At 69.1% G+C, this 113707-nt stretch carries 98 protein-coding genes, 2 tRNA genes, 2 pseudogenes and 1 riboswitch; of the genes and pseudogenes, 38 read left to right on the top strand and 64 right to left on the bottom strand.

The window, feature by feature from the left end:
- Positions 1–63 precede the first annotated feature (63 nt).
- The 4 genes from NAM01S_RS37210 to NAM01S_RS08590 are packed head-to-tail and all read left to right on the top strand — an operon-like array spanning position 64 to position 5003.
- Positions 64–291 (top strand): potassium-transporting ATPase subunit F, encoded by a 228-nt coding sequence (locus tag NAM01S_RS37210; protein ID WP_084482669.1) that lies wholly within the window; start codon positions 64–66, stop codon positions 289–291.
- Positions 292–1962 (top strand): potassium-transporting ATPase subunit KdpA, encoded by a 1671-nt coding sequence (gene kdpA / locus NAM01S_RS08600; protein ID WP_067782074.1) that lies wholly within the window; start codon positions 292–294, stop codon positions 1960–1962. It begins immediately after the preceding gene.
- 1 nt (position 1963) lies between these two features.
- Positions 1964–4117, top strand: coding sequence for a potassium-transporting ATPase subunit KdpB (gene kdpB, locus NAM01S_RS08595; RefSeq protein ID WP_067782072.1), 2154 nt, complete (start codon positions 1964–1966; stop codon positions 4115–4117).
- Position 4118: 1 nt separating this feature from the next.
- On the top strand, positions 4119–5003 hold the full coding sequence (locus NAM01S_RS08590; protein ID WP_067782069.1) for a potassium-transporting ATPase subunit C: 885 nt from the start codon (positions 4119–4121) through the stop codon (positions 5001–5003).
- 97 nt (positions 5004–5100) lie between these two features.
- Here NAM01S_RS08590 and NAM01S_RS08585 read toward each other — a convergent pair whose 3' ends face one another.
- Complete coding sequence (locus NAM01S_RS08585; RefSeq protein WP_067782066.1) at positions 5101–5622, bottom strand: hypothetical protein; 522 nt, start codon at positions 5620–5622, stop codon at positions 5101–5103.
- Positions 5623–5814: 192 nt separating this feature from the next.
- Here NAM01S_RS08585 and NAM01S_RS08580 point away from each other — a divergent pair, with 192 nt between their 5' ends.
- The 5 genes from NAM01S_RS08580 (at position 5815) to NAM01S_RS08560 (ending at position 11271) form a co-directional block, all read left to right on the top strand.
- Positions 5815–6255: a carboxymuconolactone decarboxylase family protein gene (locus NAM01S_RS08580; RefSeq protein WP_067782061.1), complete on the top strand. Its 441-nt coding sequence runs from the start codon at positions 5815–5817 to the stop codon at positions 6253–6255.
- Positions 6256–6314: 59 nt separating this feature from the next.
- Positions 6315–7403, top strand: a complete 1089-nt coding sequence (locus NAM01S_RS08575; RefSeq protein ID WP_067782059.1) for a winged helix DNA-binding domain-containing protein — start codon at positions 6315–6317, stop codon at positions 7401–7403.
- A gap of 289 nt (positions 7404–7692) precedes the next feature.
- Positions 7693–8880 carry a glycosyltransferase family 4 protein gene (locus NAM01S_RS08570; RefSeq protein ID WP_067782056.1) on the top strand — a complete coding sequence of 396 codons (1188 nt, stop codon included), beginning with the start codon at positions 7693–7695 and terminating at the stop codon, positions 8878–8880.
- On the top strand, positions 8877–11012 hold the full coding sequence (locus NAM01S_RS08565; protein WP_067782053.1) for an amylo-alpha-1,6-glucosidase: 2136 nt from the start codon (positions 8877–8879) through the stop codon (positions 11010–11012). The genes NAM01S_RS08570 and NAM01S_RS08565 overlap by 4 nt, the downstream gene beginning before the upstream one ends.
- 73 nt (positions 11013–11085) lie before the next feature.
- A complete protein-coding gene (locus tag NAM01S_RS08560) occupies positions 11086–11271 on the top strand; it encodes a hypothetical protein (RefSeq protein WP_067782050.1) in 186 nt (61 codons plus the stop codon).
- Between the two features lie 30 nt (positions 11272–11301).
- Here NAM01S_RS08560 and NAM01S_RS08555 read toward each other — a convergent pair whose 3' ends face one another.
- The 8 genes from NAM01S_RS08555 to NAM01S_RS08520 all read right to left on the bottom strand — a co-directional run bounded on the left by NAM01S_RS08555 (position 11302) and on the right by NAM01S_RS08520 (position 18044).
- Positions 11302–12864 carry a substrate-binding domain-containing protein gene (locus tag NAM01S_RS08555; protein WP_253798525.1) on the bottom strand — a complete coding sequence of 521 codons (1563 nt, stop codon included), beginning with the start codon at positions 12862–12864 and terminating at the stop codon, positions 11302–11304.
- 100 nt (positions 12865–12964) lie between these two features.
- Positions 12965–14023 carry a PHP domain-containing protein gene (locus tag NAM01S_RS08550; RefSeq protein WP_253798528.1) on the bottom strand — a complete coding sequence of 353 codons (1059 nt, stop codon included), beginning with the start codon at positions 14021–14023 and terminating at the stop codon, positions 12965–12967.
- Positions 14024–14027: 4 nt separating this feature from the next.
- Positions 14028–14609: a dihydrofolate reductase family protein gene (locus NAM01S_RS08545; RefSeq protein ID WP_067782044.1), complete on the bottom strand. Its 582-nt coding sequence runs from the start codon at positions 14607–14609 to the stop codon at positions 14028–14030.
- A 66-nt stretch (positions 14610–14675) separates the two neighbouring features.
- Complete coding sequence (mutM, locus tag NAM01S_RS08540; RefSeq protein WP_067782041.1) at positions 14676–15536, bottom strand: bifunctional DNA-formamidopyrimidine glycosylase/DNA-(apurinic or apyrimidinic site) lyase; 861 nt, start codon at positions 15534–15536, stop codon at positions 14676–14678.
- 1 nt (position 15537) lies between these two features.
- On the bottom strand, positions 15538–16260 hold the full coding sequence (gene rnc / locus NAM01S_RS08535) for a ribonuclease III (protein WP_067782039.1): 723 nt from the start codon (positions 16258–16260) through the stop codon (positions 15538–15540).
- A gap of 22 nt (positions 16261–16282) precedes the next feature.
- Positions 16283–16465: a 50S ribosomal protein L32 gene (rpmF, locus tag NAM01S_RS08530; RefSeq protein ID WP_014987105.1), complete on the bottom strand. Its 183-nt coding sequence runs from the start codon at positions 16463–16465 to the stop codon at positions 16283–16285.
- Between the two features lie 54 nt (positions 16466–16519).
- Positions 16520–17146, bottom strand: coding sequence for a YceD family protein (locus tag NAM01S_RS08525; RefSeq protein ID WP_067782035.1), 627 nt, complete (start codon positions 17144–17146; stop codon positions 16520–16522).
- A 151-nt stretch (positions 17147–17297) separates the two neighbouring features.
- Positions 17298–18044, bottom strand: coding sequence for a DivIVA domain-containing protein (locus NAM01S_RS08520; RefSeq protein ID WP_067782028.1), 747 nt, complete (start codon positions 18042–18044; stop codon positions 17298–17300).
- A gap of 304 nt (positions 18045–18348) precedes the next feature.
- On the opposite strand from NAM01S_RS08520, the gene NAM01S_RS08515 reads away from it, so the two are divergent.
- Complete coding sequence (locus tag NAM01S_RS08515; protein WP_067782026.1) at positions 18349–18861, top strand: GtrA family protein; 513 nt, start codon at positions 18349–18351, stop codon at positions 18859–18861.
- A gap of 71 nt (positions 18862–18932) precedes the next feature.
- On the opposite strand, the gene coaD is transcribed toward NAM01S_RS08515, so the two are convergent.
- The 3 genes from coaD to NAM01S_RS08500 are packed head-to-tail and all read right to left on the bottom strand — an operon-like array spanning position 18933 to position 23397.
- Positions 18933–19418 (bottom strand): pantetheine-phosphate adenylyltransferase, encoded by a 486-nt coding sequence (gene coaD / locus NAM01S_RS08510; RefSeq protein WP_067782022.1) that lies wholly within the window; start codon positions 19416–19418, stop codon positions 18933–18935.
- Positions 19419–19438: 20 nt separating this feature from the next.
- The gene (gene rsmD / locus NAM01S_RS08505; protein WP_067782019.1) at positions 19439–19996 is read right to left on the bottom strand and encodes a 16S rRNA (guanine(966)-N(2))-methyltransferase RsmD; all 558 of its coding nucleotides are present in this window, start codon (positions 19994–19996) and stop codon (positions 19439–19441) included.
- The gene (locus NAM01S_RS08500) at positions 19993–23397 is read right to left on the bottom strand and encodes a pyruvate carboxylase (RefSeq protein ID WP_067782012.1); all 3405 of its coding nucleotides are present in this window, start codon (positions 23395–23397) and stop codon (positions 19993–19995) included. The genes rsmD and NAM01S_RS08500 overlap by 4 nt, the downstream gene beginning before the upstream one ends.
- 249 nt (positions 23398–23646) lie before the next feature.
- Positions 23647–23854: riboswitch (cobalamin riboswitch) on the top strand.
- Between the two features lie 149 nt (positions 23855–24003).
- Between NAM01S_RS08500 and metE the strand changes: the two genes are divergently transcribed.
- On the top strand, positions 24004–26271 hold the full coding sequence (gene metE, locus NAM01S_RS08495; protein ID WP_067782009.1) for a 5-methyltetrahydropteroyltriglutamate--homocysteine S-methyltransferase: 2268 nt from the start codon (positions 24004–24006) through the stop codon (positions 26269–26271).
- A 567-nt stretch (positions 26272–26838) separates the two neighbouring features.
- Here metE and NAM01S_RS08490 read toward each other — a convergent pair.
- The 4 genes from NAM01S_RS08490 to prpD all read right to left on the bottom strand — a co-directional run bounded on the left by NAM01S_RS08490 (position 26839) and on the right by prpD (position 31162).
- On the bottom strand, positions 26839–27216 hold the full coding sequence (locus NAM01S_RS08490) for a nuclear transport factor 2 family protein (RefSeq protein ID WP_067782007.1): 378 nt from the start codon (positions 27214–27216) through the stop codon (positions 26839–26841).
- A 359-nt stretch (positions 27217–27575) separates the two neighbouring features.
- Positions 27576–28712 (bottom strand): bifunctional 2-methylcitrate synthase/citrate synthase, encoded by a 1137-nt coding sequence (locus NAM01S_RS08485; RefSeq protein ID WP_067782005.1) that lies wholly within the window; start codon positions 28710–28712, stop codon positions 27576–27578.
- Between the two features lie 3 nt (positions 28713–28715).
- Positions 28716–29639 (bottom strand): methylisocitrate lyase, encoded by a 924-nt coding sequence (gene prpB, locus NAM01S_RS08480; protein ID WP_067782001.1) that lies wholly within the window; start codon positions 29637–29639, stop codon positions 28716–28718.
- A complete protein-coding gene (gene prpD, locus NAM01S_RS08475) occupies positions 29639–31162 on the bottom strand; it encodes a 2-methylcitrate dehydratase PrpD (protein WP_067781998.1) in 1524 nt (507 codons plus the stop codon). The genes prpB and prpD overlap by 1 nt, the downstream gene beginning before the upstream one ends.
- Positions 31163–31320: 158 nt before the next feature.
- Here prpD and NAM01S_RS08470 point away from each other — a divergent pair, with 158 nt between their 5' ends.
- Positions 31321–32742: a short-chain fatty acyl-CoA regulator family protein gene (locus tag NAM01S_RS08470; RefSeq protein ID WP_174554785.1), complete on the top strand. Its 1422-nt coding sequence runs from the start codon at positions 31321–31323 to the stop codon at positions 32740–32742.
- Between the two features lie 3 nt (positions 32743–32745).
- Here NAM01S_RS08470 and sigJ read toward each other — a convergent pair whose 3' ends face one another.
- Positions 32746–33660, bottom strand: coding sequence for an RNA polymerase sigma factor SigJ (gene sigJ, locus NAM01S_RS08465; protein ID WP_067781995.1), 915 nt, complete (start codon positions 33658–33660; stop codon positions 32746–32748).
- 184 nt (positions 33661–33844) lie between these two features.
- On the opposite strand from sigJ, the gene NAM01S_RS08460 reads away from it, so the two are divergent.
- Complete coding sequence (locus NAM01S_RS08460; RefSeq protein ID WP_067781992.1) at positions 33845–35314, top strand: MFS transporter; 1470 nt, start codon at positions 33845–33847, stop codon at positions 35312–35314.
- 46 nt (positions 35315–35360) lie between these two features.
- On the opposite strand, the gene recG is transcribed toward NAM01S_RS08460, so the two are convergent.
- Together recG and fakA are read right to left on the bottom strand one after the other, a co-directional pair.
- A complete protein-coding gene (gene recG / locus NAM01S_RS08455) occupies positions 35361–37637 on the bottom strand; it encodes an ATP-dependent DNA helicase RecG (RefSeq protein ID WP_067781989.1) in 2277 nt (758 codons plus the stop codon).
- Between the two features lie 10 nt (positions 37638–37647).
- Positions 37648–39495, bottom strand: a complete 1848-nt coding sequence (gene fakA / locus NAM01S_RS08450; protein ID WP_067781980.1) for a DAK2 domain-containing protein — start codon at positions 39493–39495, stop codon at positions 37648–37650.
- Between the two features lie 277 nt (positions 39496–39772).
- Here fakA and rpmB point away from each other — a divergent pair, with 277 nt between their 5' ends.
- From rpmB to NAM01S_RS08440, 3 genes and pseudogenes are all read left to right on the top strand, one after another.
- Entirely contained in the window at positions 39773–39964 is a 192-nt protein-coding gene (rpmB, locus tag NAM01S_RS08445; RefSeq protein ID WP_039799620.1) for a 50S ribosomal protein L28, read from the top strand.
- A gap of 109 nt (positions 39965–40073) precedes the next feature.
- A pseudogene (locus NAM01S_RS33825) lies at positions 40074–40526 on the top strand (GNAT family N-acetyltransferase); the annotation flags it as partial.
- A 111-nt stretch (positions 40527–40637) separates the two neighbouring features.
- Positions 40638–41426: an enoyl-CoA hydratase/isomerase family protein gene (locus tag NAM01S_RS08440; protein WP_067782662.1), complete on the top strand. Its 789-nt coding sequence runs from the start codon at positions 40638–40640 to the stop codon at positions 41424–41426.
- 1 nt (position 41427) lies between these two features.
- Here NAM01S_RS08440 and NAM01S_RS08435 read toward each other — a convergent pair whose 3' ends face one another.
- From NAM01S_RS08435 to NAM01S_RS08420, 4 genes are all read right to left on the bottom strand, one after another.
- Complete coding sequence (locus tag NAM01S_RS08435) at positions 41428–42309, bottom strand: alpha/beta fold hydrolase (protein ID WP_067781978.1); 882 nt, start codon at positions 42307–42309, stop codon at positions 41428–41430.
- Between the two features lie 58 nt (positions 42310–42367).
- Complete coding sequence (locus NAM01S_RS08430) at positions 42368–42622, bottom strand: hypothetical protein (protein ID WP_067781970.1); 255 nt, start codon at positions 42620–42622, stop codon at positions 42368–42370.
- A 76-nt stretch (positions 42623–42698) separates the two neighbouring features.
- Positions 42699–43382, bottom strand: coding sequence for a uracil-DNA glycosylase (locus NAM01S_RS08425; RefSeq protein WP_067781967.1), 684 nt, complete (start codon positions 43380–43382; stop codon positions 42699–42701).
- Positions 43383–43393: 11 nt separating this feature from the next.
- Positions 43394–44362 (bottom strand): thiamine-phosphate kinase, encoded by a 969-nt coding sequence (locus tag NAM01S_RS08420; protein ID WP_067781963.1) that lies wholly within the window; start codon positions 44360–44362, stop codon positions 43394–43396.
- Between the two features lie 630 nt (positions 44363–44992).
- Here NAM01S_RS08420 and NAM01S_RS37205 point away from each other — a divergent pair.
- Positions 44993–45553 (top strand): annotated as a pseudogene (locus NAM01S_RS37205) (DUF3515 domain-containing protein); the annotation flags it as partial.
- Positions 45554–45778: 225 nt separating this feature from the next.
- Here the strand turns inward: NAM01S_RS37205 and NAM01S_RS08410 are convergent.
- Both NAM01S_RS08410 and NAM01S_RS08405 read right to left on the bottom strand, forming a co-directional pair.
- On the bottom strand, positions 45779–46870 hold the full coding sequence (locus NAM01S_RS08410) for a D-alanine--D-alanine ligase family protein (RefSeq protein WP_067781962.1): 1092 nt from the start codon (positions 46868–46870) through the stop codon (positions 45779–45781).
- 87 nt (positions 46871–46957) lie between these two features.
- On the bottom strand, positions 46958–47968 hold the full coding sequence (locus tag NAM01S_RS08405; protein ID WP_067781961.1) for an NAD(P)H-dependent glycerol-3-phosphate dehydrogenase: 1011 nt from the start codon (positions 47966–47968) through the stop codon (positions 46958–46960).
- 31 nt (positions 47969–47999) lie between these two features.
- Between NAM01S_RS08405 and cofC the strand changes: the two genes are divergently transcribed.
- The 3 genes from cofC (at position 48000) to NAM01S_RS08390 (ending at position 51894) form a co-directional block, all read left to right on the top strand.
- Positions 48000–48683 carry a 2-phospho-L-lactate guanylyltransferase gene (gene cofC, locus NAM01S_RS08400; RefSeq protein WP_067781959.1) on the top strand — a complete coding sequence of 228 codons (684 nt, stop codon included), beginning with the start codon at positions 48000–48002 and terminating at the stop codon, positions 48681–48683.
- A 71-nt stretch (positions 48684–48754) separates the two neighbouring features.
- Positions 48755–50929, top strand: a complete 2175-nt coding sequence (locus tag NAM01S_RS08395; protein ID WP_067781956.1) for an RNA degradosome polyphosphate kinase — start codon at positions 48755–48757, stop codon at positions 50927–50929.
- A 20-nt stretch (positions 50930–50949) separates the two neighbouring features.
- On the top strand, positions 50950–51894 hold the full coding sequence (locus tag NAM01S_RS08390; protein ID WP_067781953.1) for an NUDIX hydrolase: 945 nt from the start codon (positions 50950–50952) through the stop codon (positions 51892–51894).
- Between the two features lie 120 nt (positions 51895–52014).
- On the opposite strand, the gene NAM01S_RS08385 is transcribed toward NAM01S_RS08390, so the two are convergent.
- The 3 genes from NAM01S_RS08385 to leuC all read right to left on the bottom strand — a co-directional run bounded on the left by NAM01S_RS08385 (position 52015) and on the right by leuC (position 54891).
- The gene (locus NAM01S_RS08385; RefSeq protein WP_067781950.1) at positions 52015–52662 is read right to left on the bottom strand and encodes an HU family DNA-binding protein; all 648 of its coding nucleotides are present in this window, start codon (positions 52660–52662) and stop codon (positions 52015–52017) included.
- 158 nt (positions 52663–52820) lie between these two features.
- Entirely contained in the window at positions 52821–53429 is a 609-nt protein-coding gene (leuD, locus tag NAM01S_RS08380; RefSeq protein WP_067781947.1) for a 3-isopropylmalate dehydratase small subunit, read from the bottom strand.
- 37 nt (positions 53430–53466) lie between these two features.
- Positions 53467–54891, bottom strand: coding sequence for a 3-isopropylmalate dehydratase large subunit (gene leuC / locus NAM01S_RS08375; protein WP_067781944.1), 1425 nt, complete (start codon positions 54889–54891; stop codon positions 53467–53469).
- A gap of 190 nt (positions 54892–55081) precedes the next feature.
- On the opposite strand from leuC, the gene NAM01S_RS08370 reads away from it, so the two are divergent.
- From NAM01S_RS08370 to NAM01S_RS08360, 3 genes are all read left to right on the top strand, one after another.
- A complete protein-coding gene (locus tag NAM01S_RS08370) occupies positions 55082–55783 on the top strand; it encodes an IclR family transcriptional regulator (RefSeq protein WP_067781941.1) in 702 nt (233 codons plus the stop codon).
- 33 nt (positions 55784–55816) lie between these two features.
- Positions 55817–56317 (top strand): pyridoxamine 5'-phosphate oxidase family protein, encoded by a 501-nt coding sequence (locus NAM01S_RS08365; protein ID WP_067781938.1) that lies wholly within the window; start codon positions 55817–55819, stop codon positions 56315–56317.
- 583 nt (positions 56318–56900) lie between these two features.
- Complete coding sequence (locus NAM01S_RS08360) at positions 56901–57083, top strand: DUF5302 domain-containing protein (RefSeq protein WP_067782659.1); 183 nt, start codon at positions 56901–56903, stop codon at positions 57081–57083.
- Positions 57084–57874: 791 nt separating this feature from the next.
- Here the strand turns inward: NAM01S_RS08360 and NAM01S_RS08355 are convergent.
- The 4 genes from NAM01S_RS08355 to NAM01S_RS08340 all read right to left on the bottom strand — a co-directional run bounded on the left by NAM01S_RS08355 (position 57875) and on the right by NAM01S_RS08340 (position 60681).
- Positions 57875–57947: transfer RNA gene (locus NAM01S_RS08355), tRNA-Glu, on the bottom strand.
- A 148-nt stretch (positions 57948–58095) separates the two neighbouring features.
- A tRNA-Gln gene (locus NAM01S_RS08350) sits at positions 58096–58167 on the bottom strand.
- Positions 58168–58418: 251 nt separating this feature from the next.
- A complete protein-coding gene (gene gltX, locus NAM01S_RS08345; RefSeq protein ID WP_067781936.1) occupies positions 58419–59894 on the bottom strand; it encodes a glutamate--tRNA ligase in 1476 nt (491 codons plus the stop codon).
- A gap of 13 nt (positions 59895–59907) precedes the next feature.
- Positions 59908–60681 carry a fumarylacetoacetate hydrolase family protein gene (locus NAM01S_RS08340; protein WP_067781933.1) on the bottom strand — a complete coding sequence of 258 codons (774 nt, stop codon included), beginning with the start codon at positions 60679–60681 and terminating at the stop codon, positions 59908–59910.
- 296 nt (positions 60682–60977) lie between these two features.
- Between NAM01S_RS08340 and NAM01S_RS08330 the strand changes: the two genes are divergently transcribed.
- Positions 60978–62159 (top strand): MFS transporter, encoded by a 1182-nt coding sequence (locus NAM01S_RS08330; RefSeq protein ID WP_067781927.1) that lies wholly within the window; start codon positions 60978–60980, stop codon positions 62157–62159.
- 368 nt (positions 62160–62527) lie between these two features.
- On the opposite strand, the gene NAM01S_RS08325 is transcribed toward NAM01S_RS08330, so the two are convergent.
- The 3 genes from NAM01S_RS08325 to serA all read right to left on the bottom strand — a co-directional run bounded on the left by NAM01S_RS08325 (position 62528) and on the right by serA (position 66030).
- Entirely contained in the window at positions 62528–63127 is a 600-nt protein-coding gene (locus NAM01S_RS08325) for a Uma2 family endonuclease (protein WP_067781923.1), read from the bottom strand.
- A 96-nt stretch (positions 63128–63223) separates the two neighbouring features.
- The gene (locus NAM01S_RS08320; RefSeq protein ID WP_067781920.1) at positions 63224–64231 is read right to left on the bottom strand and encodes a 3-isopropylmalate dehydrogenase; all 1008 of its coding nucleotides are present in this window, start codon (positions 64229–64231) and stop codon (positions 63224–63226) included.
- A 200-nt stretch (positions 64232–64431) separates the two neighbouring features.
- Entirely contained in the window at positions 64432–66030 is a 1599-nt protein-coding gene (gene serA, locus NAM01S_RS08315; protein ID WP_067781910.1) for a phosphoglycerate dehydrogenase, read from the bottom strand.
- A gap of 1448 nt (positions 66031–67478) precedes the next feature.
- Here serA and NAM01S_RS08310 point away from each other — a divergent pair.
- A complete protein-coding gene (locus NAM01S_RS08310; protein ID WP_067781907.1) occupies positions 67479–68288 on the top strand; it encodes a nucleotidyltransferase domain-containing protein in 810 nt (269 codons plus the stop codon).
- Positions 68289–68327: 39 nt separating this feature from the next.
- Here the strand turns inward: NAM01S_RS08310 and NAM01S_RS08305 are convergent, their stop codons facing one another.
- The 10 genes from NAM01S_RS08305 to NAM01S_RS08260 all read right to left on the bottom strand — a co-directional run bounded on the left by NAM01S_RS08305 (position 68328) and on the right by NAM01S_RS08260 (position 77451).
- Positions 68328–68534: a cold-shock protein gene (locus NAM01S_RS08305; RefSeq protein ID WP_067781904.1), complete on the bottom strand. Its 207-nt coding sequence runs from the start codon at positions 68532–68534 to the stop codon at positions 68328–68330.
- Between the two features lie 155 nt (positions 68535–68689).
- Positions 68690–68896 carry a cold-shock protein gene (locus NAM01S_RS08300; RefSeq protein WP_011210759.1) on the bottom strand — a complete coding sequence of 69 codons (207 nt, stop codon included), beginning with the start codon at positions 68894–68896 and terminating at the stop codon, positions 68690–68692.
- Positions 68897–69117: 221 nt separating this feature from the next.
- Entirely contained in the window at positions 69118–70962 is a 1845-nt protein-coding gene (gene iolD / locus NAM01S_RS08295; RefSeq protein ID WP_067781901.1) for a 3D-(3,5/4)-trihydroxycyclohexane-1,2-dione acylhydrolase (decyclizing), read from the bottom strand.
- Positions 70953–71846 carry a 5-deoxy-glucuronate isomerase gene (gene iolB, locus NAM01S_RS08290; protein ID WP_067781899.1) on the bottom strand — a complete coding sequence of 298 codons (894 nt, stop codon included), beginning with the start codon at positions 71844–71846 and terminating at the stop codon, positions 70953–70955. Before iolB ends, iolD begins: the two co-directional genes overlap by 10 nt.
- A complete protein-coding gene (locus tag NAM01S_RS08285) occupies positions 71843–72748 on the bottom strand; it encodes a Cgl0159 family (beta/alpha)8-fold protein (protein WP_067781897.1) in 906 nt (301 codons plus the stop codon). Before NAM01S_RS08285 ends, iolB begins: the two co-directional genes overlap by 4 nt.
- A complete protein-coding gene (gene iolC, locus NAM01S_RS08280; RefSeq protein WP_067781894.1) occupies positions 72745–73701 on the bottom strand; it encodes a 5-dehydro-2-deoxygluconokinase in 957 nt (318 codons plus the stop codon). Before iolC ends, NAM01S_RS08285 begins: the two co-directional genes overlap by 4 nt.
- The gene (locus NAM01S_RS08275; protein ID WP_067781891.1) at positions 73698–74483 is read right to left on the bottom strand and encodes an ATP-binding cassette domain-containing protein; all 786 of its coding nucleotides are present in this window, start codon (positions 74481–74483) and stop codon (positions 73698–73700) included. Before NAM01S_RS08275 ends, iolC begins: the two co-directional genes overlap by 4 nt.
- On the bottom strand, positions 74480–75532 hold the full coding sequence (locus tag NAM01S_RS08270) for an ABC transporter permease (protein ID WP_067782656.1): 1053 nt from the start codon (positions 75530–75532) through the stop codon (positions 74480–74482). Before NAM01S_RS08270 ends, NAM01S_RS08275 begins: the two co-directional genes overlap by 4 nt.
- Before the next feature lie 11 nt (positions 75533–75543).
- Positions 75544–76542 (bottom strand): sugar ABC transporter substrate-binding protein, encoded by a 999-nt coding sequence (locus tag NAM01S_RS08265; RefSeq protein ID WP_067781888.1) that lies wholly within the window; start codon positions 76540–76542, stop codon positions 75544–75546.
- Between the two features lie 12 nt (positions 76543–76554).
- Positions 76555–77451 (bottom strand): TIM barrel protein, encoded by an 897-nt coding sequence (locus NAM01S_RS08260; protein WP_067781885.1) that lies wholly within the window; start codon positions 77449–77451, stop codon positions 76555–76557.
- A gap of 277 nt (positions 77452–77728) precedes the next feature.
- Between NAM01S_RS08260 and NAM01S_RS08255 the strand changes: the two genes are divergently transcribed.
- The 3 genes from NAM01S_RS08255 (at position 77729) to NAM01S_RS08245 (ending at position 80221) form a co-directional block, all read left to right on the top strand.
- A complete protein-coding gene (locus NAM01S_RS08255; RefSeq protein WP_067782653.1) occupies positions 77729–78730 on the top strand; it encodes a LacI family DNA-binding transcriptional regulator in 1002 nt (333 codons plus the stop codon).
- Between the two features lie 42 nt (positions 78731–78772).
- Positions 78773–79786, top strand: a complete 1014-nt coding sequence (locus NAM01S_RS08250; RefSeq protein WP_067781882.1) for a Gfo/Idh/MocA family protein — start codon at positions 78773–78775, stop codon at positions 79784–79786.
- A 144-nt stretch (positions 79787–79930) separates the two neighbouring features.
- Positions 79931–80221 (top strand): hypothetical protein, encoded by a 291-nt coding sequence (locus NAM01S_RS08245; RefSeq protein ID WP_067781879.1) that lies wholly within the window; start codon positions 79931–79933, stop codon positions 80219–80221.
- A 22-nt stretch (positions 80222–80243) separates the two neighbouring features.
- On the opposite strand, the gene NAM01S_RS08240 is transcribed toward NAM01S_RS08245, so the two are convergent.
- The 3 genes from NAM01S_RS08240 to NAM01S_RS08230 form a co-directional block, all read right to left on the bottom strand.
- Positions 80244–80453 (bottom strand): hypothetical protein, encoded by a 210-nt coding sequence (locus NAM01S_RS08240; RefSeq protein ID WP_253798532.1) that lies wholly within the window; start codon positions 80451–80453, stop codon positions 80244–80246.
- A 228-nt stretch (positions 80454–80681) separates the two neighbouring features.
- Entirely contained in the window at positions 80682–81062 is a 381-nt protein-coding gene (locus NAM01S_RS08235) for a DUF397 domain-containing protein (protein WP_067781876.1), read from the bottom strand.
- Between the two features lie 9 nt (positions 81063–81071).
- On the bottom strand, positions 81072–81938 hold the full coding sequence (locus NAM01S_RS08230) for a helix-turn-helix domain-containing protein (protein WP_067781874.1): 867 nt from the start codon (positions 81936–81938) through the stop codon (positions 81072–81074).
- A gap of 183 nt (positions 81939–82121) precedes the next feature.
- Here NAM01S_RS08230 and NAM01S_RS36435 point away from each other — a divergent pair, with 183 nt between their 5' ends.
- Both NAM01S_RS36435 and NAM01S_RS08220 read left to right on the top strand, forming a co-directional pair.
- The gene (locus NAM01S_RS36435; protein ID WP_253798535.1) at positions 82122–82712 is read left to right on the top strand and encodes a hypothetical protein; all 591 of its coding nucleotides are present in this window, start codon (positions 82122–82124) and stop codon (positions 82710–82712) included.
- Positions 82713–82806: 94 nt separating this feature from the next.
- The gene (locus tag NAM01S_RS08220) at positions 82807–83694 is read left to right on the top strand and encodes an HNH endonuclease (protein WP_067781872.1); all 888 of its coding nucleotides are present in this window, start codon (positions 82807–82809) and stop codon (positions 83692–83694) included.
- 138 nt (positions 83695–83832) lie between these two features.
- On the opposite strand, the gene NAM01S_RS08215 is transcribed toward NAM01S_RS08220, so the two are convergent.
- From NAM01S_RS08215 to NAM01S_RS08205, 3 genes are all read right to left on the bottom strand, one after another.
- Positions 83833–85248: a vWA domain-containing protein gene (locus NAM01S_RS08215; protein WP_067781870.1), complete on the bottom strand. Its 1416-nt coding sequence runs from the start codon at positions 85246–85248 to the stop codon at positions 83833–83835.
- Complete coding sequence (locus NAM01S_RS08210; RefSeq protein WP_067781866.1) at positions 85245–86126, bottom strand: AAA family ATPase; 882 nt, start codon at positions 86124–86126, stop codon at positions 85245–85247. The genes NAM01S_RS08215 and NAM01S_RS08210 overlap by 4 nt, the downstream gene beginning before the upstream one ends.
- Positions 86127–86216: 90 nt before the next feature.
- Positions 86217–87581: a DUF2252 domain-containing protein gene (locus NAM01S_RS08205; protein WP_067781862.1), complete on the bottom strand. Its 1365-nt coding sequence runs from the start codon at positions 87579–87581 to the stop codon at positions 86217–86219.
- 545 nt (positions 87582–88126) lie between these two features.
- On the opposite strand from NAM01S_RS08205, the gene NAM01S_RS08200 reads away from it, so the two are divergent.
- Positions 88127–88426 carry a hypothetical protein gene (locus NAM01S_RS08200; RefSeq protein WP_157107644.1) on the top strand — a complete coding sequence of 100 codons (300 nt, stop codon included), beginning with the start codon at positions 88127–88129 and terminating at the stop codon, positions 88424–88426.
- A 60-nt stretch (positions 88427–88486) separates the two neighbouring features.
- Here NAM01S_RS08200 and ilvC read toward each other — a convergent pair whose 3' ends face one another.
- The 3 genes from ilvC to NAM01S_RS08185 all read right to left on the bottom strand — a co-directional run bounded on the left by ilvC (position 88487) and on the right by NAM01S_RS08185 (position 92111).
- The gene (ilvC, locus tag NAM01S_RS08195; RefSeq protein ID WP_067782647.1) at positions 88487–89500 is read right to left on the bottom strand and encodes a ketol-acid reductoisomerase; all 1014 of its coding nucleotides are present in this window, start codon (positions 89498–89500) and stop codon (positions 88487–88489) included.
- A 176-nt stretch (positions 89501–89676) separates the two neighbouring features.
- On the bottom strand, positions 89677–90180 hold the full coding sequence (ilvN, locus tag NAM01S_RS08190; RefSeq protein ID WP_067781857.1) for an acetolactate synthase small subunit: 504 nt from the start codon (positions 90178–90180) through the stop codon (positions 89677–89679).
- Positions 90177–92111, bottom strand: coding sequence for an acetolactate synthase large subunit (locus tag NAM01S_RS08185; RefSeq protein ID WP_067781855.1), 1935 nt, complete (start codon positions 92109–92111; stop codon positions 90177–90179). The genes ilvN and NAM01S_RS08185 overlap by 4 nt, the downstream gene beginning before the upstream one ends.
- A 348-nt stretch (positions 92112–92459) precedes the next feature.
- On the opposite strand from NAM01S_RS08185, the gene NAM01S_RS08180 reads away from it, so the two are divergent.
- The 3 genes from NAM01S_RS08180 to NAM01S_RS34830 all read left to right on the top strand — a co-directional run bounded on the left by NAM01S_RS08180 (position 92460) and on the right by NAM01S_RS34830 (position 95679).
- Complete coding sequence (locus NAM01S_RS08180; RefSeq protein ID WP_067781853.1) at positions 92460–92999, top strand: PH domain-containing protein; 540 nt, start codon at positions 92460–92462, stop codon at positions 92997–92999.
- Positions 93000–93523: 524 nt separating this feature from the next.
- Positions 93524–95365: a dihydroxy-acid dehydratase gene (gene ilvD, locus NAM01S_RS08175; protein ID WP_067781851.1), complete on the top strand. Its 1842-nt coding sequence runs from the start codon at positions 93524–93526 to the stop codon at positions 95363–95365.
- An 83-nt stretch (positions 95366–95448) separates the two neighbouring features.
- Complete coding sequence (locus NAM01S_RS34830; protein WP_067781844.1) at positions 95449–95679, top strand: hypothetical protein; 231 nt, start codon at positions 95449–95451, stop codon at positions 95677–95679.
- A gap of 170 nt (positions 95680–95849) precedes the next feature.
- Here the strand turns inward: NAM01S_RS34830 and NAM01S_RS08165 are convergent, their stop codons facing one another.
- Positions 95850–96692 carry a DoxX family protein gene (locus NAM01S_RS08165; protein WP_067781842.1) on the bottom strand — a complete coding sequence of 281 codons (843 nt, stop codon included), beginning with the start codon at positions 96690–96692 and terminating at the stop codon, positions 95850–95852.
- A gap of 223 nt (positions 96693–96915) precedes the next feature.
- Between NAM01S_RS08165 and NAM01S_RS08160 the strand changes: the two genes are divergently transcribed.
- Positions 96916–98019 carry a PQQ-dependent sugar dehydrogenase gene (locus tag NAM01S_RS08160; RefSeq protein ID WP_067781839.1) on the top strand — a complete coding sequence of 368 codons (1104 nt, stop codon included), beginning with the start codon at positions 96916–96918 and terminating at the stop codon, positions 98017–98019.
- Positions 98020–98301: 282 nt separating this feature from the next.
- On the opposite strand, the gene gatB is transcribed toward NAM01S_RS08160, so the two are convergent.
- From gatB to NAM01S_RS08120, 8 genes are all read right to left on the bottom strand, one after another.
- Positions 98302–99807 (bottom strand): Asp-tRNA(Asn)/Glu-tRNA(Gln) amidotransferase subunit GatB, encoded by a 1506-nt coding sequence (gene gatB, locus NAM01S_RS08155; protein ID WP_067782644.1) that lies wholly within the window; start codon positions 99805–99807, stop codon positions 98302–98304.
- Positions 99808–99872: 65 nt separating this feature from the next.
- A complete protein-coding gene (locus tag NAM01S_RS08150) occupies positions 99873–101252 on the bottom strand; it encodes an alpha/beta hydrolase family protein (RefSeq protein WP_067781836.1) in 1380 nt (459 codons plus the stop codon).
- Between the two features lie 103 nt (positions 101253–101355).
- Positions 101356–101784 carry a hypothetical protein gene (locus NAM01S_RS08145; protein ID WP_067781834.1) on the bottom strand — a complete coding sequence of 143 codons (429 nt, stop codon included), beginning with the start codon at positions 101782–101784 and terminating at the stop codon, positions 101356–101358.
- A gap of 32 nt (positions 101785–101816) precedes the next feature.
- The gene (locus NAM01S_RS08140; protein ID WP_067781831.1) at positions 101817–102851 is read right to left on the bottom strand and encodes an ATP-dependent 6-phosphofructokinase; all 1035 of its coding nucleotides are present in this window, start codon (positions 102849–102851) and stop codon (positions 101817–101819) included.
- A gap of 93 nt (positions 102852–102944) precedes the next feature.
- On the bottom strand, positions 102945–103772 hold the full coding sequence (locus NAM01S_RS08135; RefSeq protein ID WP_253798538.1) for a serine hydrolase: 828 nt from the start codon (positions 103770–103772) through the stop codon (positions 102945–102947).
- A 49-nt stretch (positions 103773–103821) separates the two neighbouring features.
- On the bottom strand, positions 103822–105846 hold the full coding sequence (locus NAM01S_RS08130; RefSeq protein WP_253798540.1) for a serine/threonine-protein kinase: 2025 nt from the start codon (positions 105844–105846) through the stop codon (positions 103822–103824).
- Positions 105847–105897: 51 nt separating this feature from the next.
- Positions 105898–106611, bottom strand: coding sequence for a response regulator (locus NAM01S_RS08125; RefSeq protein WP_067781822.1), 714 nt, complete (start codon positions 106609–106611; stop codon positions 105898–105900).
- Complete coding sequence (locus tag NAM01S_RS08120) at positions 106584–107990, bottom strand: sensor histidine kinase (RefSeq protein ID WP_067781819.1); 1407 nt, start codon at positions 107988–107990, stop codon at positions 106584–106586. The genes NAM01S_RS08125 and NAM01S_RS08120 overlap by 28 nt, the downstream gene beginning before the upstream one ends.
- Before the next feature lie 191 nt (positions 107991–108181).
- Between NAM01S_RS08120 and NAM01S_RS08115 the strand changes: the two genes are divergently transcribed.
- From NAM01S_RS08115 to NAM01S_RS08105, 3 genes are read left to right on the top strand one after another with little or no spacing between them, the layout of a single operon-like run.
- Positions 108182–108502: a hypothetical protein gene (locus tag NAM01S_RS08115; protein ID WP_067781816.1), complete on the top strand. Its 321-nt coding sequence runs from the start codon at positions 108182–108184 to the stop codon at positions 108500–108502.
- Between the two features lie 34 nt (positions 108503–108536).
- The gene (locus NAM01S_RS08110; protein WP_067781813.1) at positions 108537–109286 is read left to right on the top strand and encodes an ABC transporter ATP-binding protein; all 750 of its coding nucleotides are present in this window, start codon (positions 108537–108539) and stop codon (positions 109284–109286) included.
- Positions 109283–111775 carry an ABC transporter permease gene (locus NAM01S_RS08105; protein WP_067781810.1) on the top strand — a complete coding sequence of 831 codons (2493 nt, stop codon included), beginning with the start codon at positions 109283–109285 and terminating at the stop codon, positions 111773–111775. Before NAM01S_RS08110 ends, NAM01S_RS08105 begins: the two co-directional genes overlap by 4 nt.
- Before the next feature lie 89 nt (positions 111776–111864).
- On the opposite strand, the gene NAM01S_RS08100 is transcribed toward NAM01S_RS08105, so the two are convergent.
- Positions 111865–112641 carry a hypothetical protein gene (locus tag NAM01S_RS08100; protein WP_067781807.1) on the bottom strand — a complete coding sequence of 259 codons (777 nt, stop codon included), beginning with the start codon at positions 112639–112641 and terminating at the stop codon, positions 111865–111867.
- Positions 112642–113707 lie beyond the last annotated feature (1066 nt).

Below are 113707 nucleotides of genomic sequence, written 5' to 3'. Positions count from 1 at the left end.
ACGAACCGTCAATGCCGCGGCGCCGAGCGCTAAGAACTCGTCAGGGAACCGGCGTCGGCCCGGATGGGGCGCTTGACTCGCTGTGCGCTCCACATCCGGGAGCCGCAAGGAGGTTCGGAAAGTCATGTCTGTCGTGGTGTTCACCGCGCTCACCATCGCGGTGTTCGCACTGCTGGGTCTGATTCAACGAGGGGTGGAGAAGCTGTGACCGCGAACCTGATCGGTCTCGCGCTCGCCGTCCTGGTCGCCGTCTACATGGTCGCGGCCCTGCTTTTCCCCGAGAGGTTCTAGGTGAACACGACAACCGCGGGGATCGTCTTCGTGGCGTCCCTGGTCCTCGCGCTGGCCTTGGTGCACCTCCCGCTCGGCGACTACATGTACCGGGTCTACAGCAGCGCGAAGCACACCCGCGCGGAGCGGCTGATCTACCGCGCGATCGGCGCGAAGCCGGAGGTCGAGCAGACCTGGGGCGTCTACGCCCGCAGCGTGCTCGCGTTCTCGGCGGTCGGCATCCTGTTCCTGTTCTTCTTCCAGTTGATCCAGGACAAGCTGCCGCTGCACCTGAACGATCCGGCGACCGAGATGACCCCGGCGCTGGCCTGGAACACCGCGGTCAGCTTCGTGACGAACACCAACTGGCAGAACTACTCCGGCGAGTCCACCCAGGGACACCTGGTGCAGATGGCCGGGCTCGCGGTGCAGAACTTCGTCTCGGCCGCGGTGGGCATTGCCGTCGCGATCGCGCTGGTGCGCGGCTTCGCCCGCAGGCACACAGGCGATCTCGGCAACTTCTGGGTCGACCTGGTGCGCGGAACGCTGCGCATCCTGCTGCCGATCGCGTTCGTGTTCGCGATCGTGCTGGTGGCGGGCGGTGTCATCCAGAACTTCCAGCTGCACGACCAGGTCGCGCAGACCATCGCGGGCGCGCAGCAGACGATCACCGGCGGGCCGGTCGCGAGCCAAGAGGTCATCAAGGAACTCGGCACCAACGGCGGCGGCTTCTACAACGCCAACTCGTCGCATCCCTTCGAGAACCCGACGACCTGGACGAACTGGATCGAGATCTTCCTGATCCTGGTCATCGCCTGCTCGCTGCCGCGCACCTTCGGTCGCATGGTCGGCAGCGCCAAGCAGGGCTACGCGATCGTGGCGGTGATGGGCACGATCGCGCTGACCAGCATCGCGCTGACCAATCTGTTCCAGCTCCAGCACCACGGGACCGCGCCGACGGCCATCGGCGCCGCCACCGAGGGCGTGGAAACCCGCTTCGGCGTATCGAATTCGGCCACCTTCGCGGCCTCGACCACGCTCACCTCGACCGGTGCCGTGGACTCGTTCCACGATTCCTACACCAGCCTCGGCGGCCTGATGACGATGTTCAACATGCAGCTCGGCGAGGTCGCGCCCGGCGGCGTCGGCTCCGGCCTGTACGGCATGCTGATCCTCGCGGTGATCACCGTCTTCGTCGCGGGCCTCATGGTCGGACGCACCCCGGAGTATCTCGGCAAGAAGATCACTCCGCGCGAAATCAAGCTGGCGGCTTCGTATTTCCTCATCAGCCCGCTGCTGGTGCTGACGTTCACCGCGGTCGCCATAGCGCTGCCCGGCCAGCGCGCGAGCATGCTCAACGGCGGGCCGCACGGTCTGTCGGAGGTGCTGTACGCCTTCACCTCCGCCGCCAACAACAACGGCTCCGCCTTCGCGGGCCTGTCCGGCAACACCGAGTGGTTCAACACCGCGCTCGGCCTTGCCATGGTGCTCGGCCGGTTCCTGCCGATCGTCTTCGTGCTCGCGCTCGCCGGATCACTTGCCAAGCAGGGCACAACGCCCGCGTCGATCGGCACGCTGCCGACCCATCGCCCGCAGTTCGTCGGGCTGGTGGTCGGCGTGACGGTGATCCTGGTCGCGCTCACCTTCCTGCCCGCGCTCGCGCTCGGGCCGCTCGCCGAGGGAATCCACTGACATGATCGGTACCGCAACAGAACCGGCCGTCCGGCCCGAGACCACGCCGGAACGCGGCGAGCACAAGGTGGCGCGCGGGGTGCTCGATCCCGCCTTGCTGCTGACCTCGCTGCCCGATGCCGTACGCAAGCTGGATCCGCGCACGCTGTGGCGGAATCCGGTGATGCTGATCGTGGAGATCGGCGCACTGTGGTCGACCGTGCTCGCGATCGCCGATCCGAGCGTGTTCGCCTGGGCCATCGTGGCGTGGCTGTGGCTCACCGTGCTGTTCGCCAACCTGGCCGAGGCTGTCGCCGAGGGACGCGGCAAGGCGCAGGCCGATACGCTCCGCAAGGCCAAGACCGACACCATCGCACGCCGCCTCGTCGAATGGTCGCCCGGCGCGCGAGTGGTCGAAGAGCGGGTCGCCGCACCCGAATTGCGCCGCGGCGACCACGTGGTGGTCGAGGCGGGTCAAGTGATCCCCGGCGACGGTGACGTGGTGGAAGGCATTGCCTCCGTGGACGAATCGGCCATCACCGGCGAATCCGCCCCGGTCATCCGGGAATCCGGCGGCGACCGTTCCGCCGTCACCGGCGGCACCACCGTGCTCTCGGACCGGATCGTCGTCCGGATCACCCAGGAGCCGGGACAGAGCTTCATCGACAAGATGATCGCCCTGGTCGAAGGTGCGAGCAGGCAGAAGACGCCGAACGAGATCGCGCTGAACATCCTGCTCGCCGCGCTGACGATCATCTTCGTGTTCGCCGTCGTCACCTTGCAGCCGCTGGCCATCTTCTCGAAGGCGAACAACCCCGGCGTGCCGGACACGGCGGCGCTGAACGCCGACGGCATCACCGGGATCGTCATGGTCGCGCTGCTTGTCTGCCTGATCCCGACCACCATCGGCGCGCTGCTGTCGGCGATCGGCATCGCGGGCATGGACCGCCTCGTGCAGCGCAACGTGCTCGCCATGTCCGGCCGCGCGGTCGAGGCCGCGGGCGATGTGAACACGCTGCTGCTCGACAAGACGGGAACGATCACGCTCGGCAACCGGCAAGCGTCGGAATTCGTTCCGATGCCAGGCATTCCGGACGACGAGCTGGCCGACGCCGCGCAGCTGTCCAGCCTGGCGGACGAAACGCCGGAAGGCCGTTCGATCGTGGTGTACGCCAAGCAGGCCTACAACAAGCGCGAGCGCACGCCCGGCGAGCTGACCGGCGCGACGTGGGTGGAATTCACCGCGCAGACCCGCATGTCGGGCGTCGACCTCGCCGGAGGTCATCGGCTGCGCAAGGGCGCCGCGAGCGCGGTGACCGAATGGGTGCGCGCCAACGGCGGTTCAGTGCCCGACGAGATCGGCGTCATCGTGGACGGCATCTCCGCCTCCGGCGGCACTCCCCTCGTCGTCGGCGAGATCGACGGCGGCGTCGCCCGGTTGCTCGGCGTGATCCACTTGAAAGACGTGGTGAAGCAAGGCATGCGGGAGCGCTTCGACGAGATGCGCAGGATGGGCATCCGCACCGTCATGATCACCGGCGACAATCCGTTGACCGCCAAGGCGATCGCGGACGAGGCGGGCGTCGACGACTTCCTCGCCGAGGCCACCCCCGAGGACAAGCTCGCCCTGATCAAGAAGGAACAGGACGGCGGACGGCTGGTCGCCATGACCGGCGACGGGACCAACGACGCCCCGGCACTGGCCCAGGCCGACGTCGGCGTCGCGATGAACACCGGCACCTCGGCGGCCAAAGAAGCGGGCAACATGGTCGATCTCGACTCCGACCCGACCAAGCTCATCGAGATCGTGGAGATCGGCAAGCAGCTGCTCATCACGCGGGGCGCGCTGACCACGTTCTCCATCGCCAACGACATCGCGAAGTACTTCGCCATCATCCCGGCGTTGTTCGTCGGGCTGTTCCCCGGCCTGGACCTGCTGAACATCATGCGTCTGTCCAGTCCGCAGTCGGCGATCCTTTCCGCGGTGATCTTCAACGCGATCGTCATCGTGGCGCTGATCCCGCTGGCGTTGCGCGGCGTGCGCTACCGCCCGTCGCACGCGTCGAAGCTGTTGAGCCGCAACCTGACCGTGTACGGCCTCGGCGGCATCGTCGCGCCGTTCCTCGGCATCAAGCTCATCGATCTCGTCGTCCACCTCCTCCCCGGGATGTCCTGAAATGCGTATGTCCACTTGGATCCGGCAACACCTCGCCGCGCTGCGCGCCCTGCTGGCGCTGACCGCGATCACCGGAATCGTCTATCCGCTGGCGGTTTTCGCCGTCGGCCAGCTGCCGGGGCTGAACGACAAGGCCGACGGCTCACTGCTCACGTCGGAGGGAAACGTGGTGGGCAGCAGCATGATCGGCCAGTCGTTCACCGACGCCGACGGCAACGCGCTCGCCCAGTACTTCCAGAGCCGCCCGTCCGCGGCCGGTGACGGCTACGACCCGCTGTCCACGGGGGCGAGCAATCTGGGACCCGAGGACATCGTGGACCAGAACGTCTTCGATGCCGAGGGCCGGGCGAGCCTGTTGAGCACCGTGTGCGCGCGCAGCAAGGAGATCGGCGACCGTGAGGGGGTCGACGGTTCCCGGCCGTTCTGCACGAACGACGGTGTCGGCGCGGTGCTTTCGGTGATCGGTCCGCGCGACGCGGACGGCGAGATCTCGCACCCGGTCCAGGTGATCAGCGTGAACCAGGCGTGCCCCGCCGTGCCGTTCGTCGACGCCTACCGCGGCGTTCGGGTCGAGTGCGCCGAGCCGGGAGTCGACTGGTCCGTCGGCCGTCTCGTGCCGATCCGCGGCGACGCGCCCGCCGACCCGGTGGTGCCCGCCGACGCGGTCACCGCGAGCGGCAGCGGCCTCGATCCGCACATCTCCCCCGCCTACGCGGAGCTCCAGGTGCCGCGGATCGCCAAGGAGCGCAACGTGTCCGAGGCGGATGTGCGCGGGCTGGTCGCGGCGCACACCGAGGGAAGGACCCTCGGGTTCCTCGGTGAGCCGCGGGTCAACGTGGTCGAGTTGAATCTCGACCTGGACCGCACCCACCCGTTCCGAGGCTGAGCCTCGGGCGCACCGAAACGAAGGCAGCCCCGCGCCGAGTGCCGGGGCTGCCTTCGTGCGGTGGGACCATCCACCGCCCAGTACGAAATATGCTCGGTTACACCGCGGTTCGGGCGGTCAGGTCGTCCAGCAGGATCATGACCTCCCCTTCCCGCTTGACGACGTCGGTGAGCCGGATCTTCAGCGCAAGCAGGTCGGCGTCGGCGATCGCGTCGGCGGGCTCGTGACCGAGGTGCTGCCAGTCCGGGCCCGCGGTGATGTCGCCGAGCACCAACTCTCGCTCACCCTGTTCGCCGCCGAGGCGCGCGGACACCCGGATCGACGCGTGCGGCGAGCGCACCCACAGGTTCACCACCGCCAGCCGGCCGGCGATCGAGAACGACTGTCCGGGCTTGGCGACGAGCTCGACCTCGAGGTCGTTCTCCGCCGACTTGACCAGCAGCACGAGCGCCCGGTGATCCTCGCCCGCGACACCGTCGGCGTAGACGCCGGGCGTCTTGCTCGGCGCGCCCTCGGCGAACGTGGTGAGGTGCGTGCGGCCCGCCCCGTCCCCCGCGAGCTCCCACTTGTCCTTGTTCTCGAAGTCATCGAGCAGCACCTCGACCGATGCGTTCGACATCCCCGCCGTCCCTTCCCTGCGTCGCATCCCACCGGACACCCTCCGGCTCGCCATGAACCCTACAAGTCGGCGAGTCCGCCCGCCGCGCGAGGACACGCACCGGCCGGGTCCGAAGCCCGTGCGATGTCACGTTTCTCGGCGCCGTTCCGTCTTTGTTGGTGTAAGGCGAATTCTCGACGAAAGGACGAGCGCATGTCACGGATGAAGCTGCCGCAGTTCGCGCCCGAGATCTACCAGGCATGGATCGCCGCCGAGGGCGCGATCCAACGCGGCCCGCTGGACCCGGTGGTGCGGGAACTGGTGAAGATCCGAGCCTCCCAGATGAACGGGTGCCTGTTCTGCATCGACATGCACACCACCGACGCACGGCTGGCGGGCGAGACCGAGAAGCGCATCTACCAGCTCGACGCCTGGCGCGAGTCGGAGCTCTACACCGACGCCGAGCGGGCCGCGCTGGCCTACGCCGAAGCCGTGACCCGCCTGGACGTGCACGGCGTGAGCGACGAGATCTGGGCCGAGGTGGAGAAACACTTCGAGGAGGGCGCGCGGGCGGGCCTGGTCGCCCTCACCGCGATGATCAACATGTGGAACCGGATCGGCGTGCCGCTGCGCATGCGGCCCGAGCCGGTCTGACGGGGCGACGAGCGGGACGGACCGGTCGGATTGTCGGTGCCCTCGGCCAGGATGGGGTCATGACGGAACTATCGCTACGCGAGCTGAACCGGACCCTGCTGCTGCGCCAGAAGCTGGTCGAGCGGGTGGATCTGACGCCGTTCGAGCTCGTCAGGCACCTCGTAGCGGTGCAGGGCCAGGAACCCAACTGGCCCTACATCGGCCTGTGGACGCGCTTGGCCGAGTTCCGGCACGACGATCTCGCCGCGCTGCTGCGTGATCGAGAGCTGGTGCGCTCCACCATGATTCGCCGCACCGTGCACCTGGCCGACAGCGCCGACTTCCGCTGGCTGCGCCCCACCGTGCAGCCGGTGGTCGACGCGGCGCTCAAAGCCGCGTACTACCGCGAGGAGATCGACGGCATCGATCTGGCCGCGCTCGCCGCGGCGGGCCGCGAGCTGCTTGCCGGAAAGCAGTTGAGCCGCAGCGACTTCGGCAAGCTGCTCGCCGATCGGTTCCCGGACCGGCACGTCCGCAGGCTCGCCGAGACCGTCGAACTGCTGGTCCCGCTGGCGCACGGCCCGGAAACGGGGACGTGGGGCCGGTGGCGCAACCGCTACGTCACCGTGGGTCTGGCCGAGGAGTGGATCGGCGCGCCGATGGCCGAGCCCGACCCGGCCACGCTCATCCGGCGCTATCTCGCCGCCTTCGGTCCGGCGACCGTCGCGGACATGCAGGCATGGGCGGGCATCACCCGCCTCGCCGAGGTGGTCGACGAGATGCGCTCGGAGCTGGTGGTCTACACCGACGACCGGCACCGCGTGCTGTTCGATCTGCCGGACGCGCCACTTGCCGATCCGGATCTCGACGTCCCCGTGCGCTTCCTGCCCGCCTTCGACAACGCGCTGCTCGGCCACAAGGACCGCCGCAGGATGATCAGCGAGGAGGACCGCCAGCGCACCGCGAAGGAAGCCTCGGCGGGCGTGCCCGTGTACCTCGTCGACGGATTCGTGCACGGCCGCTGGGCGCTGGAGGACGACACCGTGCGCATCACGCCGTGGCATCCACTCTCGGCCGCGGACGAGGCCGCCCTCCGAGCGGAAGCTGTAAGTTTGCTGGAGTTCGCTACGCCCGACGGGCATGGAAAGATTTTTGTGGAGAGCGCCTAAAGATCCGAAAAAACCGCTGCCGATAAGCACAAATTCGAGACGGAACTATCGGTACGATAACGGATCGAAGAAGATTTCCAGCAACAGCTTGGTTTGAGCCTCGCCAAACGAGGTACAACCCCTTCGGCCTCCCCTGACACGTTCCACTGTGACAGGCCAACCAAGCCCCATGGACGGCGGTGAAGTTCTCGCTCCACCTCCGCCGGCGGCGGCCACCACGTTAGGCACCCGGCGCATCGGTGTGCTGGGTGGATGCGAGTGCAATGGTTGTGTCCCTGGAAGGAGGGTCATGAGCGCAGTGTTCTCGGCGCCGGTTTCGGCGCAGCGTGTGGCTTCGGATCTTCTCTCGATCGATCACCCTGGTACCCGATTCCGCATTGCCATGGTTGTTCCGCCCTATTTCGACGTGCCGCCGAAGGCTTACGGCGGCGTCGAGGCGGTAGTCGCCGATCTGGTCGATTCGTTGGTAGCGCGTGGCCATGATGTGACGCTGTTCGGTGCGGGCGAGCCGGGTACCAAGGCTCGCTTCGTTCCCCTCTGGGATCGGGCACTGCCCGAACGCCTCGGCGATCCGTTCCCCGAGGTGGTGCACGCGCTGAAGGCGCGAAGGGCGATCGAACGCCTGCACGCGACACACGGCGTCGATCTCGTGCACGACCACACCTTCGCCGGTCCGCTCAACGCACCGGCGTACTACGGCCTCGGACTGCCCACCGTGGTGACCGTGCACGGACCAGTGCAGGACGACTGCTACCGGTACTACCAGGCGCTCGGCGACGAGGTGTCGCTCGTCGCGATCAGCGACCGCCAGCGCGCGCTCGCCCCCGACCTGCACTGGGCCGGGCGGGTGCACAACGCGCTGCAGGTGGCGGACTGGCCGTTCCAGACCGAGAAAGAGGACTACGCGCTGTTCCTCGGCCGGTTCAACGAGTGCAAGGCGCCGCACCTGGCGCTGGAGGCCGCGCACGCCGCCGGAATTCCACTCATCCTGGCTGGCAAGTGCAGCGAACCACCTGAGCTGGCGTACTTCGAAGAGAAGGTGCGCCCGCTGCTCACCGACCGCGATCACGTCTTCGGGATGGCCGACGCCAAGGCCAAGCGCAAGCTGCTCGCCGGTGCGCGCTGCCTGCTGTTCCCGATCCGCTGGGAGGAACCCTTCGGCATGGTGATGATCGAATCGATGGTGTGCGGCACACCGGTGGTCGCGCTGCGCGGCGGCGCGGTCGAAGAGGTGGTCGTCGACGGCGTCACCGGACGCATCTGCGACGATCCCGCCGAATTGACCGCGGCGATCGCCGAGGTGCAGACGATGGATCCGGCGGCGTGCCGGGCCCACGTCGAGGCGAACTTCGGCGCCGACGGCGCGGGCCGCGGCTACGAGCAGGTCTACCGCAAGCTGCTGCGGCCGAAGAACCGGGTCGCCACCCGTGTCGCCGAGCCCACCGTGCCCGTCGCGGTCGCGGGCAGGCTCGCGTGACGGGAGCCTCCGCCGCGAGCGGCCCCGCGCCGCTCAACTCGGGTGAACCCGCGGGCTTCGGCGGAGCCGGGTCGGTGACCTTGGTGGAAGGTGGCACCTTCTGCCTGTCCAACCGGCTCGGCGACGTCGAGCCCGGCCGCCCGCACGGGCTGTTCTTCCGGGACGCGCGCGTCCTCTCGCGGTGGGAACTGCTCGTCGACGGCAGACCGGCGGAGCCGCTGTCGGTCCTCAGCCCGGAGGCGTTCATCGCGCGATTCGTCATGCGCAGGCCGCCGCATGCCGGGCTGGCCGACAGCACCCTGCTCGTCGTGCGCGAGCGCATCGTCGCCGACGGCATGCACGAGCTGCTCACCTTGGAGAACATGGGCCGCGAACCCACCGCGGTCACCTTGGAGCTGCACGTCGACGCGGATTTCGTCGACCTGTTCGCGGTCAAGGAGGGACGCGCGGGACATCTGCGCGCCGATGTGACCGTCGCCGAGAGCGAACTGCTGCTGCACGATCGCTCCGACCGGATGCGGGGTATCACTATCTCGGCCACCGTGGAACCCTCGGTGCTGCCCGGCACACTGGTGTGGCGGGTCGTCGTTCCGGTCGGCGGCAAGTGGCAGACCGAGGTCATCGCGCAGCCGACGTTGGGCAACCAGCAGGTGCAGATGCCGCTCACGCCCGGCGAGCACATGGGTTTCAGCGCACCGTGCCGCAAGATCGCGGCGTGGCGCGACACCGCCACCGACATCTCCTCGGCGGACCCGGTGCTCACCCAGGTGCTGCGCCGTACCGAGAGCGATCTGGGCGCGCTGCAGATCCACGACGACACCGGTGAGAGCAGACCGTTCGTCGCGGCGGGCGCGCCGTGGTTCATGACGCTGTTCGGGCGCGACAGCCTGCTCACGGCGTGGATGGCGTTGCCGCTCGCCGTCGACCTGGCTCTCGGCACGCTGCAACAGCTGGCGGAACTGCAAGGGCAGGAACTGAATCCGCTCAACGAAGAAGAGCCGGGCCGGATCATGCACGAGATGCGGCGCGGCCCATCGGGCGGGCAGGTGCTCGGCGGCAACATCTACTACGGAACCGCCGACGCCACACCGCTGTTCGTGATGCTGCTCGCCGAATGCCATCGGTGGGGCGCGGATCCGGCGGCGATCGAGGACTTGCTGCCCGCCGCCGACGCGGCACTGGAATGGATCACCGAGTACGGCGACCGCGACGGCGACGGTTTCGTCGAGTACCGTCGCGCCACCGATCGCGGTCTGATCAACCAGGGCTGGAAGGACAGCTACGACGGAATCAACGACGCGGGAGGACATCTCGCCGAGGCTCCGATCGCGCTGTGCGAGGTGCAGGGCTATGTGCACGCCGCCCTGCTCGCCAGGGCCGAACTGGCCGAAGCCTTCGACGAGATGCGCCTGGCCGGGCGCCTGCGCGAGCGGGCGGCCGAACTGCGCGGCAAGTTCACCGAACAGTTCTGGATGCCGGATCGCGGCTGGTACGCGGTCGCGCTGGACGGCACCAAACGCCACGTCGACGCGCTGACCAGCAATGCGGCGCACTGTCTCTGGGCGGGTATCGCCAGCGACGAGCACGCCGAGGAACTGGTGCGTCAACTGGCCAAGGAGGAGATGGACACCGGATTCGGGCTGCGCACCCTTGCCTCCAACATGGGCGCCTACAACCCGATGAGTTACCACTGCGGCTCGGTCTGGCCGCACGACACCGCGATCGCCGTCGCCGGTCTGCTTCGCTACGAGCACGTGCCAGGCGCGACGAAGCTGGCCACCAGGCTGGCCACCGGATTGCTGGACGCCGCGAAGGCTTTCGACGGGCGCCTGCCCGAGTTGTTCTGCGGATTCCCGCGCTCCCGGTTCGCGGTACCGGTGCCCTACCCCACGTCCTGCTCGCCGCAGGCGTGGGCGAGCGCCGCGCCGCTGCTGTTGGTGCGTGCCTTCCTCGGCCTGAATCCCGATGTGCCGCATCGCACGCTGACGGTGCGGCCGCGACTGCCCCAGTCCTGGGGCCGGGTGACTCTCACCGCGCTGCGCCTCGGCGACGTCAGCGTCGATCTGGAAGCGGAGGGTCATCAGATTCACGCGGCACGACTGCCGGACGATTGGCAACTGATCACGCTGTGAAACGCTCATGACAACGGCCCGCGCACGGGAATCGGGCATCCCGCAACGCAGTGTCGCGGGCTGGAGGTGCACGATGCAGACATCCCAGGACAAGCGGGATCTGTGGAGCACTCAGCACAGAGACTGCGGAATCGAACCGACCGACCTGGACATGGAACTCGCGCAGTTCCTACGCAGCGTCCACGCGGGGCACGGGCCGGACTGTCGCCAATACCTCGCGGCTGCCGCCTACTGTTTCAGCAACACCGAAACACCCTGAGCGGCAACCCCGCACCGTGTCGCGACCGGCTCATCGGGCCGGAGTGCAGCGACCTGGTTCGAGCAGATCGCTGGCACACGGCTCGTTGCCGTGCGCGCGAAGCACTTCCGCGCCCACGTCCGCGGTCAGGTAATGGAGGAAGCTCGCCGCGAGCGAATCACCGGGCAGATCGCCGTTGCTGTACGCGTATTCGACGCCCCAGAACGGATAAGACCGATCGATCGCGCCCTGCCGTCCCGGCGCGACGCCACCGAGCGTGAGCACCCGCATGTCGGCCCTGCGCGCCTCGGACAGCTCCGAATAGCCGATCGCGCCGGGAATCTCCCCGACCGCCTTGTGCATGTCCTTGGTGACCGGCACATCGCAGTAGGTGCCCGCGGTGTCCTTGATGGCGGTGCAGCTGCGGTGCGGGCGGGCCGGTTGCGCGCCGCCGAGCAGCGCCTCCTCGAAGATCACCCGGGTGCCCGATCCCGGTGCCCGATCGATCAGCACGACGGGCACGTCAGGACCGCCCACCTCCCGCCAGTTGGTGATTCGACCCTGATAGAGATCCCTGACCTGGGCGACGGTGAGGTCGGTGATGCCGAGGTCGCGGTGCACGACGACGGCGAACAGCGAGAGAGCGAGCGGACGAGCTTGCAGCGCGGTGTAACCCGGACCTTTCGCGCCGTCGCTGATCGTGAGGAGCCCGGAATCCCGTCCTGCTTCGGCCACCCGGTCGAGACCTCGTTCGGTGCCTTCGAAGTCGAAGGCGAATTCCGCTCCCGTGCAGCGCTTCTCGTATTGCGCCGCCGCGTCGCGGATCACCGGGTCGAACGCCGAGGAGCCGACGAGCGTGAGTTTCCCCGCGGCACAGTCGAGCGGCGGCGGCGGTGGCTGGAGCGCGTCGACGACGAACTGCCCGATGATCACCAACACCAGGAACACGGTCAGCAGCAGCATCACCCGGGAAATGCCGGTGCGGCTGCGCGTCTCGACGACGCTGCCGCCGCGAATGTCGCCGCGCAGCACGGGATCCGGAGCCTGATCGTTGCCGTTGCCGTCCCGGTCGCCGTTACCCTCGCCGCGCTGCAGGATGGCCAGGATCTTGTAGTGCGCGTTCCTGGTCAGCGGCACCTTCGGCAGATCGATGACGCCCGTGCGCCCGTCGGGCTCCACATTGATGGCGATGCCCGACGCGGGACCGAGTCTCGGGGCCAGGTCGCGATCGCTCAACTCGGTCACGGCCATGCCGATCACCCGGCGCTGCGGGAAGCGCAGATGCAGGCCGACCTGCTGGGAGGGCGACAGATAGTCCGACTCGGAGATCGCGGTGTTGCCGCTGTTCTCGATGCGGACCAGCACCACCGAAAGCTCGCGAAGCTGTTCGCGCCGTTCGGCTTCGGTACCGGCGGGGTCGGGATGCAGCCGCTCCAGCACACCGGGGTACACCGACCCGATCTCGCCGGTGACAGGCGTGTCCATCTGCACGCGGTAGCCGAGGCGCCTGCGGCCGACGAAGACGAACTCCCACAGGAATGCCGCGAGCGGCACCACGATACCGATGAACGCGAGGATGGTATCGAGCGGAAAACCGTCCAACGCTTGCCCCACCCCCGAGAGTCCTTTCGCCGCTCATTGTGCGGTGCCGCACCGCGATTCGCCCGCGTCGCCGCCGAGTGTTCGCCGAGCGTTCATCGACCGACCATCCGGCTCAGGCCGACGCCGTCCACGCGAGCAGTTGTTCCACCGGCCAGGTGTTGATCACCCGGTCCGGATCGACGCCGTTGGCGACGGCGCGCTCACAACCATAACCCTGCCAGTCCAATTGGCCCGGCGCGTGCGCGTCGGTGTCGACGGCGAAGTGGCAGCCGATCTCGACAGCCAGCCGCAGCAGGCGCGACGGCGGGTCCAAACGCTCTGGGCGGCAGTTGATCTCGACGGCGGTGCCGTACTGCTTGCACGCCTCGAAGACGAGTTCGGCGTCGAAGGTGGATTCCGGGCGGGTGCCGCGGCCACCGGTGACGAGCCTGCCGGTGCAGTGGCCGAGCACGTCCACGTTCGGGTTCGCGACCGCGTACACCATGCGCTTGGTCATCGTCTCGCTGTCGGCACGCAGGTGCGAATGCACGCTGGCCACCACGATGTCCAGCTCGGCGAGCAGGTCGGCCTCCTGATCGAGGGCGCCGTCGTCGAGGATGTCGACCTCGATGCCGGTCAGGATGCGGAACGGCGCGAAGCGCTCGTTCAGCTCGGCCACCAGGTCCAGCTGGCGGCGCAGCCGTTCGGCGGACAGGCCGTTGGCGACCGTCAGGCGCGGCGAATGATCGGTGAGCGCGCAGTATTCGTGCCCGAGCGCCGCGGCGACGCTCATCATCTCCTCGATCGGGCTGCCGCCGTCGGACCAGTCGGAGTGGGTGTGCAGGTCGCCGCGCAGCCGGGTGCGCAGCGGCTTGCCAGGCACGCCGATGGGCTGGGCGGCGCGGCGCAGATCGGCCAGGTAGTCGGGCACCTGACCCGCGCAGGCCTGCGCGATGACGGCGGCGGTCTTCGGTCCGATGCCCGGCAGATCCTGCCAGATCCCCGCCGCCTGGTACATGGCGAGCTCATCGGCCGACAGTCCCGCCACCACATCGGCGGCGCCGCGGTAGGCCTTGACCCGGTAGCTCTTGGCGCGTTCCCGTTCGAGCCAGAAGCCGATCTCGCGCAGCGCTTCCACCGGACCGGGCGCGTCGGCCCCGTCCGGTTCGGCGATGTGATCGGCGTCTGTCACGCGGCTAGCGAATCCGGCTGTACTTCACGAATGCCACCCCGTCCTCGAAGACACGGCTGGTGATCACCCGGAACCGGGCCGCATCCGGCAGCCGCGGCCCGGAGCCGAACAGGGAGCGGCCGCGGCCGAGCACGATCGGATACAGCTTCAAAAAGATCTGATCGATCTCCGGAAGCAGTACCTGGGCCAGCTCGCCGCCACCGCAAAGCCAAATGCCAAGTCCCTTGTCGCGCTTGAGTTCTCGGACCCGCCCCAGCGGATCGTCCGAGATCAGCTCGACGGCAGGGTCCGGGCTCTCCGGCAGCGTCGTGGAGACGACGAACTGCCGCAGGTGCGCGTACGGGCTCGAGGTGCCGGTGCGCACGCCGAAGTCGTGCGTCTTGCGGCCCATCAGCACCGTGTCGAAGTTGGCATTGCGCTTGTCGATGCCGCGAGACTCGCGCACCTTGGTCGGCAGCGTCTCGGGATACTGCGCGGTGATCGCCGGGCCGTGGTCGCCGCCGACCGGGAAGAAGTCGACCGACCCATCCTCGGTGGCGATGAACCCGTCGATCGTCGACGCGACATAGTAGGTGAGCTTGCGCATATGTCCTTCCTCCAGGCGACCGGGCGGGGGTCCCGGACCGCATGAGGAAACGGTAGCTCGCTCGGCTCAGCGACGGCGCGGCTTCGGCTGGCAGCGCGGACAGTAATAGGAAGAACGGTTCATGAAACGCTCGCGGACGATGGGCGCGCCGCAGCGCAGGCACGGCTCGTCCGCCCTGCCGTAGACGGTGAGCGCGCGTTCGAAGTAGCCGGACTCTCCGTTGACGTTCACGTAGAGCGCGTCGAACGAGGTGCCGCCCGCGACGAGCGCCTCGCCCATCACGGCGACGGTCGCGTCGAGCAGCGCGCGGACCGCGGGCCGGGTCAGGCCGGAGGCCAGGCGATTGCCGTTGATGCGGGCGCGCCAGAGGGATTCGTCGGCGTAGATGTTGCCGATGCCGGAGATCACCGACTGGTCGAGCAGCACCCGCTTGATCTCGGACTGTTTGGCGCGAATGGCCGCCACCGCCGCCTCGCGATCGAAGCGCGGGTCGAGCGGGTCGCGGGCGATGTGCGCGACCGGTTCGGGGACCGACGTCCCGTCCACCTCGACGAGCGGCGCGAGCGCCCAGCCGCCGAAGGTGCGCTGGTCGACGAAACGCAGCTGGGTGCCGTTGTCCAAGGTCGCCTGGATGTGCGCGTGCTTCTCCAGCGGCGCGTCGGCCGGCTGCACCAGCATCTGACCGCTCATGCCGAGATGCACGACCAGCGCGTCGTCGCCGTCGTCGAAGGTGAGCCAGAGGTACTTGCCGCGCCGTTCGGCCGAGGCCACCCGCTGCCCGGCCATGCGGGCCGCGAGATCGGCCGCGCCCTCGAGGTGACGGCGCACCGATCTCGGGTGCGTGACGGTCACCGATTCGATGGTGCGGCCGACGACGAATTCGGCGAGTCCGATGCGGACGGTCTCGACCTCGGGGAGTTCGGGCACGTCAGGCTTCGGCGGTCAGCGCCTGGTAGGCGGCGCCCGCGGCCTTCTGCTCCGCTTCCTTCTTGGACCGGCCGATGCCCTGCCCGTAGGCACGGCCGCCGATCACCGTGGTCGCGGTGAACTCCTTGTCGTGATCGGGCCCCGTCGAGGTGATCTCGTAGCTTGGCACGCCGAGACCGCGTTCCGCCGTGAGTTCCTGCAGGCTGGTCTTCCAGTCGAGGCCTGCGCCCATCCGGGGTCCGCGCTCGAGCAGTTCGGCGAACAGCCGCAGCACCACGCCGCGGGCCACGTCGATGCCGTGCTGCAGGTGCACCGCGCCGAGCAGCGACTCCATGCCGTCGGCGAGGATGCTCGGCTTGTCCCGGCCGCCGGTGAGCTCTTCGCCCTTGCCGAGCAGCAGGTGCACGCCGAGCCCGCCTTCGCCGAGCCCGCGCGCCACCTCGGCGAGCGCGTGCATGTTCACCACGCTCGCCCGCAGCTTGGCCAGTTCGCCCTCGGACTTGTCCGGGTGCTCGTGGTAGAGCCGCTCGGTGATGCTGAGGCCGAGGACGGAGTCGCCCAGGAATTCCAGGCGCTCGTTGGTCGGCAGTCCGCCGTTCTCGTAGGCGTACGACCGGTGCGTCAGCGCGAGGCGTAGCAGATCCGGTCGTACGTCGACGCCGAGGGCTTCGAGCAAACTGGCGTGTTCACCGGACGAGCCGGCTTCGTCCTTGCTGACGGTCACGTCGATACGACAGGTCGAACTGTCAGACGGCGGCGGTGACCTGGCGGCCCTTGTAAGTGCCGCAGGACGGGCACGCGATGTGCGGCAGGGTCTTCTCGCCGCAGGCGCGGTTCGGGCAGGTGATCAGGGTCGGCGCGGTGGCCTTCCACTGGCTGCGCCGCGACCTGGTGTTGGAACGGGACATCCGGCGCTTGGGAACGGCCACGACTAACTCTCCTCTGTCCTAATTGCTCTGCCGGTTCGGCTGACGGTCTTGCGTTTATCGGTCTGGGTCGGCGTCCGCGTCGGGACTGCCGTTGCCGGGCGATTCGGTGGCGAACTTCGCCAGCCCGGCCCAGCGAGGGTCAAGTATCTCATGCCCATGATCGGAACCCGCAATCGCCATCCGCACGCCGCATTCCGGGCACAGCCCGGCGCAGTCCGGCGTGCACAGCGGCTGCAGCGGCAGCTCGAGGCCGATGGCGTCGACGATCACCGGTTCCAGGTCGATGAAGTCGTCGTCCATCCGGTAGACCTCGTCGTCCTCGGTGGTCTGCTCGGTGGTGCTGTCGGGATAGGCGAACAGCTCCGTGAGATGCAGCCGGACCTCGTCGGTGAACGGTTCGAGGCAGCGCGAGCACTCCCCCGCCGTCGGCGCGGTGACCGTCCCGGTGACCAGCACACCCTCGGACACCGCCTGCAGTTGCAGGTCGAGCTCGACCTCCGCCCCTTCCGGGATGTGGATCAGGTCCAACCCGATTCGCGCGGCGGTGGTGACCGTGCGCTGCTGCTCCCGCATGGTGCCGGGGCGGCGGCCCAGGCTGCGGGTGTCCAGCACGAAACCCGCGTCCGCCTTGCGGTGCGAGGCCGCACGGTGACGCGATGCGGAACCGGAACGGGCGGGCATCACGAACTCACTCACGATCGAAGGGAAATGGGCAACCACTCAACAATACGCGAGGTGTCGGTCGAACCTCAAAACGCCGACGGCGCTGGGCAGTCGGTTCGGCGCGGGTCCTCCGCGGCGGCTTCGGCGCGGCAACGGGCCGCGGCCGGGGTCAGCGGCGGAATTCCGCCGCGTAATCGGGCGCGCCCGCGCCGCTACGCAGCTGGTGGCGTCCGCGGCCGACGACGCGCAAGGTGCTGTTGAGGGTTTCCTCGAACTGCGCGAGCGTCGAGTCCACGTAGTGGTCGCACTCGTCGCGCATCCGGTCGACCTCCTCGTGCGCGCCATCGATGAGTCGCGCGGATTCGGCGTGCGCGGCCCGCACCACCTCGGTCTGGGTCACCAGGCGCTCCTGCTCGGCGAGGCCCTCGGCCACCGAGCGCTCGTAGGACGCCTTGCCCGCCTCGATCATGCGCTCCGATTCGACGCGCGCCCGGCCGGTCACCGCCTCGTACTCGGCGTTGCCGTCGGCCACGATGCGATCCGCCTCTGCCTGCGCGGTGGTGACCAGGTGATCGGCGTGCGCGCTGGCCTCGGCGACCATGCGGTCGGCGTGCGCCTTGGCGTCGGCGAGGATGCGATCGGCCTCCTCGCGGGCCGAACCGATGGTCTGCTCGGCCTGTTCGTTGGCGGTGGTCACGGTGAACTCGGCGGCCGAGCGGGCGTCCGAGACGATCTTGTCGCGGTGGTCGAGCACGTCCTGGGCGTCGTCGAGTTCGCCGGGCAGCGCGTCGCGCACGTCGTCGAGCAGTTCGAGCACGTCGCCGCGCGGCACGATGCAGCTGCGAGTCGGCGGGATGCCGCGCGCCTCTTCGACGATGGCGACCAGCTCGTCGAGTGCCTCGAATACGCGATACATGCTCACTACCCCGCTCTCCTGCTGACTCAGGCGAAACTCTCCGCCGACGCCCAGTGTGCCCCTCATCACGGCGGATGCCGAGTCCTCTTCCGGTGTGTCGTGACAGTGTCTCGCACACCACAAAATCAAGTGGAGGCAGACCCTCCACTTCGTGCTACATTTTTTCAGGAGAGGGTCCCGACAAGATCTTCTTAAGCGGACCGCAGGCCCGAACCCGGACTGTGGGAGCACAGGAGGCCAACGGAAGGAAGCGGCGCCCGCCGCGGTTGTTCCTACCGAAGGCTCAGGTTGGATCGGAAGAACAATGACGGTTCTGGAAGTACCGCGCTCGGCAGGAGTGCCGATCGGCATCTACTCGCCGTGGGCCTTCCCGTACCCCACGGTGCGCACGGTGTCGGTCGCCCGGTTCGGGCAGCTGCTGCAGTACCTGCGCGGTGATCGCGCCTTCGCCCAGCTCGTGCGTTTCGCACTGGTCGGCGGTTCCAGCAATGTCGCCTACGTCCTGCTCTTCTTCGCCATGCACGGCATCGGTCCGATCGTGGCGAATATCGCCGGATCGGTCGTGAGCACGATCATCGCCAACGAGCTGCACCGCCAGCTCACCTTCCACGCCGCGGGCCGGGTCGGCTGGTTCACCGCGCAGTGGGAGGGCGGCGGACTCGCGCTGGTCGGCCTCGGTATTACCACCGCGGCGCTGGCCGGGTTGGAGATCTGGGCGCCCGGTCTGGGCGACACCGCCCAGGCGGCGGCCGTCCTCGCCATCACCGCCGCGGTCGGCGGCATGCGCTTCCTGGCCCTGCGCGGTCTGGTGTTCTGAGCGAGACTTTCCACAGACGAAACCGCCCCGGTTCCTGATTCGGAACCGGGGCGGTTTTCTTGTCGGGAGGCTCAGCCGCGCTGTTCGGCGAGGCGGTCGAGCAGCCGCTTGTGCACCGACGGCGGGAGCATGTCGCTGACGTCGCCGCCGTAGGTCGCCACCTCCTTGACCAGCGAGCTGGACAGGAAGCTGAAGGTCGGGTTGGTGGCGATGAAGAACGTGTCGACGCCGGAGAGCTTCTTGTTCATCTGGGCCATTTGCAGTTCGTAGCCGAAGTCGGTGGCGTCGCGCAGACCCTTGACGATGGCGGTGATGCCCTGCTCCTTGGCGAAATCGACCAGCAGGCCCTGCCAGGAGGTGACCCGCAGGTTCGGCAGGTGCGCCGTCGCCTCGCGCAGCATCTCCATCCGCTCCTCCACGGTGAACATGCCCTGCTTCTTCGGGTTCACCATGACGGTGACCACGACCTCGTCGAATTGCGCCGCCGCGCGGGCGAATACGTCGAGATGCCCGTTGGTGACCGGATCGAACGAACCGGGACACAGTGCTCCAGCCATGAGCCGACGCTACCACCCGGTCACGGCCGGTAGTCGGCCAGTTCCAGGCGGGTTTCGCCGTAGCGGCGCGGCTTGGCGGGGACGAAGGCTGCGGGCCAAGCGATTTCGGGGGAACGGCTGGACCGTTCGACGACGATCAGTGCGTCGGGGTGCAGCCAGCCGTTGTCGGCCAGCGCGGTCAGATCGGCGGTCACCGCCGCCGTGTCCACGTCGTAGGGCGGGTCGGAGAGCACGAGATCGAACTGTCCAGCACCGCCATGGGCGAGCACCGCGGCGACCGGCCCGACGCGCAGTTCCGCGCCGGGCAGGCCGAGGTCGGCGATGTTGCCGCGCACGACGGCTGCCGCCTTGCGATCCGACTCCACCAGCAGCGCGTAGGACGCGCCGCGGGACAGCGCCTCCAGCCCGAGCGCGCCGGAGCCCGCGTACAGGTCGAGCACCCGGACGCCGTCCAGATCCATCCTGGCGTCGAGCGCGCTGAACAACGCCTCGCGCACCCGGTCGGAGGTCGGCCTGGTGCCCGCGGGCGGCACCCTGAGGCGCCGCCCGCCTGCCGCACCGGCGACGATCCGGGTCATTCCGCGGTGGACTCGCGCACGGCGAGTTCGACCAGCAGGTCACCGCCCTCGACCTGCTGCACCTTGCCGATCGCGACGCGGGCGACGGTGCCCGCGCGCGGCGCGGTGATGGCGGCCTCCATCTTCATGGCCTCGATGGTGCCGATGGTGTCGCCGGTCTCGACGGTGTCGCCCTCGGCGACGACCAGGGTGACGACACCGGCGAACGGCGCGGCGAGATGACCGGGGTTGGTCTTGTCCGCCTTCTCCGCCACCGGGATCTCGCTGGCGACGGACCGGTCGCGCACCGACACCGGCCGCAGCTGGCCGTTGATGATGCACATCACCGTGCGCATGCCGCGCTCGTCGGGCTCGGAGATGGCCTCCAGGCCGATCAGCAGGGTGACGCCCTTCTCCAGCTGCACGCGGTGTTCCTCGCCGCGGCGCAGTCCGTAGAAGAACTGGTTGGCGCTCAGACCCGAAGTGTCGCCGTACTTTTCGCGGTGGGCGAGGAATTCCGCCGTCGGGCCGGGGAACAGCAACCGGTTCAGCGTCGCGCGCCGCTCCAGCGAATCCCCTTCCAGCCCGGCCTGATCCGCGGCCGAAAGCGGGGTCTCCGGCTTGGCCGCGCCGCGTCCGGCGAGCGCCTTGCTGCGGAACGGCTCGGGCCAGCCGCCCGCCGGGGTGCCGAGTTCGCCACGCAGGAAGCCGATCACCGAGTCGGGGATGTCGTAGCGGCCGGGATCCGCGGCGAAGTCCTCGATGTCGACGCCGGTGCCGACCAGCGCGAGCGCGAGATCGCCGACGACCTTCGACGACGGCGTCACCTTCACCAGGCGGCCGAGCAGCCGGTCGGCGGCCGCGTACTTGGCCTCGACCTCCTCGAACCGATCGCCGAGGCCGAGCGCGATGGCCTGCTGGCGCAGGTTCGACAGCTGACCGCCGGGGATCTCGTGGGTGTAGACGCGTCCGGTCGGCGCGGGCAGCCCGGATTCGAAGGGCGCGTAGACCTTTCGCAGCGCCTCCCAGTACGGCTCCAGGTCGCACACGCTCTGCAGATCCAGCCCGGTGTCGTGCTCGCTGTTGGCCGCGGCCGCGACGATCGCCGAGAGCGCGGGCTGGCTGGTGGTGCCCGCCATCGCGGCGCTCGCGCCGTCCACCGCGTCGGCGCCCGCCTGCCAGGCCGCCAGGTAGGTGGCCAGCTGACCGCCCGGTGTGTCGTGGGTGTGCACGTGCACCGGCAGGTCGAAGTTGCTGCGCAGCGCGGTGACCAGGGTCGCGGCCGCCGGAGCGCGTAGCAGGCCCGCCATGTCCTTGATGGCGAGCACGTGCGCGCCCGCGTCCACGATCTGCTCGGCCAGCTTGAGGTAGTAGTCGAGGGTGTAGAGGTTCTCGTTCGGGTTCGACAGATCGCCGGTGTAGCTCATCGCGACTTCGGCGATGGCCGTACCGGTTTCGCGCACCGCGTCGATGGCCGGGCGCATCTGGTCGACGTTGTTGAGCGCGTCGAAGATGCGGAAGATGTCGATGCCGGTGGCCGTCGCCTCGGAGACGAAGGACCTGGTCACCTGCTCCGGGTACGGGGTGTAGCCGACGGTGTTGCGTCCGCGCAGCAGCATCTGCAGGCAGATGTTGGGGATCGCCTCGCGCAGCGCGGCGAGCCGCTCCCACGGGTCCTCGTAGAGGAAGCGCAGCGCCACGTCGTAGGTCGCGCCGCCCCAGCATTCGACCGAGAGCAGCTCGGGGGTCATCCGCGCGACGTGCCCGGCGACCTGCAACAGGCCGTTGGACCGCACGCGGGTCGCGAGCAGCGACTGGTGTGCGTCACGGAAGGTGGTGTCGGTGACGCCGACCGCCTTCTGCTCGCGCAGCGCCTGCGCGAAACCCTCCGGGCCCAGGCGAAGCAGCCGCTGACGCGAGCCGTCCGGCGGCGGCACGCTCAGGTCGATGGCGGGCAGCTTGTCGTGCGGGTACACCGTGGTCGGGCGCTCGCCGTGCGGCTTGTTGACGGTGACGTCGGCCAGGTACTCGAGGATCTTGGTGCCGCGGTCGGCGGACTGGCGCAGCGTCAGCAACTGCGGGCGCTCGTCGATGAACGAGGTGGTGACCCGGCCCGCCTTGAAGTCGGGGTCGTCGAGCACCGCCTGCAGGAACGGGATGTTGGTGGTGACGCCGCGGATGCGGAATTCGGCGAGCGCGCGCCGGGCACGGGCCGCCGCCGCGGGCAGGTCGCGGCCGCGGCAGGTCAGCTTCACCAGCATGGAGTCGAAGTAGGCGCCGATCTCCGCGCCGAGGTTGGCGCCGCCGTCCAGGCGGATGCCCGCGCCGCCGGGGGTGCGGTAGGCGGTGATGCGGCCGGTGTCGGGACGGAATCCGTTGGCCGGGTCCTCGGTGGTGATGCGGCACTGCAGCGCCGCGCCGCGAATGGCGACGGAGTCCTGGCTCAGGCCGAGGTCGGCGAGGGTCTCGCCCGCCGCGATGCGCAGCTGCGACTGCACGAGGTCGACATCGGTGATCTCCTCGGTCACCGTGTGCTCGACCTGGATGCGCGGGTTCATCTCGATGAAGACGTGGTTGCCGCGCTCGTCGAGCAGGAACTCCACGGTGCCCGCGCAGCTGTAGCCGATCTGGCGGGCGAAGGCCACCGCGTCGGCGCAGATGCGTTCGCGCAGCGCCGGATCCAGGTTCGGCGCGGGCGCCAGCTCGATCACCTTCTGGTGGCGACGCTGCACCGAGCAGTCGCGCTCGAACAGGTGCATGACGTTGCCGTGCTGGTCGGCCAGGATCTGTACCTCGATGTGGCGCGGGTTCACCACCGCCTGTTCGAGGAACACGGTCGGGTCGCCGAACGCGGATTCGGCCTCGCGCGAGGCGGCCTCGATCGATTCGCGCAGCTGCTCGGGCGCGGCGACCCGGCGCATGCCGCGACCGCCACCGCCCGCCACCGCCTTGACGAAGATCGGATATTCGAGTTCGTTTGCGGCGGCGAGCAATTCGTCCACGTCCGCCGACGGCGCGCTGGACTTCAGCACCGGAAGTCCTGCCGCCCTTGCGGCCTCGATGGCGCGCGCCTTGTTGCCCGCCAGCTCGAGCACTTCGGCCGAGGGGCCGATGAAGGTGATGCCCTCGCGCGCGCAGGCCGCCGCCAGGTCCGGATTCTCGGAGAGGAATCCGTAGCCCGGGTAGATCGCGTCGGCGCCCGCGGACTTGGCCGCGTCGATGATCGCCTCGATGGAGAGGTAGGCGCGGACCGGGTGGCCCTTCTCCCCGATCTGATAGGACTCCGCCGCCTTCAAACGGTGGACCGAGTTGCGGTCCTCGTATGGGAAGACGGCGACGGTCCCGATGCCGAGTTCGTAGGCGGCGCGGAACGCGCGGATGGCGATCTCGCCACGATTGGCAACCAAGACTTTCGAGAACATTGAACCAAGGTACCTGGCCCCGAATACAGCGACGACATGGAAGTCCCCTTCGCAGCAATCTTCACAACGAGACCTAGCAGGCTTGCGAAGTTGCGTTCATCCCTGCGTCACATCTCACCATCCGCCCCGCCGGTCTGTGCGGGGCAGGCCGAGGGGTGCGCACGGAATATTCCGCCGTCCGTTTATGCTGGACAACGCAGCTGGTTCTCCAGTGCGCCCGACGAGATGGAGCCCCGACGTCGAGCGCCGGAGTCGAAGTCCGCTCCCGGTTTGCCGGCGGCGGGCGAGAGGGAACCCGGTGGGAATCCGGGACTGTCCCGCAGCGGTGAGCAGGAACGAACACCGTCATCACGCACTGGGCGAAGGCCTGGGAAGCGGCGGTCAGTAGGTCGGCGAGGGGAAATCTCCCCAGCCGGTGCCCGCGAGTCCGAAGACCTGCCAGTTGTGCCGGATACGCCGTATCCGGCGGCCACCGCCTCGTGGATTGGGCGCGCGGACCACCAGTGCTTCCCGGGCTCCGTCTGTCTTCGGTTGCCCGCGACGTTCGCTGGTCGCCGCGCGCTCGCATGGCGATGGTTCACGACCTGAAAAGCACTGGAGCACACCGTGACTGTTTCCGAACACGCACCATTCACCGCGACGGTTCTCGGGCTACCGCGCGTGGGGCCGCGGCGCGAGCTGAAGCGCGCCACCGAGTCGTACTGGGCCGGGCGCATCGACGCCGAGCAGCTGCACACTGTCGCCCGCGACCTGCGGCGAACCCAGCTGACCGCGCTGCTGGCTGCCGGGCTGGACTCGATCCCCGTCGGCACCTTCTCCTACTACGACCAGGTGCTCGACACCGCCGTCCTGCTCGGCGCGCTGCCCGAGCGGGTAGCCGGGATCGCCGATCCGCTCGACCGCTACTTCGCCGCCGCGCGCGGCACCGACACCGTCGAACCGCTGGAGATGACCAAGTGGTTCGACACCAACTACCACTACCTCGTCCCCGAGATCGGCCCGGAGACGACGTTCGCGCTGCACCCGGAGAAGCTGCTCGCCGAATTGAGCGAGGCGATCGAGCTCGGTGTGCCCGCGCGTCCGGTGGTGGTCGGGCCGGTCACCTTCCTGAAGCTGGCCAAGGCCACCGGCGGCGCGGCGCTGGATCGACTCGGCGAGCTGGTCCCGCTCTACCGCGACCTGCTGCGTCAGCTCGCCGCCGCGGGTGCGGCGTGGGTGCAGATCGATGAGCCGGTGCTGGTCACCGATCTCACAGCGGACGAGATCGAGCTGGTCCGGCGCACCTACGCCGAGCTCACCGAGGCGAGCGAGCGGCCCGCGATCCTGGTCGCCACCTACTTCGGCACACCGGGCGACGCTCTTCCCGCGCTCGCGAGCACCGCCGTCGAGGGCATCGCGCTCGACTTCACCGCGCCGCTGGACCTGTCCGCGGTGGCCTCGCTGCCCTCGCTGGCGGACAAGCTGCTGGTGGCGGGCGTGGTCGACGGACGCAATGTGTGGCGCACCGACCTCGACCGCGCGCTGTCCACCCTCGGGACGCTGCTCGGCAGCGCGTCGTCGGTGGCGGTGTCGAGCTCCTGCTCGCTGCTGCACGTGCCGTACTCGCTGGAACCCGAGACCGGGCTGGACGAGAAGCTGCGCTCCTGGCTGGCCTTCGGCGCCGAGAAGGTGACCGAAGTGCGGCTGCTGGCAACGGCTTTGGCGCAGGGCACCGAGGCCATCGCGGACGATCTCGGGGCCGCGCGTGCGGCAGCGGAGTCCCGCACCGCCGACCCGCGACTCTCCGACGCGCAGGTTCGGGCGCGGCTCGACTCGCTCGGCCCGGACGCCACCCGGCGCGCGCCCGCCGACGAGCGCCGCGCGCTCCAAGCCCAGCGGCTCGATCTGCCCGCGCTGCCGACCACCACGATCGGCTCCTACCCGCAGACCTCGGCGATCCGGCTGGCAAGGGCGGCGCTGCGCAAGGGCGAGATCGACCAGGCCGAGTACGTGCGCCGGATGCGCGCCGAGATCGCCGACGTCGTCGCGTTGCAGGAGAAGCTCGACCTGGACGTGCTCGTGCACGGCGAGCCGGAGCGCAACGACATGGTGCAGTACTTCGCCGAGCAGCTCGACGGTTTCGCGGCCACCGAGAACGGCTGGGTGCAGTCCTACGGCACCCGCTGCGTGCGGCCGCCGATCCTGTTCGGCGACGTCACCCGGCGCACGCCGATGACCGTCGACTGGATCACCTACGCCCAGTCGCTGACCGACAAGCCGGTCAAGGGCATGCTGACCGGCCCGGTCACCATCCTCGCCTGGTCGTTCGTGCGCGACGACCAGCCGCTGGCCGACTCGGCGCGCCAGGTGGCGCTGGCGATCCGGGACGAGACCGTGGATCTGCAGTCCGCGGGCATCCGCATCATCCAGGTCGACGAACCCGCGCTGCGCGAACTGCTCCCGCTGCGCGCCGCCGACCAGCCCGCCTACCTGGACTGGTCGGTGGGCGCGTTCCGCCTGGCGACCTCCGGCGTCTCCGACGCCACCCAGATCCACACCCACCTGTGCTACTCGGAGTTCGGTGAGGTCATCGACGCGATCGCAGGCCTGGACGCCGACGTGACCTCCATCGAGGCGGCCCGCTCCCGCATGGAGGTGCTCGACGACCTCAACGCCGCGGGCTTCGACCTCGGCGTCGGCCCGGGTGTCTACGACATCCACTCCCCGCGCGTCCCCAGCGTCGAGGAGATCACCACCTCACTCCGCGCCGCCCTGAAAGCCGTTCCCGCCGAACGGCTCTGGGTCAACCCGGACTGCGGCCTGAAGACCCGCGGCCCGGTCGAGGTGGAAGCCTCGCTGCGCAACATGGTCGCGGCGGCCAAGGCCGTGCGCTAGAACTCCGGCCGGGCCGCGCTTTCCCGCGCGGCCCGGCCGCTGCGCATCGATCACCCCTCGACCGGACGCGATCCCACCGCCCTACGCCGGACGCCGCTTCGGCCGACGCGATCTCAGTTGCCCTCCCTCGAACACCGATCCCAACTCCCCGCCGCACGCGAAGTGGAATCCCACTCCGCCAGAAGCGATCTCAGTCGTTCTCCGGCGGACGCCTCTGTTGCTGCCGCTTCCTCGGCGTATAACTCTCGCAAGCCTCCCCCTCCTGCCGCACCCGACGCTCACGCGCCTTGGGACTCACCCCCTGCCGCCACGACGGCACACACCTCGACCGCTCCATGCGCCACCCCTCCTCACACGTCGATCAACAGTTCTCCCCTGCTGTCTTTGTTCGACGCGCGCGGTGACCATTCGGTTCCCTCTCGGCAAACTTCGATTTCGACCGGATAGGCCGAGGGCACAGCCGATGGCCGACCCGGGTCGCTCACAACGCCACCGAGTCCGCTCAGCCTGGATCGAGTCGAGGCCGGAGATGGCGCGGCTCCCGGCGGTGTGAGGTGGCGGCTCCGCTCAGTTGGGCAGGCCGAAGGCGCGGTTGATGGCGGCCATGTCGAAGTAGTCGCGCCAGGCGGTGATGGCGCCGTTGTCGACCTCGAAGACGCCCATGACGGGGAGTGGGGTGTCGCGGCCGTTGCCGCGCAAGGTGTCGGTGCGTTCGTTCATGACGACGTTGCCCGAGGTCACCTGATGGTGGATGTCGAAATCGATGGCGTCGAAGGTGGCGAGGAAGCCTGCGATGAAATCGCGAATGGCGGCACGGCCGACGATCGGCTCCATCGGAATGTTGTGGTACACCGCGTCTTCGGCGAAATACGAAGCGATCCGATCGGGGTCGGGATCCGACCAGCTCTGACACATCGCGCGGACGAGTTCGTCGGGACCGGTCATAGCAACGCTCGCTTCCTTGGCACCGGGGTCATCGGCTCGATCAACCGATTCAACCAAACAACTGCTTGGTTGAACAGCGGGTACGTCCGCCAAACCCGCCCGGCCATGCCGCACCCGGCGCACCACCGCTCTGTCCACCCGGAAGACCGTCGGTGACCCCCTGTGCCCTCGGACCGCACCGAGGCGATCCCACACACGTTCTGCACGCGCCACATAGCCGGTGCCTATGTGGCGCGTACGAAACCTTTGTGGCAGGTGCCTCCCGCCTCGGCCCGGCCCCGGGCGGTGGGCGAAGTCCGCCCGGGGGCGGCGGACATGGCGCACCACCGCCGCAGCCAGCCGCGGCCATGCGCCTCGGCCTAGCGGCGCGCTGACCCCGCGGCGAGCAGCTCGCGTTGGGGCACCCCGGTGTACTCCGACAGCGGTCGGATGAGCGCGTTGGCCGCCGACTGTTCGGCGATGTGGGCGGTCCAGCCGGTGATGCGGCTGAGCACGAAGATGGGGGTGAACATTTCGATGTCGAAACCCATCAGGTAGTACGCGGGTCCGGCCGGGAAGTCGAGGTTCGGGCGAATGCCGGTGGCTTCGACCATGGTTCGTTCCAGCTCGTCGTACATTCGCAGCCAGCGCGCGCCGCCCGTCACCGCGGCCACCTCGTCCAGCGCCGCCTTCATGGTGGGGACGCGGGAGTCGCCGTTCTTGTAGACGCGGTGGCCGAAGCCCATCACCTTGTGTTTGGCGGCAAGCTTAGCGCGCAACCAGTCCGCCGCGCGCTCCGGCTCGCCGATCTCCAGCATCATGTGCATCACGGCTTCGTTGGCTCCGCCGTGCAACGGCCCCTTGAGTGCGCCGATGGCGGCGGTGACCGCGCTGTAGAGGTCGGAGCGGGTGGAGGTGACGACGCGGGCGGCGAAGGTGGAGGCGTTGAAGCTGTGCTCGGCGTAGAGGATCAGCGACGCCTCGAAGGCGCGGACGATCCGCTGGTCCGGCACCTCGCCGAAGCACATGTTCAGGAAGTTCTCCGCGAAACCCAGGTGCGAGTGCGGCGCGATGGGATCGAGGCCGCGGCGGCGGCGCATGTCGGCGGCGACCACCGTCGGCAGCACGGCTGTCAACCGTAATGCCCTGGCCAGCAAGTCTTTTGGTGCAGCGACGCCGTCCGGGTCTATGCCCGCGTCCTCCGCGCCGAGGTAGCTCACCACCGTGCGGACGACGTCCATCGGGTGGCAGCTGTCGGGCATCTTCTCGATCAGCGACAGGATCGACCGGTCGATCCGCCGCTGCGCGCGCTCCCGCTGGCACAGCAGTTCGAGCTGGGCGACGTCGGGAAGCTCGCCGTACCACAGCAGGTAGGCGACCTCCTCGAAACTACAGTGCGCGGCCAGATCCTGGACCGCGTAACCGCGGTAGGTCAGCGAATTGGTCTCGGGCACGACCTTGGAGATGGCGGTGGTATCGACCACCACTCCGGCCAGGCCCTTTCTGATCTCGGTCATGGTTCACTCGCTCAGCGTGAAGGTGAATATTCCGGAGTCGAAGTCGTTGTAGCGCTGGTATTCCAGCAACTCGTAGAGCCGGGCGCGGTGCTGCATGCGGTCGAGCAGCCCGGATTGCGTTCCGGTCGAGGCGATCTCGGTCAATCCCTGCTCCACCGCGTGCATCGCCAGCCGCAATGCGGTCACCGGGTAGATCACCGCGTTGAAGCCGAGATCCTCCAGCGTCCCCGCCGAGAGCAGTTCGGACTTGCCGAACTCGGTCATGTTGGCCAGCAGCGGAACATCAACGGCGGCACGGAACTTCGCGAACTCGGCCGCGTCGGCGAGCGCTTCGGTGAAGATCAGGTCCGCCCCCGCGTCGGCATAGGCCTTGGCGCGATCGATGGCCGCGTCCAAACCCTCGGTGCCGCGCGCGTCGGTCCGTGCGCAGATCACGAAGCCGGGATCGCGCCGCGCCGAGACGGCGGCGCGCAGCCTGCGCACCATATCGTTTACCGGCACAACGGCTTTGCCGTCGAGGTGACCGCAGCGCTTGGGATTCACCTGGTCCTCGATGTGGCAGCCCGCGAGGCCCGCGTCCTCGAGCATGGTCACCGTGCGCGCGGCGTTCATCGGCTCGCCGAAACCGGTGTCGGCGTCGATGAGCACGGGCAGGTCGGTCATTCTGGCGATCTGGCGACCGCGCTCGACGACCTCGGTCAGCGTGGTCAAACCGATGTCGGGCAGCGCCAATTCGGCCGACACCACCGCACCGGAGACGTACACGCCCTCGAAGCCCAGTTGCTGGATCAGCGTGGCCACCAGCGGATTGAACGCCCCGGGCAAGCGCTGGATGCGACCGGAGTTCAGTCCGGCACGAAAGGCCGCCCGCTTGTCGGCGGCGGTGGTGGCGGCGGCCATCAGGCCGGAACGGAGTTGGTCGGGCATCAGAAGATCCCCTCACGAACCTCCGGTGCCCGGCCGAGGACCTCGGGCGCCACGGTGAACGTCAGCTGATCGAGTTCGCTCGCACCGAGTTTCGCGGTGCGCTGCGCCGCGTCGAGGAAACGGTCCTGCTCCGCAGGATCTACTACCCCGTCGGCCAGCGTCCGAAACTTCTCGATGTACTGGGCGCGGGCGAACGGACGCGCGCCGAGCGGGTGCGCGTCGGCCACGGCCAGTTCGTCGACGATGGTCTCGCCGCTCTTCAACGTCACCACCGCACGCGCGCCGAACGCCTTCTCGTTCGGGTCGGTCGAGTGGTAGCGGCGGGTCCACTCGGGGTCCTCGACCGTGGAGATCTTGTGCCACAGCTCGACGGTGTCCGGCCGCTGCGCGCGCTCGGGCGTGTAGGAGCGCTCGTGGTGCCAGCCGCCATCCTGCAGCGCCACCGCGAAGATATAGGGAACGGAGTGGTCCAGGGTCTCCCGGCTCGCGTGCGGGTCGAACTTCTGCGGATCGCCGGAGCCGGTGCCGATCACCACGTGGGTGTGGTGGCTGGTGTGCAGCACGATGGACGCGATCTGGTCGAGATCGCCGATGCGCGAGCGCATCCGGCGGGCCAGGTCGATCGGGGCCTGGCTCTGGTACTCGGCCGAGTGCTCCTTGGTGTAGCTGTCCAGAATGGCTCGCTTCGCCTCGCCGGGCGCGGGCAGCGACACCTGGTATTCGACGTCCGTTCCGCCGAGCAGCCACGCGATGACGCCGTCGGCGCCCTCCCAGATCGGCGCGGGCGCGCCTTCGCCGCGCATCGCCCTGTCCACCGCCTCGACCGCCATCTTGCCCGCGAACGCCGGCGCGTAGGCCTTCCAGCTGGAGATCTCGCCCTTGCGCGACTGCCTGGTCGCGGTGGTGGTGTGCAGCGCCTGGCCGATGGCCTGGTAGATGGTCTCGGTGTCCAAGCCGAGCAGCGTGCCGATGCCCGCGGCGGCCGAAGGGCCGAGATGGGCGACGTGGTCGATCTTGTGCTCGTGCAGGCAGATTCCGCGCACCAGGTCGATCTGGATCTCGTAACCGGTGGCCAGGCCGCGGATCAGCTCTGCGCCGGTGCGGCCGGTGTGCTGGGCGACGGCGAGGATCGGCGGGATGTTGTCGCCGGGGTGCGAGTACTCCGCGGCGAGGAACGTGTCGTGGAAGTCCAGCTCGCGCACCGCGACCCCGTTGGCCCACGCGGCCCACTCCGGCGAGACCCTGGTCTGCGTCGACAGGCCGAACACCGTGCCGCCCGACCGCCCCTCACGCGGCCGGTACGGCTGGGCCGTCGCCTGGATACGAGCGCTGGTCACCGGACGGCGCAGCACCGACGCCGCGGCGACGGCCGCGTTGTCGATGATCCGGTTCACGATCATCTCGGCGACCTCGTCGGTCACCTCGACCGGATCGGCGGCGACCTCCGCGATTTTCGCGGCGAGATGTTCGCCGCGCGGAAACGCCTCGTCGGCGGCGCGAGCGCGTACTATATGGGTCTTCATGCATCCTCCGGGTTCTGGACGGCTACCGGCCCAAGGGCCTCTCTTCGCACGCTACGCAGCGAATGCCGAAGCAAGAACCCCTTGCATATGCCGATTTTTGTGGGCGAGAACTACCGATTCTGCGATGTTTGCGAAGGCGAAGCCGCTAGGATTCGCCCGTGCGCAAGATGTATGCGGGCGCCCGGCTGCGGCGATTGCGCGAGGAACGGCGGATGACGCAGGCGGCACTGGCGAAATCCCTCGATCTCTCGCCCAGTTATCTCAACCAGCTGGAACGCGACCAGCGACCGCTCACCATTCCGGTGCTGTTGAAGCTCAACTCCACCTTCGACCTGGACGTGCAGTTCTTCGCCGCCGACTCCGACGCGCGTCTGGTCTCCGACCTACACGAGGTGCTCGTCGACGCCGCGGGCGGCGACAGCGCCCCGCTGACGGAAGTCGAGGAGCTGGCCACCCGCCAGCCGGAGGTGGCTCGGATCCTGGTCGCGATGCACCGGCGGTTGCGCGCCGCCACCGACCAACTCGATCTCCTGTCCTCCCGGGTGGCCGCGCCCACCGGCGGACCCGGCGTCCCGATGCCCTACGAGGACGTCCGCGACTTCTTCTACGACCACCACAACCACATCCCGCACCTGGACCACCTCGCCGAACAGCTCTTCGAGGAGTGCGGCCTGACGATCGGTTCGCTGGACCGCCAGCTCGCCAGGATCGCCGAGGAGCGGGCGGGCGTGACCGTTCTGGTGCGCGGCGACGGCGCCGACCCCTCGATCCCGAAGCGCCACTACGACCCCGAGAGCCGAACCCTGACCCTGGCCCGCAGACTGCGCCCCGGCCAGCGGGCCTTCCAGATCGCGACGACCCTCGGCTTCCTGCTCTTCGGCGCCGAGCTCGACGCGGTGCTCAGCGAAACCCCCTCGCTGACCGGTGAATCCCGCGCGCTGGCCCGAATAGGTCTGGCCAACTACTTCGCGGGCGCGCTGATCCTGCCCTACGGGCGGTTCCTGCGCTCGGCCGAGGAACTGCGCTACGACATCGACCTGCTGAGCCTGCGTTTCGAGGTCGGCTTCGAGACCATCTGCCACCGCCTGAGCACGCTGCAACGGCAGGGTCAGCGCGGGGTTCCGTTCTTCCTCGTCCGCACCGACCGCGCGGGCAACATCTCGAAACGCCAGTCCGCCACGGCTTTTCACTTCTCCCGTGTCGGCGGCAGCTGCCCGCTGTGGGTGGTGCACGAGGCGTTCGCCCATCCGGGCCGCATCCTCACCCAGATCTCGTCCATGCCCGACGGCAGGCGCTACCTGTGGATCGCCCGGACGGCCTTCATCGCGCCGCACGGATTCGGCACGGCGACAAAGAATTTCGCCATCGGCCTCGGCTGCGACATCGAATACGCCGACCGCCTGGTGTATTCGACCGGCTTGCACCTGGACGATCCCGGCGCCGCGGTGCCGATCGGCGCGGGATGCAAGGTGTGCGAGCGGCCCGCCTGCCCGCAGCGGGCGTTCCCGCAGATCGGCAGTCCGCTGGCGGTGTCGGAGAACACCAGCACCGACCTGCCGTATCCGCGGATGCTGCGCTGAGCATCACCCGCGCAGGTGGGTCAGCTTCTCCGGATTGCGAATCGCGTAGACCGTTCGCACCTTTCCGGTGTCCGGGTCGACGTCCAGCAGCAGGACGGCGGCCAACGCACCGCCGGAATAGACGACCGCGGACGGCTCGCCGTTGGTCCACCCGTACCGAATCGTCATGTCGGGGACGGAGGTCAACACCATACGGCTGGTGAGCAGGCGCGCGACCTTGTCCGGTCCGTGCACCGGCCGCCGCGCCGCCCGAAGCAGGCCGCCGCCGTCGGACAGGAACGTGACGTCCGGGGAGAGCAGTTCGAGCAGACCCGTTACGTCACCGCTGAGCTGAGCAGCGAGGAAGCGCTCGGTCACCGCCCGCTGGGTCCGCGCGTCGGCCTGGTAGCGCGGGCGCCTGGCCTGCACGTGATTCCTTGCCCGGTGCGCCAGCTGGCGGATCGCCGGGGTCTCCTTGCCGAGCAGCGCGCCGATCTCGGCGTGCGGATAGCCGAACACCTCGTGCAGCACGAACACCGCCCGCTCCAGCGGAGTGAGGGTCTCCAGGACGACGAGCATCGCCAGCGACACCGACTCGCCGCGCAACGCGATCTCGGCGGCGTCCGCGCTGTCTCCGACCTCCGGGGTGTCGGCCACCAGCGGCTCGGGCAACCACGGCCCGACGTAGGTCTCGCGCCGACGGGCCAGCGTCTCCCGGCGCGAGAGCGCGTTGTTCACCGCGATCCGCACCAGGTACGCGCGCGGGCTGGTGATCTCACCGAGGTCGGAACGGTGGCGCGACACCCAGGCCAGCCAGGTGTCCTGCAGGACGTCCTCGGTGTCGGTGACGGTACCGAGCATGTTGTACACGATCGAGAAGAGCAGTTCGCGATGCTCGGCGAAGACTTCCGTCGCCTGTTCGTCCATGGTCTCGATCATCGTTCCTCCTGTGCCGGAAAGCTCGCGCGGCTGTCGTATCCCGAGAGTGTTTCGAGGCGCGGAACGTGACATCGGGGCCGTGGAGTGTGATCTGACTCTCGCGGAGTCACCTCCCCTCGGCGCCTTCGCTCTTGGTTGGCGACAGGACGAAAACCGTCCGGACTCGCAGAGAAGGACCCGACACGTGCGATCACCGACCGAAACACCCTCGTATCTGGCGACCCGCCGCGGCAAACTCACGCTGGCGCTGCTGTGCACGGTCGCGTTCCTCGACTTCGTCGACGGCTCGATCGTCAATGTCGCGCTGCCGACCATTCAGCGCGAGCTCGGCATGGACGTGGCGACGCTGCAATGGGTCACCAGCGGCTACCTGCTGACCTACGGCGGCTTGATGCTGCTCGGCGGCCGCCTCGCCGACCTGCTCGGCCGTCGCCGCGTGCTCGTGGCGGGCACGCTGCTCATCGCCGTCGCCTCGGCGGTCGGCGGACTCGCCGACGACAGCGGGCTGCTGATCGGCGCGCGGCTGGCCCAGGGCGTCGGCGCGGCGCTGATGCTGCCCGCCGCGCTGTCCATCCTCACCACGACCTTCCGCGAGGGCTCCGACCGCACCACGGCGCTGAGCGTGTGGGGCGGGGCGGCGGGTCTGGCGTCGGCGGCGGGCGTCTTCCTCGGCGGCGTGCTGGCCGAGGGACCTGGCTGGCGCTGGGTGTTCTACGTCAACACCCCGGTCTGCCTGCTGGTGCTCGCGGCCATCCCGGCCCTCGTCCCCAACGATCGGCGCAACGAGATCCGCGGCGGCTTCGACCTTTTCGGCACCGCGCTGGGCACCGGCGGCCTGATGCTGCTGGTGTACGGCCTGGTGAAGGCGCCGGAGCACGGCTGGGGCGACGCGACGACGCTGGCACTGCTCGGCGGCGCGGCCGCGCTGCTCATCGCCTTCGTGGTCAACGAGCATCGCTCTGCCGATCCGCTGGTGCCGCTGTCGATCTTCCGCATCCGCGGTCTGGCCGCGGCGAATCTCACCCACCTGATCGTCGCGGCGGGCATGCTGGCGATGTTCTTCTTCGTGACGCTGTACATGCAGTCGGTGCTCGGCTACGGCGAATTCACGGCGGGCGTGGCGTATCTGCCGGTGAGCCTGACCATCGGTGTGGCGGCGGGACTTTCGGCGAAGCTGTTCGCCAGGGTGGGCACCAGGCCGGTCATCGTGGGCGGCGCGGCGATCACCGGGCTCGGCATCGTGTGGCTGTCGTTCATCCCGACCGACGGGTCCTACCTGGCGCACCTGCTGCCCGGCATGCTGGTCATGTCGATCGGTGCGGGCGCGGTGTTCGTCGCGAACACCACCGCCGCCAACGCCGGCGTGCCCGCCGAACAGGCCGGACTTGCCGCGGCCCTGCTCAACACCGCCCAGCAGATCGGCGGCGCGCTCGGCATCGCCGTGCTGACCGCGATCGCCACCTCCCGCACCACCGCGCAACTGGCGGCGGGCGAACCGCACCTGGACGCGATGACCGACGGCTTCCAGCGCGCGCTGCTGGTCGGCGGCCTGATCGCGATCGCCGGGGCGATCATCGGGCTGTGGACCGCGGACTCGCGCGGCGAGAACGACGCCGACGCGGCCGATGACCAGCCGAAAGTCTTCGCGGCATAACACCATCCGAGCGAGGGACGGACAAACGGTCCGTCCCTCGTTCGCGTCATGACTTGGCCAGGTACTCCAGCCGTTCGCCGTCGACGGCGGCGTGCATCATGCCCGCCAAACCGGGGTGCTCGCGCAGCCCGGGGTCGGCCTCGACCAGTTGCCTGGCCAAATCCTGTGCCGCGGTGATGACTTCGAGGTCGTCGAGCAGGGAGAGCAGCTTGAGCGAACTGGCCGTGCCGGACTGGGCCGCGCCGAGCACGTCGCCCTCGCGGCGCTGGCGCAGATCGAGCACGGCGAGCTCGAAACCGTCGGTCGTGGCGGCCACCGCCTCCAGCCGGGTCATCGCCGAACCGCCGGGCGCGGCGTCGGTGATCAGCAGGCACAGGCCGGGGTGCTTGCCACGACCGATCCGCCCGCGCAGCTGGTGCAGTTGGCTGACGCCGAACCGGTCGGCGTCCACGATCACCATCACCGTCGCGTTCGGCACGTCGACGCCGACCTCGACGACCGTGGTGCAGACGAGCACATCGATCTCCGCGTCGTTGAAGGCACGCATGACCTGGTCCTTCTCGTCCGACGGCAGCCTGCCGTGCAGCAGGCCGACCCGGACGCCCGCCATCGGTCCGGCGCGCAGCATCTCGAAGACGTCGACGACGGCCTGGGTGGTCGGCGCTTCCTTCTCCTCGGCCACCTTCCCGCGACCTCGTCCCTTACCTGAGCCGCCGTTCTCCTCGTCGTCGCCGATGCGCGAGCACACCACGTACGCTTGGCGGCCCTCTTTCACCTCTTCGAGAATGCGTTCCCAAGCACGGTCGACCCAGTTCGGATGCAGTTTGCGCGGAACGACTTTCGAGGTGATGGGCGAGCGGCCGCGGGGCAGCTCGGTGAGGGTGGAGGTCTCCAGATCGCCGAGGGTGGTCATCGCGATGGTGCGCGGAATCGGGGTCGCGGTCATCACGAGCAGGTGCGGGCTCGAGCCCGCTTTCGCCTTGGCGCGCAACGCGTCACGCTGTTCGACGCCGAAGCGGTGCTGTTCGTCGACCACCACCATGCCGAGGTCGAAGAACTCGACGTTGTCCTGGATCAGCGCGTGCGTGCCGATGACGATGCCCGCCTCGCCGGTGACGGCCTCGAGCAGCGCGGCCTTCTTCGCCGCGGCCGACATGGAGCCGGTCACCAGCACCACCCGGGTGGACTGCTCCGCCGCCCCGAGCTCGCCCGCCGTGCCCAGTTCGCCGAGCATCGCGCGCAGCGACCGATAATGCTGGGCGGCAAGCACTTCCGTGGGCGCGAGCAGCGCGCACTGCTGACCGGCGTCGACCACCTGGAGCATGGCGTGCAGCGCGACGATCGTCTTGCCGGAGCCGACCTCGCCCTGCAGCAGCCGGTGCATCGGCTGGGTACGGCCGAGATCGGCGGAGATCTCCGAGATCACCTGCCGCTGACCGGCGGTGAGCTCGAAGGGCAGCTGCCGGTCGAAGGCCGCGGCGATGCCGTCGGTGCGCGGCGGGCACGGGCGCGCGACCCGGCCCGCGACCTCGTGGCGCCGCTCGGCGAGCACCAGTTGCAGCGCCAGCGCCTCGTCGAAGCGCAGCCGGTCCTTGGCGCGGTCGATATCGGATTTGCGCTCCGGCAGATGGATCAGCCGCAGCGCGTCGGAGACCGGCATGAGGGCGCGGTCCTCGCGAATGTCCTCCGGCAGCGGATCATCGATCGGGTCGAGCTGTTCGAGCACCTGGCGCACGCAGGCGAGCAGGTCCCAGCTCTGCACCTTCGCGGTGGCCGGGTACACCGGGATGAACTCGCGCTCCATGAACGAGACATCCACTCCCCCTGCGCCTTTCGCGCTCTCCGCCAGACCGCGCAGGTCGCCGCCACCGCGCACCTTGGTGAAGGTGCCCACCGAATCGTCCTCGGTCTCGGGCAGGATCAGGTAGCCGGGATGGCTGAGGTTCCAGCTGCCGGGACGCCAGTAGCTCACCGTGCCCGACATCATCGCCCGAAGTCCTTCTTTGACAACGTATTTCACCTTGTCGCCATTGAAGAACGTGACGTCGACCGGGCGACCGGACCCGGTGTCGAGCAAGACCTTGAGCAGCGATCCGCGCCGGTTGCGCATCGGCTTGAGCTCGGTCTTGGTGATCCGGCCGATGACGGTGATGTGCGAACCGTCCTCGGGCGCTTCCTCGGTGAGCGGCTGACCCTGGGTCGCGTAGCGCAACGGGTAGTGCCGCAACAGGTCCTCGACGGTGTGCATGTCGAAGGCGTCGGACAGCGAATCCGCGGCCTTCGCACCCAGGATGTGGTCCAGCCGATCGCTCAGTGTCGCCATGTCTCCACCCTCATTCCACCCCGATCTGCGCCAGATCCCCTTGCTGGCCACCGGAATACACCGTGACCTCGACGCCGGGAAAGCCTTGTGTGATGTGCGCGCTCAACTCCTCGGCCAGCCCGGCGGGTGCGTCCGCGCCCATCAGCAGGGTGACCAATTCGCCGCCGAGGCCGAGCATCCGGTCCAGCAGCGTCAGCGCCGCGCCGCGCACATCGCGGTCGATCACCACCACGTCGTGGCCGACCAACCCGAGTCCGTCGCCCGGTTCGCAGGTGCCGACCATGGTCAGCGCCCGCTCGGTTGCCGCGCGCAGCGAACCCCACCGCGTGGCCGCGGCCGCCTCCGACATCGCGAACGCGTCGTCGACGGCGATCCGGCCGCGATCGTGCACGGCCAGCGCCGCCAGGCCTTGGACCATAGAACCGCTCGGCAACAGCAGCACGTCGCGGTGCACGTCGCGCGCGGCGACACCGACGGCCACCAGTTCGTGCGCGGGCAGCGCGCCGTTCGGAAGCACTAGTACCTCGCGGTGCGGCATCCTGCGAATCGCGGTGAGCAGCGCGTCCGAGGTCACGGGGTGCGCATCGAGCACCTGCGCGCCGGCCGCCTCGAACAGCGCCGCGGCGCACGACCCTGCCGCGACGGCGAGCACACCGCGATCGGCGGGGCCACGGTCGGCATGGCTCTCGCCGCTCCGGGACCGATCAGCGCCTGTCCGATCGAAATGACTCTCACCGGTCCAGGCCCGGTCGGCACGCGTCCGATCGGCGTGGTTCTCATCGGACCGGGACCGATCGGCGCAGGCTCGATCGGCGTCGTTCTCGTGGGACCTATCGGCGTGACCTCGATCGGCGTGATTCCCATCGGAGCGCGGCGGTTCGAGATGATCGCGGCCGATCGGTGCCGTGATGGCGAAGCTCTCGATGCGAATGTCGCGCACGACGCCCGCCGCGAGCCCCGCCTCCACCGCCGCGCCCGCGTCGGCGCAGTGCACGTGGGCGGACCAATTTCCGCTGCCGTCGCCCACCACCACGACGGAATCGCCGAGTTCGGCAAGGCGCTCGCGCAGCCGGGTGACACGCGGCAGATCGGTATCGGCGAGTAGGTACATGACCTCGAAGTGCGCGCCGTCGAACTCCACGACGTCGTCGGAAGCGTCTGCCACCGCGGCGAATTCACCCGGCAGGTAGTCGGGTCTGGTCGGAGTCTCGCCGAGGGTGACGGCCACCAGCGCGTCGAGCAACACAACCAACCCGCGCGCGCCCGCGTCCACCACACCGGCCGCCCGCAGCACACCGAGCTGGGACGGGGTGTCGCCGAGCGCCTTGGCCGCACCGTCGGCGGCCGCGACGGCCACCTCGGCGAGCGTGTCCTCGGGGCAGTTCGCCGCGCACTCGGCAGCGCACTCCAGCACGGTGAGCAGGGTGCCTTCCACCGGATCGCTCAGCGATTCGCGGACCAGCTCGGCGGCGCGGCGCAGGGCGGAACGCAAGGTCTCGGCGGTGAGCGGCCCGTCCGTCGTCGCTTCGGCGATGCCGCGCAGCACCTGCGAGAGGAGAATGCCGCTGTTCCCGCGCGCGCCCGCGGTGGCGCCGCGTGCCAGGGCGGCGGCGACCCGATTCGCGCTCGTGTCGTCCGGCGCGGCGTCGGCCGCTCGGACCGCCGCGCGCATGGTGGCCAGCAAGTTGGTGCCGGTGTCGGCGTCGGCGATCGGGAAGACATTGAGCGCGTTGATCTCCGCGCGCCGCTCTTCGAGACCGTCCAGACAGAGGCGGCTCCAGTCCCGCAGCGCCGCGCCGTCGATCTCCTCCCGCTGCCCCGGCACCGTCACCTCGCTCCCTTCGCACCGCCCGCACATCACCGCCGTCCGCCAGGTTAGCTGGCGATACCGACAGCGGCCGCGTGACACCGAATCGGTATGCTGTGGGGGTGTTCGACGGTCGGGACGGCCCGTCCGACCGGGTCCCGGTTTGGCGGATCGGCACGGCATTGGCTACCCTTGCTGGGTTGCTCGTGCGGCCTGAAGCTGGCCTGCGCTGGTCGACGTCAGTCGACAGGGCACATCACGACATTGTTTCCGGACATGCCGCATCATTGTGCGGCGGTCCCCACATGACATGAAGGAGTTCGCGACTATGGCTGCCGTCTGCGACGTCTGCGCCAAGGGCCCCGGCTTCGGGAAGTCGGTCTCGCACTCGCACCGGCGCACCAACCGTCGCTGGAACCCGAACATCCAGACCGTGCGCGCGCAGGTTGCCCCGGGCAACACCCGCCGCATGAACGTGTGCACCTCCTGCCTGAAGGCGGGCAAGGTGGCTCGCGGCTGATTCGGCCGCCGGTCGATCAGCACCAAGACAAACGCCCCGGCGCCCGACAAGGGTGTTCCGGGGCGTCGTCGTCGGTAGGTGTTCCACTCCAGCGATCCGGAGGCCGCGCATGGCCGAGGTGAACAGCCGAGCGTGGCGGATCACGCCGCTCGCCGCCGAACACGTCCGCGGCCTGGCCGAATGCCATATCGCCTGCTGGCGTGAGGCCTACCGCGGTCTGGTCCCGGATCACGTCCTCGACGCCTTCGACGTGGACCGACGGGCCGAGGCCTTCGAGCGCGTCCGCATCGCGCATCCCGACCGCACGCACGTGGCCGTCGTCGAGAGCCTCGTCGTCGGTTTCGCCCATGCGGGCCCGCCCCGCGACCGGGCGCTCGTCGCGCCGCTCGAACTGGACGCCCTGTACGTGCGCGCCGACTGGTACGGGACCGGGCTGGCGAGCGAGTTGCTCGACACCGCCGTCGCCCCTGGTCTGCCGTGCTCGCTGTGGGTGTTCGAGGAGAACCCGCGCGCGCAGGCCTTCTACCGCAAGCACGGTTTCGTGCTGGAAGGGGCGCGCAAGGTCGAGGACTTCACCATCGCCATGCAGGTGCGGATGGTGCGCGCCGCCGAACCAGCGGGTAGCGGAAACGAGAATTCAAGCCGGGCCCGAGCGAACGATAGGGTTCCCCTCATGACCTCCACCGCGCAGACCGAGTACGTCACGACCACCGACGGCGTCCTCCAGATCACGATCGCCACCGCCGCCAACGGCACCTCGATGGATTTCGCCGGGATCAACGCGGGCACCGCGGCGCTGACCGACCTCGCCCCGGAGATCGGCGCGGTCGTCCTCACCGGATCGGGCGCGAACTTCTGCGCTGGCGGCAACGTGCGCGGCTTCGCCGCCGCCGAGGACCGCGGCGCCCACATCCACGGCCTCGCGACGGATCTGCACGCGTTCGTGCGCGCGCTGGACGAGACCCGCGTTCCGGTGCTCGCCGCCGTGCACGGCTGGGCGGCAGGCGCGGGCATGAGCCTGGTCTGCGCCGCCGACATCGCGCTCGGCGGCCCGTCCACCAAGCTGCGTCCCGCCTATCCCGGCATCGGCCTGAGCCCCGACGGCGGCATGTCCTGGACGCTGCCGCGCATCGTCGGCGCGGGGCGCGCCGCCGAGATCCTGCTCACCGACGCCGTCCTGGACGCCGACGAGGCCGTGCGGCTCGGCATCCTCAGCCGCCTGGTGGCCGACGACGACGTGCGCGCCGAGACGCTCGCGCTCGCACAGGAACTGGCGCGCGGGCCGCGCTCCACCTATGCCGCCATCAAATCGCTTATGGCACAGTCGGATTCGACGTCGCTGAGCGAACAGCTGGATCTGGAGCGCGATTTCATCGCCGCGGCGGCGAACAGCCGCACGGGACGCGAAGGCGTCGACGCGTTCGTCGCCAAGCGCAAGCCCGACTACCGCGACCAGGCCTGACCTACTTCAGGTTCTCCACCACGAACTTCGCGACCGCGTCGGTGAACGAGTCGTTGTCGTCACCGGCCGCGGTGTGCGCGGCACCGCCGATCTCGACGATCTCGGCGTGCGGCACCAGCGCCTGGAACGCCGCGGCACCCTCGGCGCTCACCACGTCGGACTGCATGCCGCGCACCAGCAGCACCGGAATCCGCAGGGCCCTGGCCGCCGCCTCCATCGGCTCGATCATCGCGCTCGGATCCTCGACGCGGTCGCGCAGCATGTCCGGATCCCAGTGCCAATACCAGCGGCCGTCACGCTGGCGCAGATTGCGCCGCAGACCATCGGTGTTCTCCGGCCGCGGCCGGTGCGGCAGGTACTCGGCGACCGCGTCGGCCACCTGATCGAGGGTGTCGAAGCCGTCGCGGTGCTTGCTGAGGAAGTCGATGACCCTGGCGACGCCCTCGGGCTCTGGCCGGGTCACGATGTCGACGAGCACCAAGGCACGGATCGATGCGCCGCCCGGCGACGCCGTGGTCAGCAGGCCGGTGATGCCGCCCATGCTGGCGCCGACCACGACCGCACCCCCGCCAGGTGCGCTCGCGGCGTCCAGCTGTTCCAGTACGAGGGTCAGGTCCGCGACCATCGTCTCGCGTGTGTAGTCGCGGTCCGGCGACCACTGGCTGTCGCCGTGGCCGCGCGCGTCCAGGGTGATCACTCGCATCCCGGCCGCGGCCAGCTTGGCGCCGGTCTGCTTCCACGAGTGCCTGGTCTGTCCGCCGCCGTGCAGAAAGACGACGAGCGGGCCGTCGACCGGGCCGAATTGGTCGGCAGCCAGCTCGAGCCCACCCGAACCGCGCAACCGCAGCCGAGTGGGCTCGAGGAGATTGTTCGCATTACTCACGATCTGAGCATCGCACAGGGCGGGTACGCCTCGTCGTGAGCCTCTGGTAACGCGGGGCTCAGCAGTCCAGGCGCATGGCGCTGAAGGTGCGCTGGAACAGGCACGCGACCTTCGCGTTCACCGAGGCGGAGATGGTGGAGGAGCCGGTCGAGGTGAACTCCTCGGCCACCGGTGCGGTCTCGCTGGTCGCCGTGGCGGGCTCCAGCGGAAGCGGCGCGGCGGTCGCCGCCGACGTCGCGCCCGCGATGGCGGCGGCCATGGCCAGCGTGGCGGTGGTGCCGCGCAAGGCGCCGCGAACGGTGTTGTGCTGCATTGCAGTGCTCCTCATCTGGTGTTTGTGCGGTGGTGCTGGTGGTGCGGGTTCCCGGCGGGCCGGGCGGAGAAGGGGATCAGGGCAGGCGCCAGTCGACGGGTTCGGCGCCCAGTTCGTCGAGCAGCTCGTTGACCCGCGAGAACGGACGCGAGCCGAAGAAGCCGCGGGACGCGGACAGCGGGGAGGGGTGCGCGGACTCGATGTAGGGCACCTCGGCCTCGCCCAGCAGCGGCTTCAGCGTCGAGGCGTCGCGGCCCCAGAGGATAGCCACCAGCGGCTCGTCCCGCGCGACGAGCGCGCGAATGGCCTGCTCGGTGACCGCCTCCCAGCCCTTGCCGCGGTGCGAGGCCGGCTTGCCCGGCGAGACGGTGAGCACGCGGTTGAGCAGCAGCACGCCCTGGTCCGACCACGGGCTCAGATCGCCGCAGGAGGGCGTCGGGTGGCCGAGGTCCTTGTGCAGTTCGGCGAAGATGTTGGCGAGGCTGCGCGGAACCGGCGAAACGTCCGGCGCCACAGAGAAACTCAGGCCCATGGGATGACCGGGCGTCGGGTACGGATCCTGACCGACGATCAGTACGCGGACCTTGTCGAACGGTCGCTGGAAGGCGCGTAGCACGTTCTCACCCGCGGGGAGGTAGCCGCGGCCCTCGGCGTTCTCGACCCGGAGGAACTCGCCCATCTCCCTGATCCGGTCCGCGACCGGTTCCAAGGCCTGTGCCCAGCCCGGATCCATGATTTCCGACAATGGTTTCGCGCCCATGACCGCACAACCTATCGTGGGTCGGGGCCGGACGCAGAGTCCGCCCCACGGAACGATTCCCAACCGTTGCCGCCCTCGTGCCGCGCGCCGTCCACGGTGACCCCCGACCCGGCCGTCACCCGGCCGATCACGCGCCAGCCTTCCGGCAGCTCAGCGCCACTCGGCCAGGTTCCTGCGAAGGCGTGATCCTCGCCCCCGGCCAGAATCCATTGCGCCGCATCGGCATCCAGTCGGCGGGCCAGCGCGTCGAGGGCGGGGTCGCGCAGCGCGGCCGCGTCGAGATCGATCCCGACGCCGGAGGTTTCGGCGATGTGGCCGAGATCGGCGAGCAGTCCGTCGGAGACGTCGGTGAGCGAGTGCCCCGCCCGCCAGGACGATCCGAGCACCGCCTCGTACGGTGGTTGCGGGACCCGATGGGCCGCAAGGGCTTCGGCGAACTCCTCGGCGTCGGCGGACGCGGTGAGCGCGGCCAGCCCCGCGGCCGACCAACCCAGCCGACCCGCCACCGCCACCGTGTCACCCACTCGCGCACCGGCTCTGGTGACCGGCGCCTTGCCGCGCAGATCGCCGAACGCGGTGACCGAGACGACCAGTTCTGGGCTGCGCACCAGGTCGCCGCCCGCGATCGAGCCGCCCGCGCGCGCCGCCTCCGCCCACATGCCGTCGGCCAGTTCGTCGACGACGTCGACGGGCGTGTCCGCGGGGCAGCCGAGCGCCACCACGAACGCCGTCGGCGCCGCGCCCATGGCGACCACGTCGGCGGCGTTCTGCGCGATCGCCTTGCGGCCGATCTCGCGCGGGCTCGACCAGTCGCACCGGAAGTGCCGACCCTCGACCAGCATGTCGGTGGTCACCACGAAGCGGCCGTCGGGCGCGGCGACCAGCGCCGCGTCGTCGCCGGGACCGAGCAGCACGGCGGGCGCCTGCACCCTGCGGGCGTTGATGCGCTCGATCAGCGCGAACTCGCCCAGCTCACGCACCGTCCGAGGCGCCGCGCTCTCGCTGATGACCGGTCCCTTCCCGAGGTAGTGCCAGCTGGAATCGGCTCGACGGTACCCTGTGCAGGGCAATCGAGACCACCGAGCCGGTCCGCGGCGCCCGCCGCGACGCAGCCCGCGCGACCCGCGCCGACCGGCTCCAGCGAGCGCGAAGAGGAAGGACCGGTACGCATGGCGGCGGACTCGTCGGACAGCGACTCGGCGCAGGGGCGAGAACCCGCCGAGGGTCGGAAGCCGACCGACCTCGGCAAGGGCGATGCCGGGAAGGCAGCGCCGGGGCCCGCCGAGAAAGCCGGCGCCACCGAGCAGCCCGGCGCGACCGACGAGGCCCGGGCCGCCGGGGAATCGCGCGCCGACCACGAGCCAGAGGTCACCGGCAAGTCCAAGACGCCCGGCGCGGGCGAGTCCCAAGCCGCCGCGCGGCCCCGCGCCACCAACCAGCGCGAGACCACCGAGACGCCCGACGCCGACGCGACCCCGGCCACCGAGCAGGCCCGCCCCGACAGCAAGTCCGAGAGCACCGACGCCGACGCGACCCCGGAGGCCAGCGGCGAGGCGGATGCCACCACCGACGCGCAGCCCGACGCCGACGAAAAGCCAAGCGCCACCTCGGAGTCCGAGACCGAAAGTGCCGAATCCCGCCCGTATCCCCCGGCATTGATCGCGACCGCCGTCGCCCTGCCGGTGGTTCTGGTCGTCGCCGTCTTGGTCGCCGCCGTACTCGCCCGCCGCATGCCCGTGGAACGCGAACCGCTGGTGCTCGGACCGGTGCCCGCACCCGCCGCTACCGGTGAGGCCTGCACCAAGCTGCTGCCCGCGTTGCCAGCCGACCTCGGCGAGTTCACCAAGTCCACGCTGGTCGAACCCGCTCCCCCCGCCACCCGCGCCTGGCAGCGCCCGGACGGCGGGGACGCCATCGTGCTGCGCTGCGGCTTGGACCGGCCGCTCGAATTCCACCGCGCCTCACCGCTCCAGATCGTCAACGACGTGCAGTGGTTCGAAGCGCGCGACGACGCTGCCAAGGCCAGCACCTGGTTCGCCGTCGACCGCGAGACCTACATCGCGCTGACGGTGCCGGACGGTTCCGGACCCACCCCGCTGCAAGAGGTCTCCGACACCATCACCGCCAACCTGCCCGCCAAGCCGCTCGACCCGGGCCCGCTGCCCAACTGACCACGGCCGCCGGTCCACGAATTCCTACTGTCACCAGCAGGTTTCGCCCCGGACGTGCGCGTCCCGAGCCCGGCCGGTCAGGAGACAACTCTCGACTGAAGGTGACCATCACCCGCCAGAATCGACCAAAGGCCACCTTCGGTCGATTCACGACGGCGGACGCACCCCGACCGAAGGGACATTCGGTCCATCCGACGGGCTGGCGGACGCCTTCGGTCCAGCCGCTCAGCGCAGGCCGGTCCCCCGAGCCAGCGCGGTTTCGATCAACGTCGAGACCAGCGCGCCGTACTCCACGCCGGTCGCCTCCCACATGCGGGGATACATGGAGATCGAGGTGAACCCCGGCATCGTGTTGATCTCGTTGATCACCGGCCCCTGCTCGGTGACGAAGAAATCCACCCGCGCGAGGCCCTGGCAGTCGAGCGCGCGGAAGGCGCGGACCGCCAGTTCCCTGATCTGCTCGGCCACCTCGTCGTCCAGCTTCGCAGGAACGTCGAACTCGCAGACGTCGTCGAGGTATTTGGTGTCGAAGTCGTAGAACTCCGGCGCGTCGTCGTCGGGCATCCGGATCTCGGCGATCACGCTGGCCTCGATCCGACCGTCCGGGAATTCCAGCACGCCGCATTCGACCTCGCGCCCGACGATGCCCGACTCCACGATCACCTTCGGATCGTGCTCGCGCGCCGTCGCGATGGCGGTGTTTAGCTCGCTCCAGTCGTCCACCTTCGTGATGCCGAGCGAGGAACCGGCGCGCGCGGGCTTGACGAACACCGGAAGGCCGAGCCGCTCCCGCTCGTCGGCGGACAACGTCGCGACGCCGGGGCGCAGCACCACCTGCGTGCCGATCGGCAGGCCGTCGGCCGCGAGCAGCTTCTTGGTGAACTCCTTATCCATGCCCGCCGCGCTGGCCAGCACGCCGGGGCCCACGTACGGGATGCCCGCGAGCTCGAGCATGCCCTGCAGGGTGCCGTCCTCGCCGAACGGGCCGTGCAGGATCGGGAAGACCACGTCGACCGAGCCGAGGGCGGCGGCGGGATCGTCCAGGGCGACCAGCGACCCCGCGCGCTGCGGGTCCGCGGTCAGCGTCAGAGCGGTGCCGGAGGCGTCGACGGAAGGCAGCTCGTCGTCCGTGCGACGCAGCGCGGCCACCTCGGCCCCGCCGAGCACCCAGGCGCCCTCGGTGGTGATGCCGATCGGGACGGCCTCGTACTTCTCCGGATCCAGGTTGCGCAGCACGCTGCCGGCCGACAGACACGAGACGGCGTGCTCATTGCTGCGCCCGCCGAACACCACAGCCACCCTGATCCGGTTCGTCATGCACCGAACCGTACCCGCACCGGGCACCGCCGCGAGCGCGGACCGGGCCGCCGCGCGGTGGTGATAGCGACCGCTACCCTGCGACGATCACTCCGGCTTGACCCGCCGCCCGAGCAGATTGCCGACGGCTTCGCGCACCGAGAGGCCCTCGTGGCACACCTGGTGCACCGCGTTGGTGAGCGGCATTTCCACGTTGTGCGCGGCGGCGAGCGCGCGCACCGATGTGCACGATTTCACACCCTCGGCGACCTGCCCCTGGGTGGCCTCCTGTGCCGCCTCCATCGAGCCGCCCGCGCCGAGCACGTGCCCGAAGGACCGGTTGCGCGACAGCGGCGAGGTGCAGGTGGCCACCAGGTCGCCGACGCCGGCCAGTCCCGCGAGCGTCACCGGTTCGGCACCGAGCGCGACGCCGAGCCGGATGATCTCGGCGAGGCCGCGGGTGATCAGGCTGGCGATGGAGTTGTCGCCGAGACCCATGCCGGAGGCGATGCCGCAGGCCAGCGCGATGACGTTCTTGCAGGCGCCGCCGATCTCGCAGCCGATCACGTCGGTGTTGGTGTACGGCCGGAAGTAGCCGGTGTAGCTGGCCTGCTGGACGGCCTCGGCGCGCGCGGCGTCGGAGCAGGCGATCACGGTGGCGGCGGGCTGACCCGCGGCGATCTCCTTGGCCAGGTTCGGTCCGGACAGCACCGCGATGCGGCTGGGCTCGGTGCCGGTCACCTCGGCGATGACCTGGCTCATCCGCAGCAGCGTTCCGGTCTCGATGCCCTTGGCCAGGCTCAGCAGCGTCGCGTCGTGTTCGGTGATCGCGGTGTGCAGCGCGGGTTTCCACGTCTCGAGATTCGCGCGCAGGGATTGAGAAGGCACCGCGAGCACCACGAGCTCCGCGCCCTCGAGCGCCCGTTCCGGATCGTTGGTTGCGGCAACGGCGGGCAGCTGCACGTCGGGCAGATAGAAGGGGTTGCGGTGCTCGGTGGCGAGCGCCTCGGCCACCTCGGCGCGCCGCGCCCAGATCGTGACCTCGGTTCCGGCGTCTGCCAACACCTTCGCGAACGCCGTCCCCCACGATCCCGCACCAAGTACTGCCGCCCTCGTCATCTGCCCAATATGCCATGGAAGGATTGGGGCCATGCGCCCGCACGCCGTGCACGCCGTGATCGCGGTCAAGAGCCTCGATCTGGCCAAGAGCCGACTGGCCGAGCGGCTGCGCCCGGAGCACCGGGCGCGGCTCGTGCTCGCCATGCTCGCCGACACCGTGTCGGCCGCCGCGGCGGTCCCGCAGGTGCGTTCGGTCACCGTCGTCACCCCGGATCCCGCGGTCGCCGAGCTGGCGGACGGGCTCGGCGCGCACGTCCATCCGGAGCCCCGCATCACCGACTCCGACGGTTTGAACACCGCGCTGTCGGACGCCGCCGCCGCGTTGCGCCGTCGCCACGGTGCGGTCGAACTGCTGGCGCTGCAAGCCGATCTGCCCGCGCTGCGCACCGAGGAACTCGCCGACATGCTGACGGTCGCGCCCGTCGGACGGCGTGCGGTGGTCGTCGATCACGCGGGGACCGGCACGGCCGCCCTCGTTGTCCGCGACGGCGTCGCGCCGCTTGATCCTCGGTTCGGCGCCGACTCCGCGCGGCGGCACATCGCGGCGGGTGCAGCCGATCTCACCGGCCACTGGCCAGGGCTGCGCCTCGATGTCGACACCGCCGCGGATCTCGACTTGGCCGTCGAACTCGGCGCGGGCGCCGCCACCCGCGCTGTCCTGCGCGACATCGGCTGGTCCTGCCGTGTTCACGAACCTGTTCGCCGCGTGTGCTAGCCGGTCGCCGATAAGGCGTGATCCGCCCGGCAATCCCGATGTCGACCTGCACACCGCGCGGTTCGTAGGGGATGATCGGTGACGTGAGCGATACGGAAACCGTCAAGCAACAGCAGCTGCTTCCCACGCCTCCGCCCGCCGTGACTCCGCTGCGGGCCGAGCAGGCGACGCAGCAGTTGCCACGCGATCGCTACTTGAACAGGGAGCTGAGCTGGCTCGACTTCAACGCCAGGGTGCTCGCGCTCGCCGAGGACGCTTCGCTGCCGTTGCTCGAACGCGCGAAATTCCTGGCGATCTTCGCCTCCAACCTCGACGAGTTCTACATGGTCCGGGTCGCCGGGCTGAAGCGTCGCGCCGAGACCGGGTTGTCGGTGCGCTCGGCCGACGGTCGCTCGCCGAGCGAGCAATTGGAACTGATCGCGGTCCGCACGCAGGAGATCGCGGACCGGCACGCGCGGGCCTTCCTTGATTCGGTGCTGCCCGCGCTCACCGCGGAGGGCATCGCCATCATCGAGTGGCGCGACCTCAACGACGATGAGCGCCAGCGTCTTTCGGCCTACTTCCAGGATCAGGTCTTCCCGGTGCTCACCCCGCTCGCGGTGGATCCGGCGCATCCGTTCCCCTACATCAGCGGGCTGAGCCTCAACCTCGCCGTGACGGTGAAGGACTCCGCCACCGGCGGCGAACACTTCGCCAGGGTCAAGGTCCCCGACAACGTGGACCGCTTCGTGCGAGTCCGGCGCAACTCGTCGGGCAACCCGGTGGCCGCCTTCCTTCCGATGGAATCGCTCATCGCCGCGCACCTGGATCTGCTCTTCCCCGGCATGGACGTGGTGGAGCACCATTCCTTCCGCATCACCCGCAACGCCGATTTCGAGGTCGACGAGGACCGCGACGAGGACCTGCTGCAGGCGCTCGAACGCGAACTGGCCCGCCGCCGCTTCGGTTCACCGGTGCGGCTCGAGGTCTCCGACGACATGACCGAGCACATGCTCGATCTGCTGTTGCGCGAGCTCGACGTCGATCCCGGCGACGTGATCCAGGTGCCCGGCCTGCTCGACCTGTCCTGCCTGTGGCAGGTGTACGGCGTGGACCGGCCGAACCTGAAGGACGCGCCGTACGTTCCGGCCACCCCGCCCGCGTTCGGCGAGCGCGAGACTCCGCGCAACGTATTCCAGGCGCTGCGCGAGGGCGACGTGCTGGTGCACCACCCGTACGACTCGTTCTCCACCAGCGTGCAGCGCTTCATCGAGCAGGCCGCGGCCGACCCGCAGGTGCTCGCGATCAAGCAGACCCTCTACCGCACCTCCGGCGACTCCCCCATCGTCAACGCGCTCATCGACGCGGCCGAGGCGGGCAAGCAGGTGGTCGCGCTGGTGGAGATCAAGGCCCGCTTCGACGAGCAGGCCAACATCAAATGGGCACGGGCGCTGGAGCAGGCGGGCGTGCACGTGGTCTACGGCCTCATCGGTCTGAAGACGCACTGCAAGACGTGTCTGGTGGTGCGGCGCGAGGGTTCGACCATCCGCCGCTACTGCCACATCGGCACCGGCAACTACAACCCGAAGACGGCCCGACTATACGAGGACGTCGGATTACTAACGGCGGCACCGGAAATCGGTGCCGACCTGACAGATCTGTTCAACTCGCTGACCGGCTACTCCCGAAAAGCCAACTACCGCAACCTGCTTGTCGCACCGCAGGGCGTGCGCGCGGGCATCATCGATCGCATCCAGCGCGAGACCGAGCTGGCGCTGCAGGGCGCCGAGGCGCGAATCCGGTTGAAGGCCAACGCGATCGTGGACGAGCAGGTGATCGACGCGCTGTACCGCGCCTCGCAAGCCGGCGTACCGGTGCAGATCGTGGTGCGCGGCATCTGCGGGCTGCGCCCCGGCGTGCCTGGCATGAGCGACAACATCGAGGTGCGCTCCATCCTCGGCCGCTTCCTCGAGCATTCGCGGATCATGCACTTCCAGGCCCAGGACGAGTACTGGATCGGCAGCGCGGACATGATGCACCGCAACCTGGACCGCCGGGTCGAGGTGATGGCCCAGGTGAAGGATCCGAAGCTGTGCGAGCAGTTGGGCGGCGTCTTCGACTCGGCCCTGTATCCGACCACCCGCTGCTGGGTACTCCAAGCGGATGGCAGCTGGCATGCCGCACCGGCCCGCACCGGCGAGGACGGTGAGCAGGTCCGCGACCACCAAGAATTCCTGATGCGACTGCGGAGACCGGAACAGCAGTGAAAGCGACGACGGGATACGAGATGGACGGGGGACCGTTCTGGGATCCCCGAGTGACGGCCAATATTCACGCAGCGGGGGCCGTGCTCTGGCGCCGCGCCCCCGGTGCGCCCGGCGGTGTGGAGATCGCGGTCGTGCACCGGCCCAAGTACCAGGACTGGTCCCTGCCCAAAGGCAAGATCGATCCGGGTGAGACCCCGCTGCTCGCCGCCGTGCGCGAGGTGCGCGAGGAGACCGGCCTGGACTCCCGCCTCGGCCGGTACCTCGGGCACGTCACCTACCCCATTCCCGGGCACCGCAAGCTCAAACGCGTCGATTATTGGGCCGCGGAAGTGGCCGGCGGCGAATTCACCGCCAATACCGAAGTGGATGTGCTGACCTGGCATCCGCTGGATCGGGTGATGGACGAGCTGTCCTATCCGATGGATCGGCAGGTCGTGCGGGCCTTCAGCCGACTGCCCGCCACCACCGAGACCTTGTTGCTCGTACGGCACGCGAAGGCAGGCCACCGTAGCCGTTTCGACGGTCCGGACGACGAACGGCCGCTGGAGCGGGCCGGGCGCGACCAAGCGCAGGCGTTGGTGCCGCATCTGCTGGCTTTCGGCGCGAGCGAGATCTATTCGGCCGATCCGCTGCGCTGCGTGCAAACGGTGCAGCCGCTGGCGGAGAAACTCGGCGCGGAGATCCATCTGGAGCCGCTGCTGTCCGAAACCGGTTATACGGCAGCGCGGGACGCGGCTCGCGAACGCGCCGTCGAGCTGGAGCCGCGCGGCGCGGTGCGAGTTGTGTGCAGCCAGGGCAAGGTGATTCCCGATCTGCTGACCTGGTGGGCGGGCCGGTCCGGGCTCACCCTGCCACCGGCGCGCAATCGCAAGGGCAGCGTCTGGGTGCTGTCCTTCGCGGACGGCAGGATGGTGGCCGCCGACCACCTCGACCGGTCGCTGTCGACAGGCTTGGTGAAGCCGTAGGGCGGGGGTTTCCGGCCCCCGAAAACCGGACGCGGACAGACCGAAACGGCCCCGGGATCAACACCGGGGCCGTTTCCGGTCCGTATGGGTGGGGTAGTCGGCCGGGCCGCCGACTACGCCTCAGCGCGCGCGGCGGGCCGGAGCCTTCTTGGCCGCGGTCTTCTTGGCCGGAGCCTTCTTGGCCGCCGTGGTCTTCTTCGCGGCGGTGGCCTTGGTGGCCGTCTTCTTGGCCGCGGTCTTCTTGGCCGCGGTGGCCTTGGTGGCCGTCTTCTTGGCTGCGGGCGCCTTCTTCGCGGCGGTCTTCCTGGCGGTGGTCTTCGCCGGAGCCTTTGCCGCGGCCTTCTTGGCCGTCGTCTTGGCAGGCGCCTTGGTGGCGGTCGCCTTCTTGGCGGCGGCCTTCTTCGCCGCCGTCTTCTTGGCGGCGGCCTTCTTCGCCGCCACAGGGGCATTCACGCCACGCTTGACCGCAGGACCGGTCGCCGCGAGCTTCTGCTTGCCCGCGATGACCGCCTTGAATTGGGCGCCGGGACGGAACGCGGGCACCGAAGTCGGCTTCACCTTGACGGTTTCGCCGGTGCGCGGGTTCCGAGCCACACGGGCGGCACGCTTACGCTGTTCGAACACACCGAATCCGGTGATCGTGACGCTCTGGCCTTTGTGCACCGCTCGCACGATGGTGTCCACAACATGCTCGACTGCCGCGGTAGCCGTGCGCCTGTCCGTACCCAACTTTTCGGTCAGAACGTCGATCAGTTCCGCCTTGTTCATTGAATCCTCCGCAGACTAATGGCCCGTCGTCGGACCGACTAGGTACCACGGTAAACCCACTTTGGGCAAGAGTCTATGTGCCACGCCAAAATTCATGGTGGTTTAGCACACGTCTAGCTACCCGTACGCCATGACGTCCAGCTATCGCACCTGATTGATTACGCCTGCGAAATACGCGCGGGCAGGGTGGTGGGCTTCCAAGTCGGCCTTGCCTTTTCGAACTCGGCGATGACGTCGCTACGCCGCAGTGTCAGACCGATGTCGTCCAAACCCTCGAGCAGGCGCCACCGGGTGTAGTCATCAATATCGAACGGCAACACGACGGTTCCCGCCGTCACGGTGCGCGCCTGGAGATCCACTACCAATTCGAGACCGGGCTGTTCCTCGATCATCTTCCAGAGCAATTCGACATCGTTCTGTGACATCTGGGCCGCCAACAGGCCGCCCTTGCCCGCATTGCCACGGAAGATGTCGGCGAATCGCGGCGAGATGACCACCCGAAAGCCGTAGTCCGACAGCGCCCATACGGCATGCTCGCGTGAGGAACCGGTACCGAAATCCGGACCCGCAACCAGCACACTACCCCGCTTGTAGGGCTCGGTGTTCAAAATGAAGTCGGGGTCCGTTCGCCAGGCCGCGAACAGGCCGTCCTCGAATCCGGTTCGAGTGACCCGCTTCAGATAGACCGCCGGGATGATCTGGTCGGTGTCGACGTTGGAGCGGCGCAGCGGCACGCCGATCCCCTTGTGCACGGTGAAGGCTTCCATCAGATTCTCCTGGATACGTAGGGGGTGTCGCGCGGCGTCAGTTCAGATCCGCGGGCGAGGACAGAGTTCCGCGGACCGCCGTCGCGGCGGCCACCAGCGGGGAAACCAGGTGGGTACGCCCGCCTTTGCCCTGCCTGCCTTCGAAGTTGCGGTTCGAGGTGGAGGCGCAGCGCTGGCCCGGCGAAAGCTGATCCGGGTTCATTCCCAGGCACATCGAACAACCGGCCTGCCGCCATTCGGCGCCCGCCGCGGTGAAAATCTCGCCCAATCCTTCTTTTTCCGCCTGCGCGCGAACCCGCATCGAGCCCGGTACAACCAGCATTCGCACGCCGTCCGCGACGCGCCGTCCCTTCAAAATCCCGGCCACAGCGCGCAAATCCTCGATGCGTCCGTTGGTGCACGATCCGACGAATACGGTGTCGATCGAGATCTGCCGAAGCGGAGTTCCCGGCTCCAAATCCATGTACCGCAGCGCTTTCTCCGCGGCCTCGCGCGCCGTCTCGTCGGCAATTTCGGCGGGGTCGGGCACGGTCTCGCCCAGCGGCAAGCCCTGACCCGGGTTGGTGCCCCAGGTGACGAACGGAGTCAGTTTGCTCGCGTCGATGTGCACCTCGGCGTCGAAAACGGCGCCCTCGTCCGTCTTCAGCGCGTCCCAGGCCGCCACCGCGGCATCCCAGTCCGCGCCCTGGGGCGCGTGCGGGCGGCCCTTCAGGAACTCGTAGGTGACCTCGTCCGGCGCGATCATGCCCGCGCGGGCGCCCGCCTCGATGGACATGTTGCACATCGTCATCCGCGCCTCCATGGACATGGCGCGCACGGCCTCGCCGCGGTACTCCAAGACGTAGCCCTGGCCGCCGCCGGTGCCGATCTGGGCGATGACGGCGAGGATCACGTCCTTGCTCGTGACCCCGTGCGGCAGCTGACCGTCGATGTTGATGGCCATCGTCTTGAACGGGCGCAGCGACAAAGTCTGTGTCGCCAGCACGTGTTCGACCTCGCTGGTGCCGATGCCCATCGCCAGCGCGCCGAACGCGCCGTGCGTCGAGGTGTGGCTGTCGCCGCACACCACCGTCGTGCCGGGCTGGGTCAGGCCGAGCTGCGGACCGACCACGTGCACGATGCCCTGATCCAGATCACCCATCGGGTGCAGCCGGACACCGAATTCCGCGCAGTTGCGCCGCAGCGTCTCGACCTGGGTGCGGGAAATGGGGTCGGCGATCGGCTTATCGATATCGATGGTGGGGACGTTGTGGTCTTCGGTCGCGATGGTCAGGTCGGGGCGGCGCACCTTCCTGCCCGCGGCCCGCAGTCCGTCGAAGGCCTGCGGACTCGTCACTTCGTGCACCAGGTGCAGATCGATGTAGATCAGATCGGGCTCGCGCGAGGCGCCTTCGCCCTCGCCGCGGGCTACGACGTGCTGATCCCACACCTTTTCGGCCAGGGTGCGTGGGCGGTCGGCCATTCTCGATCACCTTTCGGACGAGCAGCGGGTCCGCGCGATTCGGGCTGAGCGCGCGGCGCCTGCTGCACAGAGTTGTGGATTGGGTCGACGGACATCTCGACCGTGCCGCCCCGCCCTGGCCGCTCGCCTCGGCGGCGACTTTCTCGGCGGAGTTTGACTATCTCAATATCCGAGACGCTAATATCGTTCTATGAGACAGCATAGCGGTATCGGCGTCCTCGACAAAGCAGTGGCGGTCCTCTACGCCGTCGCCGAGCATCCCTGCGGTCTCAACGAGCTGTGCACCCGCACCGGCCTGCCGAGGGCGACCGCGCACCGGCTGGCCGTCGGGCTCGAGGTGCACCGTCTGCTCGCTCGCGACAACAACGGAACGTGGCGGCCAGGTCCGGCTCTCGCCGAGCTCGCCGCGGGCGCCACCGATCCGCTCCAGGAGGCCGCGGCGGCCATTCTGCCCCGGCTGCGCGAGATCACCGGCGAGAGCGTCCAACTGTATTGCCGCGACGGCGGCGCCAGGGTCTGTATCGCCGCGATGGAACCGCCCGTCGGCCTGCGCGACACCGTCCCGATCGGCGCCCGGCTACCGCTGACCGCCGGCTCGGCCGCGAAGGTGTTGCTCGCCTGGGCGGATCCGGAGTTGCAGCGCACCATTCTCGCCGACGCGGTGTTCGGCGAGCGCGCGCTCGCCGAGGTGCGCAAGCGCGGCTGGGCACAGAGCGCGGCCGAGCGGGCGGCGGGCGTGGCCAGCGTTTCGGCGCCGGTGCGCGACACCGCGGGCAACGTGATCGCCGCGGTCTCGGTCTCCGGCCCGATCGACCGGATGGGTCGCAGGCCCGGCGCGCGCTGGGCGGCCGATCTGGTCGCCGCCGCGGACGCGCTGCACAAGCGCCTGTAACACGTTTCAGATTTCGTTCTCTAGAGTTGGCCCATGGGAGTCAAACAACGGGCGCAGATCGTCATGACGGACGCCGAGATCGCCGAGTTCCTGGAGCGCAGCCGCATCGCGACGCTGGCCACCCTCGGTCCGCAGGGCAGGCCGCACCTGACCGCGATGTGGTACGCGCTGATCGACGGCGAGATCTGGTTCGAGACCAAGGCCAAATCGCAGAAGGCGGTGAACCTGCGCCGCGATCCGCGCGTCACCTGCATGATCGAGGCCGGGCAGACCTACGACCAGCTGCGCGGAGTGTCCATCGAGGGCCACGCCGAGATCATCGATGATCCGGAGAAGCTCTTCGCGGTCGGCGTGAGCGTCTGGGAGCGCTACACCGGCCCGTACAGCGAAGAGGTCCGGCCGCTGGTGGAGAACATGCTTAACAAGCGGGTCGCGGTGCGCGTGGTGCCCGAGCGGGTACACAGCTGGGACCATCGCAAACTCGGCCTGCCCGCGCTGCCGCTCGGCGGTACCACCGCCAACGCGTTGGACTGAACGTTCTCCGCGTTCGCTCCGGCAGTGTCCGCTGTGCGTACCTCCGCAGCGTTCACTCCGGCGGTGCGCGCTGTGCGTACCTTCCCAACGTTCACTCCGGCGGTGCGCTCTTTGCGCACCCCCGCAGCATTCGTTCCGGCAGATCGCTCTTGGCGTACCTCTGCGTTCGCTTCGGCCCTGCACTCTCTGGGTGCCTCCGCGGCGTTCGCTCCCGACCGTGCGCTCTGGGCGCACCTCCGCGGCGTTCGCTCCCGACCGTGCGCGCTGGGCGCACCTCCGCGTCAGCTCCGGCCGTGCGCTCCTTGCGTACCTCCGGGTTTCTTCGGCCCTGCGCTCACTGCGTGCCTCCGCGGCGTTCGCTCCCGACCGTGCGCTCTGGGCGCACCTCCGCATTCGCTCTGGCCAAGCGGCGGGCTACCGGCGGCATTCGTCCGGCTGTGTCGACTGGATCGCGCGCGGCGCATCGGAAATCGAGCTGACATCGGCGCTGTCGCGCGTTAGCGTCGAGTCGTTCGACACGATTCGGCCGGGCAGCGCCCAGCGGGTGGCGCTGCGCCGCGGCCGCGACGACGAGGAGCAGGCGATGACGGAATCGGGTAGTTCCAACGGCAGTGCCGAAGAAGTGAAGCGCAAGTTCCGCGAGGCGCTGGAGAAGAAGAACGCCCAGCACGCCAAGTCGACGGACCACCTGGACGGCCACTCGAAGGCGACCGCCGCGCACGGCAATGCCAGCCACAAGCGGGAGTTCCGCCGCAAGAGCGGATAACCACCCATCCGGACCGGGGCGCCAGGGATCACGAGCGGCCGCACACGCGCCGCCCTCCCACCGAAGGCGCCCCGTCCTCATTTCTCCGCCCCGAAACGTCTTCGAACACACCGCACAGTGCGCTACGCCGACGAGTTGCGGCGTCCACCTCCGTCGACCCACTCGTCGACATCACGTGCACGTCCAAGACATCCTCCGCCCCTTGGGTCGCCCTAGGCATACCCCCCATCGACCGCGTGACCACCGCCTTGGACCACGTTCCTCAGCCGCTTCTACGGCACCCATAAACGCCCCCACGGCATCCGCCCGACCGCGACCGACACCGATTGGACCCACTGCCGAGGCCGACGAAATCCAGGCCCCAGCGATCGACCTCTTACTCCTCACCACTGGCCCCCAAGCTCCCGCGCATAGCGTCCCCGCCAAGCTGGGAGGACACCGCTGGCGACCTCGAGCACGCCAGGCCGCCACCCTGCGACACATAGTGGGCACAGCGAAAGTGACGCCACCAGCCCCAACGTCAGCCCCGGTCCGACAGCGAAAGTGGCACCACCAGCCTCGACGACAGCACCGCTCCGACAACGACGTCCAAGAACCGAAACAGCTGAGGCAACAAACCCGCGACGCAACCAAAGCCTCGAGGTGACGACCCGCCCCAAACGCAACCACGCACCAGGGGGGGTCCGGGGGGCAACGCCCCTCCGGGCGGGGTGTGGGGGTCGCACCCCCACAAAACACTTGCGAAGCAAGAAAGGCCCATGCTCTCCATGAGCATGGGCCTTCCACTTGCGTAGCCCCGACGGGATTCGAACCCGCGCTACCGCCTTGAGAGGGCGGCGTCCTAGGCCGCTAGACGACGGGGCCAGGACTGATCATTCGCTTTCGCGATGATCTCCGGTTGATCTTTCGATCGTTGGAAGCTCGGTTAGTTTAGCTGACCGAAGCTCGGCGACCAAATCGCCGGATGCTGAACAACTTTCGGTCGCGAACCGAGAGCAGAACAACTTCTCCGCTGGGGTACCAGGACTCGAACCTAGAATGGCTGAACCAGAATCAGCTGTGTTGCCAATTACACCATACCCCAGTGACCAGTCTCTCGACCCCGCCGTCTGGCTGACTTCGGGGCCGCGTTCCGGCCGAGAAAGAGATTACCAAACCCCTACCGGTAAACTACAAATCGCCTGGTCAAAGGCAGGTTTTCGGCCGAAACAGCGGTTACCGAGGCCGGCCCCACACGTCGAGCGAACCGGTACCGGCGGCCCGCACGGACCCGAGCGCACCGCCGGACGGGATCCGTCCACGGCACACGCGGGTCCGGCGAGCGTGAGGTAAATCTCAGTCCGCGGGAGCTGTCCACTCCCGCGCCGCGGCCAGCCGCGCCATGGTCGTCTCGCGACCGAGCAGTTCCAGCGACTCGTACAGCGGCGGGCTGATGTGCGATCCGGTCACCGCGACCCGCACCGGCGCGAAAGCCTTGCGCGGTTTGAGCCCCAAATCATCGATCAGCGCGGTTTTCAGCGCCTCTTCGATAGCCGGGGTAGTCCAGGACGCCAAAGGCTCCAGCGCGGCGATCGCGGCGTCGAGTACCGGAACGGCGTCCGCGCCCAGATTCTTGGCGCCCGCCGCGGGATCGATGGCGAACTCTTCGGCGGGCGCGAAGAGGAATCGCAAGAGATCCCAGGCGTCGGCCAGAACCACGATTCTGGTCTGCACCAATTCCGCCGCCGCGGCGAACACCTTCTCGTCCACCTCGGCGCCGATGTGGTTGTGTTCGGTGAGGAACTCGCGCAGTCTGCTCGCGAAATCACCGGGCTCCAGCAATCGGATGTGCTCGGCGTTCAGCGCGTCGGCCTTCTTCTGATCGAAACGCGCCGGATTCGAATTCACTTTCGATATGTCGAAGGCCGCAACCATCTCGGCCATCGAGAACACATCGTGATCGTCGGAGATGCCCCAACCGAGTAACGCCAGGTAATTCAGCAAACCCTCGGGGATGAATCCGCGGTCGCGGTGGGCGAACAGATTCGACTCCGGATCACGCTTGGACAACTTCTTGTTGCCCTGCCCCATGACGAACGGCAGGTGGCCGAACTCCGGGGTGAACTCCGCTACCCCGATCCGGCGCAGCGCGGCGTAGAGCGCCAGCTGGCGCGGCGTGGAGGAGAGCAGATCCTCGCCGCGCAGCACGTGGGTGATCTTCATCAGTGCGTCGTCGACCGGGTTGACCAGCGTGTAGAGCGGGTCGCCGTTGCCGCGGGTGAGCGCGAAGTCGGGCACAGTGCCCGCCTTGAAGGTGGTCTCGCCGCGCACCAGGTCGTGCCAGGTGAGGTCCTCGTCGGGCATGCGCAGCCGGATCACCGGGGCCCTGCCGTCGGCGCGGTAGGCGGCGACGGCCTCGGCGCTCAGGTCGCGGTCGAAGTTGTCGTAGCCGAGCTTGGGGTCCCGGCCCGCGGCGCGATGGCGCGCCTCGACTTCGTCTGGCGTGGAGTAGGATTCGTAGGCCTCGCCGGCCTCGAGCAGTTTGCGCACCACGTCGAGGTGCAGCTCGCGGCGCTGCGACTGGCGGTAGGGGCCGTAGGGCCCGCCGACCTCGGGACCCTCGTCCCAGTTCAGGCCGAGCCAGCGCAACGCGTCGAGGATCGCGTTGTAGGACTCCTCGGAATCGCGCGCGGCGTCGGTGTCCTCGATGCGGAAGACGAAGGTTCCGCCGGTGTGGCGGGCGTACGCCCAGTTGAACAGCGCCGTCCGGATCAGGCCGACGTGCGGTGTGCCGGTGGGTGACGGGCAGAATCGGACCCGTACTTCAGTCATGGCTCTCTTTCGATCAGCGTTTGGCGGCAACGGGATTGGTGAGGGTTCCGACGCCCTCGACGGTGACGGACACCTGCTGCCCGCTCTGGACGGGGCCGACGCCCTCCGGTGTTCCGGTCAGGATCACGTCGCCGGGAAGCAGCGTCATGACCGTGCTCACCCATTCGATCAGCTTCGGAATGTCGTGCAGCAGTAGCGAAGTGCGGCTGCGCTGGCGGACCTCGCCGTCGAGTTCGGTGACGATCTCCAGATCCGAAGGGTCCAGCGAGGTTTCGATCCACGGGCCGAGCGGGCAGAAGGTGTCGTAGCCTTTGGCACGCGTCCACTGGCCGTCTTGGCGCTGCTGATCGCGGGCGGTGACGTCGTTGGCGACGGTGTAGCCAAGGATCACGTCCTTGGCACGGGCGGCGGGCACGTCCTTGCACGGGCGGCCGATGACGACGGCGAGCTCGCCCTCGTAGTCGACCTGAGAGGAGCTGGGCGGCAAGATGATCGGGGCGTTGGGCCCGACGATCGCGGTGCTCGGCTTCATGAAGATCACCGGCTCCTCCGGCGCGGGACCACCCATCTCCGCGGCGTGCGCGGTGTAGTTCTTGCCTACGCACACCACCTTGCTGGCCAGGATCGGCGCGAGCAGGCGCACGTCGGCAAGCGGCCAGCTCCGTCCGGTGAACGTCGGCGTACCGAACGGGTGTTCCGCGATCTCTTTGGCGATGCTGTCGCTTTCCTCCCCCTCGATGCTGACGAACGCGACCCCATCGGGACTGGCAACTCGACCTAGACGCATGCCCCGAAGTCTATCGACCGGCATCGACCTGCCCGAACGCACCCGACCGAGCGGTCCGATCGGCGTGCGCGGCCGACCGCTTCGGCACGCGACAGCGGCAACCTCACCGGCAGCGAGATCGGAAGGTCGAATGTGAGTTCCGACTCGCGGGCGCCGCGTTCGCGCCGGTCGCGCAGCGGCCGAAGCATGCGCACCGAGGCGCAGGGGGAGAAATCGGCCCGCCGTCCGGTGTACCGTAGTTTCGATGTTCAATCAGTGAGACTTGAGTTCCATATTTTGAGATCGAGGTGTGGCCCATGGCGACCGTGACAGAGATTCGCGCGGCACGACGGTGGTCCATGCTCGCCCTCGGCGTCTTCGCGCAGGCATCGAGCGCCGTGTTCATCCATGGGACGCCCTTCCTGCTGCCCGCACTGACGGCGCGCGGAATGTCCTTGCCCACAGCGGGTCTGCTGGTGGCGATGCCGACCGTCGGGTTGGTTTGCACGCTGATCGCGTGGGGTTACGTGGTGGACCGCATCGGTGAGCGGAAAGTGTTGGTCGGCGGGCCGCTGGTGATGTTCGTCGCGGGCGCCGCGGCGGCCGTCACCACCAACGACATAACGCTCGGCGCGCTGCTGTTCCTCGGTGGCGCGGGTGCGGCAAGCACCAACGGCGCGAGCGGTCGCGTCATCGTCGGCTGGTTCCCACCGGAGCGGCGCGGGCTGGCGATGGGCATTCGGCAGACCGCGCAGCCCCTCGGTGTCGGCGTCGGTGCGCTCGCTGTTCCCGCAGTCGCTGCGGCGCACGGCATTTCGACCGCGATTCTGGTGCCTGCGATCATGGCGGGCGTCGCTGCGGCGGCCTGCTACCTGGGCATCATCGATCCCCCGCGTCCGGAGGGCAAGGGCGTCGACCGGGCCAACCCGTATCGCGGCGACGCGACGCTGTGGCGGATCCACGCGGTGTCCGTGCTGCTGTGCGTGCCGCAGGGCGTGGTGTGGACCTTCGCGCTGCTGTGGCTGCACCGCGACATCGGCTGGTCGCTGCCCGCCGCGGGCGCGCTGGTGACCGTGACCCAAATCCTCGGTGCGTTCGGCCGAATCGGCGCGGGCGCGTGGTCCGACCGGGTCGGCAGCAGGCTCGGTCCGCTGCGGACGGTGGCCGTGGCGGCCGTGTTGTCCATGGCCGCACTGGGTCTCACCGCGTGGACGCAGTGGTGGTGGGCCGCCATCCCGCTGCTGATCGTCGCCTCGGTGATCACGGTGTCCGACAACGGTCTCGCCTTCACGGCCGTCGCCGAGATCGCGGGCCCGTACTGGAGCGGACGCGGACTCGGCATCCAGAACACCGGCCAGAACCTCGCGATCGCCGCCATCCCACCGGTTTTCGGTGCGCTCATCACCGTCGGAGGTTTCCCCGCCGCGTATTTGGCCGCCGCAGCCCTTGCCACCGCCGCAATTCCGTTGGTTCCCACCGACAGCCGAAATCCGCGCTGATCGCGCCGTTTCCAGAGGGGAGTCCCGGTCGGCAGCGACCGGGGCTCCCCTCCGCACCGCGCCTTCGCCCTCGACCGGCATTCGGGTCGCGCGTAGAGAATCCTGCTACGGCGCACCGACCTCGCGCGCACCGCGTCGGACGCGTTGGACGCGTTGGACGCGTTGGACGCGTTGGACGCGTTGGACGCGTTGGACGCGTTGGACGATCATCGACGGCGCCAACCATGTCCATCTCCGTAATATCCGGCACCGAAGTCCGCCGCGCCCAAGCACACCGGACGCACCCGAGAACCCGCCCCTCGACGGAATGCGCACCGGGGCAGCCGAACCAGGGCTGGAGCGTGAAACCGCTGGTGGGCGAAGCCTACTCACACTTCGAGCAACGCCGCCGGATCCACCTCCACGCGAAAGTGGTTGTGGTGGCCGATGTTCGCGCTGAGTGTCGAACCGGGGCCGACCGGCGGTTCCGCGCGATAGATGTCACCGTCGAGGACCAGCGGGTGGATGCGTACGTTCGGGTGATGTTCGACGATCCAGTACTGCGGGATACCAACGGCCGCGTACTCGTGGACCTTTCGCACCCGGTCGGTGCGCTCGCTGCCGGTCCCCGGCGCGATCACCTCCACGGCCAGCTGCACCTCGGAGCCGGGCAGCAGCCGCGGCGGGTCGGCGACGAGGGCGGAGCGCACCACTTCCCGCGGCACCACGACGATGTCGGGTTTGCGGATACCGCCCGGCGTGCTCACTTCCCAGCCGCCGCCGAGGCAGACGTGCACCTCGACGTCGGCGGCGACGTCGAGGAAACGAGCCAGCCGCTGCGCCACGTGATTGTGCCGCGCACCGCGGTCGACCTCGATGAGCCAGCCGTCCTCCAGCTCGAAGCTCTTGCCCCGCGCGGGCAGCGCGTGCAGGTCCCGAATCGTGTAGGGACCCGGCTCCGGCTTACGGCTGGTCCGTCGCTTGGCCACCTGATCTCCCTGTTCCGCACTCGAACCGAGGGTAACCGGTCCGAGCACGACGAATCCCCGCGCCGCGGGCGGACGCGGGGATTCGCGGACGATCGCTCAGACCGAAGCGGCGATCCGGTCGCCGACCTCGACGGTGGACGACGCGCCGGACCGCGAGGACAGGTCCTTGGCGACTGCCGCCTCGATTCGGGCGGCGCCCTCGGTGTTGCCGAGGTGATTGAGCAGCAAGGAGACCGACAGGATCGCGGCGGTCGGGTCGGCCTTCGACTGGCCCGCGATGTCGGGGGCGCTGCCGTGCACCGGCTCGAACATGCTCGGGTTGGCGCCGGACGCGTCGATATTGCCGCTCGCCGCCAGGCCGATGCCGCCGCTGACCGCGGCCGCGAGGTCGGTGATGATGTCGCCGAACAGGTTGTCGGTCACGATCACGTCGAAGCGGCCTGGGTCGTTGACCATGTGGATGGTCGCCGCGTCGATGTGCTGGTACGCGGTGGTGACCTCGGGGAACTCCGCGGCGACCTCGTCGACGGTGCGCTGCCACAGCGATCCGGCGAAGGTCAGCACATTGTTCTTGTGCACGAGGGTGAGGTGCTTGCGGCGGGCCTGCGCCTTGGCGAAGGCGTAGCGGACGACGCGCTCGATGCCGAAGCGGGTGTTGGTGCTCACCTCGGTGGCGACCTCGTGCGGGGTCTCGACGCGGATCGCGCCGCCGGTGCCGGTGTACGGGCCCTCGGTGCCTTCCCGCACCACGACGAAGTCGATCTCGGGGTTGCCCGCCAGCGGGCTGGTGACGCCGGGGAACAGCTTCGACGGGCGCAGATTCACGTGGTGGTCAAGCGCGAACCGGGTGCGCAGCAGCAGACCGCGCTCGAGCACGCCGCTGGGCACCGACGGGTCGCCGATGGCGCCGAGCAGAATGGCGTCGTGCTGCTTCAGCTCGGGCAGCACCGAGTCCGGCAGGATCTCGCCGGTCGCGTGGTAGCGCTTCGCGCCGAGGTCGTACTCGGTCTTCTCGACGCCGGGCACGACGACGTCCAGCACCTTGAGCGCCTCGGCGATGACCTCGGGCCCGATACCGTCACCGGGGATGACAGCAAGCTTCATGACAACTCCGTTCATTTTCGACCGGGTCTGGCCGGACGCTCGGCGAGCACCGACACGGTACTAGGCGCCTCGCCGCGTCCGGCCACCCGGGCGGACGCCAACGATCTCCCGGCCACCCGCCGGGAACGTGCGGCGCGCCGCCACCCTGCGGTGACGGCGCGCGGCACTTGTTTCCCTCGGCGCTCGACGCGCCGATCGGATCAGAACAGGTCGACCAGCGCGATCTTGGCGGCGCCGACCGACTCGGCGATGGCGGCCTGCACGTCGGCGGGCACTTCCTTGTTCACGCGGAGGACGACGGTCGCGCCTTCCTTGTCCACGTCCTGGCTCAGCTGCGCGGCCAGGATGTCGATGTCGGCCTCGCCGAGCTTGGTGCCGATCTTGCCCAGCGCGCCAGGACGGTCCTCGTAGTTCAGGATCGCCAGGTTCAGGCCCTCGGCGCGCATGTCGTAGTTGCGGCCGTTGATGTTGACGATCTTCTGCACCTGCTGCGGCTCGGTGAGGGTGCCCGCGACATTCAGGGTGCGGCCGTCGCCGAACACGGCGCGCAGGTCGACGACGCTGCGGTGGCTCGGGCTCTCCGACGCGGTGGTGACCTGCGCGGTGATGCCGCGCTCCTTGGCCAGCGCGGGCGCGTTGACGAAGGTGACCTGGTCCTCGACCAGCGCCGAGAAGATGCCGCGCAGCGCCGAGAGCTCCAGCACCGCGACGTCCTCGGAGGCGAGCTCGCCGCGCACCTGCACCTCGATGCTGACGGGCAGCTCGTCGGACAGCGCGCCGACCAGCGCGCCCTGCTTGCGCACGATCTCCAGCCACGGAGCGACCTCTTCGCCGACCGCGCCGCCGGTGACGTTCACCGCGCCGGGAACGAACTCGCCCGCCAGGGCAAGCAGCACCGACTTCGCGACATCGGTTCCGGCGCGGTCCTGCGCCTCGGAGGTGGACGCGCCCAGGTGCGGGGTGACGACGACCTGCGGCAGCTCGAACAGCGGGCTGTCGGTGCACGGCTCGGTGTCGAACACGTCCAGACCGGCGGCGCGCACGTGGCCGGACTTGATGGCCTCGGCCAGCGCGGCCTCGTCGATCAGGCCGCCGCGCGCGGCGTTGACGATGATGACGCCCGGCTTGGTGAGGGCGAGCTTCTCCTTGCTCAGCAGACCCTTGGTCTCCGGGGTCTTGGGCAGGTGCACCGAGATCAGGTCGGCGCGCTGCAGCAGCTCGTCCAGGGTGACCAGCTCGATGCCGAGCTGGGCGGCGCGGGCCGGGGAGACGTACGGGTCGTACGCGATGAGCTTGGTCTCGAACGCGGCGAGGCGCGCGGCGAACAGCTGGCCGATGCGGCCGAGGCCGACGACGCCGACGGTCTTGCCGAAGATCTCGACGCCGTTGAACTTGCTGCGCTGCCAGGTGCGCTCGCGCAGGGTCGCGTCGGCGGCGGGGACCTGGCGGGCGGCGGCGAGCAGCAGGGTGACCGCGTGCTCGGCGGCGGTGTGGATGTTGGAGGTCGGCGCGTTGACGACCATGACGCCGCGCTCAGTGGCCGCGGGCACGTCGACATTGTCGAGGCCGACGCCGGCGCGGGCGACGATCTTCAGGTTCTTGCCTGCCTCGAGCACCTCGGCGTCGACGGTGGTGGCGGAACGCACGAGCAGCGCGTCGGCCTCCGGAACCGCGGCGAGCAGGGCCGGGCGGTCGGGGCCGTCGACCCAGCGAACCTCGACACCGTCACCGAGCGCGTCGACGGTCGACTGGGCGAGCTTGTCGGCGATCAGAACAACAGGACGGCCTGCTTGGCTCACTGTGGGGTACTCCTGGGGAAATGGGGGTCGGCAGTTACCGCCGACAAGCTTAGTGGTCGGCATTTCATCCGGCTGTACCACCCGGTAGGCGGCTGCCGTCAGTGTGCGGGCGGCGCGGCGGGGCGGCGGGCGGACGAAAGCGAATGGTGTTCTGCCGTAAGGCCACCGGGTCCATCTGGACGTCGGGGGTCAGGCGCACGCCCCGGACGAGCGCGTTCTCCGAGACCAGCGTTGGGTCCGAAGCGCGCGAAAAAAACGGGAAGACCCCGCACCGAGGGGATGCGGGGTCTTCCATGGTCGTGCCGAGCGGACGGCACGGACACGATCGAGTCGCTCGATCGCGGAGTCGAATCAGCGGCCGCCGAAGGAACCCGTCCACAGGGTGTTCAGCACACCGTGCAGCGCGGCACCGAGAGTGTTGAACAGACCGTCGATGGCGGCACTACCGGTGTCGATGATAACGGGGATCATAAGAATTCCTCTTCCTCGAAATTATCCAGTCGAACTGGCTGACACACGGCACATCGGCGGTGTCGCGAACGCGGTTACGAAATTCTGGAGAATTGTGACGCACACTACACTCGAATATTCGATGCGGTGCCGATCACTACACATCCCATGAATCTGCCTCCAAAAATAGGCGTCTACCTGCATGTTTGCAGCTGTCAGAGGATGGTCAGCCGTCCAGATCATACGCGCGTGCAGATTCTGTCAATTTCTGAGAGAACTCTGAGGAATCGCCGGAGAAACTCTGAGAATGGTGGACTTCGACGCGATCGCGGAATTAGTCCACAGGTCCGGCAGGGGCACGAGCTCGCCCCCGGAGCCAGCGCGTGACAATGCCGGTATTTTCGAGACGCAGTTATTGGTCGGCAATTCACCGAATATTCGACAATGGCAGCCGAGAACGCCGTTTCCACGGCGGACACCGGCCGTCTGCCTTGCGGCACAGCAACCGGCGGCGCGTCCCGGGGCGTCGGCCGAGCCGAACCGCGCGGCGCGGTGCGGTGCGGAAGGCGGCCCGACACTCCCCGTGCGGCGTTCCGCACACCGCGCCGCCCTGAACTCGCGAGAACGCATGAACCCGCCGGTTCTCCCTCGCGCGACGCCGAAGGAGCAAGCGGGCTTTCGTTGGGCCGCGCACCGGCACGAACACCCCCAGGTCGACCGAGATTCGCCGCGGTCACGACACGAAACGGCATCGCGCCGTCCGGCGGCGACCTCTGCCGACCCGTCGCAGGCCACGAGGAATGCGCTCGCCGCACCCGGCGCCGATTGTCATCAGCGCGCCGTGCTCGCGGCAGCGTGCTGATCCTGCCGGTCGTCGGCGCGGCACTGCCGGTCGCGCGACGCTGACGGCGGTAGGGACTCACCGACGGCGGCGCCTCACCATGTTTCGGCCGGAAAATGAGCTGAAGCGCGCCTACCCTCGCGCATACGATCGGCCCATGTCGTTGCGCGCTGTTCCGGAGTCGATGGATCCGACCGTGGTCGGGTCCATCGACGCCGAGCTGGACCGGATCGAGCGCGACCAGCGTGTGCGCGTGCGCTTGGCCATCGAAAGTGGCAGCCGGGCTTGGGGTTTCCCCTCGCCGGACTCCGACTACGATTGCCGCTTCGTGTACGTGGCGCCGCTGGACACCTATCTGTCGCCGTGGCGGACGCGCGATGTGATCGAGACGCCGCTCGTCGGGCTGCTCGACGTCAACGGCTGGGATCTGGGTAAAGCGTTGCGGCTGTTGGTCAAAGGCAACGCGGTGCTGATCGAGTGGTTGATGTCGCCGATCGTGTACCGCGGCGACGCGAGCTTTCGCACCGACTTGCGGGCGCTGGCCGAGCAGGTCGCCGCCCGCGATCAGGTGGCGCGGCACTACCTGCACCTCGGCGCTCGGCAGTGGGAACTGTTCGACCGCAACCGATCACTGAAGAAGGTCTTCTACGCGCTGCGTCCCGCGATGGCGCTGCGGTGGCTGCGCGAGCATCCCGAAGCCGCGGTGGCTCCGATGCAGCTGCCGACGCTCCTCGCGCAGTGCGAGTTGCCCGCCGACTTGGTCGCGGCCGTGGCCGAGCTGACCGAACTCAAGTCGCGGACAAGGGAAATGGGCAGCGGAGCCGTACCAGCGCCGATCGCCAGGTTCATCGCGAGCGAATTCGACGGCGCGGCAGATGCTTTCCCGCGGCCCGGCGAGCGGGACCTGGGACGCGCACGGGCGCTGACCGCGGAGTTCTTCCGCGCGCAAGCACTGTCGACTCGGTAGACGCCGTTGGAAGGTGGCGGTCACGCGCCGGGGATACGCCTATTCGATGACCCGCACGGCGATCGCCTCCGGCCCCGACTTGCTTTGGCGCAGCTCGAACTCCACCCGCTGCCCGGCCGTCAAGGATCGGAACCCGGAACCCTGGAGATCCAGGTAGTCCACGAACACGTCCTTGCCACCACCGTCTTGGGCGATGAAACCGAATCCCTTTTCGGTGTCGAACCACATCACTGTGCCCAGAGCCATACGCCGCACCTTCTCCGAACGCGCAGAACCGGGGAAGGGTACAACGGCCGGTGCCGCTCGGTCCATCGTGCGCCGGTTCCGGCGAGTCCCACCGAGCCGAGAAAGACGAGAGGCCCCGCACCGTACTGGTGCGGAGCCTCGAAGTGCGTGTCGAATCAGGCGACGACGCGGACGTCCTGGGCCTGCGGACCCTTCTGTCCCTGGCCGATCTCGAACTCCACGCGCTGCCCCTCATCGAGGGACCGGAAACCCGAGCCGCTCACAGCCGAGTAGTGCACGAAGACGTCGGGACCGCCGCCGTCCTGGGCAATGAAGCCGAAGCCCTTCTCGCTGTTGAACCACTTAACGATGCCTTGAGCCATTTCATACTTTCTGTTGACGAGCCAGGGACTTGCATTGACACCCCGGTCTCGTAGATCCACAATGCCATCATCCGACGAATTTCTCCACATTCGGCCCCATCCACTGTGAGCTATTCAACGCTCATCGGGGTCTGTGTCTGTCACCTCGCATCCGGACCGGGTGTCGACCGCCCAGCGAACAGGTCTGTACACCGACGTACACGGCCGAGCATGCGAACGAGTCATCGCCCTCGCACATAGCGCAGCTGCGCGGGCTTGTTCGCATCGTAGTCGCCGCGGCCGGAAAGGTATTGCGGCACACCGACTTCCCACCATGCACCGGCCTCGGTCCAGTCGGCGGCCCGCGTCCGCACGACGACGACCGCCGGACGCGACGCCGCGACCGCGGCCGCCCGCGCTCGGTGGTAGGCGATTCGAAACTGGTCGGTACTCGTTGCAGCGAATACCGAGCAACCGAGCGCGGTGGCGTGCGCCGCGAAATCGACGCGCGGCGGGTCGGCGAGGGTGGTCCGACAGTCGGCGTACTGATTGTTGAACGCCGCGCCGCCCTGCCCCTCCTGGAGGCGCGCGATCACCGCGTAGCCGTCGTTGTCGCACACCACGGCGACGAACGGGTGCCCGGCGAAGGCCGCCGAGAACAGTTCCGAATTCAGCATCAGGTAGGAGCCGTCGCCGAGCAACGTGGTGACCAGACCGCCCCCGTGCGCCATGGCGGCGCCCCACGCTCCCGCGAGTTCGTAGCCCATACAGGAGAATCCGTACTCCACGTCCATGCTCGGTGTCCCGCCCGCGCCACGCCAGCCGCCGATCAGCTCGCCCGGCAGCCCGCCGGAAGCCGTCATGACGTAGTCCTCGGGCGTCGAGAGCTCGTTGACGATGCCGACGACCTGGGCATAGCTGGGCGTGCCCGGCGTCGGCGCGCGCAGCTTGTCGATCTGGGCGTCCCAGGTCTCGCGCAGCGGCGCGGCGCGGCACGTCCAGTCCGCTGGGGCGGTCCATCCGGACAGGTGTTCGCCCAGCTCGGTGAGGGTGGCGGCCGCGTCGCCGACGACCGGCAGCGCGCCGTGCTTGACCGCGTCGAAGCGGGCCGCGTTGATCGTGACCACGCGGACGTCGGGCGCGAAGGCCGTCCACGAGGCCGTCGTGAAGTCCTGCAACCGGGTGCCGACGGCGAGCACCAGGTCCGCGTCCGCGGCGAGCGTGTTCGCCGACGCGGAGCCGGTGATGCCGAGCGGGCCCGCGTGCAACGGATGGTCGTGCGGCACCAGGGTGCGGCCGGCGGTGGTCTCGGTGATCGGAATGCCGTGCCGCTCCGCGAATTCCACCGCGATCGCGCCCGCGCCCGAGTAACGCACGCCGCCGCCGAGCACCAGCAGCGGTCGCCGCGCGGCGCGTATGGCGGCGGCGGCCTCGGTCAGCGCCCGCACATCGGGGCGGGGACGCGGTACGCGGTGCTGCACGGGGGTGAACAGCGCGTCAGGGAAGTCGAAGGTCTCCGCCTGCACGTCCTGCGGCAGCGCAAGGGTGACCGGTCCGGCGTCGGCGGGATCGGTCAGCACCCGCGCCACCTGCGGCAGCGTCGCGATGAGCTGTTCGGGTCTGGTGATCCGGTCGAAGTAGCGGCTCACCGCGCGGAACGCGTCGTTCACCGTCGCGGTCGCGTCCCCGAAGTGTTCGACCTGTTGCAGCACCGGGTCGGGGGCGCGTCCGGTGAACGTGTCGCCGGGAAGCAGCAGCAGCGGCAGCCGGTTCGCGTGCGCGACGCCAGCGGCCGTCACCATGTTCAGCGCGCCGGGCCCGATGGAGGACGTGGCGACGCCGACTTGGCGTCGATGCGTGGCCTTGGCGTAGCCGACCGCCGCAAGCGCCATCCCCTGCTCGGTGTGTCCGCGCCAGACGGGCAGCTCGCCGCGGCGTTCGTGCAGCGCCGTGCCTAGGCCGAGGACGTTGCCGTGCCCGAAGATCGCGAAGACGGCAGGGAACAGCGGCACGTCCGCGCCGTCCAGCGTCTCCGAGCGCTGCGCGATCAGCCAGGACACCAGGGCCTGCGCGGTGGTCAGTTCCATGACGACCGCCCCTCCGGGCCGGTGACCGGGCAGCGCGGGTCGGGCTGCTCCCCCGCCCAGCCGTCCCGGATCCAGGCGTGCGCCGGATCGTCGCAGAAGGCCATCGACCGCTCGGGCGCCGGACCGGCCAGCACGTTGAGGTAGTACATCGGGTAGCCGGGCGCCGCGACGCACGGACCGTGGTAGCCGCGCGGCACCAGGAACACGTCGCCGTCGCGCACCGCCACGTTCTCGTCCACCTCGGCGTCGGCGGTGTAGACGCGGTGCAGGCCGAAGCCCTCGCGGGATGGGGTGACGCCGTCGCGGCCTGCGATGCGGAAGTAGTAGATCTCCTCGTTGACCACCTCGCACGCGCTCGCCTCGTCGTGCTTGTGCGGCGGGTACGACGACCAGTTGCCGTCCGGCGTGATCAGCTCGCAGGCGTTGAGCTTGTCCGCGTGCGCCCATACTCCCGGCACACCGAAGTTGTTGACCTGCCGCGTCGCCCGGCCCGCGCCCCGCACCTCGACCGGAACTTCTTCGGCCGGGCCGTATTTCGGCGACAGCCGCCGCCCGCATTTGGCCATGGGCATGGCAAGGACCGCGCCACCGGCGCTGGACAACGTCACCTCGGCATCGCGCGGTACGTACGCGAAGTCGGTGACGCGGGTGAAAACCGAGTCGCGCCCGCGCAATTCGAGGACGAGCGTGTCCGCCCGGACGACGCAGGAGCCGGACAGCGGCAGCACGAACGCCTCGTACTCGCCGGTGGACAGGGTTCTGGTCTCGCCGGGCGCGAGCTCGAGCACCCGCAGCCCGGTGTAGCGCCATCCGGCGTCCTCGGCGGTGAGCAGGACCGGATCTCGGCCGTCGGCCAGTGTCCCGGCCGGACGATGCAGTGTCATCGGGACTCCTTCAGCATTCGTGCCGCCCCGTCGACGGCGGCGGCGACATCGCCATCCGGCGGATAGAGCAAGGTGCGCCCGACCACAAGGCCGCGCACGACGTCGTGGTGCAGCGCGCCGCCCCAGGCGGCCAGGTCCGCCGCCGGATCACGGGAGGGCACACCGCCGAGCACGACCACCGGCAGCGTCGTGGCGTCCAGCACCGAACTGTCCTCGGGGGCCGGGATTTTCAGCCAGGTGTAGGCCGAGGTGACCCCGAGGCCCGAGGCGACCGTGATGGCCCGCGTGAGCGAGGGCGCGTCCTTGCTCATCACCAGCGCGCCGGACGCGTCCCGGTGGTACGGCAGCGGTTCCACCATCGCCATCAGCCCGTGCGCGGCGAGTTCCGACACCGCCTGCGCGCAGGCGTGCAGGGTGGGCACCGTGCCCGGATCCGAATCGACAAGGCGCAGCAGCATTTTGCCGCCGTCGAGGCGGTAGCGGACCAAGGCGTCGGCGTCGTAACCGGTGAACCTGTCATCGATCTCCCATTCGGCGCCCGCGAGGCCGCCGCGGTTCATCGAGCCGATCACCACCTTGTCGTCCAGCGCGTCGAGCAACAGCAGTTCCTCGACCACGTCCGGCGATCCGAGCACGCCGTCCACCGCCGGGTCGGCCAGCGCGATCAGCAACCGTTCCAGCAGGGTGCGCCGATCGGCCATCGCGGTGCGGTCCGAACCGACGCCGAGCGCGCCGCGCGCGGGATGGTCGGCGGCGACGAGGAACAGCGTCTCGCGTTCCGAGAGCAGGGCGGACCGCCGCATTCGCTTGGCGTAGGCCCGTTCGACGGCGGCCGGGTCCGTCGCGCGCACGCGCAGCAGCTCGGCCCAGCGCTCGTCGGTCAGGTGCGGAACGGGGTTCATCGGCACAGCAGCTCCTCGATCTCCGCGGCCGTCGGCATGGCGTCCGCGCAGGCCAGCCGGGACGCGACCAGCGCGCCCGCCGCGTTGGCGTAGACGCCGATGCGGTGCGTGTCCCAGTCGGCGAGCAGCCCGTGGATCAGCGCGCCGCCGAAGCCGTCGCCCGCGCCGAGCCCGCAGACCACCGCCACCGAGCACGGCGGTACGGTCCAGCGCCCGTCGGCGGTGGCCACGAGAACGCCCTCGGCGCCGCGCTTGATCACCGCCAGCCGGACGCCGCGCGCCAGCAGCCGATCGGCCGCCGCGTCGGGATCGGTCGTGCCGACCGCGATGCCGACCTCGGCGCGGTTACCGACGACGACGTTCACGTGGTCGAGCATCCAGCCGATCTCGGCGCGCGCGGTCGCCTCGTCCGGCCAGAACATCGGCCGATAGTCCAGGTCGAGGACCGTGTGGCCGCGCCGGACGCGGCGCTCCAGGATCGCGCGCTGGGTGCCGCGCGCGGGTTCGGCACTGACGCCGGTGCCGGTCACCCACAGCAGCGGCACAGCGTCGACGAGATCCCACGGCACGTCCTCGGGCGTGAGGGTGAGGTCGGGCGCGATCGGGGCGCGGTAGAAGAGCAGCGGCGGATCGGCCGGCGGGTTCAGCTCGCAGAAGACCACGGGCGTCAGCAGATTCGGCGCGGTGCCGACATAGTCCGCCGCGACCCCGAACTCGGTGAGCGCCGCGCGCACGTACGCGCCGAAGCCGTCCGGGCCGACTTTGGTGAGGACCGCCGAGCGACGGCCGAGGCGCGCGGCGGCCACCGCGACATTGGTCGCCGTGCCGCCCAACGATTTCGCGAACGACCGCACCTCGGCGAGCGGGACCCCGCTCTGCTCCGGATACAGATCGACGCCGACGCGGCCGATGGTCAGCGCCTCGATCGTGCCCGCCCCTGCGGACCCGGTCACGAGCCGATCACCCGCGCCAATTCGTGTTGCAGCGCGTCCAATTCGGCTCCGCCTGCCATCTGCCTGGTCAGCTCGGGCAGGTCGATCTCGGACTTCTCGTAGGAGCCGAGCACCGTGCCGCGCTCGAGCAGCAGGAAGCGATCACCGACGGGGTAGGCGTGGTGCGGATTGTGCGTGATCAGGACGACGCCGAGGCCTCGTTCGCGGGCCTGCACCACGTATTTCAGCACCACCCCGGCCTGTTTCACGCCCAGCGCGGCGGTCGGCTCGTCGAGGATGAGCACCTTGGCGCCACGATGCACTGCCCTGGCGATCGCGACGCACTGCCGCTGTCCGCCGGAGAGGGTGCCGACCGGCTGTTCCATGTCCTCGATCTCGATACCCATGTCGGCCAGCGCCTTTCGCGCGATCTCGCGCCCGGCGTTGCGATCGAGCAGCCGGAAAGGCCCGTATCCGATCGTGGGCTCGAAACCGAGCACGAAGTTGCGCCAGAGGCTCATCAACGGCACGACCGCGAGATCCTGGTACACGGTCGCGATGCCGCGATCCAATGCCGCACGCGGCGAATCGAATCGGACCCGCTCGCCCTCGACACGCAACTCACCCCGGTCATGCCGGTGCACACCGGCGAGGATCTTGATGAGCGTGGATTTGCCCGCGCCGTTGTCGCCGAGAACACAGGTGACCTCGCCCGCCCGCACCACGGTCGACACGTCGCGCAGCGCGACGACGCCGCCGTAGCTCTTGCCGATGTCGATCGTCTCGATCAGGGGGGCGGTCATCGGCGCACCCTTTCCGCTCGCTTCTGGAATCTGTTGTTCACCAGCACCGCGGCCAGCAGCAGCACGCCGAGGAACAGCATGAACCAGTCGCTGTCCCAGCGCGCGAACACGATGCCCTGGCGCGCCATGCCGAAGATGAGCGCGCCGATGGCCGCGCCGATCGCCGAGCCGAAGCCGCCGGTCAGCAGGCAGCCGCCGACCACGGCCGCGATGATGTAGTGCAGCTCGAGTCCGACGCCCTGGTTGGCCTGCACGCTGGCGAAGCGCAAGATGTTGCAGGAGCCGACCACCCAGCCCGCGAACGCGGTCCCCATGAACAGCAGGATCTTCGTCCGGTCCGCCGGGACACCCACCGCCCGTGCGCTGGTCAGCGAGCCGCCGACCGCGAAGATCCAATTGCCGAACTTGGTGCGCACCAGGATGATCGAGGCGATCGCGGTGAGCACGATCCACCACACCACCGAGGCCTGGATGCGCGCGTCGCCGATGTTCAGCGTGGCAGCGAACACCCAGCCCGCCGACTCGTAACCGTCCGCGGCCCGCACGCCGGACACCTGGACCGTGTCGGTGACCAACCGGGTGACGCCGAGGTTGAGGCCTTGCAGCGCAAGGAAAGTGCCGAGCGTGACGATGAAACTCGGTAGCCCCGTGCGCATCACGACCCAGCCGTTGAACGCGCCGACGGTCAGCGCGAACACCAGAGAGGCCAGCAGCGCGAACCAGACGTTCCACCCCGCGTGCACCGCGAGCAGCGCCGTGACGAGCGCGGTCGAGGCGGTCATCACGCCCGCCGAGAGGTCGAATTCGCCGCCGATCATCAGCAGCGCCACCGCGACCGCCATGATGCCGAGCGTGGACGCGTCGTCCAGCCAGGTCGCGATCCCGAGCGGACTGAGGAAGCGGTCGGTGACGAGCGAGAAGAAGACGAACACAAGCAGCGCGCCGAGGGCGGCTCCGATCTCCGGTCGCACCGCCAGGCGCTGTAGGCGGCTCGGTCCTTCGTCGCGGCCGGTCGGCGTGACCTCGGTGGGCTCGGTCGTCGTGGTCATGTTCGTGCTCCTCACCGGGTGCCCTGGGCGACGAGCGTGGCGACGGCCTCGACGTTGTCGGCGTCCACGAAGCCGGGGCCCGTCTGCACCGGCGCGCCGCCGCCGACCGTGTTCAGATTCGTGCGATACAGCTGGAGCAGCACGATCGGCAGGTAGCCCTGTTCGTACTGCTGCTGATCGACCGCGAACAGCAGCGCACCCGCCCGGATGGCCTCGACCACGTCGGTGTTCAGGTCGAACGTCGCCACCGTGGCGGCGGATCGCGATTCCCGCACCGCGTCCACCGCTCGGGCCGCGACCTGGGAGTTCAGCGTCAGCACGGCATCGATCGAGCGATCGGCCTCCAGCGCGCCCTTGATGCGGGATTGGGCGTCGGTGGGGTTGTTGATGTCGACCTGGAGCGTCGCGCCGTTGCCGAACGCGCGGGTCGCGCCGTCACAGCGCTGATTGGCACCGATATTGCCCGCCTCGTGGATGACGCACAGCAGCTTCGTGCGTCCGGCGTCGGCGAGCCGCCTGCCCGCCGCCTGGCCCGCCAAGCCCTCGCTCTGTCCGACGTGCGCGAACGCGCCGTACTTCGCGCTCTCGCTCTCCCCCGAGTTGATGGTGACCACCGGGATTCCGGCCGCCACCGCGCGCTCCACCGAGGGCCGCAGCGCCTCCGGGTTGGCCATCGAGACCACCAGACCGTCCACGCCCTGCGCCACCGCGTTGTCGATCAGCTTCGCCTGCTGGCCGGGATCGCCGGAAGAGTTGTATTGCACGGCGACGCCGAGTTCCTTGCCCGCGGCCTCCGCGCCGTTCTTGACCACGTTCCAGAAGGCGTCGCCCGCGCTCCCGTGGGTGACCACCGCGACGGACTCCAATTCGCCTGCGGCGACGGGTGATTGGGGGGTGCCGGCAACATCCGCACCCGGCCCGCTACAGGCGGCCAGTGCCGCTACGGCCGCCAGCGACAGGGCCGCGCGCAACGAGAATCTCTGGGTGGCAGCGACTCGTCGTCCGAACATCCGGCACGCCTCCTACCGTGACGCCGATGCGACGGCCAGGTCGGCGAGGTAGCGCAGACTGTGTTGCGCGTCGCGGCTTGCCGAGGTCACGGGGTCGGTCGGTCGCAGCGCGGTGTCCTGCTCGATGACGTACCAGCCGCGGTACCCCGCCTCGCGGACCGCGCGCACGAGTGCCGCGATATCGATGTCGCCCCGGCCGAGCGGTGCGTATAGCCCGCGTCGGACCGCTTCGCTGTATTCGATTGCGCCACCGTGCACTTCGGCGGCGATTTCGGCGCGCACGTCCTTGAGGTGGACGTGTCCGATGCGGTGCGGGTGCCTGCGGGCCAGATCGACAGGGTCGGTTCCGCCGATCAGCAGATGGCCCGTGTCGAGGCAGAGATCGAGGTCGGAGTCCGCGAGGAACCGTTCGACCTCGGCCTCGGTCTCCACGTGCGTGCCGACGTGCGGGTGCAGCACGGTGCGCAGGCCGTGCGCCGCGGCAAGATCGCGGACGGCCGCGGCGGTGTCCAGCAGGGTTCGCCACTCGGTGACGTCGAGTTCGGGGCGCGCATCGTAACCGTCCAGGCCGGTGGCAGCGGCCAGCACCAGGACCTCCGCTCCGGTGGCGGCGAACAGCGCGGCCGCCCGTTGCGCGGCGGCCAGCGCGTCCTCCGGTGCACGGTGCAGCGGCAGCGCGAGGAACCCGCCGACGGCGCGGATGCCGAAGCGGTCGAGCAAAGCGCGCAGCACCGCCGGGTCATCCGGGAGGTAGCCGGGTGGGCCCAGTTCGGTCGCGGTGATGCCCAACCGCGCCATCTCGGCAAGCACGGTTCCCGCCTCGAGCACATGGCCCCAGCCGGGGACTTCGCACACGCCCCAGGAGATCGGTGCGGCCGCGATGCGTAGCGGGTAGAGAGGTTCGGTCATCGTCTCTCCGACCTTCGAGGTGAACAGGTGCCCTCGCTTTGGAGCGCTCCAACTATGTAACGCAGGCCACATCGTGTCAAGGGGTGCGACTCCCGCGCGTTTCCGCGTCTCCACCTCGTATTTCTTTGCCCGGCACGGCAAGAGGACGCGGGGCGATCGTCTGGCAATGTCCGATTAGAGCGCTCCATTGATGCCGCGCCGCGCCCCGTGTAACGTCCGATCCGGCAGCCGGCGCGGCTTCGGCGAGCCGGGATTCGGAATGGCGGACGGAGGCGAGATGGCGCGACCGACGATGGAGGACGTCGCCGCACGCGCGGGCGTCTCCCGCGCGCTGGTCTCCCTGGTCATGCGGAATTCGCCCAAGGTCAGCGCGCACCGGCGCCGTGCCGTGCTCGAGGCCGCGCGCGAGCTCGGCTATCAGCCGCACATCATGGCGAGATCGCTGGCCAGCCGGACCTCCAATATCGTCGGCGTCCTCGTCTCGGATCTGCGCAACGCCTTCTTCGCCGACGTGGTGGAGGGGATGGACGCCGCCGCGCAGCGGTCGGGGCTCGAACTGATCCTGAACACCGGCCGCCGCAGTGCCGCTCGCGAGCGCACCGCGCTGGAGAGCCTGCTGTCGTTCCGGCCCGGCGGGATCATCCTGCTCTCCCCCGTGTTGCCCGCTGCGGCGATTCGTCAAGCGGCGCAGCAGGTTCCGCTCGTGTTGGTCTCACGCGGCTCCACGATCGCGGGCGTCGACACCGTCAACGACGACGGCGAACTCGGCGCGACACTGGCCGTCGACCATCTGGTCTCGTTGGGCCACAGTCGAATCGTGCACCTCGACGGCGGAGCCGCGTTCACCGCCGCCGCGCGCCGCCGCGGCTACCGCACCGCGATGGCGCGACACGGTCTGGAGCCGATGGTGATCTCCAGCGAACACACCGACTCGGCAGGCATGGCCGGGGTGCGCAAGCTACTGAAGATCTTCTCGCCCGGCAACTTTCCCACCGCGCTGGTGTGCGGCAACGACTTCAACGCGGTCGGCGCCATGTCGGCGCTCGAGGAAGCCGGACTGCGTGTGCCGCAGGACGTCTCGGTCGTCGGTTACGACAACACCTCGCTCGCCGCGTTGCGCCACATCGCACTCACCACCATCGACCAGCCGCGCGTCCGGATGGGCGAGCTGGCCGTGGAAGCGCTCGCCGAACGTCTGCGCGACAACCGCACCGACCCCGTCCGTCGCAGACTCGAACCCGAGCTCGTCGTCCGCGGAACCACCGCCGCGCCCGGCTGAAACATGAAGGCAAGCAATCGCATTCCTACCACAGGAGGATCGATGAGCAGCACCGTCACACTAGGCCTCGCGGGCGTCGGCCGCATCGGCACGGCGCACGCCGAAACCCTGCACGGGCTCCCCGGCGTCGACCGCGTCGTCGTCGCCGACCTCGACGCCACCCGCGCGCGCACCACCGCGGCCAAACTCGGCGTCGAGGCTGTTGGGGACATCGAGACGCTCCTCGCCGCCGACCTCACCGGGCTCGTCATCGCCACCGCGACCGATTCCCATCCCGCGCTGATCGCGGCGGCCATCGACCGCGGCATCCCGGTCTTCTGCGAGAAGCCGGTCGCCCGCGACATCGACGGCACGCTGGCCGTGCTCGACCGTGTGCGCGACAGCGCCGTTCCCGTGCAGATCGGCTTCCAACGCCGCTTCGACGCCGGCTACCGCGCCGCCCGCGCGGCCGTCGCCGGCGGCGAACTCGGCTGGCTGCACACCCTGCGAGCCACGACACTGGACCCCGCACCGCCACCCGCCGATTACATCCCCCGCTCCGGCGGCCTGTTCCGCGATTGCGGCGTCCACGATTTCGACATCATCCGCTGGGTCACCGGCCGCGAAGTCACCGAGGTCTACGCCCGCGGCGCCAATCGCGGCGACGAATTCTTCACCGCCGCAGGCGATATCGACACCGCCGCCGTCCTGCTCACACTCGACGACGGCACCCTCGCGACCGTCAACCTCGGCCGCTACAACGGCGCGGGATACGACGTCCGCCTCGAAGTGCTCGGCTCCCGAGGCAACGCCATCGTCGGCCTCGACGACCGCGCCCCGCTCCACTCCGTCGAACCCGACCACCCCACCTCCCCCTACCCCGCCTACCCCGGCTTCATAGAACGATTCCGCCGCGCCTACACCGAGGAACTCACCACCTTCGTCGCCGTCGCCACCGGAACCGCACCGAGTCCCTGCACAGTCGCCGACGCCCTCGAAGCCTTCTACATCGCCGAAGCCTGCGAACTCTCGCGCGCCGAGCGCCGGCCGGTCGCACTGACCGAAGTCCGCCGCTGAGTCCGCCTCCTGCTCGACCCGAACCGAGATCCAGGCGCCACGATCGAGAAGCGTCACCCGAACCTGTCGGACCCCACCGCCAAACTAGTGCTACCAAGGCAACCGCCCGCCAGACACCGGCGGGCCCGGATTACCGGGGGTCCCATGCTCGACATCGCGCTCACCGCCATCTCCATCACCTGCATCACCACCGCCTTCCTCACCCTCACCGCAGGCCGCATCACCGACTCCCTCGCCACCCGCGCCACCAAAGCCTCCGAATCCTGCTTCATCGGCGACACCATCCCCACCGACCAGTTCTTCGAAAACCGCCAGCGATACGAGCGACTGCACCGGATTACGGTGCGGTTGATGATGAGTGGGTTGGTGATGTTGGTTGTGGGGATCGCGGTCCTGGGGATTGCCGCGTGGCAGTTCAAGCACGCAGGCCGTTGAAGCGTCGCACTCCGTGCCGAGCCTAGCGCGATAGGCCGAAAACGGCCTCGTACCAATAACTTTCGGGCCTACGAAACCATTCGCCGATCCGCTCCGTATCAAACACGCGCAACTGCGACATGTCGACGTGGTACCGATGGAACAGGGATACGAGTTCGTATACGGATTCGTCATCGGCCGCAGCGTCGACTTCGATGTAGAGCGTTCGCAACTCACCTTTGTATGAACGCACGGCAGGAATCTTGTCGAGCCACTCGAAAAAGGCCGCTTCGTCGTACGACGACCCGTATCGAACGCCGATTGCCTCTAGCAGGATCTCGGTGTCGCTGATCTTCCGCCCGCCTTCACAGAACCGGATCGAAGACCCCCAATGCCGCCCAGGGAGCGCATCGAACTGCTCGGCCGCGTTCTGACCGCCTCGGACAGCCCGTTCGTGCTCACCGGCCGCGATCGTGTTGCTCTACGCCCAACGCCGCACCCGCATCGTCCGGCTGGACGTGGCACCATCCACGAAATCGAACTCACCATCGCGTGCTCCTGCGCGAAAAGCGGACCATTCGCCATCGTCGAAGCTGAGCAACTCCGGCCCAGACAATGATCTGACTAGGGTCGCATCGCCGCTGATCTCCACGGCGACAACGCCATTAGCGTCGCTCGCCAGCCCCAACACCTCGCGGACGAACCTGCTCCAGGCGACAGCGTCGAAGGTGATCGTTCCATCGGCAGGCCGCTTGCTGTGCCGTAGATACACGCTGCTTTCAGCCGGTGCGACCTCCACACAGTTCTCACCGGCGCCGCTGTACGTCGAGGTTCGCCATGCGAGGCGGTCGTCGATGGTCAAGCGGTACTCCTAACGCACGCGTGCAAGCCTTGCGATGCGGTCCCGGATGAGATCAGCCGTGTCCGACTTCGAGAGTGCCGATCCGCAAAGCCGATCGGCGATCATCCTATACTCGTCGACTTGCCCAGCTTCCTGCACATACAACGCTCCAGCCGGGTATTCGATGTATCCGATCGACTGAGCTTGGTCGAAGTCGAGCAGCATGAAGTCACCGTCGAGTCCGTCGTGCACCGTGACGGTCACCGGCATCACGTGTAGCTCGACATTGTCGAGGCCGATCAGATCGAGCAAGTGCTCGAGCTGTGCGCGCATGACCGAAGGACCGCCGACCACGCGGTCGAGCACGTACTCCTCGATCACTGCCCGAAGATGCAGCGGCCGATCGACATCCGTCAGGCGCTGCCGAGCCATCCGGGCCTGTACGACCTGCGGAACATCGATCGGGGGAACGCGCAGGTGACCATCGAGCAATGCGGTCGCGTAGGCGGCAGTCTGTAGCTGCCCGGGCAGCAACTGCGGCTCGTAAGTAAAGACGCGGGTAGCGAGACCCTCCAGGCCGACAAAGGTTTTGAACCACCCCGGGAGGACATCTCGAAACGGACCCCACCAGGTCGTCTGGTCGGCACGTCCCGCCAGCGAGGTGACTCGATCGCGGTGGGCGACCTCGACGCCATAGAACGTCAGAAGTCGGTCGACATCGTCCGGCTGCTGTTGCACCTTCGCCGTCTCCAACGCGTTGATGCGTGATTGCGCGCATCCGAGCAGCTTCGCCGCCTCCGTCTGGGTCTTGCCAGCACGCTCGCGGGCAACGCGCAGGTCGTGACCGATCAAGAAGCGCAGAGCAGACGGATCGGACCGTGTACCGGGATCAGACATCGGACTCCCCTTGTCGGACTTTGGCAATACCTGCAGTCTGCCAGGTTCAGATATATCAATTCACGAATCAGACGATATGCCAGATATATCTCCCCTATGATCACATCATCGGTGGGACGGCCAGGCGGGAGGCAAGCGGTCGACCTTCGAACAGCCACGATCAAACGAGTCGAAGGGGTTGACATGTTCGAACGTCTGGCCATCGGCAGTTGGGTTGCTACACAACAGGGTTGCCAGGTGCGAGTCGCATCCGGTGACGACGACAGCGACGCCGTCACGCTGATCTTCGGACCCTCACACGGGAGCGAGTTCGAGCTCTCGTTGGATTGGGAGACCTTGGGTCAAGTCGTTCGTCTGGGCGCCCACGCGCTCACCCGCTCTGGTCGTGGATTCACCCCCGCCCAGTTGCCGTTGGACGAGTCGGCGGTTTCACCTGAGATCGACCGCACGAACTCCACCCCAACCGTTGCGGCACCGACTGTCGAAGTCGTAATCGCCCGCGACCCTGACGGGCCCACCGAGATACAGGTTTTCGTCGACGGATCCCCGAGAACGGCTACCGAGTACCACGTCGATGCAGGAGCAGGATGGGCTTGGACTGACTGGACGCGCACTCGCGACAACAATCTCGCCAATGCGTCGCCTCCCGCCCGTGCAGCACTCAGGGAGGTGTACGCGAATCCGCCGGGCGGTCGATACATCGTCGGCCGAGGGAATGCAGGCTGGCTCGATGATGCAGGGTCGAACGCCGAAGAGCACCAGATCCTTACATAACGGGATCGCGGACTGAGCTGCTTCCTCCATCGAACTCGGGCCCGACCGCTCACGAATCCGTGACTCGCAAGGGTGAACATGGCACACTCCACACGTGGATCGTGGGGTCGAGTTGGAGTTGCGCGAGATGATCTTCGAGCATCTCGCGCGACAAGTTGAGGAGAAGGGTTCATTGACCCGCGCCGAGCTATCGGCGTTTCCACTCGAAGGTGGGCCGCGCCGACTGATCGACCAGAATCGCGGCATCTGGAATCCTCGCGACCTGATGGCGACACTGTCGATCGTGTCGAATCCGAACAGCCAGTATGCGGATGAAGAGATCGGCGACTCCATGTTCGTGTACTCGTACCGAGCCGGGAGCACCGACGGCGACAACGCAAAACTACGGCGCGCATACGAACTACAACTGCCGATCATCCTGCTTCGATGGATTCGACCCGGCATCTTCGTCCCGGTGTTCCCCGTTTACGTCATCAACGACGACAAGGCACGGAAGCGGTTCATACTGTCGCTGGACAAGGACCTTGCGGAAGTTTCGGACCCGGAGAACCTGAGTCCTCTGGAGCGGCGCTATACCCGCCGCCTCGCCAAACAACGACTGCACCAGCCAGAGTTCAGAGGGCGAATCCTGGTGGCGTACGACAATCGCTGCGGGATCTGCGGTCTGGGATACCGCCAACTGCTGGATGCAGCCCACATCGTTGCGGACAACGATGAGAACGGAACCCCTGAAGTAACGAATGGCCTCTGCCTCTGCAAGATTCACCACGCGGCGTTCGACGCAAATCTGCTCGGTATCTCCCCCGCCTACGACATCGTCATCGGACCGAAGCTGATGAACGATCCCAGTGATGGACCGATGCTTCGGCACGGGTTCCGCGACATGAACGGCAAGAAGCTGGTGGAGCCACCTCGACGGAGCGATCGGCCCTCGCGGGAACGATTGAAAGAACGGTTCGCAGCTTTCAAGGCCGCCGGCTGATACCCCAGCTGGATTCGGGAGTGGCCGGTCATCGCCAGGTCTGCGGCTCACTGCTTGCTGACCGGTAGAGACGAACCGGGCGGCGCTGGTACGCCCGCTGGACGATCTACCGCTGCGGCGCGGCGATGTCGCCGAGCCTCATGCTGGCAGCAAGCGGCTGATCACTTCCGTCAGCTGGCGCACGTTGCGGCATTCGTGCATGGTTACGTGCTCCGCGTAGGTCAGCGCGGCGGAGTCGCCGGTGGACCAAGAGCGGGCGGGTTCGGGGTTGAGCCAGTGGGTGTGTTTGGCTCGATCGGTCATCGATTGCAGGGCGGGGAGGTTGGGGTCGGTGCGGTTGGTGCGGGCGTCGCCGAGGATGAGGAGGGAGGTGCGGGGGCCGAGGGTGTCGAGGTGGGTGTCGGCGAAGGTGCGGAGGGCTTCGCCGTAGTTGCTGCTGCCGAACCGAGAGACGTTGGCTTCGCGGATGATTCGGGCGGAGAGGCCGGGTTGGGGTGGTTCGCCGGGGGTGAAGAAGCCGGTGATCTCGGCGCAGGTGTCGATGAAACCGAAGCTGCGGACCTTGCTGAATTGGTCTTGCAGCGCCTGGACGAGTTGGAGGGTGAATTCGGCGAATCCGGTGACGGAGCCGGAGAGGTCGGCGAGGACGACGAGGTCGGGGCGGCCGTGTTTGCGGGCGCGGAGTACCGGGTCGACGGGGACGCCGCCGGTGGCCATGGAGCGGCGCAGGGTGCGGCGCATGTCGATCTGGCCGCGGACGGCCTTGCGGCGACGGGCGGCGAGGCGGGTGGCGAGTTTGCGGGCCAACGGGTTCACGAGGCGGCGCATCTCTGCGAGGTCCTGTTCGCGGGCGCCGAGGAAATCTATTCGGTCCGTTGCCATTTCGACGCCGCGGCGGGCGATGTAGTCGGTGCCGCGCAGGTCGGCCGAGCGGAGGCGGGCCTGGGTTTGGACGGCGGTGCGGAAGGAGCGCAGCCTGCGTTGGGCCTCGATGGTTTGGACGGCGGAGTCGAGTTCGCCCGCGCCGCCCATACTCGCGACGACGCGATCCAGAAGTTCTTCCGGGCGAAGGGCTTTCATGGTCTGGTACGAGGACCAGCCCGCGCCGGACGCGGTGGTGACCGGGCGGGACGATTGGCCCGCTCCGCCCGTACCGCCGTAACCGCCCAGTTCGGTGAGGGATTGGCTGGCGAGTTCGGCGAGCGCGGCCTGGTCGTCGGCGGCCAGCGCGGCGGCGAGACGTTCGCGCAGCGTCTCGACGGACTCGGGAACCGTTGCCGGAGTCGGCCTTACGGCGGTCAGGAAAAAGAGGTCGAAGAGCTGGTCGAAGACGGCGCGTTGGCCGTTGCGGCGCAGCAGGCAGGCGGCGAGACCGGAGCGCAGGCGTTCGCGGTTCTCGACGCCGAGGGCGACGATCGCGGACGCGGCGTCGACGGTTTCGCTGGGGCCCGCGTGGATTCCGTACTCGCGCAGGAGGCCGACGAAATCGACGAGACGGTCGGTGAGCGTCTCGCTCGGCCCGGCACGCAAGTCACGGCCGCCATACCCGTTCATCGCCGGTCGCTCTCCGCATCCGACAACGCCAGCCGCTCGACCGCGATCCGATGGTCCGCTTGGTATTTCAGCAACACACCCAGCGTCGAGCGCACCACGCCGTTGGTCAAATTCCGCGCCCCAAGCGCCACGAGGGTCTTCGCCCAATCGACGGTCTCGGCGATCGACGGCGCCTTGCGCAGCGGCAGTTCGCGCAGTGCGCCGACCACCCGCACCACCGGCTCGCCGAGCGCCTCGTCCAGCTCGGGCACCTTCATCCGGACGATCGCGCGCTCGAGCTCGGCCGTCGGGTAGTCGATGTGCAGGTACAGGCAGCGCCGCTTGAGCGCCTCGGACAGGTCGCGGTTGGCGTTGGAGGTGACGATGACGAACGGCTTCCGGACCGCGGTGACGGTGCCGAGTTCGGGGATGCTGACCTGGAAGTCGCCGAGCACCTCGAGCAGCAGACCCTCCAGCTCGACGTCGGCCTTGTCGAGTTCGTCGATGAGCAGCACGGTGGGGTCGGGGTTGCGGATGGCGGCCAGCAGCGGGCGGTCGAGCAGAAACTCCTCGGTGAAGACGTGATCGCGGGTCCGGTTCCAGTCCGCGCTGTCGGCGGCGGTGATACGCAGCAGCTGTTTGGCGTGGTTCCACTCGTACAGGGCGCGCGCCTCGTCGATGCCCTCGTAGCACTGCAGGCGGATCAGTTCCGCCTCGGTCGCCGCGGCGACGGCCTTGGCCAGCTCGGTCTTGCCGACACCCGCCGGACCCTCGATCAGCAGCGGCTTGCCGAGGTGCCCGGCGAGGAACACGGCCGTCGCGATATCCAGCGACGGCAGGTAGCCCGCGTCGGTGAGACGCCGGGTCACCTGGTCGACCGAATCGAAAAACCTACTCATCGGTAGCCAGTGTAGAAGGACGTCACGGCGCCGCTCGCACGGCCGCGATCCGTTTCTCAGGCGCTCGGATCACGCAGGGAGAGGCGGCGCTCACGCCCCCGGCGCGGCGGCCTGCACTCGTCCGCTCTCGATCGCCGCGAGCAACGCCCTGTGGTCGTCGAGGGTCTGGTCCGCGTAGGCGAGGGCGAAGTCCACCATCGCGCGGTCGAAGGCGTCGCCGGTGCCGAGGTAGGCGGCGATGGCGACGCGGTCGCCGGAGCGGGCGTGGGCGCGGGCCAGAGTTTGGCCGCACAGCCTGGCGTAGTCGGTCAGCACCGGGCGGGACATGTTCTCGATCACCGCAAAGCCCTTCATGTCTCGCAGCTGGCGCCAGTAGTAGTGCCGCCCCTCGGGGCCGGTGGCCCAGCCGAGGAAGATGTCGCTGGCTGCTTGCGTGAGTCGTTGACCGTGCACGACCCGGTGGCCTTGGTGCCGGAACCGGCTCGGCGCGAGATGCGGGCTCAGCACGGACTCTTCGGCCTCCTTGACCTGGAGGAACAGCGGGCTGGCTGTGTCGCGGTCGGCGAGCAGGACGATGAAGCATCGAGTCCCGACACTGCCGACGCCCACCACCTTTCGTGCGACGTCGACGAACCGGTGCCGGTCCAGCAGCACCCGGCGCTCCTCGGGCAGGCTGCGGCGATAGTCGGCGAACACCGCGGCGACGGCGTCTCCTTCCGCCTCCCCCAGCGGCGTCACGAGGGGCGGATGGTGCCTGATGCGCGGGATGCCGTCGGCGTCGGGCTCGGTGAGCTTGGCCAGCGCCTGCAAGCTGGTGCGGGCCCTGGCGGCATCGAGGGTCCGTTCGACCCTCTTGCGCCGCTTGGGTTTGCGAATCAACGCCGCGACTTCGTCGGCGTCGATCCGCTCGTACCAGACCGTCATCCCGTCGAGCCGGGCCAGCCTGCGCATCGACTCGCGATATCCGCGGGCCGCGGCGAGTACGGCCTGCTCGACGTCGGTGTCGGGGCGGCCGTTCTCACGCGCGGCGACCGCGACGCTGGCGGCCAGGCGTTTCACATCCCATTCGAACGGACCGGGCAGTGTTTCGTCGAAGTCGTTGAGATCGAACACCAGCGCGCGTTCCGGTGACGCGAACAGGCCGAAGTTCGACAGGTGCGCGTCGCCGCACAGCTGCACGGTCAGCTCGGTGCTCTCCGACACGGCGAGGTCGGCGGCCATGATGGCGGGAGCGCCGCGCAGAAACGGGAACGGCCCCGCGGCCATTCGCGCGTAGCGGATGGGAGTCAGCTCGGGGACGCGGGTGGCGGCCTGCCGTTCCAGGATGGTAACCGGATCGATGCGGTCGGCCGGAGCCCGCCAGACGCCGAGCGCGGAGCGCGAGACCCGTTTGCGCGCCGCGCGGCCGAGCGAGGCGGCGGTCGACCCGGAGGCAGCGGCGGACGAGGTCGTCATTTGCCCAGTGTGGTGGGCTGCGAGCGGAGTGGCAAGGTTCGCCGGACCCGGCGGCGCGTCCGGAGCCGATCCAGGGACCGACCGCACGCGGTCCTGGTTGCTCGAAATTCGCCCATGGCGACAGAGGGCTTCGACGGTCGCACGGCCATGCAACGCCGGGCAAGCTGCCCGGCAACGATGGATGAGGTTGCGCCCCAACGCCCGCGCCCATCCAATCGCCGTGGCGCGGCATCGAAGCCGACCGCCCGACGCGGAACTGTCGCGGCACGTCCGGGCGCGACCCCAGCCGCACCCTCAGGGTATTCCCCTATCGGCGTAGTACTTCAGACTGAAACTTTTCTGGAATGCCGCTCGCCCAGTGACCTTTCGGCTCGAGTGGGGCAGAGTGAAGGCGTGCGGTCGCCGGAACGGCGGTATGTCCAGGGGGTCGCGTCCCGCGACGACGACGGCACGTCATATCCCGACCCGTTCGCCCAGCTCAGTCGGACGGATCTCCGCGAGGGGATGGCGAACGAGCGGTTCGCCGCAGAGTGAAAGGATTCACGTTGTCCACCACACGCAAGTCCGCGACCGGACGCATGCTGGCCCGAGTGGCCGTCGCAGGCGCGGTCGCCGCAATACCGTTGGCCGCCTTGGCCGTACCCGCGTCGGCCGAGCCGGGAACCCCCACCATCACCGAGGTCCGCCACCACCCCAGGGATTGCCACGGGAACTGGGGCTGGGATTTCTGGGACAACGACTGGAACCGTTGGAACCAGTGGGATCGCTGCGACGGCTGGAACAACAACGGCTGGCACGGCAACGGTCACTGGGGCTGGCCGCGCGGCTGGTTCGGCAGCAGCTAGTAGCGAAAACAGAACGGCCCGGCACCAACCAGGTGCCGGGCCGTTGTGTACTACAACGCTTTACGCGGTCTCGGTGATCGGCCGGTCGACCCAGCTCATCAGGCCGCGCAGCTTGGCGCCGGTGACCTCGATCGGGTGCTCGGCGTTCTTCTTGCGCAGACCCTCGAGCTCCTTGTTACCGCCCTCGACGTTCGCGACGAGGCGCTTGACGAAGGTGCCGTCCTGGATGTCCTTCAGGATCGCCTTCATCCGCTCCTTGGTGTCGGCGTCGATGACCCGCGGACCCGACAGGTAGCCACCGAACTCGGCGGTGTCGGACACCGAGTAGTTCATCCGCGCGATGCCGCCCTCGTACATCAGGTCGACGATCAGCTTCAGCTCGTGCAGCACCTCGAAGTAGGCCATCTCCGGCGCGTAACCGGCCTCGACCATGACCTCGAAACCGGTCTTCACCAGTTCCTCGGTGCCACCGCACAGCACGGCCTGCTCACCGAACAGGTCGGTCTCGGTCTCTTCCTTGAAGGTGGTCTTGATGACGCCCGCGCGGGTGCCGCCGATGCCCTTGGCGTAGGACAGCGCCAGCGCCTGGCCCTCGCCCTTCGGGTCCTGGTCGATGGCGATCAGCGCGGGAACGCCCTTGCCGTCGACGAACTGGCGGCGCACCAGGTGACCGGGGCCCTTCGGCGCGACCATGCCGATGGTGACGTTCGCCGGGGGCTTGATCAGGCCGAAGTGGATGTTCAGGCCGTGGCCGAAGAACAGCGCGTCGCCGTCCTTCAGGTTCGGCTCGATGTCGTTGGTGAAGATGGACGCCTGCGCGGTGTCGGGCGCCAGCACCATGATCACGTCGGCCCACTCCGAAACCTCGGCGGGGGTGCCGACGGTCAGGCCGGCCTCTTCGGCCTTGGCGCGCGACTTCGAACCCTCAGCGAGACCGACGCGGACGTCCACGCCGGAGTCGCGCAGGCTCAGCGAGTGCGCGTGGCCCTGGCTGCCGTAGCCGATGACAGCGACCTTGCGGCCCTGGATGATCGACAGGTCGGCGTCGTCGTCGTAGAACATCTCGACTGCCACTTTGGTTCCCTTCTGGAGGATCATCCCCGCCGCGGCGGGGAGCACCGTGCTCGCGCAGGTGCTGGATGTGAAATTTCAGATCAACTCGGTTCCCCGCCAGGCGGGGACGGGGTGGTCCGCCGACCGTCGATCGCAGCAAGGTTAGCCGGGTCGTCGCGGTCGGGCCGATCGGACCCCTAGCGCGTCGCCGTAATCGATTTCGGCCCGCGCCCGACAGCCACCACACCCGACTGCACGATCTCGCGGATACCGTACGGCTCGAGCATGCGCAGCAGTGCGTCCAGCTTGGACCGGGTTCCGGTCGCCTCGATGGTCAGCGCGTCCGGCGAGACGTCGATCACCTTGGCGCGGAACAACTGCACCGCCTCGATCACCTGGGTGCGCACGCTCGCGTCCGCGCGCACCTTGACCAGGATCAGCTCGCGCGCCACCGACGCGTCGGCGTCCTGCTCGACGATCTTGATGACGTTCACCAGCTTGTTGAGCTGCTTGGTGACCTGCTCGAGGGGCAGGTCCTCGACCGTCACGACGATGGTCATGCGCGAGATCTCGGGGATCTCGGTGCCGCCGACCGCGAGCGACTCGATGTTGAACCCGCGGCGCGAGAACAGACTCGCCACCCGCGCCAACACGCCCGGCTTGTCCTCCACGAGGACGCTCAGGGTGTGGGTGCTACTCATGCCTCGGTCCCCTTGTTCTTCTCGTGCGACATCGCCTCGTGGATGACGGCGGGCTCGGCGGCCTGCTCGTCCTCGTCGAACAGCGGGCGGATACCGCGGGCGGCCATGATCTCGTCGTTGCTGGTGCCCGCGGCGACCATCGGCCACACCTGGGCGTCCTTGCCGACGATGAAGTCGATCACCACCGGGCGGTCGTTGATGGACTGCGCCTCGCGGATCGCGGCCTCGACGTCCTCTTCCTTCTCCACCCGGATGCCGTGGCAGCCGAGCGCCTCGGCGAGCTTGACGAAGTCGGGGATGCGCAGGGTGTGCGTGCCAAGGTCGGTGTTGGAGTAGCGCTCCTCGTAGAAGAGGGTCTGCCACTGCCGGACCATGCCCAGGTTGCCGTTGTTGATCAGCGCGACCTTGATCGGCACGCCCTCGACCGCGCAGGTGGCCAGCTCCTGGTTGGTCATCTGGAAGCAGCCGTCACCGTCGACCGCCCACACTTCCTTCTCCGGCGCGCCCATCTTGGCGCCCATGGCGGCCGGGACGGCGTAGCCCATGGTGCCGAGACCACCGGAATTCAGCCAGGTGCGCGGCTTCTCGTACTTGATGAACTGGGCGGCCCACATCTGGTGCTGGCCGACGCCCGCGCAGTAGATCGCGTCCGGCCCGGCAAGGCGGCCGAGCGCGTCGATGACGAACTCCGGCGACAGCGAGCCGTCCTTCGGCGGGGTCCAGCCGAGCGGGTACTGATTGCGGATGCCGTCCAGGTAGGACCACCACTCCGAGATGTCGAGCAGCGGAGCCTCTCCCGCGGCCGGGTCGGCCTTGAGGGTCTCGATCAGCTCGGCGATGACCTCGCGGCAGTCGCCAACGATCGGGACGTCGGCGTGCCGGTTCTTGCCGATCTCGGCCGGGTCGATGTCGGCGTGGATCACCTTGGCGCCGGGCGCGAAGGAGTCCAGCTGACCGGTGACGCGGTCGTCGAAGCGGGCGCCGAGGGTGATCAGCAGGTCGGACTTCTGCAGGGCCGCGACCGCGCCGACGGTGCCGTGCATGCCGGGCATGCCCATGTTCAGCTGGTGGCTGTCGGGGAACGCGCCGCGCGCCATCAGGGTGGTGACCACCGGGATGCCGGTCAGCTCGGCCAGTTCCAGCAGCTCGGCCGAGGCGTCGGCCTTGATCACGCCGCCGCCCACGTACAGCACGGGGGCCTTGGCTTCCATGATCATCCGCGCGGCCTCGCGCACCTGCTTGCCGTGCGGCTTGGTGACCGGACGGTAGCCGGGCAGGCGCATCTCCGGCGGCCAGCTGAAGGTGGTCTGCGCCTGCAGCACGTCCTTCGGGATGTCGACGAGCACCGCGCCCGGACGGCCGGAGGCGGCCAGGTAGAACGCCTCGGCGATCATGCGCGGGATGTCGGCGCCGTCGGTGATCAGGAAGTTGTGCTTGGTGATCGGCATGGTGATGCCGGAGATGTCGGCTTCCTGGAAGGCGTCGGTGCCGATCAGGCCGCGGCCGACCTGGCCGGTGATCGCGACGATCGGCACCGAGTCCATCTGGGCGTCGGCGATCGGCGTCACCAGGTTGGTCGCGCCGGGGCCGGATGTGGCCATACACACACCGACCTTACCGGTCGCCTGCGCGTAACCGGTGGCCGCGTGACCGGCGCCCTGCTCGTGGCGCACCAGCACGTGGCGAACCTTGGTCGAGTCGAAGAGCGGGTCGTACACCGGGAGAATCGCGCCGCCGGGAATGCCGAATACGGTGTCGACGCCGAGCTCCTCGAGCGACCGGACGACGGACTGCGCGCCGGTGACCCGCTCGGGCGGGACCTGGCGGCGGTTCGCCGTGGTCGTCGGAGTGCCAGCGGGCGATGCCTGCTGAGTAGCCGAAGGCGCTGACCTGCGGGCCGAGGGCCCGGGCCGTGCGGTTGGTGCGCTCACCGTCTTCGTTTCCTAACTTGTCGTTCTTGACCCCGGACAACACTGCTGTGCTCGACACGATCGGTCTTCGCGACCCGCCGCGCCGGAAAATGCCCGAACACAAAAAAGCCCCCGACCAGCGCATGGCTGTTCGAGGGTGGCGCGTCGCAACGCGAGCTGACGTATTCGACCTAGGTAGTCAGGCTCAACGCTGGACGCGCCGGCCGATTACGAGCAACTCGTTTCGATTCACGCGCACGACGTTAAGCGGGCGTGAAGCGATGAGTCAAACAGATGACCCAATGCGTCCCATTATGTGGGACTCCAGTGGTTGCTTGTGTCCGATTACCAGGATGCGAGGATGGTGGTGTGTCATCACCGCATCAGTCCGTGCCACCGGCTAAATCGTCCCATACCTCCGACTCGGGATCGGATACGGGTCGGCCGGAGGCCAAGGTCATCCGCATTCAGCCGCTCGCCTACCTCGGCGTTGTCGTGCTCGCGCTGTGCGTGTTCCTGTTCTTCGTCGGCTGGCCCGCCGGTTTGTGGTGGCTGCTTGTGCTGCCCGTGGTGGTCGCCGCGTGGGTGGCGCGCACCCGGACCGTCGTCTCCGACGCCGGGCTCGACCTGCGCACCCTCTTCGGTTCCCGGCACATCGACTGGGACCAGATCAAGGGCGTGAGCATTCCCAAGCGCGGGTTCGTACGGGCGCACCTGACCGACGAGTCGGCGGTGCGGCTGCCCGCGGTGAGCTACGACCAGCTGCGCACGCTGATCACGGCGTCGAAGGGACGGCTGCCCGATCTGTTCGGCGCGGCCGCGGCGGCCGAGGTCGAGCGGGATGCCGAGGAGCGGGCGAGCGCGGAGGAGCAGGAGACGCCCGAGGCGGAGCGCAAGTCCGGCGACTGAAGGCGCTGGTCAGCTGCAGGCCGTCGGGTACCGCGCACGACCCGAAGGCGCAAGGAGCGTACGGCCGGAACCAAGGCGGAGGTCTGCGGAGCGCACATGGCTCGGAGCGAATGCGGAGGTCCGCGGAGCGCGCACGGCTGGAGCGAAGTCCCAGACACGGCTGACCCGTAGAGCTTCGGCAGCCCGTGGATGCGACGCGACAGCGCACACGGATTCGCACCGCGACGGAATATCGGCTGGACACGCGACGCTAGTCTTGGCGTAGCCGCGCCGCTGACGGAAACCGCCCGCGCGGCTGGACGGTTCGGGTACCGACACACACTCGACGACACCGTCCGCGCCGACGACCACCACCCGCGGCGACACGACGCACGCGACGCGCGACGCATCGACTACCGCGACCGGCGATATCGGCCCGGCACCCCCGGGAGTACCGTGGAACAGCCGCCGAGCGAGTTCCGGGTACGCCGAGCGAACTCCGCGCAGTCGCACCACAGCCCCCGCGACCCCTTCGAGGACCATCCATGCCACCGCTTCGTTCACGCACCACCACCGCCGGACGCAACGCCGCAGGCGCACGCGCGCTGTGGCGGGCCACCGGCCTCACCGACTCCGACTTCGGCAAGCCGATCGTCGCCATCGCGAACTCCTACACCCAGTTCGTGCCTGGCCACGTGCATTTGAAGGACGTCGGCGAGATCGTGGCGGAGGCGGTCCGCGCCGCGGGCGGCGTGCCGCGCGAATTCCACACCATCGCCGTGGACGACGGCATCGCGATGGGCCACGGCGGCATGCTCTACTCGCTGCCGTCCCGCGAAATCATCGCCGACTCGGTCGAATACATGGCCAATGCGCACACCGCCGACGCGCTGGTGTGTATCTCCAACTGCGACAAGATCACTCCGGGCATGCTGAATGCCGCCATGCGGCTGAACATCCCGGCCGTGTTCGTCTCCGGCGGGCCGATGGAAGCCGGAAAGGCCGTCGTGGTCGGCGGTGTCGCTCAAGCGCCGACGGATCTCGTCACCGCGATCTCGGCAAGCGCCAACAGCGCCGTCAGCGACGAGGGACTGGACGAGGTCGAGCGCAGCGCCTGCCCGACCTGCGGTTCCTGCTCCGGCATGTTCACCGCCAACTCGATGAACTGCCTCACCGAGGCGCTTGGTCTCGCGTTGCCCGGCAACGGATCCACGCTGGCCACGCACGCCGCCCGCCGCGCGCTGTTCGAGAAGGCGGGCCGGGTGATCGTCGACATCGCCAACCGCTGGTACCGCGAGGACGACGCCTCGGTGCTGCCGCGAAACGTGGCCAACCAGAAGGCGTTCCGCAACGCGATGGCGCTGGACGTGGCGATGGGCGGTTCGACCAACACGGTGCTGCACACCCTCGCCGCCGCGCAGGAGGGCGAGATCGATTTCGATCTGAGCACGATCGACGAGATCAGCCGTACGGTGCCTTGCCTGTCCAAGGTCTCGCCGAACTCGGACTATCACATGGAGGACGTGCACCGGGCGGGCGGCATCCCCGCCATCCTCGGCGAGCTGCGCCGCGCCGGACTGCTCGAAACCGACGTGACGACCGTGCACACCGCGAGCTTCGACGAGTGGCTCGACACCTGGGACATCCGCTCCGGCAAGGCATCCGACGAGGCCGTCGAGCTGTTCCACGCCGCGCCGGGCGGGGTTCGCACCACCGAGCCGTTCTCCACGAACAACCGGTGGTCCTCGCTGGACACCGACGCCGTGGGCGGCTGCATCCGCGACAAGGAGCACGCCTACACCGTCGAGGGTGGTCTGGTCGTGCTGCGCGGCAACATCGCTCCCGACGGCGCGATCCTCAAGACCGCGGGCATCGACGAGGATCTGTTCACCTTCCAGGGTCCGGCCGTCGTCGTGGAATCGCAGGAGGAGGCCGTGTCGGTCATCCTCGGCAAGCAGATCAAGCCGGGCGACGTCATCGTCGTGCGGTACGAGGGTCCCGCGGGCGGGCCGGGTATGCAGGAAATGCTGCATCCCACCGCGTTTTTGAAGGGCTCCGGGCTCGGCAAGCAGTGCGCGTTGATCACCGACGGCCGCTTCTCCGGTGGCACCTCTGGCCTTTCGATCGGCCACATCTCCCCCGAGGCTGCCAGCGGCGGCGTGCTCGCGCTGATCGAGAACGGCGACCAGATCCGCATCGACGTCGCCACCCGCACCCTCGAGGTGCTCGTCGACGACGCCGTGCTCGCCGAGCGCCGCGCCAAGATGGAAGCATCCGAGCGCCCCTGGCAGCCCGCCAACCGCGAGCGCCCCGTCACCACCGCCCTGCGCGCCTACGCCGCCCTCGCCACCTCCGCCGACAAGGGCGCCGTCCGCCGCGTCCCCTGACCGCCAGACGCGGGCCCCGAGTTCCGGCTCGGGGCCCGCGCGGGCTCGGAACCAGCCCGGCCGCCACAACCTGGAGGAAGCTGATGTCGTTGGACCTGTCGTTCTTCCGCTCTGAAAGCTCCCAGCGCCTTCGCGCCGAAGGGCACGTCGAAGGGGTGTGCGGGAGCATTCTGCGGGTGCTCGAGCGCCGCGGTGTCGAGGTTTCCGCCGATGCGCACGATCGCATCGTGGGATGCACCGATCGGGACACGCTGCACACCTGGCTCGATCGGGCGCTGGTGGTCACCGATGTACAGGACCTGTTCCACGACTGATCCGAAGAACCCGACGCCGAGTCGGCCCAGCGATCGAGTCGCGTTGACTCCGCAGACCGCGGTAGGGTCCGAGAGCTGAGTCGGCGTCTCGGGCGTAGACCGAATATGGAAGGCCCCGGTGCTGATGAACCGGGGCCTTCGTATGTCCAGAAGTGTTGTCGGCGTGGGGTTCAGTTGAAGGGGCCGATGCCGGTGAGGGGGTTGCCGCCGTGGAGGTACCAGTAGGTGCCCGCGGCGGCGAGGAGGGCGGCGAGGAGGGCGGCGAAGGAGCCCCAGGCGGGGCGGGTGGCCCAGCCGCGATTGCGGTCGAGGGACCAGCGGCCGGGGCCGGTGAGGATGACGGCGGCGGCGGTGCCCGCGAGGATGGTCTCGAGTTCGACGCCGGAGGGGACCGAGCCCTTGTACTGGAAGCCGGGGATCATGCCCTGCTTCCACGCCCACGCGGTGAGGATTACGGCGAGCACCGCGCCCGCAGCGAGCGGGGTGATGAGGCCGAGGATCAGTAGGATGCCGCCGCCGAGCTCGCCCACGACGAGGAGGACGGTGGCGAGGCTCGGGTGATCCCAGCCGCCGTCTGCCATCATGTCGCGGGTACCGTCCAGGCCCGGGCCGTGGAACCAGCCGGTGAGCTTCTGCAAGCCGTGATAGATGAAGGTGCCGCCGACCACCAGTCGCAGCAGGAACAGGCCGAAATTCAAAGTGCCGCGCCGGTTTTCGGCGTTACGGCGGCGTGCCAACTTGCTCGGCTCGTTCGGCGGGTTGGCGGCGGGCGGGATGCTGGCGTAGGAGTACGCGGGCGTGCCCGCCTTGGTCTGCTCGACGGTGGGCACGTCGGGATCCAGGCCGAGCTCGTCGTCGGTGCGCGGCACGTCGGCGGGACGCGGCTTGGACATGTCCACCACGGGGAGCTGCTGGGTCGGCGAATCGAACGGGCTGGTCACCGGTTGGCGGCCGGTGGTGTGCTGCTCGTCCGTGATCGGGCCGGTGGGAAGCTGAGTCGGCTTGTCGGTCACGGTCGCGCCTCGCTGCCGATACGTCGTTCGCCCATGCCTTTTGCCTCGCTGACGCTCGGCTCCGGCATGCGCGAAGCGCGCTGACACACGATTCGCCCACTGCGCTCGCTCATGGATGTACACCCTATGTCGCCCCGCGCGACCACGGGAGTCGAAGCCCGGCGGCGTGTCAACACGCCCCCGGGAGCGGCGCGGGCGACGGTATTTCCGTAACGTCTGGGGCATGAGGTTGGTTGTCGTGGGACGTCTCGCCATGAGTGTGGCGCTCGGATCCGCTCTGCTCGCCGGGTGCGCCAGGTTCGACGATTCCGCGTCGAGCCCGTTCACCCCCGAGCCGACGTTCGAACCCGCGGATCCCAAGTCCCCCAAGCAGGCGCCGCCGTCGACGACGCGCCCGAGCGGGCCGTGCATCGACCCCGATCCGGCCGTGGTGGCGACCTGCCTGGACACCACAGCGGGCATGGTCGGCGTGGCCGAGGGCGCGCTGGTCGCCGAGCGCCGCACCGGGCGCATCCTCAAGGTGATCGACCCGGACCAGCCGCCGATCGAGATCGCGCGCCTGGACGTGGACGGCTCGGCCGACGGCGGGCTCAGCGACATCGCCCTCTCCCCGACCTACCGCGAGGACGGGCTGCTCTACGCGTACATCACCACGGCCAGCGACAACCGGGTCGTCCGGATCGCCGAAGGCGGGCCGCCCAAGGACATTCTCACCGGAATCCCCAAGGGGGCCACGGGAAATCACGGCGCGATCGAGTGGGCGAGCCCCGACCAGCTGTTGGTCCTGACCGGCGACGCGGGCAACCCCGGCCTGGCCTCCACCCCCTCGTCGCTGGCCGGGAAGCTGCTGCGGGTGAACTCGCCCGCGCCGGGCGGTGCGGCGGCGCCGGAGGTCGCGGCCTCTGGCATCGGTGTGGCGGGCGATCTGTGCCGCGACGGCAAGGACAACGTCTGGTTCACCGACCGCACACCGGTCGAGGACCGGCTGCAACGACTGGGTGCGGACGGCTCGATCAGCGTCGCGTGGACCTGGCCGGACCGGCCCGGTGTCGCGGGATGCGCGGCCGCGGCCGACGGTGTGGCGGTCTCGCTGACCTACGCCAAGGCGCTGGCCATCGCCGCCGCCGACGAGAACACGCATGCCGTGACAGCAGCACCCAGCCTGCTCGCCCAAGACCGCTACGGCCAGCTCGGCGGCGCGACGGTGGGACCGGACGGCAACATCTGGGTCGGCACCGTCAACAAGACCGACGGCCAACCCGGCCCCAACGACGACCGCGTCGTCCGCATCCCGCCGCAGAGCGCAAGCGGCACCGGACCGGACTAACCGACCTACGGCGCGGCCGTGGGCACGAGCGTCCTCGGCCGCGAGCACACACGTGCCCGACCACACCGCCCTCGACACCGCCCGCACCGCCACCGGCCGCGAGCACACACATGCCCCACCACACCGCACTGCTCGAGACTGCTTGCACCACAACCGATGTGCACCACCACGAGTACCTGGCTGCGCCGGCGCGCCCGCACCCCCACCCGCCCTGGCCGGAAAGCCCCCGGAAACGACCGCGCCGCCCGCTACCAACGGTTGCGGGCGGCGCGAGGTCTTCGATCAGGAGCAGGCGGCGATAACGAGTTCCCGGACGCGGGCGGCGTCGGCCTGGCCCCTGGTCGCCTTCATGACGTCGCCGACGATCTTGCCCGCCGCCTGCACCTTGCCGGAGCGGATCTTCTCGGCGATGTCGGGGTTGGCGGCGAGCGCCTTCTCGACCTCGGCCTGCAGGGCGCTGTCGTCGCTGACCATGCCGAGCCCCTTGGCCTCGACGATCGCGGCGGGCTCGCCTTCACCGGCGAGGACGAAGTCGACGACCTGCTTGGCGACCTTGCTGTTGACGGTCTTGGCCTCGACCAGCTTGGTCACCTCGGCCACCTGCGCGGGGGTGATCGGCAGGTCCTCGATGCCGACCTCGCGCTCCTTGGCCTTCTCGGTGAGGTAGTTGACCCACCAGGAGCGCGCCTCGTTCGCCGGCGCGCCCGCCTCGACGGTGGCGATGATGGCGTCCAGCGCGCCCGCGTTCACCACGTCGCGCATGACCTCGTCCGACCAGCCCCAGTCGGCCTGGATCCGCGCGCGGCGCAGCCACGGGTACTCGGGGATAGTGGCGCGCAGTTTCTCGACCCACTCCGCGTCCGGCGCGATGGGCTCGAGGTCCGGCTCGGGGAAGTAGCGGTAGTCCTCGGCGGTCTCCTTGCGGCGGCCGGGCGAGGTGGTGCCGTCGGTCTCGTGGAAGTGCCTGGTCTCCTGCACGATGCTGCCGCCGTCGGCGAGAATCGCTGCCTGGCGGCGCATCTCGAAGCGCACCGCGACCTCGACGCTCTTGAGCGAGTTGACGTTCTTGGTCTCGGTGCGGGTGCCGAATTCGGTGGCGCCGATGGGCATCAGCGAGACGTTGGCGTCGCAGCGCAGCGAGCCCTGCTCCATCTTGACGTCCGAGACGTCGAGGGCCTTGAGCAGATCGCGCAGCGCGGTCACGTACGCCCGCGCCACCTCGGGCGCGCGCTCCCCCGCGCCGGTGATCGGCTTGGTGACGATCTCGATGAGCGGCACGCCCGCGCGGTTGTAGTCGAGCAGCGAGTGGCTCGCGCCGTGGATGCGGCCGGTGGCGCCGCCGACGTGCACCGACTTGCCGGTGTCCTCTTCCATGTGGGCGCGCTCGATGTCGACACGGAAGGTGCTGCCGTCGTCGAGCACCACGTCCAGGTGGCCGTCGGTGGCGATCGGCTCGTCGTACTGGCTGATCTGGTAGTTCTTCGGCTGGTCGGGGTAGAAGTAGTTCTTCCGCGCGAACCGGCCCCACGGGGTGATCGAGCAGTTCAGCGCCAGGCCGATGCGGATCGCCGACTCCACCGCCTGCTGGTTCACCACCGGCAGCGATCCGGGCAGCCCGAGGCACACCGGGCACACCTGGGTGTTGGGCTGCGCGCCGAATTCGGTGGCGCAGCCGCAGAACATCTTTGTCGCCGTGGACAGCTCGACGTGGACCTCCATGCCGAGCACCGGCTCGTACCGGGCGATGACGTCGCTGTAGTCCATCAGCTCGACGGTGGTTGTGCTCATGCCGATCAGTTTAGGGAAGAGGTCGGTGGACACCGCGCCGACCTCCGCGGTTCGGTTCCGGCGAATCACTTCGGCGGGAACCGCTGGGTCAGCCAGTTCGTCACGTAGGTGAGGACCTGCGGATCGATGGTAGTCGGGATGGCGGTGTACTCGCTGGGCAGGCCGGTCTGGGTGGGCTGCATCAGGTGGTTGAGCCCGGGGAAGACATGCACGGTGGCGTCCGGGCCCGCGGCGAGCAAGGTGCGGGCGGGCGGCTCGTTCTGGGTGGCGAGCACCTGCAGATCCTTCTCGCCGAAGAAGGCGAGCACCGGGATGCGCAGCGCGGACAGCGCGGGCGCGGGATCGTAGCCGATCAGCGCGGCGAAGTACGGGGTGATCTCGGCGCCTGCCTGGTCGTCCGGCACGCGCTCGCCCTCCGGCAGCGCCGCGTTGTTGCGCTTGGCCAAGGCCTTGGCCCCTTCCAGATCACCGGCCTTCAGCAGCGCCACCATCTCGGTGGTGTCGCGGACCTGCTTGTCGATCTCCTCGGGCGGCACACCGTTGGCGGCCAGGATCGCCCTGGTCTGTTCGATGAGGACATCGCCGCCGGGCACCGTCGGCCCCGCCATCAGGATCGCGAAGGCGACGCCGCTGTCGGGTCGCGCGGCGACCATCGGCGCCAGATAGCCGCCCTCGCTGTGGCCGAGCAGGCCGACCCGCGCCGGGTCGATGTCGGGGCGGCCACGCAAGTAGCTCACGCCCGCGGCGACGTCGTTGGCCAGGTCGGTGTAGTTCGACTCCTCGAGCTTGCCGCCGGTGCCGCCGACGCCTCGGTCGTCGGTGCGCAGCACGGCGTAGCCCGCGCGGGTGAGGGTGTCGGCGAGCAGCAGGAAGGGCTTATGGCTCATCAGTTCTTCGTTACGGTCCTGCGGTCCGCTGCCGGTGATCAGCAGCACCGCCGGAAACGGTCCGGCGCCTTCGGGTTTCGTGAGAGTGCCCGCGACCGTGATGTCGCCGCTGGGGTAGCTCACGTCCTCGGAGCGGTACGGGAACGGCGGTTTCGGCTCCTGCGGCCGGTCGAGCTGGGCGACGGCGCCGCGCTCGAGCGTCAACGGGTACGACTGGCCGAACTGGGTGAAATCCCCGGGGATCCGATCGGAGCCTTCGTCGTAGCTGCCCTTGAACGCGGGATCGCCGGGGATGTTCGGAATGGCGAAGGCGACGCCGGTCCGATCGGACTTCACGTCCTTCAGCGGTTCGTCCCGCACGCCTTGCAGCGGGATGTCGATGGTGGCGGTGCCGTCGCCGGCGAAGGTCACCCCGATCTCCAGCGGCTGGCCGGGAATCTGGATCCCACCGTGCCAGTCACCGGTGGTGGGTTCCGGCGGATTGGATTCCTCCGTACAGCTCGCCACCAGCGCGGCGACCACGAACAGGACCACGGCGAGCACTCGACCGGTACGCATGCAGCGACAGTACCCACGACGTGGCCGAATCGGGATCAACCGCGAGTCGCACGCACCGTACGTCCTGGGAATGATCCGCGCTCCAGGCAATCCCGGACGACGATCACTCCCCGCGCGCGTACCGCACCGCCGCGGCGACCGCCGCCATGTCCAGCCCGGGGTCCGCGACCTCGCCGAACTCGAGCATCGCGTCCTCGACGGTGGCGCGCCGGGCCGAGGCGATCAGCTCGCGCCGCGCGTAGTCGCCGAGCGGATACCCGGCGGCGCGGGCCCGCCTACCGAGCACCGTCAGCGTCTCGGCGGGCAGGTCGTAGACCGTAACGAGCGCCGAAGCGTCCGCGTCGATCTCGGGCGCGGTGTCGCGCCCTTCCGATTCGAGGAACTCGGCGACGGCATCCTCCGGTGCGCGCGCCCCGGCCCGCGCGACGAGCTCCGCGCGCAGGTAGTCGGCGACGGGAAGTTCGGCGGCGCGGGCCCGGCGGCGCAGCACAGCGGCGGTGTCGGCGGGCAGATCGTCGATCGCAAGACCCATGGCGGCCAGGGTAATTGCCGCGCGGACGGGTGTCAGCCGAAGAACGCCTCGGCTTCGCGGTAGCGGTCGGCCGGGACCCGCTTGAGCTGCTTGGTCGCCTCCGCGAGGGGGACGAGGCCGATCGTGGTGCCGTGCAGGGCGACCATCTGGCCGAACTGCCCGGCGTGCACCGCTTCGGCGGCGTGCAGGCCGAATCGGGTGGCGAGCACGCGGTCGTAGGGGGTCGGGCTGCCGCCGCGCTGGACGTGGCCGAGCACGGTGGTGCGCACCTCCTTGCCGATGCGGCGTTCGATCTCGGCGCCGAGCTGCTGAGCGACGCCGGTGAACCGCTCGTGCCCGAATTCGTCGATGCCGCCCTCACGCAACGCGAAGCCGGAGTCCGGCGCCGGATGCGAGCCCTCGGCCACCACGCAGATGAAGTGCTTGTCCCCGCGCTGGAAACGGCGCTTGATCATGGCGCAGACCTCGTCCACGTCGAACGGGACCTCGGGCACCAGGGTCAGGTGCGCGCCCGCGGCCATGCCGGAGTTGATCGCGATCCAGCCCGCGTGCCTGCCCATCACCTCGACCAGCATCACGCGCTGGTGCGACTCGGCGGTGGTGTGCAGCCGGTCGATCGCCTCGGTGGCGATGCTCAGCGCGGTGTCGTGGCCGAAGGTGACGTCGGTGCAGTCGATGTCGTTGTCGATGGTCTTGGGCACGCCGACCACGGGGACGCCCTCGTCGGCCAGCCAGCTGGCGGCGGTGAGGGTGCCCTCGCCGCCGATGGGGATGAGTGCTTCGATGCCGTTGTCGTCGAGGGTCTGTTTGATCTGGCCGAGCCCGGCGCGCAGTGTGTCGGGATTGGTGCGTGCGGTGCCGAGCATCGTGCCGCCCTTGGTGAGTAGCCGGTCGGTGCGGTCGTCGTTGAGGATGTTGATCTTGCGGTCTTCCAATAGGCCGCGCCAGCCGTCCTGGAAGCCGACGATCGCGTCTCCGTACCGTCCGTTCGCGGTGCGAACGACGGCGCGGATGACCGCGTTCAGTCCTGGACAGTCCCCGCCTCCGGTCAAGACTCCGATGCGCATGGCCGCTATCTTGCCCCGCTTCGCGAGGCCTGGCAGCCCCGCCCCCGTGAAGCCTTGGTTACGTCCCGCTCAGCGCCGCATTCGCCGCTCGGGTCAGGACGGACACTTGCCGCCGGTCAGTTCGTCGAGGTGTTCGGAGACGAGCGTGGCCATCTTGTCGAGCACGCTCATGCCGTCCGAGAACGCGCCCGAATCGGGCTGGGCGGCAAAGGCGATCGCGATCTTTCCGGTCGGTCCGTCGATGACGCCGAACTGCCGGACCAGGTAGTCGCCGGAGGTGTCCGGTCCCCAGCCGCCCTTGAACTCCGCGCCGCGGAAGGCGCCGAGGCCCCAGCGGTGGTTCGGCACGATCTCGGCCATCAGTTCCAGCACCGTCTCCGATTCCGGCAGGCACGGCAGCCGGGAGGCGAATCGCGCCTGCTCGGTCAGCGACCATTCCGCCTGGCCGAACGCCGAGTGCTCGGCGCGGCTGCGCGTCGCGGGCACCGCGGTCTGGCTGTCGCCGCCCTCGCGCAGCACCGCCTCGACGGCCTTGGCCGCCTCCTGCGGGCTGCCGAGACCCTGCCAGAGCGTGTCGGCGGCGGTGTTGTCGGAGGAGGTGATCGCGGCCGTCATCGCGTAGGTCGAGGTAGACGGATTGCGGCGCTGCGCGGCGATGACCAGCGGCACCTTCATGGTCGACCAGGCGGGCCCTGTGGTCCAGTCACCGAAGGTCAGCATGCGTTCTTTGCCGCCCACCGGCATGATCGCCATGCCGAAACGGCCGCGCACACCGGCGCGCAACTCCTGGAATCCGGCCGCGAGCGTGCCGGGCAGCGTGAATTCCAGATTCATCTGATCGCTGCGCGATGCCGCCTCGGTGATGGTCGTCGCCTCGGCGGCGTCGCCACTGGAGTCGGCGCCGCACGAGGTCAGCAACACCACTGCGAGCGTGCAGGCACCCAGCGCCTTTCCGAGGCGCCCGATTCGATCAGTAAACATAAACCACCGCGTTCTCACCGCCGGTACAGACCACGAGCTGGCCTTCGGCTGCGCAATTCATCGTGTATGTCCGGCCGGTGACCGGGCTCGTGGCCACCACCGACCGGGATCCGCCCGCGCTTCCCGCCGCGGAGTAGGCCCTCCGCACTTCCTCGGCGAAGGGGCAACTGGTGACCGTGTTGCCGATCGCGGCCCTGGCGAAGGCTCCGGACGATTGCGTGGCGCCGCAGGGCGTCGCACCGTCGGGTAGCCGGACCGGGGTCGCGGACGTCGAGGTCGGGGCGGTCTTGGGCGCGGCGGGAGTCGCCGCCGCGCTCGGCGCGCGCGCCGAGGTCAGCGACACACCGGTCCTGCCTTCGGCGGCGTTGTCGATGCCGGAATCGCGCGAGCCGATCGCCTGCCAGGCGACCGCGCCCGAGACGGTGACCACCACGATCACCAGCACCGCGAACAGCAGGGGCAGCACGACCGACCCGCGTCGCTCCCGAGGCGCGTAGGGGTCGGCTCCGGCGTAGCGCGCGTCGTAGGCGTCGGCGCCGTACCCGTGCGGCGGATACGATTCGCCGCCCGGCCCCTGCGCGACGTGGTCGGCGTAGGTCGGCTGCCGGACCGGTTGCGCGCCGTGCCGCGGCTGCGGCGGCGGGGCGAACGGCGCTTCGGGGTAGCGCTGGGTTTCCGGCGCGGCTTGCTGCGCTTCGGGTGTCGGCGGGAACGGGTAGCGCCGGGTTTCGGGTGCGGCTTGCTGCGGCTCCGGATAGCGCTGAGTCTCCGGCGCGAATGGCCGCTCGTCCGGCACCGGGTAGCGCTGGGTCTCCGGCGCTGGATATCGCTGTTCCGCGTATTGCGGCTGGTTGAACTGGGTTTCGGCGTACTGGCTCTCGCCGAATCGCGGCTCGGCGTAGCGCTGGGACTCCGGGTAGAGATGCGCGTCGGGAAACGGCCGCACCTGCGGCAACGGTCCGGTAGCCGACGGAGCCTGCGGCTGCTGCGGCGGGAGCGGGGTGAACTGGAAATCCGCGGGACGGATCTCGGTCGGCGCCGTGGGGTGGATGACGGCCGGAACCGATAGCTCCCCGGTGGATTCCGGCGGAACCGCCCCGCGCACGGTGGGATCCGACTTCCCGAACCTCGCGGGATCGGGCGCGCGCACGACGAACGTGGGCGCGGTCGCGGCGGGCGACGCCGAGCCGACCACGGCGCGGGCCGCGCGGGCCAACTCGGTCGCGGTCGCGAAACGGTCGGCGGGGTCCTTCGCCATGCCGCGGGCGATGACGTCGTCGAGGGCGGGCGCGATGCCGGGGCGCTCGGCGCTCGGGCGCGGCGGCGGATCGGAAAGATGGGACTTGATCAGCACACTCATGCTCGCCGCCGGGAAGGGCGTTGCCCCGGTGAGGCATTCGTGCAGCACACAGGCCAGCGAGTAGATGTCGGCGCGTCCGGTCACCGGTCCGACGTCGAAACGCTCCGGCGCCATGTAGATGTAGGAACCGACCGCCATGCCCACCTGGGTCACGGCCGAGTCGCCCTCGGTGTGGGCGATGCCGAAATCGACCAGATAGGCGAAATCGGCGTCGGTGACCAGGATGTTGGCGGGCTTGACGTCGCGGTGCACCAGACCGTCCGCGTGCGCGGCGTCCAGCGCGGCGGCGATCTGTTCGATGAGGAAGACGGCGCGTTCCTGGCTCATCGGCCCCTGCCCGCGCAGGATGGTGCGCAGGTCGACGCCGTTGACCAGCCGCATGTCGATGAACAGGACGCCGTCGATCACGCCCCAGTCGTGAATCGGGATGACGTGCGGCTCGGCGAGCCGGGCGGCAGCCTGCGATTCCCGGCGGAAACGCACCTGGTACACCGGGTCTTTGGCGAGTTCCTCGGACAGCAGCTTGACCGCGACGACTCGGTCCTTCACCGTGTCATAGGCCTCGTAGACCTCGCCCATTCCCCCTTTGCCCAGCAGCGAGCGCAACTCGTACGGCCCGAACCGACTGCCGACCCGCCATCCAGGTCCGTCCACCCCGTGCAACCTCCACATCCCGGGCGGCGACCCACTGCTCCGGGTTGCCCGTTAGAGAGTGGATTCTCCGGGTGAGACCACCCCGTGGTCAAACGCAAAGACGATCGCGGCGGCCCGATCTCGCAGGTCCAGCTTGCCGAATATGTGTCCGACATGGCTTTTCACGGTGACTTCCGAGATGCCCAGCTGCCTGGCGATTTCCGCGTTCGCGCGGCCGCGGCCGATGAGTTCGAGCACTTCGTACTCGCGCGCGGTCAAATCCGCTAGTCTGCTGTCGGCTCGCGCGGATACCGGACGGACGGTTCGGTAGGCCGACAGGACCCGACCCGTCACCGAGGGGTCCAGCCACGCGCCGCCCGCGGCGACCATCCGCACCGCGCGGATCAGGTCCTCGGCGGGCGAATCCTTGAGGATGAAACCGGCGGCGCCCGCGCGCAGCGCGCCGGACAGCAGCTGGTCGTCGTCGAACGTGGTGAGTACGAGCACCGGTGGCGCGCCCTCGGTCGCGCGCAGCAGGCGGGTGGCGTCGATGCCGTCGACGCGTTTCATGCGCAGATCCATCAGCACCACGTCGGGCTTGTCGGCGGCCACCGCGGCGGGCACCTCGTCACCGTCGGCGCATTCGGTCACCAGGAAACCGTCGCGGCGGCGCAGGATCCGGCGCAGGCCGCCGCGCACAAGTTCCTGGTCGTCGACGACGAGGACGGCGATGGCGTCCGTGTCGGGGGCGGCGGCCGTCACGCGCCCTCCCGCAGGGTGCGCCATGCCGGAGCGCCGAGGGAGGGCGACTGCTCGCGCCGTGTCGCGCCCTCGCGCACAGCGGTCGTGGCGTCGAGGAACAGACCGGGCAGCGGACAGTGCAGCCACGCCTTGGACGCGACGAGCGGGAACTCGGCCCGCACGGACCAGCCGTCCTCGGCGGGTCCCGCGGTCAGCCGTCCACCGAGCAGTTCGGCGCGCTGCCACATGCCGGTCAGGCCCATGCCGTGGCCGCGCTGCGCGGGCAGTCCATCGGGCAGCGTGTTGACCACCGTCAGCGCCGCCGCGGCCTCGTCCACCGTGAGCAGGACGGTCGCCGTCGCGCCCGGCGCGTGCTTGACCACGTTGGCCAGCGACTCCTGACCGATGCGGTAGAGCGCGAGGCCCACCGCCGCCGTCACCGGGGACAGGTCGTCGGTGCACCGGTAGCGCACGTCGAGTCCGGCGCGCACGAAATCGCCGACCAGGTCCTCGATATCGCGGACGCTCGGTTCCGGGGCCAGCCTGGAGGGGCGTTTGTCCAGCAGGCCGACGGTGCGCCGGATGTCGGCCATCGCCTGGCGGCCGAGTCGTTCGGCGTCGACCAGGGCCTCCACCGCCTCGTCGACGTCTCGATCGGTCTCCAGCGCGTGTCGCGCCGCGGTGAGGTGCAGCAGCGTGATGCTCAGCGAGTGCGCGATCACGTCGTGCACCTCGCGGGCGATCCTGCGCCGTTCTTCCTCGGCCGCCTGTGCCGCGCGCATTTCCTGGTAGTGCCGTTCCCGGTAGAGGAACCGGCGTTGGTACTGGAGCATCAGCCCGCACATGAAGCCGAGCACGATGCCCATGCCGTACATCGGCAACCCGTCGAAGCGCTCGGTGTCGGCGCTCCACCACACGTTGCCCGCGATGTCGAAGGCCACCAACTCGGCGATCGCGCCTACGGCCACCGCGGCGCCGACCCGCACCGACGCGATCGCCGCGACCTCGCCGACGACTATGACCAGAACGAACGGCGCGAAATCCGCCGCGACCGGTTGCAGCAGGAACAGCGCCGCCGCGCCCATCCCGCACAGCCCGAGCGTGCCCGGGTTCGGCACCACGCCGAACAGGCAGAACGCCGGGACCGAGATGAACAGCAACAGCATGGCGAGCAGCGGCACCGCGGTCGGGAAGTAGGCGTGCCGCTGCACGGTGGCGGCGACTCCGATGACGAAGGTGGCGATGTCGGCGATGACGATCACCTTCGGCGGATAGTCGAACGGCAGCTCCGTCAGACTTCGCCGGAAGGTGCCGATCGGATCGCGCGCGAACGCGGCGAGCCGATCCCGCACCCGCCCACGCTCTCGGAACGGAACCGCCTTCCCGGCGCCCGCGGGCGGAGGGATGGCCTGCGTCACATCCATCTTGTCAGGCTAGTCGGCGGACCTGGGCCGACGCATCGTTCCGGGAACGGTCCGCGCCTCCTACCACGGTAGGAGATCGATTCGCGTCCTCGGCACGACGACACCGGCCCGTCCCGGCCGTAGCGTTGGCTGCAATCTCGTCGCGCGGCCCGACCGGCGGTGCGGCGGACGCCTCACGAAAGGCCGATGACATGTCCTGGGAAGAACAACACGCTCGGACCGAAATCGTGCACACCGTGCTCGCCCGCGCCGCGGTCGATCCGGAAAGTCCCGACCTGTTCACGGGGATACCGGGGCTGGATCGGCTGTTCGGCGGCCCGGAGGGAGTACTTCTCGCCTTGAATTACCGGTGGCAGCTGCATTTGGACGTCAAAATGGAGCAAGCCTTGACGCAGGGACAGTCCGCCGTAGAGGCCTACCTCGAGCTCGCCGCGGAGCAGCCCGCGCTGCGCGCAGTGCTCGATTGCCAGTATCGTCGCCGCCACCTGGCCGTCGAAGCGCTGGCGAGATAGCACCTGAGAAACGAAAGCGATTGGGGGAAGCACTATGTCGGACCCGGCCATGCTGGAACTGTCGGACATCGTCAAGCAGTACCGGGTCGGCGAACAGACCGTCCGCGCGCTGGACGGCGTCAGTCTGCGTATCGAGGGGGGCGAATTCACCTCCATCATCGGCCCGTCCGGCTCCGGCAAGAGCACGCTGCTGCATCTGCTCGGCGCGCTGGACAGCCCGGACGCGGGGTCGATCCGCTTCCAGGGCGAGGAGATCGGCGCGCTGAACGAGGAACAGCAGTCCGAATTCCGCCGCCACCGCGTCGGTTTCGTCTTCCAGTTCTTCAACCTGCTGCCCACGCTGACCGCCTGGGAGAACGTCGCGATCCCGAAGTTGTTGGACGGCACGGGGTTACGCAAGGCCAAGCCGAAGGCGCTGGAACTGCTCGATCGGGTCGGGCTCGGCAACCGGGCCGACCATCGCCCTGCCGAGCTGTCCGGCGGCCAGATGCAGCGGGTGGCGGTGGCCAGGGCATTGACCATGGATCCGCCGCTGATCCTCGCCGACGAGCCGACCGGCAATCTGGATTCCAAGACCGGCGCGTCGATCCTCGAACTGCTCGGTGACATCGCGGGCAACGGCAATTCCGTGGTCATGGTGACCCACGACATGGGCGCGGTGGAGTACTGCGACCGGGTGATCACGTTGCGCGACGGCAAGATCGGCTCCAACGATCGGGTCGAGCGCCGCAGCGCCGCCTCGGACAAGGGCGCGGCGCTGGACGAGGGTTCGGTGCGCGCATGATCCGGGCGGCGTGGGATCGGTTGCGGCTGTTCAACTTCGGCGAACTGCTCGCACACCGCGGCCGGACCGTCATGTCGATGACCGTGATGGCGGTGTCCGCCTCGCTGCTCGTCGCGGTGCTGAGCATCTCCGGTTCCGTCACCGGGTCGGTGGATCGACTCACCAAGGCGCTCGGCGGCAAAGCGGCACTGGAGATCACCGGCATCACCGACGCGGGCTTCGATCAGCAACTGTTGCCGCGCATCACCGCGACGCCGGGCGTCGACCAGGCGGTGCCGATGCTGCGCGCCCAGTTGGGCTCGGGCGAGGATCGGGCGCTGCTGCTCGGCGCCGAGGCGAACATCACCGCGCTCGACAGCGAGCTGGCGGGGCCGATGGGCGCGCACACGACGAAGCTGATCACCACGCCGCGCGGCGTTCTCGTCGGCGCGGCGATGGGTTACGCCGAGGGCGAGGAGTTTCCGCTCGGCATCGGCACCGTCACCGTGGCGGGCGTGCTCGACGCCGAGACCTCGGACAAGCTCAACGGCGGTCACATCGTCGCCGCGCCACTGGGTTTGGCGCAGTTCTTGACCGACCGCGTCGGCAAGCTGGACTCGGTGCAGATCATCGCCGACGACGGCGCCGATCTCGGCGAACTACGCGCCGCGCTGACCGCGGCGGTGGACGGACGCGCCGTCGTCGCCGATCCGGATCTGCGCACCGCGCAGGCGGGCGGGGCGATCCAGATCGTCCGCTACTCGACGCTGATGTCCTCGGCCGCGGCGCTGATCGTCTCGGCGTTCCTGATCTACAACGCGATGAGCATGGCGGTCGCCCAGCGCAGGCCGACGCTGTCGCTGCTGCGCGCGATCGGCGGCAAGCGCGGACCAATGGTGCGCGACCTGCTCGCCGAGGCCGCGCTGCTCGGCCTGCTCGGCAGCGCGATCGGCGCGGTCCTCGGAATCTTCATGGGCCGCACCGCGATCGACCGGCTACCGGCCGCCATGGTGCAGTCGGTGGAGGCGCGCACCGAGTACATGGTGCCCGGCTACGCCGTTCCGGCCGCGGTGGCGGCCTGCGTGCTGGCCAGCGTCACGGCCGCGACACTCGCCGCACGGCAGGTCTACAAGGTGCAGCCGATCGAGGCGCTTGCCCCGGTCGGCGTCGGACAGGCCGACACGGCGCGTCCCCTATTGCGTTGGTCCGCAGCAGTATTCGGTATCGGACTCGCAGTGTGCGCCGTCCTGGTCGCAAGGGCCGATCTCGGCAGGCTCTCGCTCGCCTCCATCTCGCTGGCGTTCACGGCGACGCTGCTCGTCTGTTTCGCGGCCACCGAACCGATCGTGCGCACCGCCGCCGCGATCGCCCGCCGCTTCGGCGCGCCAGGGGCGCTCGGCTCCACCACGCTGGAACGCGCGCCGCGCCGGGTGTGGGCGACGGCGATGACGGTGATGATCGGCGTCTCCGCCACCGTGGCGATGGGCGGCGCCTCGGCGAATATGGTCGACTCGGCCACCGCGACCTTCGAGGATCTGGGCACGGCCGACGTCTACGTCAGTCCGACCGCGATGGAGCAGTTCCCGACCGGGCCGCTGCTACCCGACGAGCTGAAGGACATCGTCGCGAAGGTCGCGGGTGTCGAGCAGGTCAGCCCGGCGCAGATGGCCTTCGCCACCCTGGGAACCGGGCGGGTCATGCTGCAGGGCTATCCGACCGCGCAGGGCGATATTCGGTCGAATGCCGTCGATCGAAGTCTGTTGCCGCGCATGACCTCCGGCGAGGGCGTGGTGATCTCCCGCGACGTGGCCCGATCACTCGATGTGAACGCGGGCGCGGAGCTGACGCTGCAAACGCCGACCGGGCCGCACCGGGTGGAGGTGCTGCAGGTCATCCCGTACGTGTCGGCGATCTCGGGCATCGTGATGATGGACTTGGAGCACCTGCGCCAGTGGTACCAACGCCCCGGCGAGACCATTCTGTCCGTCCAGATGGCGCCCGGTGCGGACCCGGCGGCGGTGCAGGCCGCCATCCGCGCCGCCGTGCCGGAACAGTTCCACGTCAGCTCGGGGCAGGACGCCGTCACCGCGATCTCGTCGAGCATGCGGCAGGGTTCGGTGATGAGCAGGGCGATCTTGTGGATCGTGGTGCTCGTCGCGACCATCGCGCTGCTGAACACCCTGATGCTCTCGGTGCTCGAACGCCGCCGTGAACTCGGCGTGCTGCGCGCCATGGGCACCAGCCGCAAGTTCCTGCTGCGTTCGGTGCTCGCCGAAGCGGCGGGCATCGGATTCATCGGCGCCGCAATCGGTCTCGTCGTCGGCGCGGCGATCCAGTATCTGGCGGCCGTCGCCATCGGTCACGCCATGACCATCGACATCGTCTACGAGCCGAGCCCGATGCTGCTTGGCTACGGCGCCGCCGCACTGACGCTGGCGCTGCTCGGGTCGATTCCGCCCGCGTTGCGCGCGGCGCGGATGCCGATCGTGGAGGCGCTGGCGGTCGACTGAGTGGGCGGGGCGACCTTCACAGCGGCGCTGTCATTGACCACGGCGCCGTCACTTACCAGCGGCGCTGTCACCTAGAACGGCGCGGTGACTCACAACGGCGCGGTCGTCCACCAGTCCGCGAGCTCGTCTTCGCCGGGCGGCACGGGAGCCCGCGCGGCGCGGGCGGGGCCTCGGTGGCTCGCGTACACGAGGTAGTTCGCGTGGGCGGTCTCGCCGGAGAAGCTCACCACGAGTTTCGCCGTGTAGTAGTGCGACGGCACCGGGCCCGGCGGATCCGCTCGGATCCAAAGATGTTGGGTGAACGGCACACCCGACTTGCGCCCGGGCGTCGCGGCATTGATCGGCAACGCGTCCACCACCGACCGCGCCGCGGCCGCGGACTGGTATTCGAGGACGGTGTAGCTCATGCCGAACGGGTTGTCGACATCGCGGCGACACTCCCAGGCGAGGATCCACGGGCTCGACGTGAGCACTTCCTCATCGATGTTCAAACGGTCACCCCGCTTTTCGGCATAGCAGGTCGCGTCCTCGTACCCCTCACCGATGGTGCCGGTCTCCTGCGGCAGCAGCGTCGGGAACGCCCGCCTGCTCGCCGCCAGCGGATCCGGTGCGGGAGCCGGGGATGCCGCTCTCGGCGGCACGGTCGCCGGTGCGGCCGCGCTGCCGTCTCCCGAATCCGACCGCGACGCCACCACGGCGACAACGCCGACCGCCAACGCGACGACCACCACCAGGCCCAGCGCCAGCGCACCGAACAGTCCGGCGGGACTGCGGCGCGGCGGTACCGGCTGAGGTCCACCAGGATTCGGGCCGTGCGGCGGATAGCCGGGCGGTGGACCGGACGGGCCGTTGCCCGGGACCGACATCGGCGGCGCGACCGGGGGTGGACCGGCGAGCGGTGGCCCAGCTGCCTGGCCTTGCCGCTCAGCATCCTCCGCGCGCCGGCCCGAGGGTGTGCCCGCGGGGCCGGGCATGGCACCTCGCACGACAGACGACTTCACATCGTCTGCAACGACTTCCGATTCGCGGACCGAACTTCCGTCCGCACCACCAGCGTCGGCCTTGGGCACACTATCCCGGAGCAATGCGGCCTCGGCGCCGGGCTGAGCACCTGCTGCGCGGAGCGATGACTCGGCCATGCCCGCAATATCTTTCGAACCGCGCGACGACTCGCCAGATGAATCCGGCGCGGGCGGCGTATCGTCCGGCCCCGGTGCGATTGCACCCTGGTCCGAAGCACCCTGCCCAGGCGGCGGTAGCGGCCGTTCCTCTTCGACGGCCGCACTCTTCGCATCGGAGTTTCGTTCGTTGATCGACGGCGACGCGGTGCCGCTGTCTCTTGTCGACGGCGACACTCCGGTGGGTTTCGCGGCTGTTTCCGAACAGTCTTCGCCCGCAACAGCTTCCGTCTCGGGATTCACGATTGGACCAACCGAAGCCGAATGTGCAGACGCGGTTGGAGGTTCGACCTGCTGCCCCGCAGCGGGCGCGGGCGGCTCCGAGAATGACGAAGGAAGCTGGGGCGCAACCATTTCGGATGGAGTTGGCGGCACCTCGGACCCGGCCTCGGCGGGCAGCGGCGGCACCGGCCCAGCCAAGTGCTGAGGTGCGTCCGGTCGGGCAGCTCCAGGCACGTTCGACGGCGCAGGCGCAGCGGCATCTTGCCGAGACACTGGAGCGCCGGACGGAGACGCGTAAGGCGGCAGCGTTGTTGGCGCGGATTGCGACGGAGCCGGTGCGCTCGGGGCGGGATGCCGCACCCCCGGAGGATGCGACATCGGATGAGGACCGCCGGATGGGGACATGCCCCGCGGCGGCACTGGGACGGCTTGCGGCGGCGGCGCGACGGGCGGAATTGCTGACTGCGGCGCATTCGGTGGCACCGAGACCGCTTGCGATGCGGCGGGCGGGACTGCCGACTGCGGCGCACTC

Source organism: Nocardia amikacinitolerans NBRC 108937 (genome assembly GCF_001612615.1).
In the GTDB taxonomy this organism is placed as follows: domain Bacteria; phylum Actinomycetota; class Actinomycetes; order Mycobacteriales; family Mycobacteriaceae; genus Nocardia; species Nocardia amikacinitolerans.
Note: the sequence above shows the minus strand (reverse complement) of the source record. Positions and strands in the feature narration are given on the sequence as shown.

Bases quoted from the DNA above. Each gene is read 5' to 3' on its own strand.
- NAM01S_RS08525 (WP_067782035.1), bottom strand. From the start codon at position 17,146: ATGCCCGCCCGTTCCGGTTCCGCATCGCGTCACCGTGCGGCCTCGCAC.
- prpB (WP_067782001.1), bottom strand. From the start codon at position 29,639: ATGCCCGACCAACTCCGTTCCGGCCTGATGGCCGCCGCCACCACCGCC.
- NAM01S_RS08580 (WP_067782061.1), top strand. From the start codon at position 5,815: ATGTCACGGATGAAGCTGCCGCAGTTCGCGCCCGAGATCTACCAGGCA.
- NAM01S_RS08490 (WP_067782007.1), bottom strand. From the start codon at position 27,216: ATGACCGGTCCCGACGAACTCGTCCGCGCGATGTGTCAGAGCTGGTCG.
- NAM01S_RS08440 (WP_067782662.1), top strand. From the start codon at position 40,638: ATGACCTCCACCGCGCAGACCGAGTACGTCACGACCACCGACGGCGTC.
- NAM01S_RS08425 (WP_067781967.1), bottom strand. From the start codon at position 43,382: ATGGGCGCGAAACCATTGTCGGAAATCATGGATCCGGGCTGGGCACAG.
- iolB (WP_067781899.1), bottom strand. From the start codon at position 71,846: ATGACACTGCATCGTCCGGCCGGGACACTGGCCGACGGCCGAGATCCG.
- rpmB (WP_039799620.1), top strand. From the start codon at position 39,773: ATGGCTGCCGTCTGCGACGTCTGCGCCAAGGGCCCCGGCTTCGGGAAG.
- NAM01S_RS08520 (WP_067782028.1), bottom strand. From the start codon at position 18,044: ATGTATCGCGTATTCGAGGCACTCGACGAGCTGGTCGCCATCGTCGAA.
- NAM01S_RS08120 (WP_067781819.1), bottom strand. From the start codon at position 107,990: ATGGATGTGACGCAGGCCATCCCTCCGCCCGCGGGCGCCGGGAAGGCG.
- NAM01S_RS08215 (WP_067781870.1), bottom strand. From the start codon at position 85,248: ATGAACGGGTATGGCGGCCGTGACTTGCGTGCCGGGCCGAGCGAGACG.
- sigJ (WP_067781995.1), bottom strand. From the start codon at position 33,660: ATGATCGAGACCATGGACGAACAGGCGACGGAAGTCTTCGCCGAGCAT.
- leuD (WP_067781947.1), bottom strand. From the start codon at position 53,429: ATGGAAGCCTTCACCGTGCACAAGGGGATCGGCGTGCCGCTGCGCCGC.
- NAM01S_RS08205 (WP_067781862.1), bottom strand. From the start codon at position 87,581: ATGACGACCTCGTCCGCCGCTGCCTCCGGGTCGACCGCCGCCTCGCTC.
- NAM01S_RS08340 (WP_067781933.1), bottom strand. From the start codon at position 60,681: ATGCGTCTAGGTCGAGTTGCCAGTCCCGATGGGGTCGCGTTCGTCAGC.
- NAM01S_RS08515 (WP_067782026.1), top strand. From the start codon at position 18,349: ATGACGGTTCTGGAAGTACCGCGCTCGGCAGGAGTGCCGATCGGCATC.
- NAM01S_RS08485 (WP_067782005.1), bottom strand. From the start codon at position 28,712: ATGACCGAGATCAGAAAGGGCCTGGCCGGAGTGGTGGTCGATACCACC.
- NAM01S_RS08210 (WP_067781866.1), bottom strand. From the start codon at position 86,126: ATGAGTAGGTTTTTCGATTCGGTCGACCAGGTGACCCGGCGTCTCACC.
- NAM01S_RS08360 (WP_067782659.1), top strand. From the start codon at position 56,901: ATGACGGAATCGGGTAGTTCCAACGGCAGTGCCGAAGAAGTGAAGCGC.
- prpD (WP_067781998.1), bottom strand. From the start codon at position 31,162: ATGAAGACCCATATAGTACGCGCTCGCGCCGCCGACGAGGCGTTTCCG.
- NAM01S_RS08140 (WP_067781831.1), bottom strand. From the start codon at position 102,851: ATGCGCATCGGAGTCTTGACCGGAGGCGGGGACTGTCCAGGACTGAAC.
- NAM01S_RS08255 (WP_067782653.1), top strand. From the start codon at position 77,729: ATGGCGCGACCGACGATGGAGGACGTCGCCGCACGCGCGGGCGTCTCC.
- NAM01S_RS08570 (WP_067782056.1), top strand. From the start codon at position 7,693: ATGAGCGCAGTGTTCTCGGCGCCGGTTTCGGCGCAGCGTGTGGCTTCG.
- NAM01S_RS08390 (WP_067781953.1), top strand. From the start codon at position 50,950: ATGGACGGGGGACCGTTCTGGGATCCCCGAGTGACGGCCAATATTCAC.
- NAM01S_RS08385 (WP_067781950.1), bottom strand. From the start codon at position 52,662: ATGAACAAGGCGGAACTGATCGACGTTCTGACCGAAAAGTTGGGTACG.
- NAM01S_RS08285 (WP_067781897.1), bottom strand. From the start codon at position 72,748: ATGAACCCCGTTCCGCACCTGACCGACGAGCGCTGGGCCGAGCTGCTG.
- NAM01S_RS08270 (WP_067782656.1), bottom strand. From the start codon at position 75,532: ATGACCACGACGACCGAGCCCACCGAGGTCACGCCGACCGGCCGCGAC.
- NAM01S_RS08275 (WP_067781891.1), bottom strand. From the start codon at position 74,483: ATGACCGCCCCCCTGATCGAGACGATCGACATCGGCAAGAGCTACGGC.
- NAM01S_RS08575 (WP_067782059.1), top strand. From the start codon at position 6,315: ATGACGGAACTATCGCTACGCGAGCTGAACCGGACCCTGCTGCTGCGC.
- NAM01S_RS34830 (WP_067781844.1), top strand. From the start codon at position 95,449: ATGTCGTTGGACCTGTCGTTCTTCCGCTCTGAAAGCTCCCAGCGCCTT.
- NAM01S_RS08320 (WP_067781920.1), bottom strand. From the start codon at position 64,231: ATGAAGCTTGCTGTCATCCCCGGTGACGGTATCGGGCCCGAGGTCATC.
- NAM01S_RS37210 (WP_084482669.1), top strand. From the start codon at position 64: ATGGGGCGCTTGACTCGCTGTGCGCTCCACATCCGGGAGCCGCAAGGA.
- NAM01S_RS08410 (WP_067781962.1), bottom strand. From the start codon at position 46,870: ATGACGAACCGGATCAGGGTGGCTGTGGTGTTCGGCGGGCGCAGCAAT.
- NAM01S_RS08300 (WP_011210759.1), bottom strand. From the start codon at position 68,896: ATGGCTCAAGGCATCGTTAAGTGGTTCAACAGCGAGAAGGGCTTCGGC.
- rsmD (WP_067782019.1), bottom strand. From the start codon at position 19,996: ATGACCCGGATCGTCGCCGGTGCGGCAGGCGGGCGGCGCCTCAGGGTG.
- coaD (WP_067782022.1), bottom strand. From the start codon at position 19,418: ATGGCTGGAGCACTGTGTCCCGGTTCGTTCGATCCGGTCACCAACGGG.
- NAM01S_RS08150 (WP_067781836.1), bottom strand. From the start codon at position 101,252: ATGCGTACCGGTCGAGTGCTCGCCGTGGTCCTGTTCGTGGTCGCCGCG.
- ilvN (WP_067781857.1), bottom strand. From the start codon at position 90,180: ATGAGTAGCACCCACACCCTGAGCGTCCTCGTGGAGGACAAGCCGGGC.
- cofC (WP_067781959.1), top strand. From the start codon at position 48,000: ATGCGCCCGCACGCCGTGCACGCCGTGATCGCGGTCAAGAGCCTCGAT.
- NAM01S_RS08100 (WP_067781807.1), bottom strand. From the start codon at position 112,641: ATGTCGGTCCCGGGCAACGGCCCGTCCGGTCCACCGCCCGGCTATCCG.
- ilvD (WP_067781851.1), top strand. From the start codon at position 93,524: ATGCCACCGCTTCGTTCACGCACCACCACCGCCGGACGCAACGCCGCA.
- NAM01S_RS08145 (WP_067781834.1), bottom strand. From the start codon at position 101,784: ATGGGTCTTGCGATCGACGATCTGCCCGCCGACACCGCCGCTGTGCTG.
- NAM01S_RS08590 (WP_067782069.1), top strand. From the start codon at position 4,119: ATGCGTATGTCCACTTGGATCCGGCAACACCTCGCCGCGCTGCGCGCC.
- NAM01S_RS08115 (WP_067781816.1), top strand. From the start codon at position 108,182: ATGTCCTGGGAAGAACAACACGCTCGGACCGAAATCGTGCACACCGTG.
- NAM01S_RS08395 (WP_067781956.1), top strand. From the start codon at position 48,755: ATGATCGGTGACGTGAGCGATACGGAAACCGTCAAGCAACAGCAGCTG.
- NAM01S_RS08125 (WP_067781822.1), bottom strand. From the start codon at position 106,611: ATGGCGCACCCTGCGGGAGGGCGCGTGACGGCCGCCGCCCCCGACACG.
- NAM01S_RS08365 (WP_067781938.1), top strand. From the start codon at position 55,817: ATGGGAGTCAAACAACGGGCGCAGATCGTCATGACGGACGCCGAGATC.
- NAM01S_RS08305 (WP_067781904.1), bottom strand. From the start codon at position 68,534: ATGGCTCTGGGCACAGTGATGTGGTTCGACACCGAAAAGGGATTCGGT.
- NAM01S_RS08330 (WP_067781927.1), top strand. From the start codon at position 60,978: ATGGCGACCGTGACAGAGATTCGCGCGGCACGACGGTGGTCCATGCTC.
- NAM01S_RS08545 (WP_067782044.1), bottom strand. From the start codon at position 14,609: ATGCGCAAGCTCACCTACTATGTCGCGTCGACGATCGACGGGTTCATC.
- leuC (WP_067781944.1), bottom strand. From the start codon at position 54,891: ATGGCCGACCGCCCACGCACCCTGGCCGAAAAGGTGTGGGATCAGCAC.
- gltX (WP_067781936.1), bottom strand. From the start codon at position 59,894: ATGACTGAAGTACGGGTCCGATTCTGCCCGTCACCCACCGGCACACCG.
- NAM01S_RS08160 (WP_067781839.1), top strand. From the start codon at position 96,916: ATGAGGTTGGTTGTCGTGGGACGTCTCGCCATGAGTGTGGCGCTCGGA.
- NAM01S_RS08430 (WP_067781970.1), bottom strand. From the start codon at position 42,622: ATGCAGCACAACACCGTTCGCGGCGCCTTGCGCGGCACCACCGCCACG.
- NAM01S_RS36435 (WP_253798535.1), top strand. From the start codon at position 82,122: ATGTTCGAACGTCTGGCCATCGGCAGTTGGGTTGCTACACAACAGGGT.
- NAM01S_RS08105 (WP_067781810.1), top strand. From the start codon at position 109,283: ATGATCCGGGCGGCGTGGGATCGGTTGCGGCTGTTCAACTTCGGCGAA.
- fakA (WP_067781980.1), bottom strand. From the start codon at position 39,495: ATGTGCGGGCGGTGCGAAGGGAGCGAGGTGACGGTGCCGGGGCAGCGG.
- NAM01S_RS08245 (WP_067781879.1), top strand. From the start codon at position 79,931: ATGCTCGACATCGCGCTCACCGCCATCTCCATCACCTGCATCACCACC.
- NAM01S_RS08370 (WP_067781941.1), top strand. From the start codon at position 55,082: ATGAGACAGCATAGCGGTATCGGCGTCCTCGACAAAGCAGTGGCGGTC.
- gatB (WP_067782644.1), bottom strand. From the start codon at position 99,807: ATGAGCACAACCACCGTCGAGCTGATGGACTACAGCGACGTCATCGCC.
- iolD (WP_067781901.1), bottom strand. From the start codon at position 70,962: ATGGAACTGACCACCGCGCAGGCCCTGGTGTCCTGGCTGATCGCGCAG.
- kdpB (WP_067782072.1), top strand. From the start codon at position 1,964: ATGATCGGTACCGCAACAGAACCGGCCGTCCGGCCCGAGACCACGCCG.
- NAM01S_RS08260 (WP_067781885.1), bottom strand. From the start codon at position 77,451: ATGACCGAACCTCTCTACCCGCTACGCATCGCGGCCGCACCGATCTCC.
- NAM01S_RS08560 (WP_067782050.1), top strand. From the start codon at position 11,086: ATGCAGACATCCCAGGACAAGCGGGATCTGTGGAGCACTCAGCACAGA.
- recG (WP_067781989.1), bottom strand. From the start codon at position 37,637: ATGGCGACACTGAGCGATCGGCTGGACCACATCCTGGGTGCGAAGGCC.
- NAM01S_RS08230 (WP_067781874.1), bottom strand. From the start codon at position 81,938: ATGTCTGATCCCGGTACACGGTCCGATCCGTCTGCTCTGCGCTTCTTG.
- NAM01S_RS08500 (WP_067782012.1), bottom strand. From the start codon at position 23,397: ATGTTCTCGAAAGTCTTGGTTGCCAATCGTGGCGAGATCGCCATCCGC.
- NAM01S_RS08405 (WP_067781961.1), bottom strand. From the start codon at position 47,968: ATGACGAGGGCGGCAGTACTTGGTGCGGGATCGTGGGGGACGGCGTTC.
- NAM01S_RS08310 (WP_067781907.1), top strand. From the start codon at position 67,479: ATGTCGTTGCGCGCTGTTCCGGAGTCGATGGATCCGACCGTGGTCGGG.
- NAM01S_RS08265 (WP_067781888.1), bottom strand. From the start codon at position 76,542: ATGTTCGGACGACGAGTCGCTGCCACCCAGAGATTCTCGTTGCGCGCG.
- NAM01S_RS08110 (WP_067781813.1), top strand. From the start codon at position 108,537: ATGTCGGACCCGGCCATGCTGGAACTGTCGGACATCGTCAAGCAGTAC.
- NAM01S_RS08250 (WP_067781882.1), top strand. From the start codon at position 78,773: ATGAGCAGCACCGTCACACTAGGCCTCGCGGGCGTCGGCCGCATCGGC.
- NAM01S_RS08585 (WP_067782066.1), bottom strand. From the start codon at position 5,622: ATGTCGAACGCATCGGTCGAGGTGCTGCTCGATGACTTCGAGAACAAG.